The following is a 114,169-nucleotide window of genomic DNA, read 5'->3' on the forward strand; positions in this document are numbered from 1 at the left end:
GCGAGCTGGGCCGGATCGCTGATCGGCAAACCGCACACCGACTCCTCGAACGGAATGTCGTGCTCGAGCAGGACGAACTTCACCTTGTTGTAATAGTTGGACAACGGAATACCGCACAGCTGTAGCATCGGAGTCTCCTTCCTTGCGGGAGCGCGGCCGCAACAATGCCGGCCGCGTCGGGATTCATCGCGCTGAAAAGCACGTTCGTGCTAGTCTAAAACAGTTTCACGTCCGTCACGACAACATTACATCCGCTGCGGCGGCAGCGCCGCCAGTCCGCGCAACGCGCGCAGCGCCGCAGCCTCGCCATCCGATGGAGACACACTCGTATGAGTGCTGAACTGCTGGCCTCGCGTCCGCCCGAGAGCGATTCGACGCTCGTCCTCACGCTATCCAATCCCGGTGCGCGCAACGCGCTGCATCCCGACATGTACGCGGCCGGCGTCGAAGCGCTCGCCACTGCCGAACGCGATCCCGGGATTCGCGCGGTCGTGCTGACGGGTGCCGACCGCTTCTTCTGCGCAGGCGGCAACCTGAACCGGCTGCTCGACAACCGCTCGAAGGATCCGTCCTGCCAGGCTGACAGCATCGATCAGCTCGGCGCATGGGTGACGGCGATTCGAGCGTCGACGAAGCCGGTGATCGCGGCGGTCGAAGGCGCGGCGGCCGGCGCGGGCTTCTCGCTCGCGCTAGCGTGCGACCTGATTGTCGCCGCGCACGATGCGAAGTTCGTGATGTCGTACGCGCGCGTGGGCCTGACGCCCGACGGCGGCGGCTCGTGGTTCCTCGCGCGCGCGCTGCCGCGTGCGATCGCGGCCGAGATCCTGTTCGAAGGCAAGCCGGTCGCGGCCGAACGCCTGCATGCGCTCGGCGTGGTCAACCGGCTCGCCGTTCCCGGCGCAGCGCTGAACGACGCGCTTGCATGGGCCGACGCACTCGCCGGCATCTCGCCGAACGCACTCACGCGCATCAAGTCGCTCCTCGACGTTGCGACGACTCAGCCGCTAGAACCGCATCTCGGTACCGAGCGCGATCATTTCGTCGCCTCGCTGCATCACGCGGACGGGCTCGAAGGCATCACCGCCTTTCTCGAGAAACGCCAGCCCCGCTACAAGCGCTGATCCGCGTCGGCCGACGACGATCGTGCACGGCGACTACCGGCTCGACAACCGGATCTTCCATCCGCACGAACCGTGCGCGCCCGCCGTGCTCGACCGGGAACTGTCGGCACGTCGGCGATCATCTCCCGTTCGCCTGCGCGTACGCATCGGCGGGCATGTTTCCGTCGCCAGCAGTCCGTGCCGAACCATGCTCTAATGACCGCCTGTCGCGGCGCGCTGCCGGCGCCGTTTTCGCGCATGCAACCAAGGAGTTGACGATGATCGACGTCTACAGCTGGGCGACCCCGAACGGCCACAAGGTACACATCATGCTCGAGGAAACGGGCCTCGCCTACCGTGCACTTCCGGTCGATATCGGCGCAGGCGACCAGTTCAAGCCCGAGTTCCTGAAGATCAGCCCGAACAACAAGATTCCGGCGATCGTCGATCCTGACGGCCCCGGCGGCAAGCCGATCTCTCTGTTCGAATCGGGTGCGATCCTGATCTACCTCGCGGAGAAGACCGGCAAGTTCCTGCCGACCGATCCGGCCACCCGCTATGCGACGCTCGAGTGGCTGATGTTCCAGATGGGCGGTATCGGCCCGATGCTGGGGCAGGCGCACCATTTCCGGCTGTACGCGCCGGAAAAGATCGAATACGCGGTCAACCGCTATACGAACGAAGCGAAGCGCCTGTACAACGTAATGGAAAAGCGCCTCGGCGAATCCGAATATCTCGCGGGCGACGCGTACACGATCGCGGACATTGCGACGTTCCCGTGGACGCGCTCGTGGCAGAACCAGGGCATCGTGCTCGACGAGTTGCCGAACGTGAAGCGCTGGCACGAGGCAATCGCCGCGCGACCGGCCGTGCAGCGCGGCGTCGAAGTACTCGCGTCGATGCACAAGGCGCTGCAGGACGACAAGGCACGCGAGGTGCTGTTCGGCGCGACGCAATACGCGAAGCATTGACCCGTGCATGACGGGCGGAGCGGCATCCGTGCATGCCGCCCCGCCCGTCAGAAGTAATGCAGCGTGATGAATTCCGCCGCGCAAACAAGCAACGGGGCGTCGGGACGCTCGGCCTGGATCGACACCGACCATGTCGCCTGCACGCCGCCCCGCGCGACCTCGGCGGTTTCCTTCACCGCGAACAGCGCGCGCACGCGCACACCGACCGGCACCGGCTTCAGGAACCGCACGCGGTTCAGTCCGTAGTTCACGCCCATCTTCTGCTCGAAGCGCATCGCATCGGTCATCAACGCGGGAATCAGCGACAGCGTCAGGAACCCGTGCGCGATCGGCCCGCCGAACGGCGACTCGCGCCGCGCGCGTTCGGGATCGACGTGAATCCATTGATGATCGCCGGTCGCGTCGGCGAAGCCGTCGACGCGATGCTGGTCGATCGCGACCCAGCCGCTCGCGAGCGGCTCTGCGCCGACACGTGCCTGCAACGCCTGCGCCGACGCGATCAACGGCAATGTCACGTCGGTCATGCGTTCGTGCCTCGCGGATCGCGCAATCCGAAAATCACCTTGCTATGCACGGTGATCACCGTCTCGCCGCTACCGTTGATGCCGATCCACTCCGTCGACACGATGCCGCGATCGGGCTTGCTCTCCGAGACGCGCTTGTCGTGGATCTTCTGGTGCATCGTGATCGTGTCGCCGGCGCGCACCGGCTTCAGCCAGCGGATCGAGTCGATGCCGGGCGAGCCCATGCTGGTCGAGTCCGGCCCGAGCTTCTTGATGAGCAGGCTCATGAACACCGAGCACGTGTGCCAGCCGCTCGCGACCAGTCCGCCGAACGGCGACGCCTTCGCGGCCTCCTCGTCGAGGTGGAACGGCTGCGGGTCGTAGCGCTGCGCGAACGCCTTGATGTCGTCGGGCTCGAACGTGTAGCTGCCCACTTCGATGGTGCTGCCGACCACCAGATCTTCGTAACTGATACCCACTGTGTGTCCCCTTGTCTGACGCGCTCGCGCGTCGCCGTCATGCCGCGTCGGCCTGCACGAAATCGGGCAGCGCCGCGATGCGGGCAAGATGATGATCGGTGTCGCCGAGCGTCGTCTCGATGATCGACAGCCGCTTGAACAGATGTGCGGCGGCAACCTCGTTGGTCACGCCCATCCCGCCGTGCAACTGGACGGCCTGCTGGCCGACGAAGCGCGCGGCCGCGCCGACGCGCGCCTTCGCGGCCGACACGGCCTTGCGTCGCGCATCGGCATCGCCGCCCGCATAGCGCACCGCGGCCAGGTAGGTCAGCGAACGCGCCTGCTCGGCATGGATCAGCATCTCGACCATCCGGTGCTGCAGTGCCTGGAAACGCGCAATCGGCACGCCGAACTGCTCGCGCGTTTTCGTGTATTCGACCGTCGCGCGATTCAGTTCGTCAAGCGCGCCGACCGCCTCCGCGCACAGCAGGAACGTCGCGTAATCGGCAATCTGCTCGAGCGCCGCCGCGTCGCGTGCGCCGCCCGTCAGCAGTCGGGCCGGCGTTTCGTTGAACTCGATCGTTGCCGCACGCTGGCCGTCGATGGTCCGGTAGTCGACCACCGTCGCGTTCGCCGCATCGCGTTCGACGACGAAGAGGCCGATGCCGCCGTCGTCGACGCGCGCAGGCACGATCCACGCGTGCGCCTGCGCACCATGCTGAACGACCGACTTGGTGCCGGTCAGCCGATGCGTGCCGCCCTGCTCGCGTGCGTGCGTGTCGAGCTCGAACAGGTCATAGCGCGCATGCGGTTCGTGGAATGCGACCGCCAGCCTCTTCTGCCCCTGCGCAACCGCCTCCAGCAGTGCGGCATCGTCGCCTGCGCCGGAGCCGGCGATGCGCAATGCCTCGACGCCGACCGCCGTTGCCCAGTACGGCTCGATCACGAGCGCGCGGCCGAGCTCCTGCATCGCAACCAGCATGTCGACCGGGCTGCCGCCGAATCCGCCCTGCGCGTCCGGCACGGGCAGCGCGGTCAGCCCCAGTTCGGCGAACGCGCTCCATTGCGTGTCCGACACGCCCGTGTCGCTGCGCACGATCGCCTGGCGCGCATCGAAGCCGTATTGCTCGCCGAGATAACGGTGCAGCGCGTCGGCGAACTGCTGCTGCTCATCGGTAAAGCTGAAATCCATGGTTGTCTCCGCTCCCGTCCCTGTTCACAGACCCAGAATCATCTGCGCGATGATGTTTTTCTGGATCTCGTTCGAACCGCCGTAGATCGACGTCTTCCGGTAATTGAAGTAGTACGCGGCGAGCGGCGCCGCATCGTCGTCGCCCGCGATGCTGTGCTCGCGTTCGCCATTGAGGAACGGCACGTCGAACGGTGCGGCGAGCGGGCCGATCGCGTCGAACATCAGCTCGGTGAGCGCCTGCTGCACTTCGGTACCCTTGATCTTCAGCATCGACGCCTCGGGGCCCGGCCCCTTGCCGCTCGTCTCGCGGCTGACGACGCGCAGCACCGTCACCTCGAGCGCCATCAGCTCGACTTCGAGCGCCGCGACCTTCGCGGCGAACACGGGGTCGGCGAGCAACGGCTTGCCGTTCTTGCGCTGGTTCGACGCCACGCGCTTCAGGAACGCGAGTTCGCGCTTCGACGCGCCGACACGCGCGATGCCGGTGCGCTCATGGCCAAGCAGGTATTTCGCGTAGGTCCAGCCGCGGTTCTCGTCGCCGACGAGATTCTCGACCGGCACCTTCACGTCCTCGAAGAACACCTCGTTGACCTCGTGGTCTTCGTCGAGCGTGATGATCGGCCGCACCGTGATGCCGGGCGTCTTCATGTCGATCAACAGGAACGAGATGCCCTCCTGCTTCTTCGCGGCCGGATCGGTGCGCACGAGGCAGAACATCATGTCCGCGTACTGGCCGAGCGTCGTCCAGGTCTTCTGGCCGTTGACGACGTAGTGGTCGCCCTGGCGCTCGGCGCGCGTGCGCAACGACGCGAGGTCGGACCCGGAACCCGGCTCCGAGTAGCCCTGGCACCACCAGTCGGAGCCGTCGAGAATGCGCGGCAGATAATGGCGTTTCTGCGCTTCGCTGCCGTATTTCATCAGCACCGGCGCAACCATTGACACGCCGAACGGCAGCACGGTCGGCGCGCCGATCCGCGCGCACTCCTCATCCCAGATGTGCCGCTGCGTCGCGTTCCAGCCCGGGCCGCCGTATTCGGCCGGCCACGCAGGCGCGGACCAGCCGCGCTGACCGAGAATCCGGTGCCAGCTCGCGAAATCCTCGCGATCGAGTCGTTTGTGATCGAGTACTTTGACGCGCAGTGCGTGAGGCAGATTGGCCTCGAGCCAGGCGCGGACGTCGACGCGGAACGCGTCGTCGGCGGGGGAATAATCCAGATCCATGCGCAGTGTCTCCTGTCGACCAGAGTTAGTGCTTTAGCACTTACTCTGGTCCCATGCTTCGCGGTCGACCAGAGTTAGTGCTTTAGCACTTACTCTGGTCCCATGCTTCGCGGTCGACCAGAGTTGGCGCTTCAGCGCCTGCTCAGGCTCCATGCAAGGCTTGCCGCGACCTTCCGGCCCGGCAAGGACCCACTGCGTACGTCATTGCAGCGGTTCTTTCAGCGCGGCAGGAATCGGTAGCGGCATCACGTCGATGCCTTCTTCGGCCAGGGATTGCGCATCTTCCGGCGTCGTGACGCCACGGATGCTGCGTGCCGGCGCCTCGTTGTAATGGATGCGCCGCGCTTCCTCGGCGAAGCGTTCGCCCACGTTCTCGGTCTTCTCCAGCACCTCGCGCAGCGCGCGCATCACCTGCGCCTGCAGCGCACGCGGATCGGCCGGCTGGGCCTGCGTCGCGCCTGACAGATTCAGGCGCGGCGCCGACGGCAAACGGTTGACCTCGGTCGTCCCGCACACCGGACATTCGACCAGCTTGCGGGACAACTGCGCTTCGAATTCATCGGCGGAAGCGAACCAGCCTTCGAACCGATGACCGTGCGGGCACTGTAAATCGAGGACCTTCATGCTGAATCAGGGCGTGTGACGAGTGTAGCGCAAAAAGCGGTTTTGTGAACGATCGTGCTAAATCCCGATCGCGCGACGCGAAAATGCCGCGTAATCGGATTGTAACGCGGCGCCCCACCCGCCGCTGACGCCGCGCTCAGGGCGTCAGGACCGGCCCGAGCGGCCAGGTGCCGGACAGCACCTTGTCGAGCCACATCGTGCCGATGATCGTCTTCACGTCGGTGATCTGCCCGGTGCGCACCCATTCCTGCAGGTCGGCTTGAGTGGCGGTGAAGGTTTCGAGGAATTCGCCTTCGTCGAGCTCGCGCTCGCCGGCCGTCAGCCCGCGCGCGAGATACAGGTCGATGAATTCGGTCGAATAGGAAATGATCGGGTGAATGCGGCTCAGGAACACGTATTCGCGCGCCGTGTAACCCGTTTCCTCGCGCAGTTCGCGCACCGCGCACGCAAGCGCGCCTTCGTCCGGATCGAGCTTGCCGGCCGGGAATTCGGCCATCACCTTGCCGATCGGGTAGCGATACTGGCTTTCCATCAGCACGCGGCCGTCGTCGAACAGCGGGATCACCATCACCGCGCCCGGGTGCTGGACGTATTCGCGCGTGGCCTTCTTGCCGTCCGGCAAACGGACGGTATCGCGCTTGAGCTTGAGGAACGAGCCGTCGAAGATCGCCTCGCTTTCGAGGCAGGTTTCGGTCAGTGCGGCGTCGTGATTGGGTAGTTCGGCCATCGGCGGCTCCAAGATTGAGCACGACGGACGGCCGAAGCCGTCAGCGTCGTTTGACGAGATACTGGAACGTGAAGCCGGGAAACGCGAACACGATGAAGAGACTGAACGTGATCGCGTAAAACTGCCAGCCCTGTTCGAAGCGGTTGCCGGCGCGCGACTCGAGCCAGAAGCCGAGCGCGCCGACCACGAAATACAGCACGATCAGCTCGCCGATCCGCACCCACGCACTCTTCTTCGCCGCGCCGAACGGCACAACGGCGAAGAGGCGTTGGTTCAGGAACGGCAGGTTGGCGCACACGAGCGCCAACAGCACGATAAACCAGCCGGCTGCCGACATTACAGCGGCAGCGTGTGACGAATCGCCTGCAGGCAAGCCGTCAGCAGCGGGCTCGGGATCAGGCCGAGCACGACGACCGCGAGGCCGTTCAGCACGAGGATCGTGCGCTTGCAGATATCGCCCGAGATCGGCGTCGAATCCTGCGGTGCATCGAAGTACATCAGCTTCACGATGCGCAGGTAGTAGAACGCGCCGAACAGCGACGTGATCACGGCCAGCACGGCCAGCCACGTAAGGCCCGCGTTGACGGTTGCCTCGAGCACGGCGAGCTTCGCGTAGAAACCGACGGTCGGGGGGATGCCTGCCAGCGAGAACATCATGACCATCATCACGAACGCGAACACCGGGCTGCGCTTGTTGAGGCCCTTGAAGTCGTCGATCGTTTCCGCTTCGAAATCGCGGCGCGCGAGCAGCATCACCACGCCGAACGAGCCGAGCGTCGTGATCAGGTAGACGATCGCGTAGAACATCGCCGAGCTATATGCGTTCGCCGGTGCCGCCGCGTCGCCCTTCACGATGCCCGCGAGCAGGCCGAGCAGCACGAAGCCCATGTTCGAGATCGCCGAGTAGGCCAGCATCCGCTTGATGTTGCGCTGGACGATACCCGTGATGTTGCCGACGATCAGCGACAGCGCGGCGAGGATCACGAGCGCGGTCTGCCAGTTCTGCGCGAGCGGCAGCAGGCCCATCACCAGGAACCGCAGGCCCCACGCGAACGCGGCAACCTTCGGGCCGCCGCCGACGAACAGCGTCATCGCGGTCGGTGCGCCCTGGTAGACGTCCGGCACCCACATGTGGAACGGCACGGCGCCGAGCTTGAACGCGATACCGGCGACGATGAAGACCACGCCGAACATCAGCACGGCTGCGTCGGTGTTGCCGCCGACCGCCTTGTACACCTCGCCCAGCTCGAGCGAGCCGGTCGCACCGTAGAGCATCGAGATGCCGTACAGCACGAAGCCCGACGCAAGCGCGCCCAGCACGTAGTACTTCATCGCGGCTTCGCTCGACTGCGGGGCGTCGCGGCGCAGCGCGATGACCGCGTACAGCGACAGCGACATCAGTTCGAGACCGAGGTACAGCGTCAGGAAGTTGTTGCCCGACACCATGACCAGCTGGCCGAGCAGCGAGAACATGCCGAGCAGGAACACGTCGCCGCGGAACATGTCGCGATCTTCGAGGTACTTGCGCGAATAGACAAGCGAGACCGCGAAACCGAACGACACGACGGCCTTCATCATGCTCGCGAACGAGTCGACGACGACCATCTTCGAGAAGAAGTAGTACTGCTGCGGGTCGAGCGCCTGCACCGCAAACCACACGCCGGCAACGACCGACGATACGACCGCGATCAGATAGGTCAGCCGGCGGCCGGAAGCACCGGTAAAGGTGTCGTTCAGCCATGCGACGACGATGGCGGCCATCACCAGCGCGTCAGGCAACAGGACATTCATAGGAGCGTTTTGCATGATCTTGATTTCCTCCGCTCGCGATTACTGGGCCAGCGGCAGCTTGGACTGCGCGACGTGGGAGAGGAGGTTTTCGACGGAAACGTGCATCACGTCGGTAAAGGGCTTCGGATACAGGCCCATCAGCATCGTGAACGCGGCCAGCACGGCCAGCATCAGGAATTCGCGACGGCCGATGTCCTTCAGCTTGGCGACGTGATCGTTCGCCACCGCGCCGAAGTACACGCGCTTGTACATCCACAGCGTGTATGCGGCACCGAGGATCAGCGTGAATGCCGCGCCGAACGCGATCCAGAAGTTGTACTGGACGGCCGCGAGAATCACCATGAACTCGCCGACGAAACCCGACGTACCCGGCAGGCCGCAGTTGGCCATCGAGAACAGCATCGCGAATGCCGCGAACTTCGGCATCACGTTGACGACGCCGCCGTAGTCGGCGATCTGGCGCGAGTGCACGCGGTCGTACAGCACGCCGATGCAGAGGAACATCGCACCCGACACGAAGCCGTGCGAGATCATCTGGACGATCGCGCCTTCGACGCCGAGCTGGTTGAAGATGAAGAAGCCGAGCGTGACGAAGCCCATGTGCGCGATCGACGAATACGCGACCAGCTTCTTCATGTCGGCCTGCACCATCGCGACGAGGCCGATGTAGATCACCGCGATCAGCGACAGCGTGATCACGACGGGTGCCAGGAAGTGGCTCGCGTCAGGCGTGATCGGCAACGAGAAGCGCAGGAAACCGTACGCGCCGAGCTTCAGCATGATCGCGGCCAGCACGACCGAACCGCCCGTCGGCGCTTCCACGTGCGCGTCCGGCAGCCAGGTGTGCACCGGCCACATCGGCACCTTCACCGCGAACGCAAGGAAGAATGCGATGAACAGCAGTATCTGTGGCGTCATCGCGATCTTCGCGTTCTGCCACGTCGCGAGGTCGAACGAGTGCGTTTCCGTGTACAGGTAGATCAGCGCGACCAGCATCAGCAGCGAGCCGGCCAGCGTGTACAGGAAGAACTTGAACGCCGCATACACGCGGTTCGGGCCGCCCCACACGCCGATGATGATGTACATCGGGATCAGGGTCGCCTCGAAGAACACGTAGAACAGCAGGCCATCGGCCGCCGAGAACACGCCGATCATGATCCCGGACAGGATCAGGAAGGCCGCGAGGTACTGCGCGACGTTCTCGGTGATCACTTCCCACGCGGCGATCACGACGATCACCGTGATCAGCGCGGTCAGCACGACGAACCACATCGAGATGCCGTCGACGCCGAGGTGATACGAGATGTTGAAGCGCTCGATCCACGTCGACTGCTCGACGAACTGCAGCGCGGCCGTGCTCGAGTCGAAGCCCGTGATCAGCGGAATCGTGACCGCAAGGCCGAGCAGCGAGCCGATCAGCGCGAGCCAGCGGGCCGTCCCCGGATTTTTGTCGTTACCCACCGCGAGCACGAGGAGGCCGAAAACGATCGGCAGCCAGATCGCGGTACTGAGAATCGGAAAAGCGTGCATTGTTCTTGTCCCCTCGCCTTATTTGCCGCCGAGCGTTACAAACAGGGTCAAGAGCCCCAGCATGCCGATGATCATGGCGAACGCGTAGTGATAGATGTAACCGGATTGGAGGAAGCGGATCACGCCGGCGAACCAGCCGATGAACCGGGCGCTGCCGTTGACGAGGCCGTCGATCACCACGACATCGCCCTCTTTCCACAGGCCGCGGCCGATCGCGACCGAGCCCTTGGCAAACACCACCTCGTTGATCTTGTCCATGTAGTACTTGTTGTCGAGCAGCGTGTAGATCGGGCCGAACGCGCGGCGGATCACGGCAGGCAGCTCAGGACGCTTCAGGTACAGGAACCACGCAACCACGACGCCGGCGATCGCGAGCCACAACGGCAGCGTCGTCAGCGAGTGCAGGCCCATCGCGGCCCAGCCGTGGAATTCCTTGCCCAGCTCTTCGAGGCCCGGGTGGTTTTCGCCGATGAAGATCACCTTGTCGAATGCCACGCCATGTTCGAAGAAGCTGCCGTACAGCATCGGGCCGATCGCGATCGCACCGACGATCACCGACGGAATCGCGAGCAGCACGAGCGGCAGCCACACGACCCACGGGGTCTCGTGCGGTTCGTGCGCGTGGTCGTCGTGACCATGGCCGTGGCCGTGATCGTCGTGACCGTGCGCGGCCGCCATGCCCATCGGCGATTCAGGATGCTTCGGGTTGCGGAAGCGCTCTTCGCCGTGGAACACGAGGAAGTACATGCGGAACGAGTACAGCGCCGTCACGAACACGCTCGCGACCACTGCGAAGTACGCGAAGCCTGAACCCGCGAGATGCGATTCCTTCACGGCCTCGATGATCGAATCCTTCGAGTAGAAGCCCGAGAAGAACGGCGTGCCGATCAGTGCGAGCGAGCCGATCAGCGACGTGATCCACGTGATCGGCATGTACTTGCGCAGGCCGCCCATGTTGCGGATGTCCTGGTCGTGATGCATGCCGATGATCACCGAGCCCGCGCCGAGGAACAGCAGCGCCTTGAAGAACGCGTGCGTCATCAGGTGGAACAACGCGACCGGGTACGCGGACACGCCGAGCGCGACCGTCATGTAGCCGAGCTGCGACAGCGTCGAATACGCGACCACGCGCTTGATGTCGTTCTGGATGATGCCGAGGAAGCCCATGAACAGCGCGGTGATCGCGCCGATCACCGTGACGAACGACAGCGCGGTGTCCGACAGCTCGAACAGCGGCGACATGCGCGACACCATGAAGATGCCGGCCGTCACCATCGTCGCCGCGTGAATCAGCGCCGAGATCGGGGTCGGGCCTTCCATCGAGTCCGGCAGCCACACGTGCAGCGGGAACTGTGCCGATTTACCCATCGCGCCGATGAACAGGCAGATACAGGCGACGGTCAGCAGGCCCCAGTCGGTGCCCGGGAAGTGCAGGCTCGCGAGCTCCGCGCGCTTCGCGAACACTTCGCCGTAGTTCATCGAGCCGGCGAACGCGAGCAGCAGGCCGATGCCGAGCAGGAAGCCGAAGTCGCCCACGCGGTTCACGAGGAACGCCTTCATGTTCGCGTAGATCGCGCTCTCACGCGTGAAGTAGAAGCCGATCAGCAGGTACGACACCAGACCCACCGCTTCCCAGCCGAAGAACAGCTGCAGGAAGTTGTTGCTCATCACGAGCATCAGCATCGAGAACGTGAACAGCGAGATGTACGAGAAGAAGCGCTGGTAGCCGTCTTCTTCCGACATGTAGCCGATCGTGTAGATGTGCACCATCAGCGACACGAAGGTCACGACGACCATCATCATCGCGGTCATCGAATCGACCAGGAAGCCGACTTCGAGCTTCAGCGAGCCGACCCGCATCCATTCGTAGATGGTCGCGTTGAAGCTCGCGCCGCCCATCACGTCGACGAAGACTTTCGCCGACAAGAGGAACGCGATCATCACGCCGAGGATCGTGATCCGGTGTGCGCCCTTGCGCCCGACTGCGTTCCCGAACAGCCCCGCAATCAGCGAGCCGGCCAGCGGAGCGAGCGGAATCGCCAGCAGCAGGTTTTCATTGAGTGTCGTTGACATAACAGCGTTGCCTGAAATTAACCTTTGAGCTGATCGAGATCCTCGACATTGATCGTGTCGAGCTTACGGAACAGGGTCACCAGAATCGCGAGGCCGATCGCGGCTTCCGCTGCGGCGACCGTCAGCACGAAGAACACGAAGATCTGGCCGTGCACATCGCCGAGGTAGTGCGAGAACGCGACGAAGTTGGTATTCACCGCCAGCAGCATCAGTTCGATCGCCATCAGGATGATGATGATGTTGCGGCGGTTCAGGAAGATCCCGACGATCGCGATCGCAAACAGGATCGCGCCGAGCACGAGGTAGTGAGCAAGAGTCAACATGGTTTTCTTTCCTCCGCTTAGCCGTTGGTGCTCGTACCGGCTTCGCTTTGCGCCGTTTCCGGCTCCGGCTTGTCCGCTTCCATCTTCACGAGGCGCACGCGGTCGCTGCGGCGCACCTTGACCTGATCCGACACGCGCTGGCGCTTGCTGTCCTTGCCCTTGCGCTCGGTCAGCCCGATCGCGGCAATGATCGCGACCAGCAGCACGAGGCCGGCGATTTCAAACGCGAAGATGTAGTCGGTGTAGATCACCTTGCCGATCAGTCGCGTGTTCGACCAGTTGGCCATCTCGCCCGTCGCCATCGCGTGCACCGTATGCGTGTCGCCGTAGCCGCGCCACAGGATCAGCGCGGTCTCGATCACGATGATCGCGCCGACCACGGTCGCCATCGGTACGAAGCGCTTGAAGTCGCGGCGCAGGTAGTCGATGTTGATGTCCAGCATCATCACGACGAACAGGAACAGCACCATCACGGCGCCCACGTAGACCAGCACCAGCAGGATCGCGAGGAACTCCGCTTCCAGCAGCATCCAGATCGCGGCGGCGTTGAAGAACGCCAGCACAAGGAAAAGCGCAGACGCCACCGGGTTGCGCGAAGTGATCACCTTCAGCCCTGATACCACCAGGAGCAGCGCGAAGATGTAGAACAGTACGGTCGTGAATTCCATGATTACCGGTTCATCGTTAGGCCATAGTCAGGCGCGGCTTGCGGGACGCCCGCACCCGTCGCGGCGGCTCGACCCGTGCTGCGGGCCGGCACTGCAAACACAATCAACGATACGGCGCGTCGGCGGCCTTCGCCGCAGCGATGTCCTTCTCGTAGCGATCGCCCACCGCGAGCAGCATTTCCTTCGTGAAATACAGGTCGCCGCGCTTCTCGCCGTGGTACTCGAGAATCTGCGTCTCGACGATCGAATCGACCGGGCAGCTCTCTTCGCAGAAACCGCAGAAGATGCACTTCGTCAGGTCGATGTCGTAGCGCGTCGTGCGGCGCGTGTTGTCCGCGCGCGTTTCCGACTCGATCGTGATCGCCAAGGCGGGGCACACGGCCTCGCACAGCTTGCACGCGATGCAGCGCTCTTCGCCGTTCTCGTAGCGGCGCAGTGCATGCAGCCCGCGAAAACGCGGCGAGATCGGGGTCTTCTCTTCCGGGAACTGCACGGTGAACTTGCGCTTGAACGTGTAACGACCGGTCAGCGCGAGCCCCTTCAGCAGCTCGGTCAGGAAGAAGGTCTTAAAGAAGTGTTGGATTGCCGTCATGATTTCGTCCGATTACTTCACCCAGATGTTGAGCGGCGACATCATCCAGAAGCCGACCACGACCACCCAGATCACCGTGACGGGCAGGAACACCTTCCAGCCCAGACGCATGATCTGGTCGTAACGGTAGCGCGGGAACGTTGCGCGAACCCAGATGAACACCGACAGCAGTGCGAAGACCTTCAGCACCAGCCAGAAGATGCCCGGAATGAACGACAGGAACTCGAACGGTGCATCCCAGCCGCCGAGGAACAGCGTCGCAGCCAGCGCCGAGATCACGATCATGTTGATGTACTCGGCGAGGAAGAACAGCGCGAACGCCATGCCCGAGTAATCGATCATGTGACCGGCAACGATTTCCGACTCCCCTTCCACCACGTCGAACGGGTGACGGTTCGTTTCGGCGATGCCCGAGATGAAGTAGACGACGAACGCCGGCAGGAGCGGCAGCCAGTTCCACGACAGGAAGTTCACGCCGTGGCCCGCGAAGAAGCCGTGCTGTTGCGAACCGACGATTTCCGACATGTTCAGGCTGCCGGCCGTCATCAGCACGAGCACCAGCGCGAAGCCCATCGAGATTTCGTACGAGACCATCTGCGCCGCGGCGCGCATCGCGCCGAGGAACGCGTACTTGGAGTTCGACGCCCAGCCCGCGAGAATCACCGCGTACACGCCGATCGACGAGATCGCCATCGCGTACAGCAGGCCCGCGTTGATGTTCGCGAGCACGGCCTGAGCCTGGAACGGGATCACGGCCCACACGGCGAATGCCGGCACGACGGTCATGACCGGCGCGATCAGGTACAGCCAGCGGCTGGCGGCGCTCGGCTGAATGACTTCCTTCAGCAGCAGCTTCAGCACGTCGGCGATCGGCTGCAGCAGGCCGCCGGGGCCGACGCGGTTCGGGCCGAGACGCACGTGCATCCAGCCGATCAGCTTGCGTTCCCACAGAATCAGGTACGCGACGCACAGCAGGATGACGACGGAGACGACGAGGATGCGCACGATTGCCCACACCGTCGGCCACGCGAAGCCGAGAAGCTGGGCTCCGCCCGCGTTGATCGTATCGAACAAGCTCATTTACGCCTTCTCCACCACCAGTTCACCGGACAGGCTGCCGAGCGCTGCGCCGGCAGGCGTCGCCGCCGACACGCGAACGACCGTCTCCGCAAGATTCGCGTCGCGCACGGCCGGCAACTGCACCGCACGCTCGCCCTGGCGCACGCGCACGGCGTCGCCTTCCTTCAAGCCCAGCTTGTCGAACAGCGCGGCCGGCAGGGCTGCGGCATTCGCCGCCTTCGCGGCGGCCGTCAGGTGCAGTGCACCTGCGCGGCGCACGAGCGCGTCGGCGTGATAGATCGGCACATCGGCCAGGCGCTCGAAGCCGCCGTTCGCGGCATTCGCCGCGACGCGTGCCGGCGCGACCGACGTCTGGTTCGACAGACGGCCCGCGACGCCTTCATCGCCGAGCGCCGCGAGACGCACTTCTTCCGCCGTCTCGTATTCGAAGTTCGGCAGGCCGAGCAGGCTGCCGAGCACGCGCAGCACCTTCCAGGCCGGACGCGTGTCGCCGAGCGGGCGCACGACGCCGTTGAAGCTCTGCACGGTGCCTTCCGCGTTGACGAACGTGCCGGCCGTTTCCGTGAACGGCGCAACCGGCAGCAGCACGTCGGCGTAGTCGAGGCCGTGCTTGAACGGCGACATCACGACGACCATCTCCGCCTGGTTCAGCGCGGCAAGCGCCTGCGCCGGGTCGGCGGCGTCGAATTCCGGTTCGACGTTCAGCAGCACGTAGCCCTTGCGCGGCTGCGCGAACGCTTCGCGAGCATTCAAGCCGCCTTCGCCCGGCAGCGCACCGACGACGTGCGCGCCGACCGTGTTCGCCGCTTCCGTCAGGAAGCCGAACGTGGCGCCAGTGTTGTCGGCGATCCACTGGGCGACCGCGTGCAGCTTCGCGAATTCCGGATGGCGGACCGCGACGTTGCCGAGCAGCACCGCGCGGCGCTCGCCGTTCGCGAGCGACTGTGCGACCGCCTGGGCGGCCGGCGATGCGGTGACGCCGGCGAGCGTGTCGGGCAGCGCGACGCCGCGCAGTTGCGCGACGGCCGCGGCGATGCCGGCCAGCTCGTCGAGCCATGCCGACGGCGCGGCGACGATGCGCTGCGCGGTCGGGATCAGTGCGTCGTCACCGGTCGCGTGCAGGAAGTGCAGCTTCGCGCCGTTCTTCGCTGCCTGGCGCAGGCGGGCGGCGAACAGCGGGTGGTCGCGGCGCAGGAACGAACCGACGACGAACGCGGCGTCCACGTTCGACAGGTCGGCGATCGGCATGCCGAGCCACGGCGCGCCCTGGACCGGCGCCGAGAAATCCTGCTGACGCAGACGGAAATCGACGTTCGGCGTCTTCAGTTCGTGTGCGAGCTGCTTCACGAGGAACAGTTCTTCAGCGGTGCTGTGCGCGCTCGCGAGCATCGCCAGCGCGTTCGCGCCGCGATCCGCGGCGATGCCCTTCAGGCCCTTCGCGACATATTCGAGCGCGGTCTGCCAGTCGGTTTCGATCCACTGGCCGCCCTGCTTCAGCATCGGCTTCGTCAGGCGCTCTTCGCTGTTGAGGCCTTCGTACGAGAAGCGGTCCTTGTCCGAGATCCAGCATTCGTTGATCGCTTCGTTCTCGAACGGCAGCACGCGCATCACGCGGTTGTTCTTCACCTGCACGACGAGGTTCGCGCCGACGGAATCGTGCGGGCTCACCGACTTGCGACGCGACAGTTCCCACGTCCGGGCGCTGTAGCGGAACGGCTTGCTGGTCAGCGCGCCGACCGGGCACAGGTCGATCATGTTGCCCGACATCTCGGAGTCGACCGTCTTGCCGACGAACGTCGTGATTTCCGAATGCTCGCCGCGGCCCAGCATGCCGAACTCCATCACGCCGGCGATTTCCTGGCCGAAGCGGACGCAGCGCGTGCAGTGAATGCAGCGCGACATTTCTTCCATCGAGATCAGCGGGCCCACGTTCTTGTGGAACACCACGCGCTTTTCTTCCGAGTAGCGCGACGACGACTTGCCGTAGCCGACCGCCAGATCCTGCAGCTGGCATTCGCCGCCCTGATCGCAGATCGGGCAATCGAGCGGGTGATTGATGAGGAGGAATTCCATCACCGACTGCTGCGCCTTCACGGCCTTGTCGGACTGCGTGTGGACGATCATGCCGGCCGATACGGGAGTCGCGCAGGCAGGCACGGCCTTCGGCATCTTCTCGACTTCGACGAGACACATCCGGCAGTTGGCCGCTACCGACAGTTTCTTGTGATAGCAGAAGTGAGGAATGTACGTATCCGCCTTGTGCGCAGCCTGGATCACCATGCTGCCTTCGGGCACCTCGACCTTCTTGCCGTCTATTTCAAGTTCAACCATGATGGTGAATGGTCCTTAACCTATTTCCGCCCGTTCGCGCCTTCGCCCGACCGTGCGCTCAAATTCCGCAACCGGTTCGCTTCAGGCCGCAGCCGCGTGCGCGTGGCCGCCGACCATGCAGTGCTTGTGCTCGACGTGGTACGCGAATTCGTCCCAGTAGTGCTTGAGCATCCCGCGTACCGGCATCGCCGCCGCATCGCCGAGCGCACAGATCGTGCGGCCCATGATGTTCTCGGCAACCGAGTTCAGCAGGTCCAGATCTTCCTGGCGGCCTTCGCCGTGCTCGATACGGTTCACGACGCGATACAGCCAGCCGGTGCCTTCGCGGCACGGCGTGCACTGGCCGCACGATTCCTCGTAGTAGAAGTACGACAGGCGCAGCAGCGAGCGCACCATGCAGCGCGTCTCGTCCATCACGATCACCGCGCCGGAACCGAGCATCGAGCCCGCCTTCGCGATCGAATCGTAGTCGAGATCGGTCTGCATCATGATGTCGCCCGGGATCACCGGCGCCGACGAACCGCCCGGAATCACGGCCTTGATCTTCTTGCCGCCGCGCATTCCGCCGGCGAGCTCCATCAGCGTCGCGAACGGCGTGCCGAGCGGCACTTCGTAGTTGCCCGGACGCTCGACGTCGCCCGACACCGAGAAAATCTTCGTGCCGCCGTTGTTCGGCTTGCCGATCTCGAGATAATTCTGCGGCCCGATGGACAGCAGGAACGGCACCGCGGCGAACGTCTCGGTGTTGTTGATCGTGGTCGGCTTGCCGTACACGCCGAAGCTCGCCGGGAACGGCGGCTTGAAGCGCGGCTGGCCCTTCTTGCCTTCGAGCGACTCGAGCAGCGCCGTTTCCTCGCCGCAGATGTACGCGCCGTAACCGTGGTGCGCGTGCAGCTGGAACGAGAATTCGGAGCCCATGATGTGGTCGCCGAGGAAGCCTGCGGCGCGCGCCTCATCGAGCGCGGCCTCGAAGCGTCGATACACTTCGAAGATTTCGCCGTGGATGTAGTTGTAGCCGACGGTGATGCCCATCGCGTATGCGCCGATGGCCATGCCTTCGATCAACGCGTGCGGGTTCCAGCGCAGGATGTCGCGATCCTTGAACGTGCCCGGCTCGCCTTCGTCCGAGTTGCAGACGAGATACTTCTGCCCCGGGAACTGGCGCGGCATGAAGCTCCACTTCAGGCCGGTCGGGAAGCCCGCACCGCCACGGCCGCGCAGGCCCGACGCCTTGACGTCGGCGATCACCTGCTCGGGAGGAATCTTTTCTTCGAGAATGCGGCGCAGTTGCTTGTAGCCGCCGCGCGCGACGTAGTCTTCGAGATGCCAGTTCTCGCCGTTCAGACCGGCGAGGATCAGCGGTTTGATGTGACGGTCGTGGAGGGACGTCATTTCGAGAGCTCCTCAAGCAGCTGGTCGATCTTCTCGCGGCTCATGAAGCTGCACATTCTGTGATTGTTCACCAGCAGCACCGGCGCATCGCCGCACGAGCCCATGCATTCGCCTTCCTTCAGCGTGAACTTGCCGTCGGGCGTGGTTTCGCCGAAGCCGATGCCCAGCTTCTGTTTCAGGTAGTCGGCAGCCGCTTCCGCGCCGCCGTGCGGGCCAAGCTGGCACGGCAGGTTCGTGCAGAGCGTGATCTTGTGCTTGCCGACCGGGTTGAGCTCGTACATCGTGTAGAACGTCGCGACTTCCTGCACGGCGACGGCCGGCATGCCGAGATAGTCCGCAACGAACTGCATCAGTTCGGGCGACAGCCAGCCGTGCTCTTCCTGAGCAACGGCCAACGCCGACATCACGGCGGACTGTTTCTGATCGGCGGGATACTTCGTCAACGCTCGATCGATTTCCTTCAGGCCTTCAGCTGAGATCATTTTCAGACACGACTCTTTCAATTCCTACCGAACGAAGAACCTGCCGCACACTTGGGGTGCATGGACGGCAGACCTGGCGCTCACTCTGTTGACAGCTTGCGAAGTCGCGCCGGTTCAGCGCGCATCGCGTGTGACTTACCGCTCGCCGCCCGGAGCAAACGGGCGGCGCAACCATTAGCGATCGATCTCGCCGAACACGATGTCCTGCGTACCGATGATCGTGACGGCGTCGGCGATCATGTGACCGCGCGCCATTTCGTCGAGCGACGCCAGGTGCGCGAAACCCGGTGCGCGAATCTTGAGGCGATACGGCTTGTTGGCACCGTCCGACACGAGGTAGATGCCGAACTCGCCCTTCGGATGCTCGACCGCCGCGTACGCTTCGCCTTCCGGCACATGGAAACCTTCGGTGAAGAGCTTGAAGTGGTGAATCAAGTCTTCCATGTTGGTCTTCATGCCGACGCGCGACGGCGGTGCAACCTTGTGATTGTCCGTCATCACCGGGCCCGGATTCTTGCGGAGCCACTCAATACACTGTTTCGCGATGCGGATCGACTGGCGCATTTCTTCGACGCGCACCAGATAGCGGTCGTAGCAATCGCCGTTCACGCCGACCGGCACGTCGAAATCCATGCGATCGTACACTTCGTACGGCTGCTTCTTGCGCAGGTCCCACGCGATGCCCGAGCCGCGCAGCATCGGGCCCGTCATGCCCATCTGCAGCGCACGTTCGGGGCTGACCACGCCGATCCCGACCAGACGCTGCTTCCAGATCCGGTTGTCGGTGAGCAGCGTTTCGTATTCGTCGACGCACTTCGGGAAGCGCGTGAAGAAGTCATCGATGAAGTCGAGCACCGAGCCGCTGCGCGCTTCGTTCATCTTCGCGAGCGCCTTCTCGTTGCGAATCTTCGACGCCTTGTATTGCGGCATTGCGTCAGGCAGGTCGCGGTAGACGCCGCCCGGACGATAGTACGCCGCGTGCATCCGCGCGCCGGACACCGCTTCGTACACGTCCATCAGGTCTTCGCGTTCGCGGAATGCGTACAGGAACACGGCCATCGCGCCGACGTCGAGTGCGTGCGCGCCGATCCACATCAGGTGGTTCAGCACGCGCGTGATCTCGTCGAACAGCACGCGGATGTACTGCGCGCGCTCCGGCACTTCGATGCCGAGCAGCTTTTCGATCGCGAGCACGTAGCCGTGCTCGTTGACCATCATCGACACGTAGTCGAGACGGTCCATGTACGGCACGGACTGGATGAAGGTCTTGGATTCCGCGAGCTTTTCGGTCGCGCGGTGCAGCAGGCCGATGTGCGGATCGGCACGCTGGATGACTTCGCCGTCGAGCTCGAGCACGAGGCGCAGCACGCCGTGCGCTGCCGGGTGCTGCGGGCCGAAGTTGAGCGTGTAGTTCTTGATTTCTGCCATGACGCCCCCTTAATGTTTCAGACCGCCATAGCGATCCTCGCGGATCACGCGCGGCGTGATTTCGCGCGGCTCGATCGTCACCGGCTGGTACACGACCCGCTTCTCTTCCGGGTCGTAACGCATTTCGACATAGCCCGACACCGGGAAGTCCTTGCGGAACGGGTGGCCGATGAAGCCGTAGTCGGTGAGGATGCGGCGCAGGTCGGGGTGGCCTTCGAACACGATGCCGTACAGGTCGAACGCTTCGCGCTCGTACCAGTTCGCGGAGGTCCAGATGTCGACCAGCGATGCCACGATCGGCAGGTCGTCGTCCGGCGCGAACGCGCGCAGGCGCAGGCGCCAGTTGTTCGTGACCGACAGCAGGTGCGACACGGCCGCGAAGCGCGGGCCGTCGTAGGCGCCGTCGCCGAAGGTCTGGTAGTCGACGCCGCAGAGGTCGATCAGTTGCTCGAAACGGAGCTTCGGATCGTCGCGCAGCGTTTTTGCGACTTCGAGGTAATCGCTCGCCTTCACGACGAGCGTCAGTTCACCGATCGCTTCGGTGAGGCTCACCACGCGCGCGCCGAGCGCGGCTTCGAGGTTTGCCTTGAGGGTCTCGATTTTGCTTGCCATATTGAGGGGACGCTCGGGGCTTTATTGACGGGCGATGGTATTGGTGCGGCGGATCTTCGCCTGAAGCTGGATCACGCCGTAGACCAGCGCCTCGGCCGTGGGCGGGCAGCCCGGCACATAGACGTCGACCGGCACGATCCGGTCGCAGCCGCGGACCACCGAGTACGAGTAGTGGTAGTAACCACCGCCGTTCGCGCACGACCCCATCGAGATCACCCAGCGCGGCTCGGCCATCTGGTCGTACACGCGGCGTAGCGCGGGCGCCATCTTGTTGCAGAGCGTGCCGGCGACGATCATCACGTCCGACTGGCGCGGGCTCGGACGAAACACGACGCCGAACCGGTCCAGATCGTAACGGGCCGCGCCCGCATGCATCATCTCGACGGCGCAACACGCGAGCCCGAACGTCATCGGCCACAGCGAGCCGGTACGCGTCCAGTTGATCAGCTTGTCAGCCGTCGTGGTGACAAACCCTTCCTTCAAGACCCCTTCGATACTCATTTGCTTTCCACTCCAGACGAGCGACCGAGCGTGGCCGCCCATGCAAACCGGCGATTAACCCATCACTCCCAGTCGAGCCCGCCTTTCTTCCAGATATAGGCAAAGCCCAGCAGGAATTCGAGCAGAAAAATCATCATTGCGATGAAACCCGGCCAGCCGATGTCCCGGAGCGCGACGCCCCACGGAAACAGGAATGCGGTTTCGAGATCGAAGATGATGAACAGGATGGCGACGAGGTAATACCGGACGTCGAATTTCATCCGGGCGTCTTCAAAGGCTTCGAAGCCGCACTCATACGGTGCGTTCTTCTCGACGTCCGGCTTGTTGGGACCAAGGAGCTTGCCGATGCTGACCAGCGCTATACCTAAACCAGTGCCCACGAGGAGGAACAACAAGACGGGGTAATAGGCTGCGAGGTTCAAGGCAATCCTCTATCGGTTGGTTCTGAGCGTCCGGAGAATACCACTTCCGGCGGAAGGAATCATTTCGGAGTGCAGGCGATCGCAAGACAACCGCAAGCACACTCCAGAAATGAAAAATGCCAGCCACTGGAAGCGGCTGGCATTGAGTAACTTTGGTGCCGACGGCGAGACTCGAACTCGCACAGCTTTCGCCACTACCCCCTCAAGATAGCGTGTCTACCAATTTCACCACGTCGGCACTGCATGCAACTCGGGTTGTGCTGCTTGTTTCCCGCGAATCGCTTCAAGACTTAAATTCTAACCTGACTTCTAGAATTGTTCAACGCACAAACGCAAAAAATTTAACTCTTTATTTCGGGACGTCCTGTCCCGGCGCGCTTGCAGCCGAACCCGCGGCAGCGGATGCCGCAACGGCCGGCGCCGACGCCGCAGGCGCCGATGCCGGCGCGGTCGCAGCCGCGCCGAGCACGCCTGCCGACGGCGTCGACTTGTACGAGCCGAGGTACGTCAGCGCGAGCGTCGCGATAAAAAAGATCGTCGCGAGAATGCCCGTCGTGCGCGACAGGAAGTTCGCCGAGCCCGTCGCACCGAACAGGCTGCCCGACGCGCCGCTGCCGAATGCAGCGCCCATGTCGGCACCCTTGCCGTGCTGCAGCAGCACGAGACCAATCACACCGAGTGCAGACAGCACCTGCACCACAATAATCAGCGTCTTGAATAACAGCATCACACCCACCCGATTGGATCGGGCGACCGGATCGACCGGCCGCCGTCATGGTTCAATTCGATCGCGGACCGCTCAACGCGCGGCCCGGCAGATCGCCAGGAAATCTTCCGCCTTCAGCGACGCGCCGCCGATCAGGCCGCCGTCGATGTCCGGCTGCGCGAACAGCTCTTCCGCGTTGTCCGGCTTCACGCTGCCGCCGTACAGCACGGACACGTCCACCGCACCCTTTGCCGCGAGACGCGCACGCAGGAACGCGTGCACGTCCTGTGCCTGCGCCGACGTCGCGCTCTTGCCCGTGCCGATCGCCCAGACCGGCTCGTACGCGACGACGATGCGCGCAGCCTCGTCGGCGGTCAGCACGGCCAGCACCGCGTCGAGCTGCGCACCGACGACCTGCTCGGTCGCGCCCGACTCGCGCTCGTCGAGCGTCTCGCCGACGCACACGACCGGCGTGAGACCGGCCGCGAGCGCGCGCAGCGTCTTCGCCGCGACCGTCTCGTTGCGCTCGCCGTGATACGCGCGACGCTCCGAGTGGCCGACGATCGCATAGCGTGCGCCGAATTCCGCAACCATCGCGGCCGCCACTTCGCCGGTGAACGCGCCCTGCTCGTGCGCGGACACGTCCTGTGCACCCCAGGCGACACGGCCGCCGTCGAGCTGCGCCTGAACCTGCGCGAGATAGGGGAACGGCACGCACACGCCGACCGACGTTTCGGCCGCCACCGCGCCCGCACCCTGCACCACTTCGTTCAGCAACGCCTGGTTGCCGGCCAGCCGGCCGTGCATCTTCCAGTTGCCGATCACCCGCTTAGTTCTCTGTTTCGACATCGTGTCTGTCTCGTCACCACTGTGTCATTGACGCGCCGGAAACCGGCCGTCAGGTTTGATCTGGCGAAGCAAACCCGCGATTTTACTGCGCACGGCTTGAACCGGTCAAACCGCGCATGTCAAGCCCGGCCGCACGGGCCGTCAGGCGTTCGTACCCCAATCGAGCACGATCTTGCCGGTGTGCTCGCTGCTTTCCATCAGCGCATGCGCCTGCGCGGCTTCCGCGGCCGGCAGCACGCGATAGATCACCGGCTTGATGCGGCCGTCGGCAATCAGCGGCCATACGCGCGCCTTCAGCTGCGCGGCGATGCGCGCCTTGAACTCGACCGGGCGCGGCCGCAGCGTGGAACCCGTGACCGTCAGCCGGCGCCGCAGGATCTCGCTCAGGTTGACGTCGGCCTTCGCACCGCCGAGCAGCGCGATCAGCACGAGACGGCCGCCGTCCGCAAGCGCGGACAGCTCGCGCGGCACGTACGAGCCCGCCACCATGTCGAGGATCACGTCGACGCCGCGATCGTGCGTCAGCGACTTCACGACCTCGACGAAGTCTTCGGTCTTGTAGTTGATTGCGCGCTCGGCGCCGAGCGCCTCGCACGCACGGCACTTGTCGGCGGTGCCGGCCGTCGCGAACACGCGAAAACCGAGCGCATGCGCGATCTGGATCGCCGTCACGCCGATGCCGCTCGAGCCGCCCTGCACGAGCAGCGTTTCCTGCTCGCCTCCCTCGCCCGCGCCGAGCTGCGCACGGTCGAACACGTTGCTCCATACGGTGAAGAACGTTTCAGGCAGCGACGCGGCCTCGATATCGGTGAGCCCGTCGGGCACCGGCAGGCATTGCGGCAGCGGTGCGACCGCATACTCGGCATAACCGCCGCCCGCGAGCAGCGCACACACGCGATCGCCGAGCTTCAGGCCGAACGGGTTCAGCGTGGCATCGGACAGGTCGCCGCCGACGATCTCGCCCGCGACCTCGAGGCCCGGCAGATCCGACGCGCCCGGCGGCGGCGCATAGGCGCCCTTGCGCTGGAATACGTCGGGCCGGTTCACGCCGGAAGCCGCCACCTTGATCAGCACTTCGCCGCGCTTCGGTTCGGGGCGCGGACGCTCCGCGAGCTTCAGCACGTCGGGGGCGCCGAATTCGGTGATTTCGATGGCTTTCATGGTGACGGTGGCTCCAGGATCGGAATCGGATGGCTCGCCGTGCGCGCGGCACGGGCGCCTCGCCGGCGCTGTTGCGCCGCACAACGATGCTACAGAAAAAACGGCCGGCGCGCTTTCGCACTGCCGGCCGTTGGTCCGCCTGCCCGCTTACTGCTGCGGCGGCGCGTCCGACTGCGACGCTGCCGCTGCTTCATTCAGCAGCGCCTTTGCCGACAGACGCACGCGACCCTTCTCGTCCGTCTGGATCACCTTGACCTTGACCGGCTGGCCTTCCTTCAGGTAGTCGTTGATGTCCTTCACACGCTCGTTGACGATTTCCGAGATGTGCAGCAGGCCGTCCTTGCCCGGCAGCAGGTTCACGATCGCGCCGAAATCGAGCAGCTTCAGCACCGTGCCTTCGTACACCTGGCCGACTTCGATCTCTGCCGTGATGTTCTCGATGCGCTTCTTCGCTTCGGCCATGCCGTCGCTGTTCGTGCTCGCGATCGTCACGACGCCGTCGTCCGAGATGTCGATGGTCGTGCCCGTTTCTTCCGTCAGCGCGCGGATCACCGAACCGCCCTTGCCGATCACGTCGCGGATCTTTTCCGGGTTGATCTTGATCGTGATCATGCGCGGCGCGAATTCCGACAGTTGCGTGTTCGCGCCCGAGACCGCCGACGTCATCTTGCCGAGGATGTGCATGCGGCCTTCCTTCGCCTGCGCGAGCGCGACCTGCATGATTTCCTTCGTGATGCCCTGGATCTTGATGTCCATCTGCAGCGCCGTCACGCCTTGCTCCGTGCCGGCCACCTTGAAGTCCATGTCGCCGAGGTGATCTTCGTCGCCGAGGATGTCGGTCAGCACCGCGAACTTGTTGCCTTCGAGGATCAGGCCCATCGCGATGCCCGCGACGTGCGCCTTCATCGGCACGCCGGCGTCCATCAGCGCGAGGCAGCCGCCGCACACCGATGCCATCGACGACGAACCGTTCGACTCGGTGATTTCCGACACGACGCGGATCGAGTAGCCGAATTCGTCGGCGCTCGGCAGGCACTTGACCAGCGCACGCTTCGCGAGGCGGCCGTGACCGATTTCACGGCGCTTCGGCGAGCCGACGCGCCCCGTTTCGCCGGTCGCGAACGGAGGCATGTTGTAGTGGAGCATGAAGCGCTCGCGGTACTCGCCTTCGAGCGCGTCGATGATCTGCTCGTCACCCTTCGTGCCGAGCGTCGCGACGACCAGCGCCTGCGTCTCGCCGCGCGTGAACAGCGCCGAGCCGTGGGTGCGCGGCAGCACGCCGGTGCGGATCTCGATCGGGCGCACGGTGCGCGTGTCGCGGCCGTCGATGCGCGGCTCGCCGTTCAGGATCTGCGAACGGACGATCCTTGCCTCGATGTCGAACAGGACGTTGCCGACGGTGGCCTTGTCGGCAGCAACCGTGCCGGCCGCCAGCGCGTCTTCCTCGAGCTTCGCCGAAGTCGCCGAATAGACTTCCTTCAGCTTCGCCGAGCGAGCCTGCTTGTCGCGGAGCTGGTAAGCGGCGAGCAGGTCGTTCTGCGCCAGCTCGGTCACGCGCGCAATCAGCGCCTCGTTCTTCGGCGCCGGCTGCCAGTCCCACTCGGGCTTGCCGCCTTCGCGCACCAGTTCGTGGATCGCGTCGATCGCCACTTGCATCTGCTCGTGGCCGAACACGACGGCGCCCAGCATCACGTCTTCCGACAGCTGGTCGGCTTCCGATTCGACCATCAGCACCGCGCGTTCCGTACCCGCAACGACGAGGTCGAGGCTCGACGCCTTGATCTGGTCGCGTGTCGGGTTCAGCACGTAGGCGTTGTCGATGTACGCGACGCGCGCGGCACCGACCGGGCCGTTGAACGGCAGGCCCGACACGGCGAGCGCAGCCGATGCGCCGATCAGCGCGGGGATGTCCGCCGGGATTTCCGGGTTCACGGACAGCACGTGGATCACGACCTGGACTTCGTTGTAGAAGCCTTCCGGGAACAGCGGGCGCAGCGGACGATCGATCAGGCGCGACGTCAGCGTCTCGTGCTCCGAGGGACGGCCTTCGCGGCGGAAGAAGCCGCCCGGGATCTTGCCGGCCGAGTAGGTCTTTTCGAGGTAGTCGACGGTCAGCGGGAAGAAATCCTGACCCGGCTTCGCCGACTTCGCGCCGACGACGGTTGCCAGCACGACGGTGTCTTCGACGTCGACGATCACGGCGCCGCTTGCCTGGCGAGCGACTTCACCGGTTTCGAGGCGCACCTTGTGCTGGCCCCACTGGAATTCCTTCACGACCTTGTTGAACATGGACATGGTTGCTCCTTTGAATTCATGCATTTCATTCGCCGCACGGGCCATCCCGCACGGCGGCGTCCCGACCGAATCACCCGGAGCAAGGTGTGTTTTTTATGCCATTCCAGCGCGGCGCTCAGGCAGCGACGCGCTGGAATGACACAAATCCCGACCCCGGTATCAGCCGTTCCGGCAGCCCGGCACCAACGTGCCTGACAGCCTGCGGTGCGTGTGACGCTACGCACCGCGCAAAAACAAAATGCCTGTATCAGCGGACTGACACAGGCATCTTGCTGGCGGCAATCGCCTCGATTACTTACGCAGACCCAGCTTCTCGATCAGTGCGCGGTAACGGTCGGCATCCTTGCCCTTGAGGTAGTCGAGCAGCTTGCGGCGGCGGCTAACCATGCGCAGCAGGCCGCGGCGGCTGTGGTGATCCTTCGCGTGGGTCTTGAAGTGACCCGTCAGTTCGACGATACGTGCGGTCAGCAGTGCGACCTGGACTTCGGGCGACCCCGTGTCGTTGGTACCGCGGGCGAACTGAGCAACGACTTCCGACTTCTTGATATCTGCAACAGACATGTGATTTCCTTTCTAACTGAACAGGCGGACACGGAAGAATGGCCGTGCCGTGACTTACAACCGGCGGGCATTGTAACACAACTCCAGTAACACAACTCCACACCGTTCCCACCGCCCCTGTCACGGGCGCGTCATCGAACAGGCCGACGGCATTTCCGTGCGCTGCGCCGGTACCGCCAGCACCGTCCGGAAACCGTAGCCGGAACCCTCGTTGTCGAAGCGCACGCCCGGCGTGCCGGCCTTGTCCATCTCCATCACGTAAAGGGGCTGGATCAACTGGTGATCCTGCGCGCGCATCCGCGACGCGTGGAAGCCGTCGTCGAACGACAAGCCCTCGAACGCACGCGCGACCGCGACAGGATCGGCCGACCCCGCGCGGTTCATCGCGGCGGCCAGCATTTCGACCATCACGCTCATTCGCCGTACCGGATAGTCGTCCTGCGCGGCCGGGAAACGGGTCCGGAACGCGCGGTAGAACGCGTCGGATTTCGCGCCGCCCGCGTTCGGGTGCCAGTCCGCCACGGCGACGACCCGCCCGACGCCCGCATCGCCGAGCGCGGCCGGCGCGCCGAGGCTGTTGCCGTAGAACGTGTAGAACTTCGCATTCAGCCCCTGCTCGCGCGCCGCCTTCACGAGCAGCGTGAGGTCGTTGCCCCAGTTGCCGGTCACGACGGCGTCCGCGCCGCTCGCGCGGATCTTCGCGATATACGGCGAGAAATCCTTGATCCGGCCGATCGGGTGGAATTCGTCGCCGGCGATCGTCACGTCCGGGCGCCGCGCGGCCAGCGTCTGCCGCGCGAGCGTGCTGACGTCGCGGCCGAAACTGTAGTCCTGGTTCAGCAGATAGACCTTGCGCAGCGCGCGGTCGCGCGCCATCACATCCGCGAGCGCGGCCATCCGCATCCCCGCGTGCGCGTCGAAGCGGAAATGCCAGAAACTGCAGCGCGCGCCGGTCAGCGCCGGATCGTCGGCCGAATAGTTGAGGAACAGCATCCGGTTGTCCGGGTCGCGTGCGTTCAGCTTGTCGAGCGCCGCGACGAGTGCGGCCGCGACGGCCGAACTGTTGCCCTGCGCGACGAAACCGATATGCCGGTCCGCGGCCGCGCGCAACTGCACGAGCGCCTCCTCCGGGCTGCCCTTGCTGTCGAGCACGACGAGTTCGAGCGGATGCGCGCCGTCGCGCAGCTTCACGCCGCCCGACGCGTTGACCTGCTCGACGCCGAAGCGCAGGTTGCGCTCGACCGCCGCGCCGGCGTTCGCGAACGGGCCCGACATCCCTTCGATCAGCGCGATCCGCACCGGCTCGCCGCCGGCAAACGCGGACGACACCAGCATCCACCCCACACTCAACGCGAGCGCGCACCGCTTCCACCCCTGCATCGGCTACCTGCCCTTCGATCTGCCCGAGAAGCGCGGATCATAGGCCGGCGCCCCTGCCGGCCGCAAGCGCGACAGCGTCGGCGATCCGTACCGATTTTTTGCGACGCGATGTGCCGTCGTGCGCCGTCCGTGATAAAACGGAACCTGTTTCCGTATTCTGGAGAATCCCCATGCGCATACGCATTCCCGCGCGCCTGCCGGTGCTGCTCGCCTGTGCCGCCGCACTGCTGGCCGGTTGTGCGCAACCGTGGCAGCAATACCAGGCGGGCCAGGACGAGTCGGCGATCGTCGCGCGCATGGGTCCGCCGCGCGAGATCTACGACCTGCCCGGCGGCGGCAAGCGCCTGATGTGGCCGACCCAGCCGATGGGCGAGGTCACGATCGCGGCCGATGTCGACGCGTCCCACAAGATCGTCAACGTGCGCCAGGTGCTGCAGCCGAGCGAGTTCTATCGTGCGGAGATCGGCAAGTGGACGAAGACCGATGTCCTCGTCAATTTCGGGCGCCCCGTCGAGACGTCCTACTTCCCGCTGATGAAGCGCGAGGTGTGGACGTACCGGTATCTCGAGGACAACGTCTGGTACATGATGTACAGCTTCTACTTCGATCCGCAGGGCATCCTGCGCATCACGCAGAAAACGCCGGACCCGCTGCACGATCCCGATCGCCGCAACCTGTTCTGACCGATTACGCATTTACGCGCAATTTTCACAATGGCCATTCACGAATTATTGCATGAATGGCCATTCCTTTTTTCCGCCATCCGATTAATTCAGGAAATACGACGGAAATCTTTTCCGATCGATGACATTCCGATGCCAATAAGCTGAAATCCCCGTCATGAGGGCCTCTGCGCGAAAACAGGCATGCGCAATGCATGTCATGCGTTGGGTTGGTGCACGCAATGCACTACACCAATCCAATTTGAAACAATTTGTTTCAACACACCCGAAGTGCTAGGGCATACCCCTAATATCAGTCGAAATTCAACCTTTCAATTCAGAAAGAATCCTATTGCGCCATTTCGGCCGATATTTATTTGCCTTTGTCATAAAGGAGTCCTCATGAACCGCCCCAAGAGCATGCTGGTTGCCAACATTGCCTGGGCCCGCGAGACGCGCGAACACACGCCCGGCTTTTTCGACGCGCTCGCGCGCGGCCAGAATCCGCGCGTGCTGTGGATCGGATGCTCGGACAGCCGCGTGCCCGCCGAAACCATCACGCACTGCGCACCCGGCGAACTGTTCGTCCATCGCAACATCGCGAACCTGTTCCATCCCGACGACGACAATTCCGCCAGCGTGCTCGAGTATGCGGTGCGCGTACTGCAGGTCGACCACGTGATCGTGTGCGGGCACTACGGGTGCGGCGGCGTGCGTGCGTCTCTGCTGCCGCCGCCGTCCGAGCTGCCGCACGTCGCACGCCGCATCGCACCGCTCTGCGCGCTCGCGCGGCGCCATCGCGACACGCTCGACGGGCTCGACGACACGGCCGCCGCCGACCGCCTCGCCGAGCTGAACGTGCTCGAACAAGTACGGCTGCTGCGCGCGTCGCCGATCGTGCGCGGCCGGGAACGGCCGCCGCTCGTGCACGGCTGGATCTTTTCGCTCGCCGACGGCCGCCTGCAGGAACTCGATTCCGGCTACGCGACGCCGCCTGCCAATGTCGAGCCCGCGCAGGCCGCTACGGCCGCCGCGCTCGGCTGATTCCCCCGTCCCCTACGCCAATGAAATCGCCCCAACCATGAAACTGAACGAGCGCCTGTCCACCCTGCCGCGCGACATCGTCGCCGGCATCGTCGTTTTCCTCGTCGCGCTGCCGCTCTGTCTCGGCATCGCCAATGCATCCGGCGTCGAGCCGTTCGCCGGGCTCGTATCCGGCATCGTCGGCGGCATCGTCGTCGCGCTGCTGAGCGGCTCGTCGTTGTCCGTCAGCGGGCCGGCCGCCGGCCTCGTCGTGATCGTCGTCGAAGGGATCGCGCAACTCGGCAGCTTCTCCGCATTCCTGCTCGCGGTGCTGCTGTCCGGCGTGCTGCAGTTCGGATTCGGCATGCTGCGCGCCGGCCGCTTCGCCGCCTACGTGCCGTCGCCCGTCATCAAGGGCATGCTCGCCGCAATCGGCCTGCTGCTGATCGTGAAGCAGATTCCGTTCGCGTTCGGCATCGGCGGCTCGGGCGCGCAATCGTTTGCGAACTGGCCGGGCCTGCCGGTCGCGTGGGCCGCCACGGCCATCGCGCTCGCATCGCTCGCACTGCTGGTCGCGTGGGACACGCCCGCGCTGCGCCGCTTCGCGCTGGTGCGTTCGGTGCCCGCACCGCTCGCGGTCGTCGTGCTGGGCATCGGCGCGACGCTCGTGCTGGGCCTCGTCGCGCCGTCGGTCGCGCCGGGCGCCGCCCATCGCGTGACGCTGCCCGAGCTCGGATCGTTCGCGGCTTTCGCGGCATCGCTCAAGCACGCGGAGCTTGGCCCGAACTTCGCGCAGCTCGTCAATCCTGACGTGTGGCGCGTCGCGATCACGCTCGCGGTCGTCGCGAGCCTCGAGACGCTGCTGAGCCTCGAAGCGGTCGAGCAGATCGACCCGAAGCGCCGGCCGACCCAGCCCGACCGCGAACTGAAGGCCCAGGGCGTCGGCAATCTCGTCGCGGGCGCGTTCGGCGGCCTGCCGATCACCTCGGTGATCGTGCGCAGCTCGGTCAACGTCAATGCAGGCGCGCAAAGCCGGATGTCGGCAATCGTCCACGGGATGCTGCTGCTCGCGAGCGTGTTCGCACTCACCGGCCTGATCAATCTGATCCCGCTCGCGAGCCTCGCCGCGATCCTGATCCACACGGGCTTCAAGCTCGCGAAACCGGCGCTGTTCCGCTCGGTGATGAAGCAGGGGCCGGCCGCGTTCGTGCCGTTCGCCGCGACGATCGCCGGCGTGCTCGCGGTCGACCTGCTGTTCGGCATCGCGCTCGGCCTCGCATGCAGCGTGCTGGCGGTCGCCGCCGCGAACCTGAAGAGCCCCGTCACGCTCGCGCAACACGACGATCACTTCCTGCTGTCGTTCCGCAAGGACGTGTCGTTTCTCGGCAAGGTGCAGGTCAAACACCACCTGCGGCACATTCCGGACCGGGCGGCGGTCATCATCGACGCGACGCGCGCCGACTACATCGATCACGACGTGCTCGAACTGCTCGACGCGTTCGTCGCCGATGCGCCGCGGCGCGGGATCGCGGTCGAGTTCCGCCGACGCAGCCCGGCGCCCCGCCCGGCCGCGCGCCGCTGGCTGTTCCGCGCACCGGCCGCCGAATGAGCGGCAGATGAAAAAACGCCCCGGCGGCGCAGGGCCGCACGGGGCGTTTCGGTGATGCGCAGCGCGCGGCGCTTACGAGCGCTGCGGGTTGAGCTTGTCGTCCTTCGAATGCAGCTTGTTCAGCGCGGAGATGTACGCCTTGGCGGACGCGGCAACGATGTCCGGATCGGTGCCGACGCCGTTGACGATCCGCCCGCTCTTCGACAGCCGGACGGTCACTTCGCCCTGCGCCTGCGTGCCGGTCGTGATTGCATTCACCGAGTACAGCAGCAGTTCGGAACCGCTGCCGACTTCGCCCTCGATCGCGTTGAACGTCGCATCGACCGGACCGTTGCCGCGCGCCTCGCCGGTCACTTCCTTGCCTTCGACCGCGAACACGATCTTCGCCTGCGGCTGCTCGCCCGTTTCCGAACGCTGCGACAGCGACACGAACTTGAAGTGTTCCTGCTCGTGCGCGAATGCAGATTCCTCGGACACGATCGCAATGATGTCCTCGTCGAAGATCTCGGCCTTGCGGTCGGCCAGATCCTTGAAGCGCATGAACGCGGCGTTCAGTTCCGCTTCGCTGTCGAGCGACACGCCGAGCTCCTGCAGGCGCTGCTTGAACGCGTTGCGGCCCGACAGCTTGCCGAGCACGATCTTGTTCGCGGACCAGCCCACGTCTTCCGCGCGCATGATCTCGTAGGTGTCGCGTGCCTTCAGCACGCCGTCCTGGTGGATGCCCGACGCGTGCGCGAATGCGTTCGCGCCGACCACCGCCTTGTTCGGCTGCACGACGAAACCGGTGATCTGCGACACGAGCTTCGACGTCGGCACGATCTGCGTTGTGTCGATGCCGACGTCGAGGCCGAAGTAATCCTTGCGCGTCTTCACGGCCATCACGATCTCTTCGAGCGACGTGTTGCCCGCGCGCTCGCCGAGACCGTTGATCGTGCACTCGACCTGACGCGCACCGCCGATCTTCACGCCCGCGAGCGAGTTCGCGACGGCCATCCCGAGGTCGTTATGGCAGTGCACCGAGAAGATCGCCTTGTCCGAGTTCGGAATGCGCTCGCGCAGCGTCTTCACGAGGTTGCCGTAGAGCTCCGGCACGCCGTAGCCGACCGTATCGGCGATGTTGATCGTCGTCGCGCCTTCGGCGATCACGGCTTCCAGCACTCGGCACAGGAAATCCAGGTCGGAGCGGCTGCCGTCTTCCGGCGAGAATTCGATGTTGTCGGTGAACTTGCGTGCGAAACGCACCGCGAGGCGTGCCTGCTCGAACACCTGGTCGGGCGTCATCCGCAGCTTCTTTTCCATGTGCAGCGGCGACGTCGCGATGAACGTGTGGATCCGGAAGCTGTTGGCCGGCTTCAGTGCGTCGGCCGCGCGCTGGATGTCCTTGTCGTTGGCCCGCGCCAGCGAACAGATCGTGCTGTCCTTCACGAGACCGGCGATCGTGTGGATCGCGTCGAAATCGCCGTTCGAGCTGGCCGCGAAGCCGGCCTCGATCACGTCGACCTTCATCCGCTCGAGGTTCTTCGCGATGCGGATTTTCTCTTCCTTCGTCATCGACGCGCCGGGCGATTGCTCGCCGTCACGCAACGTCGTATCGAAAATGATCAGCTTGTCTGTCATGGGGGGCTCCAGGGCTTTTTATACGGAAGTCAAACGTAATGAGATCGCGCCACCGCTGGCGACGCTCAACAACAGACGAGGCTTGACGGAGGGCGGGAACGGTCAGCGCGGCAGGCGCGCCAAAGCTAGCGCGCGTAGCGGCGCACCGGCTAGAAGGAGGGAGAGGCGGGAAAATGCAGTCATGCCGAAGACTATAGCGACATTCCGCTGGGCGCGCAATCGGACGGCACCCCGGGGTCCGGCGGCCCGGCTTGAAAAAGGGGCAAATGAAAACGGCGGCCTCGCGGTCGCCGTTTTAGGGCAAATCGTGCGTCAGTGATCGCGCTGCGACGAGCGCGCCGGATTCGCGCGCCCGCGGATCGCCATGTAGGCCCAGAACACGTAGCCGGACAACCCGTACAGCACGAACAGGCAGAACAGCATCAGCGGCGGGTCGGACGACACGAGCACGAACGCGACGACGACGAGCAGGATCGCCGCGAACGGAACGCGGTGCCGCACGTCGAGCGCCTTGCCGCTGTAGAACGGCGCGTTCGACACCATCGTCACGCCCGCATAGATCGTCAGCACGAACGCGACCCACGGCAGCCAGCCGAGCTTCATCGGCACGCGGTTGTCGGTCGCGAGCCATACGAAGCCCGCGATCAGCGCGGCGGCGGCCGGGCTCGGCAGCCCCTGGAAGAAGCGCTTGTCGACGACGCCGATGTTCGTATTGAAGCGGGCGAGGCGCAGCGCGGCGCCCGAGCAGTAGACGAACGCGGCGAGCCAGCCCCAGCGGCCGAGATCCTTCAGCACCCACTCGTACATCACGAGCGCGGGCGCGACGCCGAACGACACCATGTCCGACAGGCTGTCGAACTGCTCGCCGAACGCGCTCTGCGTATGCGTCATGCGCGCGACGCGCCCGTCCATCCCGTCGAGCACCATCGCGACGAAAATCGCGATCGCGGCGATCTCGAAACGCACGTTCATCGCCTGCACGACCGCGAAGAAGCCGCAGAACAGCGCGGCGGTCGTGAACGCGTTCGGCAGCAGGTAGATGCCGCGCGTCTTCAGGAACCGCTGGCGCGAAGCGCGGCGGCTCTCGATGGGCACCGGATCGGGCGCCATCCCCTTGTTGCGGCGGAACGGGCGTGGCGTCTGGCTGGTGCCGTTGCGCGACCGGCGCGGTTTGAATGCGGCCATCGTGCGCCCCGCCGCTTACTGTTCGAGCTCGGCGAGGATCGTCGACGACGCGTAGACCTTCTCGCCGATCGACACCTTCGCGCGGCTGCCGATCGGCAGGTATACGTCGACGCGCGAACCGAAGCGGATGAAACCGTAGCGCTGGCCGCGCGACAGCGGTTCGCCGGCGCGCACGTAGCAGAGAATCCGGCGGGCGACGAGACCCGCGATCTGCACGGCGGTGACGGTCTTGCCGCTCGCCGTCTGGATCACGACCGCGTTGCGCTCGTTCTCGGTCGACGCCTTGTCGATCGCCGCGTTCAGGAACGCACCCGGGAAGTACTCGACCTTCGTGATCGCGCCATCGACCGGCGAACGCTGCGAATGGACGTTGAAGACATTCATGAACACACTGATCTTCAGCGCTTCGCGGTTCGCGTACGGATCCTGCGAGGTCTCGACCGCGACGATGCGGCCGTCCGCCGGGCACAGCACCGCGTTCGGCTGCGCCGGGATCGGGCGCTGCGGATCGCGGAAGAACTGGACGACGAAGGCGAGCAGCAGCCAGAACGGCCACGCGAAGCCGAAGCCCCCGACGGCGTGGATCAACAGCGCGATGACGGCAGCAATCGCGATGAACGGCCAGCCTTCGCGCGCGATGATCGGATGAGGATAGTTCATGGATTCGTTCTGTGTTCGGTGAATTGCAAAGCCCGTAGCATAACAAAAGCCGCCCGGGGCACTGCTGCCTTCGGACGGCTTTTTGATGCCGACCCTCCACTCGAAGGGCCGGAACAGCACGCGGTGCTTAGTTCTTCGTCTGGTCGACGAGCTTGTTCTTCGCGATCCACGGCATCATCGCGCGCAGCTTCGCGCCGACCTGCTCGATCTGGTGCTCGGCCGTCAGGCGGCGGCGCGATTGCAGCGTCGGAGCGCCTGCCTTGTTCTCGAGAATGAAGCTCTTCGCGTACTCGCCCGTCTGGATGTCGGTCAGGCACTGCTTCATCGCCTTCTTCGTCTCTTCCGTGACGACGCGCGGGCCCGTCACGTACTCGCCGTACTCGGCGTTGTTCGAGATCGAGTAGTTCATGTTCGCGATGCCGCCTTCGTAGATCAGGTCGACGATCAGCTTCAGTTCGTGCAGGCACTCGAAGTACGCCATTTCCGGCGCGTAGCCTGCTTCGACCAGCGTCTCGAAACCTGCCTTGATCAGCTCGACGGTACCGCCGCACAGCACGGCCTGCTCGCCGAACAGGTCGGTTTCGGTTTCTTCACGGAAGTTCGTCTCGATGATGCCTGCACGGCCGCCGCCGTTCGCCGCCGCGTACGACAGCGCGATGTCGCGTGCCGCGCCCGACTTGTTCTGCGCAACCGCGATCAGGTGCGGCACGCCGCCACCTTGCGAGTACGTGCCGCGCACGGTGTGGCCCGGTGCCTTCGGCGCGATCATGATCACGTCGAGGTCGGCGCGCGGGATCACCTGGCCGTAGTGGACGTTGAAACCGTGCGCGAACGCGAGCGCCGCGCCCTGCTTGATGTTCGCGTGCACTTCCTTCGCGTACACGTCGGCGATCTGCTCGTCCGGCAGCAGCATCATGACGACGTCCGCGCCCTTCACCGCTTCCGCGACTTCCTTGACCGACAGGCCGGCGTTTTCGGCCTTGCTCCACGACGCGCCGCCCTTGCGCAGGCCGACCGTCACGTTCACGCCGCTTTCCTTCAGGTTCAGCGCGTGTGCATGGCCTTGCGAGCCGTAGCCGATGATCGTGACTTGCTTGCCCTTGATGAGGGAGAGGTCGGCGTCTTTGTCGTAGAAAACGTTCATGATGGTTCCTTCGCTAATTCAAAAATTCAACAATTCGTTCGGATGGAGTACTGCGAGCCGGGACATGACGGCGCACCCGGCGTGCCTCTTCGGCATTTTCGGCATCAAACCTTCAGGATGCGCTCGCCGCGTCCGATGCCGGAGCTGCCGGTACGCACGGTCTCGAGGATCGCGCTCGCGTCCAGCCCCTGGATGAATGCGTCGAGCTTGTCGCTCGCGCCCGTCAATTCGATCGTGTAGGTCTTTTCGGTCACGTCGATGATGCGGCCGCGGAAAATGTCCGACATCCGCTTCATTTCTTCGCGCTCCTTGCCCACTGCACGTACCTTGATCAGCATCAGCTCGCGTTCGATGTGTGCACCGTCGGTCAGGTCCACCACTTTCACCACCTCGATCAGGCGGTTCAGATGCTTCGTGATCTGTTCGATCACGTCGTCGGAGCCAATGGAAACGATGGTGAGCCGCGACAGCGATTGGTCTTCGGTCGGCGCCACCGTCAAGGTTTCGATGTTGTAGCCGCGTGCGGAAAACAGACCGACCACGCGCGACAGCGCGCCCGGTTCGTTCTCCAGCAGGACGGAAATGATGTGTCTCATGTTCGCTTCTTCCAGAATGTGTCCGTGTCGATTCACTCGCGCCGCGCGCCGCCGCGTGCCGCACCGCCCTTCGTGAAGGCGGCCGCATCGGGCTCAAGCGCGCGTCGCGCCGTTACAGATCTTCCGATCCGAGCAGCATCTCGGTGATGCCCTTGCCGGCCTGTACCATCGGCCAGACGTTTTCGGTCGGATCGGTCTGGAAGTCGAGAAACACGGTGCGATCCTTCAGGCGAAGCGCTTCCTTCAGCGCCGGCTCCACATCCGAGGTCTTTTCGATCCGCATGCCGACATGGCCGTACGCTTCGGCGAGCTTCACGAAATCGGGCAGCGCATCCATGTACGAATGCGAATAGCGCTTGCTGTATTCGATCTGCTGCCACTGGCGAACCATGCCGAGGTAGCGGTTGTTCAGCGAAATGATCTTCACGGGCGTGTCGTACTGCAGGCAGGTCGACAGTTCCTGGATGCACATCTGGATCGAGCCTTCGCCCGTGATGCACAGCACGTCGTCGTCCGGGTGCGCCATCTTGACGCCCATCGCTGCCGGCAGGCCGAAGCCCATCGTGCCGAGGCCGCCGGAGTTGATCCAGCGACGCGGCTTGTTGAAGCGGTAGAACTGTGCGGCCCACATCTGGTGCTGGCCGACGTCCGAGCACACGAACGCATTGCCGTCCGTCAGCTCCCACGCCTTCTCGACCACGTACTGCGGCTTGATGATCTCGCTTTCGCGGTCGAACTTCAGGCAGTCCTTCGCGCGCCAGCCCTCGATGTCCTTCCACCATTGCGCGAGCGCCTCGGTGTCGGGGCCATGCTCGGCCGTCTGCAGTTGCTCGATCAGCTCCTTCAGCACTTCCTTCACGTCGCCGACGATCGGGATGTCGACCTTCACGCGCTTCGAGATCGACGACGGGTCGATGTCGATGTGGATGATCTTGCGCGGACGCGACGCGAAGTGCGCCGGGTCGCCGATCACGCGGTCGTCGAAGCGGGCACCGATCGCGATCAGCACGTCGCAGTGCTGCATCGCCATGTTCGCTTCGTAGGTGCCGTGCATGCCGAGCATGCCGAGGAATTTCTTGTCCGACGCGCGATAGCCGCCGAGGCCCATCAGCGTGTTCGTGACCGGGTAGCCGAGCAGGTCCGCGAACTGGTTCAGTTCGCGCGACGCGTCGGCGAGGATGATGCCGCCGCCCGTGTAGATATAGGGACGCTTCGCCGTCAGCAGCAGCGACACGGCCTTGCGGATCTGGCCCGAATGGCCTTTCGTAACGGGGTTGTACGAACGCAGCGACACGCTCTTGACCGGCTCGTACTGGCACGGCGTCTTCGAGATGTCCTTCGGAATGTCGATCAGCACCGGGCCCGGACGGCCGGTGCGGGCGATATAGAACGCCTTCTTGACGGTTTCCGCGAGGTCGCGCACGTCCTTCACGAGGAAGTTGTGCTTCACGCATGGGCGCGTGATGCCGACCGTGTCGCACTCCTGGAATGCGTCCTGGCCGATCGCGGCAGTCGGCACCTGGCCGCTGATCACGACCATCGGGATCGAATCCATGTAAGCCGTCGCGATGCCGGTCACCGCGTTGGTGACGCCCGGGCCCGACGTCACGAGGCAGACGCCGACATTGCCGGTGGAACGCGCATACGCATCGGCTGCGTGCACGGCCGCCTGTTCATGGCGCACCAGCACGTGCTGAATCTTGTCCTGCTTGTAAAGCTCGTCGTAGATATAGAGAACCGAGCCGCCGGGGTAGCCCCAGATGAATTCGACGTTCTCGTCGGCCAGTGCCTTCATGAGCACGGTGGCGCCGATGGAGTCGCTATCGGGAGGGGAAAGGGGTTCCGACGTGGAGAATTCCGCGCTGGGCATGTTCATTTTGACCTTTCGAATTTTCGGCAAAAAATTGATCGGGTGCTCTCTGCCGGGCTTGTGGCTCGGGTTCAAGCGGCGCGTCCAGTTTGAAGGGCGGGCTTCTTGGGCCAGCCTCAAATGAGACCATCACTTCATGTTGCGAATCGCTGACGATAGCGGGTCGTGATTAGGTCGTCAAGCAAAATATCCCGCACCGCATCATGCGCGCCGCCCGGCACCCCACCGCCGCGGCTCGCGCGCAACGCGCGGCGCCCAACCCGGTGCCAACCAGAGCGAAAATTTGTTAGCATCCGCGGGTTTTACGAAATTTTTCGACCTTTTACACCACGCAGCGGCCCGCAGCGCATACCTTCACGGAATGGCATCAGACAAGGAACTCGCCGACTTTCTGGCGGGCGTCGAAAGGCGCGCGTTCAAGCAGGCTGCGTACGCGGTGCGTGACGACGATGCGTCGCTCGACATCGTGCAGGACGCGATGATCAAGCTGGCCGAAAAATACGGCGACCGGCCGGCGGCCGAACTGCCGCTGCTTTTTCAGCGGATCCTGCAGAACGCGATCCACGACTGGTTCCGCCGGCAGAAGGTTCGCAACACCTGGGTCACGCTCTTCTCGTCGCTGAACAACACCGACGACGAAGACTTCGACCCCCTCGAAACGCTCGAATCCGCGAACGACAACGCGGGCGTCGAGAGCAGCGAGCACCGCCTCGAAAGAGAGCAGGTTCTGGCCCTGATCGACGAAGAAATCCAGAAACTTCCGGCGCGTCAACGGGAAGCGTTCCTGATGCGTTATTGGGAAGATATGGATGTCGCCGAGACTGCCGCCGCAATGGGGTGCTCCGAAGGCAGCGTCAAGACGCACTGCTCACGAGCCACCCACACCCTGGCGCAAGCGCTCAAGGCCAAAGGAATCACGCTATGAGCTCCGCTCCCGCAAACCGAGAACACGAATTCGCGCTGAAGGTGCGCCGCGCGCTGGACGAGCGCGCGGCCGCACTGCCTGCCGCGACCACCGATCGGCTGGCCGTCGCCCGCCGGGCTGCGCTCGCGCGCAAGAAGCCCGAGCCCGCGACCGCGCCGGTGTTCGTGCCGGCCTTCGCCGGCGCGGCCGGTGCCTACGGCCCGGCGCCCACGAGCCGCCCGCAGGCCGGCCGCCCGTACGCGTCGTTCGCGCGCCGCCTGCTGCGCGCGTGGCCGCTCGCACTGCTGCTCGCGGGGCTCATCGGCATCGCCTACTGGGAAGACATGCAGCGCACCGCCGAACTCGCCGACATCGACGCGGCGATGCTCAGCGACGACCTGCCGCTCAACGCGTATCTCGATCACGGGTTCAACGCGTATCTTTCGCACGCTCGCTAACAGACAATAACGAGGGGATCGCACGGGTGAGTCAGAAGCGCGGCCTGGCCGTATTTTTCGGATGCGTGATCGCGATCGCCGTTTCCTACGTCGCCACGTATTCGCGATTCCACCCGCCCCCCGCGACGACTACCGTCGCGGCTACCAGTCCTGCCGCGCCCGCATCGGCCGCGACCGGGCTGACCGCCGACCTCCCGCCACTGCCACTGCCGCTGCCGGCCGCCACCGGTCCGCTGTCGTGGGCGCGCCTCACGCCGGCGCAGCACGCGGCACTCGCGCCGTTCGCCGACCAGTGGGACGGCTTCAGCGACGCCCGCAAGCGAAAATGGCTGAAGATCGCGTCGCGTTTCGCGAAATTGACGCCGGATGACCAAAAACGCCTGCAGGACCGGATGTCCGAATGGGCGCGGATGACGCCCGAGCAGCGCCGCGTCGCGCGCGAGAACTACCAGAGCGCGAAGGAGCTTTCCGCGCAGGCGCGCGAGCGCGCGTGGAAGGCCTACCAGCAACTCCCCGAGGAACAGAAGGAACGTCTCGCGGCTGCCGAGCGCCGCCGCCGGCCGAGCGTCGTCAGCGCGCCGCCGACCGTCGCCGACCGTGACGTTCGCCGCCTCGTCAATTCGCACGAGCACCCGGCAAGCGGTGCAGCCCCCGCACCGGCGCCCGCCTCGGCCAGCGCCTCCGTGCCGCCGGTGCCCGCGTCGTCGACGGCCGGCGCCGCGTCGGTGCCCGCTGCGGTGGCACCGGTGTCGCCCGCCGACGCGCCTTCGCTGTTCAGGGGCTCCTGAGCGGCCGTGGCGAACGCCCGCGCACCCGAGACTCCGGCCGCCGCGCCGTCGGTGCGGCGGCGCCTCGCCGCGCTGCTCTACGAAGGCGTGCTGCTGTTCGGCGTCGTGTTCTTCGCGGGGCTCGCGTTCAGTCTCGCGACGCAGCAGCGCAACGGCCTAGTCCATCACAACCTGCTCGCCGCGTGGATCGCGCTCGTCGTCGGCGCGTATTTCGTCTGGTTCTGGACCCACGGCGGCCAGACGCTGCCGATGAAGACCTGGCGGCTGCGGCTCGAATCGTCGAGCGGCCGGCCGCTGAGCGCCGGCCATGCGCTCGTGCGCTATGCGCTCGGCTGGCTGTGGTTCCTGCCGCCGCTCGCGCTGCATCCGCTCCTCGGCCTGTCGGTGCCGGTCACGCTGGCGCTCACCGCCGCGTGGATCGTCGCGTGGGCCGGCGCCGCCCGGCTGCACGCCGGCCGCCAGTTTCCGCACGACCGGATCGCGCGCACGCGCGTCGTCGCCATGCCGCGCTGACGCGCCACATTCGCCAGACGAAATCAGTTCGCCCAAGCCTTTCCCGCGTCGCCCGACGCGCCTGCCGGACAACCGCCGACCGTTCGGTGCGGCAGATTACGCAACGCCTTTCATTCACTGCTAAACACCCTGCATAGGTCGTAATAAGAACGTCTCGTGACTGTCATGGCACAGTCACGCCCGCATGGCGGAATGCCGGTAATGTCAACCGGCGCGAGTCATGCATGGGCCAGAAACCGTCCGCGACCTCCCTGTTCCGTCACCCGCTCGGCGCTCGCGCCGCCACCGCTTTCCTGTCCGGCTCGGGCGCAACCGATGGCCTGGCGTCGCAAGAACCACCTGCCGTACACGCCACGCGGCACGACGACCCCGACCCGTCCGCGCATCGCTACCGCACCATCTGGCTGTCCGACATCCACCTCGGCTCGAGCGGGTGCCAGGCGCCGTACCTGCTCGACTTCCTGCGTCACAACGATTCGGAATACCTGTACCTCGTCGGCGACATCATCGACGGCTGGCAGTTGAAGAAAGGCTGGTACTGGCCGCAGGCGCACAACGACGTCGTGCAGAAGATCCTGCGCAAGGCGCGCAAGGGCACGCAGGTCGTCTACATCCCCGGCAACCACGACGAAGGCGCGCGGCAGTTCTGCGACCTCGCGTTCGGCGATATCCAGGTGCGCGGCGAGGCGTTCCACACGACGCTCGCGGGCAAACGTTTGTGGATCGTGCACGGCGACCTGTTCGACGGCGTGATCCAGCACGCGAAATGGCTCGCGTATCTCGGCGATACGCTCTACACGCTGATCCTCGTGCTGAACCGCTGGTTCAACCGGATCCGCAGCCGGCTCGGATTCCAGTACTGGTCGCTGTCGCAGTACCTGAAGCACCAGGTCAAGAACGCGGTCAACTTCATCTCGCAATTCGAGACCGTGATGACCGACGAGGCGCGCCGCCGCGGCTGCGACGGCGTCGTGTGCGGTCACATCCACAAGGCGGAGATCCGCGACATCGACGGCGTGCTGTACTGCAACGACGGCGACTGGGTCGAAAGCCTGTCCGCGCTCGTCGAAACGATGGAAGGCGAACTGAAGATCGTCTACTGGACGGTGATGCGCACCGCACCGTCGGAGACCACGTCGCGCAAGGCCAAGGCCACTGCCTGACACAACCCTACTTACAGGACAATGCCGCGATGAAGATCATGATCGTCACCGACGCGTGGGAACCGCAGGTCAACGGCGTCGTGCGCACGCTGAAGAGCACCTCGCGCGAACTCACTGCGCTCGGCCACCGCGTCGAACTGCTGACGCCGCTGGAATTCCGCACGGTACCCTGCCCGACCTACCCCGAGATCCGCCTGTCGATCCTGCCGTACCGCAAGCTGCGCGCACGGATCGACGCGTTCGCGCCCGACGCGCTGCACATCGCGACCGAAGGCCCGCTCGGCCTCGCCGCGCGACGCTATGCGCGCTCGCGCAAACTGCCGTACACGACCGCGTATCACACGCGCTTTCCGGAATACGTGCAGGCGCGCTTCGGCATTCCGCTGGCCGCGACCTACCGCTTCCTGCACTGGTTCCACGGCCCGTCGCTCGCGGTGATGGCGCCGACGCCGGTCGTCAAGGAAGACCTCGAGAAGTTCGGCTTCACGAACGTCGTGCTGTGGACCCGCGGCGTCGATCTCGACATCTTCCGCCCGATGGAGTCGAAGGTGCTCAACACCGCGCGGCCGATCTTCCTGTACGTGGGCCGTGTCGCGATCGAAAAGAACGTCGAGGCGTTCCTGCGTCTCGACCTGCCCGGCTCGAAGTGGGTCGCGGGCGAAGGCCCCGCGCTCGCGGAACTGAAGTCGCGCTATCCGGAGGCGAACTATCTCGGCGTGCTGTCACAGGCCGAACTCGCGAAGGTGTATGCTGCGGCCGACGTGTTCGTGTTCCCGAGTCGCACCGACACGTTCGGCCTCGTGCTGCTCGAGGCGCTCGCGTGCGGCACGCCGGTTGCCGCGTATCCCGTCACGGGCCCGATCGACGTGCTCAGCGGCGGCGACGCCGGTGCGATGCACGAGGACCTGCAGGAAGCCTGCCTCGAAGCGCTGAAGATCGAACGCACGACCGCGCGCGCGTGGGCGGAACGCTTCTCGTGGCGCGCGGCGTCCGAGCAGTTCGCATCGCATCTGAAGCCGCTGCCGAAAACCGCGTACTCGCCAGCCGAAGGTGCCGCCGTTTGAAACGAGACCTGAACGACAAGACCCCGCCCCCCGCCGCAACGCAGCAACGGCACCGCCCGTTCGACGAGGAGGAGCCGCATGGCGACACGGACGCGCACGCGTCCGAGCCGCTCGGCCCCGACGATCAACTGACGCCGCTGCCGCCGAATCCGTACAAGCGCCACCGCGGCATCACGCGCGCATGGTACGCACTCAAGCATTCGCTGAACGGCTTTCGTGTCGCGATCCGCGAGGAGAGCGCGTTTCGCCAGGAGCTCACGCTCGCCGCGCTGATGCTCCCGATCGGCGCGTTCGCGCCGGTGCCGGCCGCATCGCGCGCGCTGCTGATCGCCTCGGTGCTGCTGGTGCTGATCGTCGAACTGCTGAACTCGAGCGTCGAGGCCGCGATCGACCGCATCTCGCTCGAACGCCACGAACTCTCCAAGCGCGCGAAGGACCTCGGCAGCGCGGCCGTGACGGTCGCGCTGTTCGCGTGCGTGACGACCTGGGGCTTCGTGCTCGGCCCGGCCGTCGCGCGCTGGCTCGGCTTCTAGCCGGCTGCCCGCCGCGCGCGTTGCGCATCGCCTGCGTGCGGCGCTGCACCATCCGTCGCACGGGGCCGCGATCACGAAATGCGCCCGATGTGGCGAAACCCCGGTTTATAATCGTCCGCCAGACATAGAACAGCAACCCGCGCCGGACGAATCCCGCAGCATCGATTGCAGCGCCCGCCAGTCCGGCACACACAGGGCCGGACGACATGGAAGCGAAACCTCCCCGCCGCACCCGCGAACGGATTCTCGAGTTGTCGTTGAAACTCTTCAACGAGATCGGCGAGCCGAACGTCACGACCACGACGATCGCCGAGGAAATGGAAATCAGTCCAGGCAACCTGTACTACCATTTCCGCAACAAGGACGACATCATCAACAGCATCTTCGCGCAGTTCGAGCAGCAGATCGAACGGCGGCTGCGCTTTCCCGAAGATCATCGTCCGACGATCGACGAAACCTGGTCGTACCTGCAGTACATGGCCGATTTCATGTGGACCTACCGGTTCCTGTATCGCGACCTCAACGACCTGCTCGCCCGCAACCGCACGCTCGAGACGCACTTCAAGCAGATCATCAGCCACAAGGTGCGCTTCGCGCGCGAGATGTGCGAGCTGCTCGTGTCCGACGCCGAGATGGTCGCGACGCCCGCCGAGATCGAAGTCATCGCCACCAACATGGCCGTCATTTCGACGTACTGGCTGTCGTATCAGTACGTGATGCATCCGCGCAAGTACAACGACCAGGACGCGATTCGCGAGGAACTGCACCAGGTCAGCATGCACGTGATCTCCGTGATGGCGCCGTACCTGCGCGGCCGTTCGCGCCAGCTGTTCGACGACCTGGTCTCCGGCAAGCTGCCGAAGCGCCAGTTCACCGACTACCTGCCGCCGCGCGACGGGTCGCCGCGCCCCGCCGGCGGGCCGGTCGCCGTTGGGCAGGCCCCCGCCAAGGATTCCAAGCAATGAAGGCAGTCTGCGTTTACTGCGGCTCGTCGTCCGGCGTGCGGCCCGTCTATGCCGACGCCGCGCGCGCATTCGGCCGCGCGCTCGTCGGTGCGGGCCTGACGCTCGTGTACGGCGGCGGCCGTGTCGGCCTGATGGGCGTGATCGCCGACGAAGTGATGGCGGCCGGCGGCCGTGCGGTCGGCGTGATCCCCGAACTGCTCGTCGACAAGGAAGTCGGCCATACGGGGCTGTCGGAACTGCACGTCGTGCCCGACATGCACCACCGCAAGAAAATGATGGCCGACCTCTCGGACGCGTTCGTCGCGATGCCCGGCGGCGCCGGCACGCTCGAGGAGCTCTTCGAGGTCTACACGTGGGCGCAGCTCGGCTATCACCGCAAGCCCGTCGCGCTCTACAACATCGATTCGTTCTACGATCCGCTGATCGCCCTGCTGCGTCATACGGTCGACGAGGGTTTCATGCGCCCGGCCTATTTCGACGCGCTGTGCGTCGATTCGGAACCGGTCGAACTGATCGAGCGGCTGCGCCGCTATCAACCGCCCGCCCGCGACAAGTGGGCGCCCGACGCAGCGAAGTAACCGTCCCCGGGAGCCGCACGCGATGACCGCACCGTCCGGCCGCAAGGCCGTCCTCGTCACCGGCGCGAGCCGCGGCATCGGCCGCGCGACCGCCGTGCTCGCGGCCGAACGCGGCTGGGACGTCGGCATCAACTACGCGCGCGACGCGGCGGCAGCCGAACGCACCGCGCAGGCCGTCCGCGATGCGGGCGGCCGTGCGTGCGTCGTCGCGGGCGACGTCGCGAACGAAGCCGACGTCGTCGCGATGTTCAACACCGTCGCGGCCGCGTTCGGACGCCTCGACGCGCTCGTCAACAACGCGGGCATCGTTGCGCCGTCGATGCCGCTCGCCGACATGCCGGCCGACCGGCTGCGGCGGATGTTCGACACCAACGTGCTCGGCGCGTACCTGTGCGCGCGCGAAGCCGCGCGCCGGCTGTCCACCGACCGCGGCGGCCAGGGCGGCGCGATCGTCAACGTCTCGTCGATCGCCTCGCGGCTCGGCTCGCCGAACGAATACGTCGACTACGCGGGCTCGAAAGGCGCGGTCGATTCGCTGACGATCGGTCTTGCAAAGGAACTCGGCCCGCACGGCGTGCGCGTCAACGCGGTGCGCCCCGGCCTGATCGAGACCGAAATCCACGCGAGCGGCGGCCAGCCGGGTCGTGCTGCCCGCCTCGGCGCGCAGACGCCGCTCGGCCGCGCGGGCGAAGCGCACGAAATCGCCGAAGCGATCGTCTGGCTGCTCGGCGACGCGGCGTCCTACACGACGGGCGCCCTGCTCGACGTCGGCGGCGGCCGGTAACCGCACGCGCGGCACATCAAAACCGTCACCCGAAGCGACCTGTCGTCACGGCGCCACAAATCTCCACAATTTCGTGACGGTTTCAGTAAACATTCGTAACAGTTCCGTGATTTACTAGCGGCCAGCCAGACAGGCGCCGTAAACGCCTGTTTTCTTGCCACCATGATGTGGCCCTTATCGGTCCGGCCCATGTCGCCGAACCGGCTCGACTCGACCCGAGATCTTTTCCATGCCTGGAACCGCAGCGCCCGGCCGGCGACGCACGTCGGTGCCCGCTCCGGCCCCGCACACCCGCTCAACCGCCGACGCCGACCTTACCGCGACGCTTGAAGCCGCCGGCACGCCCGTCATGGCCGCGACCGCCGCGACCAGCACCGCGCGCGACCGCTCGCTCCTGCTCGGCTGGCGCGCGTGGCTGCTCGCCGCTGCGCTGGTCTGCGCGTATGTGCTGCCCGGCGTGCTCGGCCACGATCCGTGGAAACAGGACGAAACCTACACGTTCGGCATCATCCAGCACATGCTCGAGACCGGCGATTTCGTCGTGCCGACCAATGCCGGCCTGCCGTTCATGGAAAAACCGCCGCTTTACGCGTGGGTCGCGACCAGCCTCGCGTGGCTGCTGCAGCGCGTGATGCCGCTGCACGACGCGGCACGGCTCGCGAGCGCGCTGTTCGCCGTACTCGCGTTCGGCTTCATCGCGCGCGCGGCGCGCATCGCCAACCGCGCGGACAACTGGTTCGACCTGCGTGTGATCGGTCCCGTCGTGCTGAGCGCGGGCACGCTCGTCGTCATCAAGCACATGCACGACATGATGACGGACGTCGCGCTGTTCGCCGGCACGGCAATGGGCTTCTGCGGGCTGCTCGAACTCGTGATGCGGCACGTCGCGCACGCGCAGCAGATGCGGCACGGGCTGCCGGTCCGGCCGTCGGGCCGCTGGGCCGCGCCGATCTTCGGCGCGGGCGTCGGCATCGCGCTGATGGCGAAGGGGCTGTTCGTGCCGCTCGTGTTCGCGGCCACGCTCGTCGGCGCGCTGGTGCTGTACCCGGCCTGCCGCACCCGCTCGTTCGCGCGCGCACTCGGCGTCGCCGCGCTCGTGTTCGCGCCGTTCGCGCTGATCTGGCCGACCGCGCTGTTCCTGCGTTCCGAGACGCTGTTCATGACGTGGTTCTGGGACAATAACGTCGGCCGCTTCTTCGGCTTCTCCGTCCCCGAACTCGGCGCGGAAAACGACAAGCCCTTCTTCATCCTGCGTGCATTCCTGCTCGTCGGCTTCCCGGTCGCGCCGCTCACGATCGTCGCGCTCGCGCGCGGTGCGTGGCGCGACTGGCGCATGCCGCGCATCGCGCTGCCCGTGCTGTTCGCCGGCGTCGGGCTCGTGGTGCTGCAGGTGTCCGCAACGTCGCGCCAGCTCTACATCCTGCCGTTCTTCGCGCCGCTCGCGCTGGTCGCCGCGCAGGCGATCGAACGCATTCCGCGCACGCTGCATCTCGCGTGGGATTACTTCAGCCGCGTGCTGTTCGGTACGGCCGCCGCACTCGCCTGGGGCATCTGGGCAGTAATGGCCGATCCGGCCGCGTCGCGCGCAGATCTCGCGCTGCTCGGCCGCTGGCTGCCGCTCGACTGGACGATGCCGATCGAGCCCGCGCTTGTGGTCGGTGCGCTCGCGCTGACGGTCGGCTGGCTGACGCTGCTGCCGAAGCTGCGCACGACGGGCCTCTGGCGCGGCGCGCTGTCGTGGGGCGCCGGCGCAGTCGTCGCGTGGGGGCTCGTCTATACGCTGCTGCTGCCGTGGCTCGACGTCGCGAAGAGCTACCGCTCGGTGTTCGACGACCTGAACGCGCATCTCGCGCTCGAATGGAACGACGGCGACTGCATGGCGAGCCTGCACGGGCTCGGCGAATCGGAAGCGCCGATGCTGTACTACTTCTCCGGCATCCAGCACACGCCGATCGACGACGCGAAGACGACGCGCTGCACGTGGATGATCGTCCAGGGCGTGCGGGCCGTCGATCCGGCGCCAGGCAGCGAATGGAAACTGTTCTGGACGGGCGCGCGCCCGGGCGACAACGAAGAACTGCTGCGCGTCTACGTGCGCACGCCCGAACAGCACCTGCAGTGACGCAAGACGGCGCGACGCGCCGTCTTGCCCGACTTCATCTCCGGCAAAAAGGTTGAGACCGGCCGCCCGAGCAGCGCCGCCGGCCAGTTTCGCCGATCGCCAACGCAACCGCGCGAATCTGCGGGCTTGCCCCCTCCTCGTCACTCACGCGACCGCCCGGATCATCAGAACGACGAACCGGGTTCGCGAAGAAACGCCGTCTCCTCATCGGTCGACTCACGGCCGAGAATCGCGTTCCTGTGCGGAAAGCGGCCGAAGCGCTCGACCACGGCCGCATGCCGCAACGCGAAGCGGTGATAACTCTCGCACCCTGCCTCGCCGCGAATGCCCGCGCACAGGCGCACGGCCTCGCGCTGGCTCTCGATCGACTCGTCGTGCTCGAACGGCAGATACGCGAACGCGCGGTGATGGCCGCTCGGCAGTTGCGCATCCCAGCCGGCCGCGACGACGCGGCGTGCGAGCGCGAGCGCCTTCGGATCGGCGGCAAACGCGCGCGGCGTGCCGCGATGGATGTTGCGCGAGAACTGGTCGAGCACGACGATCAACGCAAGCGCACCCTCCGGCGAACCGGCCCAGTGATCGCATGCGCCATCGCACGCGGCGTCGAGCAGCGCGCCGTAGCGCGTGCGCAGCACGTCGTCGAACGCCGCGCCGCCGTTGAACCAGATCTTGCGTTCCTGCCCGAATTCGGCCGAGCCCGGTTCGCCGAACCAGAAATCCAGAATCTCGCGCGCTTGCGGATCCAGCGCCGCCGCGGCCGCCGCCCCGGTGTCGATCGTCATGCAAACTCCAGTACGAGGCGCCGCGTGCGCGCGCTCTTCTTTTCAAGTTTCGCGACGCGCAGGTCGCCGATTTCCGACGTGTTGCGCACGTGCGTGCCGCCGCACGGCTGCAGGTCGACCTGCTCGATGCGCAGCAGCCGCACGCGGCCGAGGCCCATCGGCGGCTTCACGCTCATCGTGCGCACGAGTTCGGGCCGCTCGGCCATCTCGTCGTCGGTAATCCATTCGGTCGTGACCGGATGCGCGCCGGCGACCAGGCCGGCGAGGCGCCGCTCGACGTCGTCGCGGTCGATCGCTTCGGACGTCGCGAAATCGAGCCGCACATAGTCGGCCGTCACGCTGCAGCCGTCGACCGCGTACGGCAGCACCGCGCACATCAGGTGCGCGGCCGTATGCAGGCGCATGTGCCGGTAGCGGCGCAGCCAGTCGATCTCCGCGACCACGCGTGTGCCGGGCACGAGCGTCGCGACGCGCGCCTCCTGCCCCGGTGCCGGCACGTGCAAGGCGTCGTCGGGCGTCGCGCCGTCGAACCTTGCCTTGCGGGTATCAGCGATCCCGATCGTGCTGCCGTCGGGCAGGGTCAGCGTGCCGGTGTCGCCGGCCTGGCCGCCGCCGAGCGGATAGAACACGGTGCGGTCGAGCCGGATGCCGTCGTCGCCGACGGCCTGAACGATCGCGTCGCACCGCGTGAGATACGCGTCTTCGCGAAACAGCGCTTGTGTCGTCATCGGGCGAGCCTCGTATCGATTGCGGGAAACGGCCAGTGTCGCGCCGCGCGGCGCGCGCGCCCAGACGCAGATCGTCCCGCGCGCGGGCAGCGGCGTACCGGTCGATCAACCGGGCCGGTTGCGCATCCAGTCGGCCGTGTCGTAGAACGAATGCATGAGCCGCTCGCGCAGCGGCTCGGGCAGCCCGACATCCTCCATCGCCCACGCCATGCAGCGCAGCCACTGGTCGCGCTCGACCGACGCGATCGGGAACGGCAGGTGCCGCGCGCGCAGCCGCGGATGGCCGAACCGGTCGATGTAGTGGTCGGGCCCGCCGAGCCAGCCGCACAGGAACCAGAACAGCTTGTCGCGCGAACCGTCGAGCGATGCCGGGTGCAGCGCGCGAATCTGCGCGAACTCGGGCTCGAGGTCCATCAGGTCGTAGAAGCGGTCCACCATTTCGCGCACGCGGGCTTCGCCGCCCACGAGCTCGAACGCCGTCGGCTGCGACGGCGCATCGTCATTCACATCGGTCATACGGATAGTCGGAAAACGGGATCTTCGGGGCCGCCGGCGACACTCATGCGTCGCGCAGCGACTGCAGCGCGGGGCGCCGCAACACATTATGCAGGCTCAGCCAGCCGGCCGCACCGGCGCACGCGACGCCGGCCGCGATGCCGGCCGGCACGAGCCACGGATCGACGGCGAGCCGGAAATCGAACACGCGCGACGCGAGCACCCAGCCGACCGCGATCGCGCCCGCCGACGCCAGCGCGCCGGACAGCGCGCCGACCACGACGAATTCCGCGCGCTGCACCGCATTGACCTGCGCGCGCGACGCGCCGAGCGCGCGCAGCAGCGCGGCCTCGCGCACCCGCTCGTCGCGCGAGCCGGCGAGCGCCGTGTACAGCACGAGCACGCCGGCCGCCAGCGTGAACGCGAACAGGAACTGCACCGCGCCGACCACCTGCAGCATCATCCGCTGCAGTTGCGCGAGGATCGGCGCGACGTCGATCGCGGTCAGGTTCGGGTAGCGCGCGATCAGCGGATCGAGCAACGCGGCGTCGGATGCAGGCAGATGGAAGCTCGTGAGGTAGACGGCCGGGAAATCCTTCAGCACCCGCGGCGGCATCAGCACGAAGAAGTTGACGCGAAACGTGCCCCAGTCGAGCTTGCGCACGCTCGTGATCGGCGCGTCGACCGTCAGCCCCGTCACGTCGAAGCGCAGCGTGTCGCCCGGCTTCACGTTCAGCATCTTCGCGAGGCCGGCCTCGATCGAGATCTGCGGCGCGGCCGCGGTGCCGAACCAGTCGCCTGCGACGATCCGGTTGTCGGACGGCAGCTCGGTCGTATACGACAGGTTGAACTCGCGATCGACGAGCCGGCGCGCCTCGTCGGACGGGTAGGCGTCCGGATTCACCGGCTTGCCGTTGATCGCGACGAGGCGGCCGCGCACCATCGGCGCGGGCACCGCGTCGCGCACGCCGTGCGCGGCCAGATAGGCCGCGACGTCGTCGCGCTGGTCGGGCTGAATGTCGATCAGGAACTGGTTCGGCGCATCGGGCGGCGTCGATTGCCGCCAGCCCGCGACGAGGTCGTTGCGCGTGATCGCGATCAGCAGCAGGCACATCAGGCCGAGCGCGAGCGCGGTGATCTGCAGCGCGCTGGCCGTGCCGCGCCGGTGCAGCGACGCGAGCGCATAGCGCCAGCCGACGCCCGCGGCCACGCGCGCGTTGCGCACCGCGCGCGCGGCGGCGAACAGCACGAGCCGCGCGATCAGCGCGAAACCGACCAGCGCGCCGGCGAAGCCGCCCGCGACGATCAGGCCGAGCTTCAGGTCGCCGGCGGCCGCGATCAGCAGCCCCGCGAACAGCACGACGCCGACCGCATACGCGGCCCACGCGGTGCGCGACGCATCGCCCCATTCGCGGCGCAGCACGCGCACCGGCGGCACGCGCGTGAGCGGCACGAGCGGCGGCAGCGCGAAGCCGAGCAGCAGCACGAGCGCGGCCCCCACGCCGATGAGCGCCGGCCACAGCGTGGGCGGCGGCAGCACGACTTCGATCAGGCCGCCGAGCGCGGCCAGCAACGCCCAGTGGCCGCCGTAGCCGAGCACCGCGCCCGCGGCGCCCGACACGATCCCGATGCCGACGAATTCGAGCGCGAACAGTGCGCCGAGCGTGCGGCGGCTCACGCCGAGGCAGCGCATCGTCGCACAGCCGTCGAGATGGCGCCGCATGTAGCGCTGCGCGGCCATCGCGATCGCGACCGCCGCGAGCAGCGCGGTCAGCAGCGCGACGAGCGTCAGGAAATGGCGCGCGCGATCCAGCGTCTGCCGCACCTGCGGCTGGCCTTCCTGCAACGACTCGAGACCGACGCCGCGCAGCTTCCCGCCATCGACGCGCTCGTGCGCATAGGTTTCGAAGCGCGCGACGGCCTGCGCATCGCCGGCGACCAGCAGCCGGTACGTGACGCGGCTGCCGTAACCCGTGAGCCCCGTCGCGGCGAGTTCGTCCGCGCGCATCATCAGCCGCGGCGAAAAATTGACGAACGAAAAGCCGCGATCGAGTTCGCGGGAGATCGACGCTGCGACCGTGAACGTGCGCAGCCCGACACGCACCGTATCGCCCGCCTTCAGGTGCAGCGCGTCGAGCAGCGCGGGGTCGGCCCACACGGTGCCGGGTGCGGGAATCGCTGTCGCCTTGTGCGCGGCGGCGGCGCCGGCCGGCAGGATCTCGACCGCACCGCGCAGCGGATATCCGGGCGACACGGCCTTCACGGCCGCGAGGCGCGCGGGCGCTGCGTCGGCCGTCTGCCCGCCCGCGGCGGACGCGATCATGCTCGGGAAAATCGCGGTCGTCGCGGTACGCAGGCCGAGCGCGCGGGCCTGACGGTCGAACGACGGATCGACGGGACGGTCGGCGCGCACGACGAAATCCGCGCCGAGCATCTGGCGCGCGTCGCGCTCGAGCCCCTGGCGCAGCCGGTCGGCGAGAAAGCCGACGCTCGTCAGTGCCGCGACCGCGAGCACCAGTGCGAGTACGAGCAGCGTCAACTCGCCCGCGCGCCAGTCGCGCGCGGTCATCCGTACGGCCTGGCGGATCAGGTCGCGCAGGCCGAAGCGGCCGGCATGCGCGGGCATGTCATGGCCGGGTTGCCCGGCCGGCGGCTGCGCCGCGTGTTGCAGCCCCTTCAATCGCGCTTACCCCCGATCGAGTTGAGCCGCGACACCATGTGGTTCGCCATCCCGCGAAAACCGCCCGACACGCCGCGCCACAGGCGCGGCAGCGCCCAGGCCGAAGCGGCGACGAAGGCCGCGAGCAGCACGAGGAACGCGAGCGGGACGAAGAATGCGAGCGCGAGCCCGCCGACCACGAGGCCGTCCTCGGTCGACGACGCAACCCAGTTCGAAATCGGTTCGGGAGACAGGTTGATCAGCGCGCGTGTACCGGCCTTCGCCACGTGCGCGGCGCCGGCGAGCGAACCGCCTGCAAGGCCCGCGACGGCGAGCACGGTCGGATCGGCATGGCCGAGCGCGCCGGCTGCGAGCACGGCGCCGGCCGGGATGCGGATGAAGGTATGCACGGCATCCCACAGCGAGTCGAACGCGGGGATCTTGTCGGCAAGGAATTCGGTGACGGTGAGCACGGCGGCGGCGCCGATGACCCACGGCGACATCAGGACGGCCAGCGTGTCGGGCAGGTGGAGCCAGCCGACCCGCGCCAGCACGCCGGCGATCAGCACCGTCAGGTACAGGCGCAGCCCGCTCGCCCACGCGAGCCCCGCGCCGAGCGAAATGGCTTCGATCATGGCCCTCTCCTTGCACTTTCCGTGCGCTTTGCCGATCGATCGGATCGGGTCGGTCAGACCGGCCGCGCGGCGCGTGGCGACCGGCGCCGCAGGCCGCGAACGGCACAACGACATTCAGGCCCGAATGCGTTCCATTATAGACAGGCTAACCGGGCAGCCGGCGCAATTCCGCAGTGCAGTGCCCGGGCGCAGCGCGTCCGGGACTCCGTCGTCAGGCGGCCGACGACAGCTTGAGGCCGATCAGCCCGGCGACGATCAGCGCAGCGCTCGCGACGCGCGCGACGGTCAGCGCCTCGCCCATCATCACGATGCCGAACACGAACGCGCCGACCGCGCCGATGCCCGTCCACACCGCGTACGCGGTGCCGAGCGGCAACTGGCGCATCGCGACCGCGAGCAGCCCGAAGCTGGCCAGCGCCGTCACGATCGTAAACACTGACGGGCCGAGCTTCGTGAAGCCGTCCGACGATTTCATGCCGGCCGCCCAGGCCACTTCCAGCAAACCGGCAATCAACAACAATACCCACGCCATCGCGACGTACTCCGGATCGGATGGGGCCGTCCCCGTTGAAGCGAATGCCCCGGGGTCGTCCCCGGGCGGCGCCGAGTATAACAAGAGGCTTACGGACACGCCGGACGCGGCGCACGGCCGGCGGCCGATCCGGGGCAGGATCGGCCGGGCCCGGTCAGTTCGGCATCAATTCGACACACGCTTCGGCGCGACGCCGCCGACGCAGCGGTCGTCGCGGTACAGCGCCCACTCCTCGCACACGCGGCCATCCTTGAACATGCACATCCCGACCTGTCCGCTCGGCAGGCTGCGGATCACGTGGCGACCGCCGAGCTTCTCGCAGTTGACCGACGCGGGATTGGCGAGCGCTGCCTGCGCGGGCGGCTGTTGCCCCGGCGGCAGCGGTTGGGCGAACGCGCCGGGCGCAGTCAGCGCCAGCGCACAGATGACGGCCAGACGGACGGACATTGCACGCTCCTCGTTTTTGTTCGCGGAACGGTCAGCATAACGGGGAATCCGCGGCCGGTGTGCAAGGCCGGCGCCGGCCGCACGACTGTCGCGCCGGCGCAACCCCGCCCGCGCGGCGTCACGCCAGCCCGGGCTGCCGCCGCCGCGCGATGCCCGTCACGCGGCGCCGACCAGCCGGTAGCCGACGCCCGTCTCGGTGACGATGTATTCGGGCTGTGCCGGGTCGCGCTCGAGCTTCTGGCGCAGGTGCGCCATGTAGATGCGCAGGTAGTGATGGCTCTCGACGTGCGACGGCCCCCACACGTCGCGCAGCAACTGGCGGTGCGTGAGCACGCGCCCCGCGTGCCGCACGAGCGTCGCAAGCAGCCGGTATTCGAGCGGCGTCAGATGCACGATCTCGCCGTCGCGCCACACCTGGCGCAGCGCGAGATCGACGGTCACGGTGCCGAAGCTCACCTTCGGCGTCTCGTTCGCGCCGCCCTGGTTGCGCCGGCGCAGTTGCGCGCGAATCCGCGCGCGCAGTTCGGACACGCCGAACGGCTTGGTCAGGTAGTCGTCGGCGCCCGCGTCGAGCGCCGCGACCTTCTCCTCTTCCTGCGTGCGCGCGGACAGCACGATCACCGGCACCTCGGACCAGCCGCGCAGCTCGCGGATCACGTCGAGGCCATCGGTATCGGGCAGGCCGAGGTCGACGATCACGAGATCGGGCTTGCGCGTCGCCGCGTCGATCAGCCCCTGCTTGCCCGTCTCGGCCTCGAACACGGCGATCTCCTCCTCCTCGAGCGCGGCACGCACGAAGCGGCGGATCTGCTTTTCGTCCTCGATCAGGACAACGGTCAGGCTGGGTTCACTCATGATCTGGCAATGGCTCGGATGGGGACGATGCGCCCGGCACGTCGGATTCGTCGTCGGGCACGGCGGGCGCGGCCGGCGGCGTCTCGACCGGCAGCGTGAACCAGAAGCGCGCGCCCGTCACGCGGCCGTCGGGCGCGGTGCGGTTGAGCGCGCCGATTCTACCGCCGTGCGCCTCGACGATCGCACGGCAGATCGCGAGGCCGAGCCCGATGCCCGGCGTCGCCGATTCCTTCTCGCCGCGCGTGAACTTGTCGAAGATCCGCGTTTCCATGCCGGCCGGCAGGCCCGGGCCGTAATCGTCGACGTGCACGCGCACGAACGGGTTCCCGTAGGGCAGCCCGTCGTCGGTCACGCGCTCCGCGCCGATGTCGAGCGGCGTGTCGGGCGGCGTGTACTTCGCCGCGTTCTCGAACAGGTTGGTGAACAGGCGTTCCATCAGCACCGCGTCCATCTGCAGCAGCGGCAGGTCGGCCGGCAGCGACACGCGCGCGGGATGGCGCGCGAGCACGCGCTTGCACGCGGCGAGCGCGGCGCCGACGGTTTCCTCGAGCAGCGACCACTGGCGCTTGAGCTGCAGGCTGCCGGCCTGCAGCCGCGCCATGTCGAGCAGGTTCGTGACGATGCCCGTCATCCGCAGCGCCTCGTCGTGGATCGCGTCGACGAGCTCTCCCTCGCGCTGCGCGAAGCGTTCGGCCGCCGCGGCGTCGCCGCCCTGCGCGGCCGCGCGCCCGTTCGCGAGCATCGACGAGAAGCCGACGATCGTCGTGAGCGGAGTGCGCAGGTCGTGCGAGATCGCCGACAGCAGCGAGTTGCGCAGCCGCTCGGATTCCATATTGACGAGCGCGTCGCGCGCGATCTCGACGTAGTGCACGCGTTCCAGCGCGAGCGCGATCTGCGCGGCGAATGCGTCGAGCATCCGCAGCTGTTCGGGCACCTCGAGTTCGCGCGGCTCGCGCGACACGACCGCGAGCACGCCGCGCGTGCGCATCGGCGCCTTCAGCGGCAGGTACAGCGCGGCCGTCGCGGGCAGCGTGTCGGTGCCGCGGCCGGCCGGCTTCTGCTGGTCGTACACCCACTGGCCGACGTCGCTGTCGAGATCGGCGCCCGTCAGCGTGACGGCCGCGTCGGGCTCCTCGATCTTCTGGCGCACCTTGTCCGCGCTGTCGGGCAGCAGGAACGCGACACGCGCGCGGAACACCTCGCCCACGTGGCGGCTGCCGATCTCGACGATCTGCTCGGTCGTCAGCGCCGCGCCCAGCTCGCGCGCCATCGCGTAGATCGCGCCGGTGCGGCGCTCGCGGCGCTGCGCGATGCTCGCCTCGCGCGTCAGCGTCGACGTCAGGTGGCTGATCACGAGCGACGTCAGCAGCATCCCGAAGAAGGTCAGCAGGTATTGCGTGTCGCTGACCGAGAACGACATGCGCGGCGGCACGAAGAAGAAATCGAATGCGGCCACCGACAGGAACGACTGCAGCACGCCCGGGCCGCGCCCGAGCCGCACGGCCGAGAACACGACGCCGAGCAGGTACAGCATCACGAGGTTCGTGAGGTCGAGCCGCTCGGACACGACGTTTGCGACGACGGTGATCGCCGCGCAGATCGCGGCCGCGTACACGTAGTGCCGCGGCGGCGAACGGTGCGTGCCGAACTTCGCGAACGCATCGCGCCAGTCGCGCGCACGCGGGTCGAGCGGCGCCGCGCGCGCCTCGTCGCTCGCGGACGCGCGGATCAGCATCAGGTCGACGTCGCCCGCGCGTTCGGCGAGCTGCTCGCCGAACGGCCGCGCGAAGCGGCGCATGAGCCCGACCTTCGGCGAGCCGCCCGCGACGATCTTCGACACGTTGCGCACCTTCGCATAGCCGATCAGCGCGGCTACCGCGTCGCCGCCGGCGAGCGTGGCTGTTTCCGCGCCGAGTTCGGCCGCCAGCTTCAGCGCGTCGAGCGTGCGCTGCCGCTGCGCGTCGGGCAGCCGCTGCAGGCGCGGCGTCTCGACATACACGGCGATCCAGTCGGCCTTCAGGCTCGCGGCGAGCCGCGCGGCCGCGCGCACGAGCGTCGGCGCTTCGGCGCCCGGACCGACGCACACGAGCAGCCGCTCGCGCGCCTGCCAGATGCGCTGGATCGAACGGTCGGCGCGGTATTCGCGCATCTGCGCATCGACGCGATCGGCCGTGCGCCGCAGCGCCAGTTCGCGCAGCGCGATCAGGTTGCCCTTGCGGAAGAAGTTGCGCACCGCGCGCTCGGCCTGCTGCGCGAGATAGACCTTGCCGTCGCGCATCCGCTCGAGCAGTTCCTCGGCCGGCAGGTCGACAAGCGTGACTTCGTCGGCCGCGTCGAACACGCGGTCGGGCACCGTCTCCCACACGCGGATGCCGGTGATCGCGCCGACCACGTCGTTCAGGCTTTCGAGGTGCTGGACATTGACGGTCGTATAGACGTCGATGCCCGCGTCGAGCAGTTCGTAGACGTCCTGCCAGCGCTTCAGGTGCCGTGCGCCCTGCACGTTCGAATGCGCGAGTTCGTCGACGAGGATCAGTTGCGGCTGGCGCGCGAGCGCGCCGTCGAGATCGAATTCGGCGAGCGTGCGGCCGCGATAGTCGATGCGCGCGAGCGGCAGCACGTCGAGGCCGTCGAGCAGCGCGGCGGTTTCGCCTCGGCCGTGGGTTTCGACGATGCCGACGACGACGTCGACGCCGTCCTGCAGGCGCTGGCGCGCGGCCTGCAGCATCGCGTAGGTCTTGCCGACGCCGGCCGATGCGCCGAAGAAGATCTTGAGCTGGCCGCGCCGCTGCTTTTCTTCGTCTCGCTGCAGCTTGTCGAGGAGTTGGTCTGGATCGGGACGGTTCATGCGTCAGGAAAGCGGAGCGCCCGGATGCGCGCGAGTACGAGCATTGTTGTTCCAAATCGCCGCAAAAGGCAAAGACGGCGCATGCGCCGTCGGGAAAATGCGCGTCCGGCGCGGCTCGAGCCGTGCCGGGCACCGGTTGCCGGGTCTAAAGCCCGGATGCACGATCAGTGCGCGGCCTGCGCCGCGTCGAGCGCGAGGTTCAGCTTCAGCACGTTCACGCGCGGCTCGCCGAGCACGCCGAACTGGCGGCCGGCCGTGTTCGCGGCAACGAGCTGCGCGACCGCGTCGGGCGCCAGGTTGCGCGCCTTCGCGACCCGCTCGACCTGGTATGCGGCGGCGGCCGGCGTGATCTCCGGATCGAGGCCGCTCGCCGACGCCGTCACGAGGTCGACCGGCACGGGCTTCGACATGTCGGTGCCGGCCTCGCGCAGCGCGGCGATGCGCCCCTTCACCTGGTCGGCGAGCGACGGGTTCAGCGGGCCGAGGTTCGAGCCGCCGGAACCGGTCGCGTTGTACGGCATCGGCGCGGTGGCCGACAGCCGGCCCCAGAAATACTTCGGCGCATCGAACGGCTGGCCGATCAGCGCGGAGCCGACCGCCTTGCCGTCCTTCTCGATCAGGCTGCCGTTCGCCTGCGACGGGAACACGGCCTGGCCGAACACGGTCATCACGGCCGGATACGCGAGCCCCGTCACCGCGGCAAGCACGACAAAGAGCACGACGAGCGGACGAATCAACGTTTTCATGATGTTTCCTTCAGGACCTCAGGCCCAGCCGAGTGCGGCGAGCGTCATGTCGATCAGCTTGATGAACGGGAACGGCAGCAGCACGCCGCCGAGGCCGTAGACCAGCAGGTTGCGGCGCAGCAGCGATGCGGCGCCGAGCGGCCGGTACGTGACGCCCTTCAGCGCGAGCGGGATCAGCGCGACGATGATCAGCGCGTTGAAGATCACCGCCGACAGGATCGCGGACGCCGGCGACGTCAAGTGCATGATGTCGAGCACGCGCAACTGCGGGTACGTGGTCACGAACGCGGCCGGGATGATCGCGAAGTACTTCGCGATGTCGTTCGCGATCGAGAACGTCGTCAGCGAGCCGCGCGTCATCAGCATCTGCTTGCCGATCTCGACGATCTCGATCAGCTTCGTCGGGTTCGAATCGAGGTCGACCATGTTGCCCGCTTCCTTCGCGGCCTGCGTGCCCGTGTTCATCGCGACCGCCACGTCGGCCTGCGCGAGCGCCGGCGCGTCGTTCGTGCCGTCGCCCGTCATCGCGACGAGGCGCCCCGCCGCCTGGTGCTCGCGGATCGTCGCGAGCTTGGTTTCCGGCGTCGCTTCCGCGAGGAAATCGTCGACGCCCGCTTCCGCCGCGATCGCCGCGGCCGTCAGCCGGTTGTCGCCCGTCACCATCACGGTCTTGATGCCCATCTTGCGCAGTTCCGCGAAGCGCTCCTTGATGCCGCCCTTCACGATGTCCTTCAGCTCGATCACGCCGAGCACGCGCGCCGCCCCTTCATGCAGGTCGGCCACGACGAGCGGCGTGCTGCCGCGGCGCGCGACGTCGTCGACCGCGCGGCGCACTTCTTCCGGGAAGCGGCTGCCGTGCGTCTCGACATAGCGGCGGATCGCGTCGGCCGCGCCCTTGCGGATCTCGCGGCCGGGCAGGTCGACGCCGCTCATCCGCGTCTGCGCGGAGAAGCCGAGGAACGTCGCGTGCAGTTGCCCCATGTCGCGCTGGCGAATGTTGAAACGCTCCTTCGCGAGCACGACGATGCTGCGGCCTTCCGGCGTTTCGTCGGCGAGCGACGACAGTTGCGCGGCATCGGCCAGCGCTTCCTCGGTCACGCCCGGCGCGGGCACGAACATCGACGCCTGGCGGTTGCCGAGCGTGATCGTGCCGGTCTTGTCGAGCAGCAGCACGTCGACGTCGCCGGCCGCTTCCACCGCGCGGCCCGACGTCGCGATCACGTTCGCCTGCATCATCCGGCTCATCCCTGCCACGCCGATCGCGGACAGCAGCCCGCCGATCGTCGTCGGGATCAGGCACACGAGCAGCGCGACGAGCGCGGTGATCGTCACCACGTGGCCGGCCTTCATCGCGTCGACCGCGAACGTCGAGAACGGCAGCAGCGTCGCGGTCGCGAGCAGCATCACGATCGTCAGCGCGACGAGCAGGATCGTCAGCGCGATCTCGTTCGGCGTCTTCTTGCGCTTCGCGCCTTCGACCATCGCGATCATCCGGTCGAGGAACGCCTCGCCGGGGTTCGCCGTGACCTTCACGACGATCCAGTCGGACAGCACGCGCGTGCCGCCCGTCACCGACGAGAAGTCGCCGCCCGATTCGCGGATCACCGGCGCGGATTCGCCGGTGATCGCCGATTCGTCGACCGACGCAACGCCGTCGACGACCTCGCCGTCGGCCGGGATCACGTCGCCGGTCTCGACGAGCACGATGTCGCCGCGGCGCAGGTCGGATGCGGTCGTGATGCGGATCGGCGACTTCGGATGCGGCTCGTTGAGCTTCTTCGCCATCACGTCCTTCTTCGCGCTGCGCAGCGATGCGGCCTGCGCCTTCGAGCGCCCTTCGGCGAGCGCTTCGGCGAAGTTCGCGAACAGCACCGTGAACCACAGCCACAGCGCGATCGCGAGGATGAAGCCCGCGGGCGCCTCGGCCTGGCCGGCAAGCGCCGCGATCCACAGAATCGTGGTCAGGATGCTGCCGACGTATACGCAGAACATCACCGGGTTGCGGAACTGCGTGCGCGGCGTGAGTTTCTTGAACGAATCCACGATCGCCGGGCGCAGCAGCGCCGGATCGAACATGGACCGTGTTGCGGAATGTTGAGTCATTGCGATCTCTTCAATCTCTTCAGTCTTTTCAATGTGTGACCATGCGGGCGCGCGTCACGCGCCCAGCCACATCATCAGGTGCTCGACGCCAGGGCCGAGCGCAAGCGCCGGCACGTAGGTCAGCGCGCCCACCAGCAGCACGGTGCCGAGCAGCAGCACGACGAACAGCGGACCGTGCGTCGGCAGCGTGCCGCTCGTCACCGCGATGCGCTTCTTCGCGGCGAGCGAGCCGGCGATCGCCAGCACCGGCACGATCGTGCCGAAGCGGCCGAACCACATCGCGATCGCGGTCAGCCAGTTGTAGAACGGCGTACCGACCGTCAGGCCCGCGAACGCGCTGCCGTTGTTGTTCGCGGCCGAGCTGAACGCGTACAGGATTTCCGAGAAGCCGTGCGGGCCCGGGTTCGCGATGCCGGCCTTGCCTGCATCGGCGAGCACCGCGATCGACGTGCCGACCAGCACCAGCAGCGGCGTGAGCAGCACGACGATCGACACCATCTTCATCTCGTACGACTCGATCTTCTTGCCGACGTATTCCGGCGTGCGGCCGATCATCAGGCCGGCGACGAACACCGCGAGCAGCGCGAACACGAGCATCCCGTAGAGGCCCGAGCCGACCCCGCCGTAGACCACCTCGCCGAGCTGCATCAGCAGCATCGGCACGAGGCCGCCGAGCGGCGTCAGCGAATCGTGCATCGTGTCGACCGCGCCGCACGACGCGGCCGTCGTCGCGACCGTGAAGATGCCGGTCTGCGCGATCCCGAAGCGGGTTTCCTTGCCTTCCATGTTGCCGCCCGACTGCAGCGCGCTCGCCGACTGGTCGACGTGCAGCGCGGCGAGCGTCGGGTTGCCGCCCTGCTCGGCGCTCACCTCGACGCCGACCGCGACCGCGAACGCGACCGTCATCGCCGCGAGCACCGCAATGCCCTGCCGGCGGTCGCCGATCACGCGGCCGAACACGAGGCACAGCGCGGCCGGGATGATCAGGATCGCGAAGATCTGGATGAAGTTCGCGAACGGCGTCGGATTCTCGTACGGGTGCGCGGAGTTCGCATTGAAGAAACCGCCGCCGTTGGTGCCGAGCATCTTGATCGCTTCCTGCGACGCGACCGGGCCCATCGCGAGCGTCTGCTTCGTGAGCGGGGTCGGCACCGTCACCGGAGCGCCCTTGTCGTCCTTCACCGGGTTGCCCTGCGCGTCGAGCTTCGGCGCCGCATAGGTGCTCGCCTGCAGCACCGGCACGTCCTGGTACGCCTTCATGTTCTGGATCACGCCCTGGCTCATCAGCAGCGCGGCGACGATCATCGACATCGGCACGAGCACGTACATCGTCACGCGCGTGAGGTCGACCCAGAAGTTGCCGATGGTCTGCGCGGTGTGGCGCGCGAAGCCGCGGACCAGCGCGATCACGACGACGATGCCGGTCGCCGCCGACAGGAAGTTCTGCACGGTCAGGCCGAGCATCTGCGTCAGGTAGCTGACGGTCTGCTCCGGCGTGTAGTCCTGCCAGTTCGTGTTGGTGACGAAGCTGACGGCCGTGTTGAACGCGCCGTCGACCGTCATCGCGCCGAACTGCTGCGGGTTGCCGGGCAGGAAGCCCTGCAGGCGCAGCAGGCCGTAGAGGAACAATGCGCCGAGCGCGTTGAATGCGATCGTCGCGATCGCGTACTGCTTCCAGCTCATCTCGCTGCCGGCGTCGACGCCGGCGATGCGGTACAGCGCGCGTTCGAGCGGCCCGAACACGCGCACGACGCGCGAGCTGCCGTCCATCACGGCCGTCAGGTAGCGCGCGACCGGTACGGCCGCCGCCAGCAGCACGACGATGAACAGCAGCATCTGCAACAGGTTGTTCGCGTTCATTCGATGTCCTCCGCGCGCAGCAGCGCAAAGACGAGATACGCGAACAGCAGGGCTGTCGATGCGCCCGCCAGCCAAAGCATCCAGGTCATGCTCGCCCCCCGCGACCGTATTGCACGAGTTTCTCGCAACCGGCAACCAAACCGAGGATCAGCACGGTGAAAAGCACCAGGGCGCCGATGAATACCCCATCCATTTTTGTGTTCTCCGTCGTCGAAATCAGACGACTAGAACCTTATGGGAACGCACGTAAAGGACGGGTCAAAGGTATCGGGGCAGATATAAAAAACGTGTAAACGCGAGGCGGGAGAAAAACGGACGCGGGACGGGCGGCGCCGCAGCGCCGCCCGCGAAGGCGCGTGCCGGCGCGGCGCCGGCACGAAAGGAACGGTCAGGGAACGAGGATCGTCGAGCCGGTGGTCTTGCGCGCTTCGAGATCTTCATGCGCGCGGCCGACTTCCGCGAGCGGATAGCGCTGGTTGATGCTCGTCTTCACCTTGCCCGACAGGATCACGTCGAACAGCTCGGCGGCCGCGGCTTCGAGATCGGCGCGCTTCGCGATGTACGAGAACAGCGTCGGCCGCGTGAAGAACAGCGAGCCGCGCGACGAGAACTCCTTCGAGTCGATCGGCGGCAGCGGGCCCGACGCGTTGCCGAAGCTGACGAACAGCCCGAGCGGCGCGAGGCTGTCGAGCGAGCCGATGTAGGTGTCCTTGCCGATCGAATCGTAGACGACCGGCACGCCCGCGCCGTTCGTGATCTCCTTCACGCGCTGCGTGAAGTTCTCGCGCGTGTAGACGACCGGGTGGTCGCAGCCGTGCGCCTTCGCCAGCGCGGCTTTCTCGTCGGAGCCGACCGTGCCGATCACGGTCGCGCCGAGCGCCTTCGCCCACTGGCACACGAGCAGGCCGACGCCGCCGGCCGCCGCGTGGATCAGGATCGTGTCGCCGGCCTTCACCGGATACGTGCGGCGCAGCAGGTAGTGCGCGGTCAGGCCTTGCAGCATCACCGACGCCGCGTCGTCATAGCTGATGCCGTCCGGCAGCTTCACGAGCCGCTCGGCCGGCATCACGCGCTCCTGCGCATACGCGCCCGGCGGCTGCCCGACATAGGCGACGCGGTCGCCGACCTCGAGCGCGGTCACGCCGTCGCCGACGGCCGTCACCTCGCCAGCGGCCTCCATCCCGAGGCCGCCGGGCAGCGGCTGCGGATAGAGGCCCGTGCGGAAATACACGTCGATGTAGTTGAGCCCGACCGCGTGCTGCCGGATGCGGACTTCGCCCGCCTTCGGCGCGCCGACCTCGACATCGACCCACTTCATCACGTCCGGGCCGCCCGGTTGGTCGTATCGGATTGCTTTCGGCATCGTTTCGCTCCTCGTCTGTCAATCGGTCAGGAAAAATCCGGGTCGCCGATGCGCGGGCCGGACGATTCATGCGGGAACCGGGCGGCAGGTGCGCGTCGCGACGCACGATTCTCGCGCGTCGCCGCCGTCCATGCATGGCCCTGCCGCCGGCAGGGGCAATCGGGCGCAGCAAGCGCCTAGCAAACGTCCTGCATGTTCCGCGCCAGATCGTCGAGCAGCATCCGCGCGGTCGCGACGTTGGTCGCGACCGGCACGTCGTGCACGTCGCATGCGCGCACGAGCGCGGTGATGTCGGGATCGTGCGGCTGAGCGGTCATCGGGTCGCGCAGGAACACGACGATGTCGATGCGGCCGTCGGCCAGTTCCGCGCCGATCTGCAGGTCGCCGCCGAGCGGTCCCGACAGCTTGCGCTCGACCTCCAGCCCGTGCGCGGCCGCGATGCGGCCGCCCGTCGTGCCCGTCGCGACCAGCCGGCATTGCGCGAGCGTCTCGCGAAATTGACCCGCGAGCGCGACGATCTCGTCCTTCTTCGCGTCGTGCGCAATCAGTGCGATGCGGGGTTTGCTCATCTCCGGTTCCTTTGTCGTTTGGTTTTTGTCGTGATCGTGATTCGGCGAGCTCGCGTCAGAACGTGCCCGGATACGCGCCGCCGTCGAGCAGCCAGTTCTGCCCGGTGATATAGCCGGCATGTACGCTGCACAGGAACGCGCACGCCGCGCCGAATTCCTCGCGCGTGCCGAGGCGGCCGGCCGGGATGTCCTTCGTGCGCCGCGCGCGCATTTCGTCGACCGTCACGCCCTGCGCCTGCGCCGACGCCGCGAGCGTGGTCGCGATCCGGTCGGTGTCGAACAGCCCCGGCAGCAGGCTGTTGATCGTCACGCCCTGGCCGGCAACCTTGCGCGACAGCCCCGCGACGAAACCGGTCAGCCCCGAGCGCGCGCCATTCGACAGCGCGAGCACGTCGATCGGCGCCTTGACGGCCGAACTCGTGATGTTGACGATCCGGCCGAAGCCACGCGCGATCATCCCGTCGATGGTCGCGCGGATCAGTTCGATCGGCGTCAGCATGTTCGACTCGAGCGCGCGGATCCAGTCGTCGTGCGAGAAGTCGCGGAAGTCGCCCGGCGGCGGGCCGCCCGCATTGTTCACGAGAATGTCCGGCTGCGGGCACGCGGCGAGCGCGGCCGCGCGGCCGTCCGGCGTCGTGATGTCGCACGCGACCGCCGTGACCGACACGCCCGACGCCGCGCGGATCGCGTCGGCGGTGGCGTCGAGCGTGTCGCGCGTGCGCGCGACGATCACGAGGTTCACGCCCTCGGCGGCCAGCGCTTCCGCGCAGCCGCGCCCGAGGCCCTTGCTTGCCGCGCACACGAGCGCGGTCTTTCCTGCGATGCCGAGATCCATCGTCGATTCCCTGGTGGCGACGCGCGCCGATGCGGCCCCGAGTCGCGCCGGCGGGCGGGCGAACGGGCGTGCCCGGCACGCGGATTGTCGTGAGACGTCGATAATATCCGGATCATGCGACGCGCCTTGGTAAAATTGCGGCCATAAGCGGCGGCCGGCTTGCGCCCGCCACCGCACCGATCCCCTTTTGCCGCCAGGGCGCCCCCGTCATGAAACAGGACAGCCGTTTCCCGAATCTCTTCATCCTCGATCACCCGCTGATCCAGCACAAGCTCACCCACATGCGCGACAAGGACACGTCGACGCGCACGTTCCGCGAACTGCTGCGCGAGATCACGCTGCTGATGGGCTATGAGATCACCCGCAACCTGCCGATCACGACCAGACGGGTCGAAACCCCGCTCGTCGAGGTCGACGCGCCCGTGATCGCGGGCAAGAAGCTCGCGATCGTGCCCGTGCTGCGCGCGGGCATCGGGATGTCGGACGGCCTGCTCGACCTCGTCCCGTCCGCGCGCGTCGGCCACATCGGCGTATACCGCGCCGAAGACCACCGCCCGGTCGAATACCTCGTGCGCCTGCCCGACCTCGAGGACCGCATCTTCATCCTGTGCGACCCGATGGTCGCGACCGGCTATTCGGCCGTGCATGCGGTCGACGTGCTCAAGCGCCGCAACGTGCCGGCCGCGAACATCATGTTCGTCGCGCTGGTCGCCGCGCCCGAGGGCGTGCAGGTGTTCCAGGACGCGCACCCGGACGTGAAGCTGTATGTGGCTTCGCTCGACTCGCACCTGAACGAGCACGCGTACATCGTGCCGGGCCTCGGCGACGCGGGCGACCGCCTGTTCGGCACCAAGAACTGACGTGCCTGCGCGGCCGCGCGGCGCGCCGTCGGGTGTCCCGCGGCAGCCTGCCCGGCCGTTCGGCCATGCGCGGCGGCCCCGATCCGACGGTCGCCGCGTGATAAAATCTCGATCCACTCGACACGCGCGGCCCCGCGGCTTCATGCCCGCCGAAACGGCCGCCGATTCAACGACACATTGGCACAATCGCCCGCGCAGCGCGCCCGGGCACGGAGAAAGGTATGGCTGGTCATTCGAAATGGGCCAACATCAAGCATAAGAAGGCAGCGGCCGACGCGAAGCGCGGCAAGATCTGGACCCGCCTGATCAAGGAAATCCAGGTCGCGGCCCGCCTCGGCGGCGGCGACGTCAACTCGAACCCGCGCCTGCGTCTCGCGGTCGACAAGGCGGCCGACGCGAACATGCCGAAGGACAACGTCAAGCGCGCGATCGATCGCGGCGTCGGCGGCGCGGACGGCGCGAACTACGAGGAAATCCGCTACGAAGGCTACGGCATCAGCGGTGCGGCGATCATCGTCGATACGCTGACCGACAACCGCACCCGCACGGTCGCGGAAGTCCGCCACGCGTTCTCGAAGTTCGGCGGCAACATGGGCACCGACGGCTCGGTCGCGTTCATGTTCGATCACGTCGGCCAGTTCCTGTTCGCGCCCGGCACGTCGGAAGACGCGCTGATGGAAGCCGCGCTCGAAGCCGGCGCGAACGACGTGAACACGAACGACGACGGCTCGATCGAAGTGCTGTGCGACTGGCAGGAATTCTCGAAGGTGAAGGACGCGCTCGAAGCCGCCGGCTTCAAGGCCGAACTCGCCGAAGTGACGATGAAGCCGCAAAACGAAGTCGAATTCACCGGCGACGACGCGGCGAAGATGCAGAAGCTCCTGGACGCGCTCGAGAACCTCGACGACGTGCAGGACGTGTATACGAACGCCGTCATCGTCGAGGAATGAGATGCCGGCCGCCGTGCTCCTGTCGCGGCGGCGGCCCGACCGAATCCGCGGCCGGCGCGCCTGAGCGTGCCGGCCGCCCTGTTTTCTAGTCTGCGGGGAATCCCATGAAACTACTCGTCGTCGGTTCCGGCGGCCGCGAACATGCACTGGCGTGGAAGCTCGCGCAGTCGCCGCGCGTCCAGATGGTCTACGTCGCACCCGGCAATGGCGGCACGGCGCAGGACGAGCGCCTGAAGAACGTCGACATCACGTCGCTCGACGCACTCGCCGATTTCGCGGAACGCGAAGGCGTCGCGTTCACGCTCGTCGGGCCGGAAGCGCCGCTCGCGGCCGGCATCGTCAACCTGTTCCGCGCGCGCGGCCTGAAGGTGTTCGGCCCGACCCGCGAAGCCGCGCAGCTCGAAAGCTCGAAGGATTTCGCGAAGGCGTTCATGAAGCGTCACGGCATCCCGACGGCCGACTACGAAACCTTCTCCGATGCCGCAGCAGCCCATGCGTACATCGACGCGAAGGGTGCGCCGATCGTCGTGAAGGCCGACGGCCTCGCGGCCGGCAAGGGCGTCGTCGTCGCGATGACGCTCGAAGAGGCACACGCCGCCGTCGACATGATGCTGTCGGGCAACAAGCTTGGAGACGCCGGCGCGCGCGTCGTGATCGAGGAATTCCTCGACGGCGAGGAAGCGAGCTTCATCGTGATGGTCGACGGCAAGCATGCGCTGGCGCTGGCTTCCAGCCAGGACCACAAGCGCCTGCTCGACGAGGACCGCGGCCCGAACACCGGCGGCATGGGCGCGTATTCGCCCGCGCCGATCGTCACGCCGCAGATGCACGCACGCGTGATGCGCGAAATCATCATGCCGACCGTGCGCGGGATGGAGAAGGACGGCATCCGCTTCACGGGCTTCCTGTATGCGGGCCTGATGATCGACAAGGAAGGCAATCCGCGCACGCTCGAGTTCAACTGCCGGATGGGCGACCCGGAAACGCAGCCGATCATGGCGCGCCTGAAGAGCGATTTCTCGAAGGTCGTCGAGCAGGCGATCGCGGGCACGCTCGACACGGTCGAGCTCGACTGGGACCGCCGCACCGCGCTCGGCGTCGTGCTGGCCGCGCACGGCTACCCGGACGCGCCGCGCAAGGGCGACCGCATCAACGGGATCCCGGCCGAGACCGAACAGGCCGTCACGTTCCATGCGGGCACGACGCTCGGCGACGGCGACAAGCTCGTGACGTCCGGCGGCCGCGTGCTGTGCGTGGTCGGCCTCGCCGATTCGGTGCGCGAAGCGCAGCAGCATGCGTACGACACGATCAACCAGATCAATTTCGAAGGCATGCAGTACCGCCGCGACATCGGTTTCCGCGCACTCAACCGCAAGAGCGTGTGACGATCGCAACCGCCGCCCCGCCCTCGCGCGGCGGCCTCTCTGCCGGGGTTCGATAGAATGCCCGGCAGATGCCTTTTTTACGGCCCCCGCTTCGGGCGGGGGCACCCAGTCCAGACATGACCGATTCGACCTACGACGTGGCGCGCGTGCGCACGTACCTCCAGGGCCTGCAGGCACGCATCGCCGACGCGCTCGGCGCGCTCGACGGCACGCCGCTCGCGACCGACGCCTGGCAGCGCGGGCCGGCCGAGCGCCTGCGCGGCGGCGGCTGCACGCGGATTCTGGAAGGCGGCCGCGTGTTCGAGCGCGCGGGAATCGGCTTTTCCGACGTCGCCGGCGACGCACTGCCGCCGTCGGCGAGCGCGGCGCGCCCACAGCTCGCGGGCCGCGGCTTCGAGGCGCTCGGCGTGTCGCTCGTGCTGCACCCGCGCAATCCGTACTGCCCGACCGTGCACATGAACGTGCGGATGCTGATCGCGACGAAACCGGGCGAGGATCCCGTGTTCTGGTTCGGCGGCGGCATGGATCTGACACCGGTTTACGGTTTCGAGGACGACGCGCGCCATTTCCACCAGACCTGCAAGGATGCGCTCGACCCGTTCGGGGCCGAGCTCTACCCGCGCTTCAAGAAATGGTGCGACGAGTATTTCTTCCTGAAGCACCGCAACGAGATGCGCGGCATCGGCGGGATCTTCTTCGACGATTTCTCCGAGCCCGGTTTCGAACGCTCGTTTGACATGATGCAAAGCGTCGGCGATGCGTTCCTGCAGGCCTACCTGCCGATCGTCGAGCGCCGCGCCGACCTGCCGTACGGCGAGCGCGAGCGCGACTTCCAGGCCTACCGTCGCGGCCGTTACGTCGAATTCAACCTCGTGTTCGACCGCGGCACGCTGTTCGGCCTGCAAAGCGGCGGCCGGACCGAGTCGATCCTGATGTCGATGCCGCCGGTCGCGAACTGGCGCTACAACTGGCAGCCCGAACCGGGAACGCCTGAAGCACGCCTGTACAGCGACTTCATCGTGCCGCGCGACTGGGTCTGAGCCCGCGCGCCCCGCTGCCCCAAGAAAAGGACGCGTTTCTGGACACCACCGCCCGCCCCGCCCCGCTGCCGCGTCGTATCGGCTTGCTGGGCGGCACTTTCGACCCGATCCACGACGGCCATCTCGCGCTCGCGCGCCGGTTCGCCGAGCTGCTCGGCCTGACCGAGCTCGTGCTGCTGCCCGCCGGGCAGCCGTACCAGAAGCGCGACGTGTCGGCCGCCGAGCATCGGCTCGCGATGACGCGCGCGGCCGCGGATTCGCTCGTGCTGCCGGGCGTGACCGTGACCGTCGCGACCGACGAGATCGAGCACGCCGGCCCGACCTACACGGTCGACACGCTCGCGCGCTGGCGCGAGCGGATCGGCCCCGACGCGTCGCTGTCGCTGCTGATCGGCGCCGACCAGCTCGTGCGCCTCGATACGTGGCGCGACTGGCGCAAGCTGTTCGACTACGCACACATCTGCGCGTCGACGCGCCCGGGCTTCGAGCTCGGCGCGGCGCCGCCGGAGGTTGCGCAGGAAATCACCGCGCGGCAGGCCGGCGCCGACGTGCTGAAGGCCACGCCGGCCGGCCGCCTGCTGATCGACACGACCCTCGCGTTCGACATCGCCGCGACCGACATCCGCGCGCACCTGCGCGAATGCATCGCGCGCCATGCGCAAATGCCCGACGCATCGGCCGAACATGTACCGGCCGCCGTATGGGCCTATATTCTTCAACATCGCCTCTACCACACCTGATTCCATGGATATTCGCAAACTGCAGCGCGTGATCGTCGACGCCCTCGAAGACGTCAAGGCGCAAGACATCAAGGTGTTCAACACCAGCCACCTGACCGAACTGTTCGACCGCGTGGTCGTCGCATCGGGCACCTCCAACCGCCAGACCAAGGCCCTCGCATCGAGCGTGCGCGACAAGGTCAAGGAAGCCGGCGGCGACATCGTCAGCTCCGAGGGCGAGGAAACCGGCGAATGGGTGCTCGTCGACTGCGGCGACGCCGTCGTGCACATCCTGCAGCCGGCCCTGCGCCAGTACTACAACCTCGAGGAAATCTGGGGCGACAAGCCCGTGCGGATGAAGCTCGGCGGCGGCAAGGGCCAGAATGGCTTCGCGACGGCCAGCGAAGGCGACGAAGACGAGGAAGAAGCCGCGCCGGCCCGCCCGGCACGCAAGACGGCCGCCCGCCGCCGTTAAGTCGTCACGAATCGTCCCGATGAAGCTTTTCATCCTCGCGGTCGGCCACAAGATGCCGGGCTGGATCGCATCCGGCTTCGACGAATACACGAAGCGGATGCCGCCCGAGCTGCGCATCGAGCTGCGTGAGATCAAGCCCGAACTGCGTTCGGGCGGCCGCAGCGCCGAAAGCGTGATGGCGGCCGAACGGCAGAAGATCGAGGCCGCGCTGCCGAAGGGCGCGCGGCTCGTCGCGCTCGACGAGCGCGGCCGCGACTGGACCACGATGCAGCTCGCGCAGGCGCTGCCCGGCTGGCAGCAGGACGGCCGCGACGTCGCGTTCGTGATCGGGGGCGCAGACGGGCTCGATCCGGAACTGAAAGCACGCGCCGACGTGCTGCTGCGCATCTCGAGCATGACGCTGCCGCACGGGATGGTGCGCGTGCTGCTCGCCGAACAGCTTTACCGGGCGTGGAGCATCACGCAGAATCACCCCTACCACCGCGCATGACGTGTCGTCCTCGAGACGCGCGCCGCGCGCGCCCACCGAGATAACGACACCATGCCGTCCAGCACGTCCCCCGCGCTTTTCCCGATCCTTTACCTCGCTTCGCAAAGCCCGCGCCGCCAGGAGCTGCTGCAGCAGATCGGCGTACGCTTCGAGCTGCTGCTGCCGCGCCCCGACGAGGACGCCGAGGCGCTCGAAGCCGAACTGCCCGGCGAAGCCGCCGATGCGTACGTGCGGCGCGTGACCGTCGCGAAGGCCGAAGCCGCGCGTGCGCGCCTCGTCGCGAGCGGCAAGCCGGCCGCGCCGGTGCTGGTTGCCGATACGACCGTCACGATCGACGGCGCGATCCTCGGCAAGCCGGCCGACGCCGATGACGCGCTCGCGATGCTGACGCGCCTCGCGGGCCGCGAACACGAAGTCCTGACCGCCGTCGCCGTGATCGACGCGCGCGGCGAACTGCTGCCGCCCGCGCTGTCGCGCTCGTCGGTGCGCTTCGCGGCGGCATCGCGCGACGCATACGCGCGCTACGTCGAAACGGGCGAGCCGTTCGGCAAGGCCGGCGCGTACGCGATCCAGGGGCGCGCGGCCGAATTCATCGAGCGGATCGACGGTTCCCATTCGGGTATCATGGGTCTGCCCCTTTTTGAGACTGCGGCGCTGTTGCGTGCCGCGCGTGTCGCCTTCTGAATCCCACCATGAACGAAGAAATCCTGATCAACCTCACGCCGCAGGAAACGCGGGTCGCACTCGTCCAGCAAGGCGCGGTGCAGGAGCTTCACGTCGAGCGAACGCTGTCGCGAGGGCGGGTCGGCAACATCTATCTCGGCAAGGTCGTGCGCGTGCTGCCCGGCATGCAGTCGGCGTTCATCGACATCGGCCTCGAGCGCGCGGCGTTCCTGCACGTGGCCGACATCTGGCATCCGCGCCTCGCGGGCGAGCCGCAGTCGAACACGCCGCACCAGCCGATCGAGAAGACCGTGTTCGAAGGCCAGACGCTGATGGTCCAGGTGATCAAGGATCCGATCGGCACGAAGGGCGCGCGGCTGTCGACGCAAGTCAGCATCGCGGGCCGCACGCTCGTCTACCTGCCGCAGGAACCGCATATCGGCATCTCGCAGAAGATCGAGAGCGAGGCCGAGCGCGAGGCCGTGCGCGCGCGCCTGACGGCCGTGATCCCGCCGGACGAGAAAGGCGGCTACATCGTGCGCACGATCGCCGAGGATGCGACCTCCGACGAGCTCGCCGGCGACGTCGCCTACCTGCGCAAGACGTGGGCGACGATCGTCGCGCAGGCGCAGCGGCTGCCGGCGACGAGCCTGCTGTACCAGGATCTCGATCTCGCACAACGCGTGCTGCGCGATTTCGCGAACGACGACACGACGCGCATCCAGGTCGATTCGCGCGAGACGTACCAGCGCCTCGCGGAATTCGCGGCCGAGTTCACGCCGGCCGTGAGCCCGAAGCTGCACCACTACACGGGCGAGCGGCCGCTGTTCGACCTGTACAACATCGAGACGGAGATCCAGCGCGCGCTGTCGCGCCGCGTCGACCTGAAGTCGGGCGGCTACCTGATGATCGACCAGACCGAGGCGATGACGACGATCGACGTGAACACCGGCGGTTATGTCGGCGCGCGCAACTTCGACGACACGATCTTCAAGACCAACCTCGAGGCCGCGCACACGATCGCGCGGCAGCTGCGGCTGCGCAACCTCGGCGGGATCATCATCATCGACTTCATCGACATGGAGAACGCCGAGCATCGCGACGCGGTGCTGTCCGAGCTGAAGAAGGCGCTGTCGCGCGACCGCACGCGCGTGACGGTCAATACTTTCTCGCAGCTCGGGCTCGTCGAGATGACGCGCAAGCGCACGCGCGAATCGCTCGCGCACGTGCTGTGCGAGCCGTGCCCGACCTGCCAGGGCAAGGGGCAGGTAAAGACCTCGCGCACCGTGTGCTACGACATCCTGCGCGAGATCCTGCGCGAATCGCGGCAGTTCAATCCGCGCGAATTCCGCGTGATCGCCGCGCAGCAGGTGATCGATTTGTTCCTCGACGAGGAGTCGCAGCATCTCGCGATGCTGATCGACTTCATCGGCAAACCGGTGTCGCTGCAGGTCGAATCGAACCTGAGCCAGGAGCAGTACGATATCGTGCTGATGTAACGTTCCGCCCATCCGCCGCCGGCATCGCCGCGCGGCGCTTCGATGCGGCGCCCGGGCCGCTCGCGCATCCCGCGCCAGCGCCCGCCGCCGCCCTTTCACTTACCCTTTTCGCATTCATCACGCACCATGAGCCAAGGCCACAACCGCCGTCAGCGCAAGAAACTCCACATCGGCGAATTCCAGGAACTCGCGTTCAACGCGACCGCGCATTACCGCAACGAGATGACCGACCTCGAGCGCGGCGAACTGATCGACGCGTTCATCGACTTCGTCGAAGCGAACGGGCTGCTGACCGTCGCGTCCGCGGACGAAGGCATCGGCGCCTATGTGATCTCCGGCGCACCGCGCGGCACGACGACCGACGCCGATCGCGAGATCGTGCGCGGCTGGCTGGCCGCACGGCCGGAACTGACCGACGTCAAGGTCAGCGAATTCACCGACGCGTGGTATCCGGACGCCTGACTTTCCGGTTTCGCCCTGCATCGGGCAGCGCCCGCGCCGGCCCGCCATGACGGCGGGCCAGGCCGGCGCCTGTATGCCCCGCCTTCTCTTCGGCCTCCCTTACCCGTCTCCCGACACCCGCGCAACCGGCACCGGCTCGCACGATTCACGCCGTGTCGACCGTGACTACCCCCGATCAGGCGCCGCGGCCGCATCCTCGACCGTCATTCGGCATCCCCCGCCCCGCCGCCGATCCCTTCCTTTTCCCGACAGTCCGCCTCCAATCGGCCATCGAAATCGGTCCTGAAAGCAAGACACGTTAAACTCTCACCTCGCGTGGTGCGCCGCCCGCACCCGCCATCCATCGCCAGCCGCGTGCCCTCGGGCCGCCCCCGACCCATGGAGTGAGTGTCAATGAGCGGCGGACTTCCGTTTCCCGCATCCCGCAAGTCGTTTCCGTCGTCGACGGTCTTCCTGATTCTCGCCGCCGCCGTGCTGCTGTCCGGCTGTGGGCTGCTGCCGGTCCAGAATCCGCCCGCGCCGATCAGCGAGGCGCTCGTCGAGCCCGTCGAGGAAACCGCCGGCGAGCCGCTGACGATGCCGCCCGTGCCGGCGCCGACGCAGCCGGAGGAACCGGAAGCGCCGAAGAAGCCGCACCGCGAGGTGACGCGGCCGAAGCCGGTACAGCGCCCCGAATCGCCGACGCCGCCGCCTCCGCCGCCCGCGCCGCTCGTCGCGACGCGCGTGCTCGACCGCACCCAGATCCATGCGCTGCTCGACAGCGAAGTCGCTCGCCGCAACGGCAAGGTGATCGGCCGCGCGGTCGACATGGTCACCGACGCGAGCGGCAAACCGCGCGAGATGATCGTCAACCTGCAGGGATTCATGGGCGTCGGCGACCGCAAGGTCATCTTCCCGTGGAACATGTTCCGCTTTACGCCGGGCGGCAAACAGGAGCCGATCGTGCTCGACGTGCCGTCGGGCGACCTGCCGCCGGCCGCGCGGCCGAAGGCCGTGCCGCTGACGGGCTCCGCCGCGGCATCGCCCGCGACGCGGCTGCCGATGCTCGACAGCGACGTCGAGCGTCCGAACGGCACGAAGATCGGCCGCATCGTCGACGTGCTGATCGACCGCGCCGCGCAACCGCAGGCCGTCGTGCTCGACCTCGGCGGGCTCGTCAATACCGACCGCCGCTCGATCGCCGCGAACTGGGCCGCGCTGCGCTTCGTCACGCGCGACAAGGCGCTGCATCCGCAGCTCGACCTGAACGACGCGCAGATCAAGGCGTCGCCGCCCTACGCGGCCGACAAGCCGATCGTCGCGGTCTCGCCGCCGCCCCCTGCCGCCCCCGCGCCGGCTTCGTCTGCGAGTGCCACCCGATGACGATCAAGCATTCCGTCAGCGTTCGCAGTCTGCGGTCTCTCGACTGGCTCAACTTTTTCGTTGCAAACGTTCAAACCGGGTTCGGTCCGTTCATTGCGTCCTACCTCGCGTCGCACAAGTGGACACAGGGCGAGATCGGCATGGTGCTGTCGATCGGCACGATCAGCGCGATGGTCAGCCAGGTGCCGGGCGGCGCGGCCGTCGATGCGCTGAAGAACAAGAAAGGCGCGGCCGCGTGGGCGATCGCGGCCATCATCCTGTCCGCGGTGCTGCTCGCGTCGAGCCCGACGATCGTGCCGGTGATTGCCGCCGAGGTGTTCCACGGGTTCGCGAGCTGCATGCTCGTGCCGGCAATGGCCGCGATCTCGTTCTCGCTCGTCGGCCGCGCCGACCTCGGCGACCGGCTCGGCCGCAACGCGCGCTGGGCGTCGATCGGCAGCGCGGTCGCGGCGGGCCTGATGGGGCTCACCGGCGAATACTTCTCCGCGCGCGCGGTGTTCTGGCTGACCGCGGTGCTGGCGCTGCCTGCGCTGTTCGCGCTCGCGATGATCCAGCCGACGCACGAGGTGATTCCGCAGTCGTCGAAGCCCGACGACCACGGCGATCACGACGAAGCCGGCGAGCGCGAAACGCTGCTCGAACTGCTGCGCGACCGCCGGATGCTGATCTTCGCGGCGTGCGTCGTGCTGTTCCACCTGTCGAACGCGGCGATGCTGAACCTCGCGGCCGGCGAAGTCACGGCCGGGATGGGCGAGAACGTGCAGCTCGTGATCGCCGCGTGCATCATCGTGCCGCAGGCGATCGTCGCGATGCTGTCGCCGTGGGTCGGCCGCTCCGCGCAACGCTGGGGGCGCCGGCCGATCCTGCTGCTCGGCTTCTCCGCGCTGCCGGTGCGCGCGCTGCTGTTCGCCGGCGTGAGCAGCCCGTACCTGCTCGTGCCCGTGCAGATGCTCGACGGCATCAGCGCGGCCGTGTTCGGCGTGATGCTGCCGCTGATCGCGGCCGACGTCGCGGGCGGCAAGGGCCGCTATAACCTGTGTATCGGGCTCTTCGGCCTCGCGGCCGGGATCGGCGCGACGCTCAGCACGGCCGCGGCCGGCTACGTCGCCGATCACTTCGGCAACGCGGTCAGCTTCTTCGGGCTCGCGGCTGCAGGTGCGCTCGCGGTGCTGCTGGTCTGGCTCGTGATGCCCGAAACGCGCGTCGAGAACGGCGATGCAGCGGCCGACGAGCCGTCCGCCGCATCGCCCGAACAGGCGCATTGAGGCCGGCGCGCCGCCGTTACCCGCTTCTAGGCCAACTCATGATGGATACGATCAGGACACTCAACGAAGCCCGTCAGCAGATCCAGCAGTCGGTCTTCGATCTGTTCAAGGGGCTGACCTTCGGCGAGCGTTTCGTGCAAGGCGTGCTGATGGCCATCCAGGCCGTGTGCGGCGCGTGCCTCGCGTACACGATCGGACGTGCGCTGCACACCGAGCAGGCCGTGTGGGCGGCGGTCACCGCGATCGCCGTCACGCAGCACAACTACTCGGACACGATGTCGCTGTCGCGCGACCAGTTCGTCGGCGCGATGATCGGCGGCGTGCTCGGCTTCGCGGGCGCCGCGCTCGGCGGCGATCGCCTCGTCGCCTATGCGCTCGCGGTCGCGCTCACGATCGTCTGCTGCTGGTGCCTGAACGTCGGCAGCGCGGCACGGCTCGGCGGCGTGACCGCGACGATCGTGCTGCTGTTTCCGGGCAACGGCCCGCTGTGGGACATTCCGCTGATGCGGCTCGGCGAGGTGACGCTCGGCACCGTGTGTGCGCTGGGCGTGTGCTGGGGGATGTCGAGAATCGAGCGGCGCTGGTTCCGCCGCGCGACGGCAAAATGACGCGGTTGCCGGGCGCACGCCCGGCAACCGGATGAACGGCGGGAAACGTTACTCGCCGATCTGCAGCACGATGCCCGAGCCGATCTGCACGAGCAGGTGATCGCCGCCCACGCCGACCCAGTGATAGCCGCGCGGCGGCGGGCTCAGGTGGTAGCCGCGCCAGTCGTCGATCACGTACTGGCGGTCGCGGAATTCGCTGGGCAGCCGGTCGCCCTTGTGCCAGTCGCGGCGCGGCTGGTCGGCCCAGCGCGGCGGCACGTCGTCCTCGCGATGCATCGCCTGGCCGGGCGGCATGTGTTTCGGGCCATGGCCGCGATGCATGCCGTGGTTGTCGTGGTTGTCGTAATCCTGCGCCATCGCGGCCGGCGCGGCAAAACCCGCCGCGATCAGCGCGGCCAGCATCATGCAGTGCATCTTCTTCATCGTGCCTTCCCTCCGTGTTGTCACGTCGTAGCAAACGACCGGGCCTGCCCAATCAAGACTAGCACACCGGTTTGACGCGAACGGAACGCGCGTCACGCCGCCTGCTGCTGGTACTGGATCCGGTGCAGGTGCGCGTAGAGGCCGCCGTGGCGCAGCAGTTCGTCGTGGCTGCCCTCTTCGACGATCTTGCCGGCCTCGAGCACGAGGATGCGATCCGCGCGCTCGATCGTCGACAGCCGGTGCGCGATCACGAGCGTCGTGCGGCCTTCCATCAGCCGTTCGAGCGCGGCCTGCACGTGGCGCTCCGATTCCGAATCGAGCGCCGACGTCGCTTCGTCCAGGATCAGGATCGGCGCGTCCTTGTAGATCGCGCGCGCGATCGCGAGCCGCTGGCGCTGGCCGCCGGACAGCCGCATCCCGTTGCCGCCGACGAGCGTGTCGAGCCCGTCGGGCATCGCGGCGACCGCGTCGGCGAGGTTCGCGGCCTCGAGCGCGGCCTGCACGCGCGCGCGGTCGGGCGTCTGCCCGTATGCGACGTTCGCGGCGATCGTGTCGTTGAACAGCACGACGTCCTGGCTGACCATGGCCATCTGGCTGCGCAGCGCATGGATGTCATAGTCGGCGATCGGCACGCCGTCGAGCAGGATCGCGCCGTCCGTCGGGTCGAAGAAGCGCGGCAGCAGGTTCACGAGCGTGGTCTTGCCGCTGCCGGACGGGCCCGCGAGCGCGATCATCTCGCCCGGAGCGACCTTGAACGAAATGCGGTCGAGCGTCGGCCGCTCGGCCGCGCCGTAGTCGAACGACACGCCGCGAAACTCGATCTCGCCGCGCGCGTGCGGCAGCGGCCGCCCGCCGCCCTGGGGCTCGGCCGGCTCGTCGATCAGCCCGAAGATCAGCTCGGCGGCCGTCATCCCGCGCTGCAGCGGCTGGTTGACGTCGATCAGGTGCTTGAGCGGAGAAATCACCAGCAGCATCGACGTGACGAACGCGACGAAGCCGCCGACCGTCGTCTGGTCGTTGGTCGACTGCACGACCGCGATCGTGATCACGACCGCGAGCGCGATCGACGCGAGGAACTGCGTGAGCGGCTGCGCGAGACCGCCCGAGATCGTCATGCGCATCGCGTAGCCGCGCAGACGCTTGCTCATCGACGCGAAGCGGTCCATCTCGTACGCTTCGCCGTTGTGCACCTTGACGACCTTGTAGCCGCCGACCGTCTCCTCGACGATGTACGACAGCTCGTTGGTCAGCGTCTGGTGCTCGCGGTTCAGGCGGCGCAGGCGGCGGTTGATCTTGCTGACGAGCCAGCCGATGCCGGGCAGGATCACCGCGACGATCAGCGTGAGCCGCCAGTTCAGGTAGAACAGGTAGCCGAGCAGGAAGATCACCGTCAGCGAATCGCGCACGAGCGTGACCATCACGCCCGTCAGCACCGACAGGATCTGGTTGACCTCGAACACGATCGCGTTGATCACCGTGCTCGCGGTTTCGCGCTGGAAGAACGACGCGCCGGTATGGATCATCCGCTGGAACATCTCGAGCCGCAGTTGCAGCAGGATGCGGTTCGACACGTAGTTGAGCAGGTAATTCGATGCGTACTGCGATACGCCGCGCACGAGCGCGAGACCGATCACCGCGATCGGCACGTACCATTTCGCGCGGTCGCTGCCGTGCACGCCGAAACCGTGGTCGAGCAGCGGCTTGAGCAGCGCCGGAATGCCGGCTTCGGTGGCCGCGACGACGCCCATCGTCATCACGGCGAGCACCACGATGCCGATGAGCGGCCGGATATACGGCCACAGGCGCTTCAGGACCGTGACCGGCGAGGTGCCGGTGCCGTCCATCGGTTTGCGAAGAGTGTTCTGGGTTTCCAAGGCAATCCTTCTTGAGCCGCGATGCGGCGCCCGGCGCGTGGCCGCCCGGGATTTCGCCCCTGTCGGGCGGGTGCCGAAAAAGGCTCAACATTATAGCCGCACCGCCCTCGCCGGCACGGTCATGGCCGATGCGGCCGGCGGCCGGGCCGCGGGTATACTGCCGCTCACCGTTTTCTCCGCCCTTCCGACGATTTCATGGCTGAACCCTCCCTCGGCGTCGCCCTCATCGCCCTCAACGCGTCCGCGCGGCTCGCCCAGTGCCTCGATGCGCTGTCGTTCGCCGACGATGTCGTCGTCATCGACGGCGGCAGCACCGACGACACCGTCGCGATCGCGCGGGCGCACGGCGCGCGCGTGATCGTCGAGCGCGACTGGCCGGGCTTCGGCCCGCAGAAGAACCGCGCGCTCGACGCGCTCGGCACCGACTGGATCCTGTCGCTCGATACCGACGAAATCGTCAGCCCGGAGCTCGCGCAGTCGATCCGCGACGCGATCCGCGCGCCGGCCGCGCAGGTCTATGCGCTCGACCGGCTGTCGAGCTTCTGCGGCCAGTGGATCCATCACAGCGGCTGGTATCCCGACTGGGTGCCGCGCCTGTTCCGGCGCGGCACCGCGCGTTTCTCGGACGATCTCGTGCACGAGCGCCTCGTGTTCGATACCGCCGCGCAGCGCCTGCCCGGCAAGCTGATGCACTACTCGTACGAGGATTTCGAAACCGTCGTGCGCAAGCTCGACGCGTATTCGACGGCCGGCGCGCGCCAGCGCCGCGCGGCCGGCCAGCGCGGCGGCTTCGGCAAGGCGCTCGCGCGCGGCGCCTGGGCGTTCGTGCGCACCTACGTGCTGCGGCGCGGGTTCCTCGACGGTCGCGCGGGCTTCATGATCGCCGTGTTCAACGCGGAGACCGTGTATTACCGCTTCCTGAAACTCGGCCACGAACCGGTGCGCTGAGCGCCCGCCCCTGCGCGCCGCCGGCAAGCGGCCGGCCCGGCGTTACAATGCCGGGCTGCCCGCGCCGCGCGTGCCCGCCCAGACGGCTGCACCGCGTGCCGCCCGCCACGACGACCACCGAATCCGACCGCCATGTTCTCCATCATCATCCCGACCTGGAACAACCTGCCGTACCTCAAGCTCGTCGTCGACAGCCTGCGCCGCCACTCCGCGTACGATCACCAGATCATCGTGCACGTGAACGACGGCTCGGACGGCACGCTCGACTGGGTGCGCAGCGAAGGGATCGAGCACACCGCGTCGCCGACCAACATCGGCATCTGCCATGCGGTGAACCTGGCCGCCGCGCGCGCGACGCGCGACTACGTCGTCTACATGAACGACGACATGTTCTGCTGCCCCGGCTGGGACGCGGCGCTCGCGCGCCGCATCGAACAGATGCCGACCGACCTTTTCATGCTGTCGGGCACGATGATCGAGCCGGTCGACACGCGCAACCCGTGCGTCGTCGTCAGCAATTTCGGCCGCGACGCCGAACATTTCGACGCGGCGGGCCTCGTCGATGCGACCCCGCGGCTCGCGCGCGCGGACTGGCTCGGCTCGACCTGGCCGCCGACGCTCGTGCACCGCGACTGGTGGAACCGCATCGGCGGCTACAGCAGCGAGCTGTCGCCCGGCATGAGCAGCGACAACGACTTCTCGATGAAATTCTGGGACGCCGGCTGCCGGATCTTCCTCGGTGTCGGCGACAGCCTCGTCTACCACTTCCAGCAGAAGAGCACGGGCAAGATCGTCAAGAACGACGGCCGCCGCCAGTTCCTGAACAAATGGGGCATGACCCAGGCGACGTTCGACCGCTACTACCTGCATCGCGGCGAGCCGGCCGGCACGCGCATCGCGCTCGATACGCCGGCCGTTGCTGGGCGCCTGAAGCGCGCGCTGCTGCGCTCGCGGATCAAGCGCGCGTTCAGCTGATCGGGCCCCGAAAACGGCACAGAAACGCTGCCTGCTTCGCGTATACTGCGCCGTTCGTCCCGGAGCTCCCGCCGGGACGCGCGGCACGAGCACGATGTCCGCAAGCCGCATTCGTCCATTCGACAGGTTCCGATGCTTTCGTTTTCCGCTCCCGCCACGCGGCGCCTGACCGCCGCCCGTGCATTCGCCGTCGCCGCGCTCTGCATGGTGCCCGTCTCGACCGCGCTGACCAACGTCTTCTGCGGGCTGTTCGCCGCCGCGCTCGTGATCTCCCCCGAATTCTGGCGCGACCTGCGCTCGTTCGTGACCGACCCGGCTTCGCTCGCGGCGCTGCTGATCCTCGCCGCGCTGACTGCCAGCGTCGCGTATACGGTCGCACCGCACAACAAGGCGTGGAACTGGGTCGCCAAGTACGACAAGCTGCTGCTGCTGCCCTTCGCCGTGCTCGCGTTCCGTCATTCGAACTGGGCACCGATCGTGCGGCGCTGCTGGTTCGGCACGTTGTGCGTGATCCTGCTGCTGTCGACGACCAACTATCTCGGGCTGACCGCGATCGGGCCCGCGTATGCGACCCAACTGCCTCTGTCGCGCGCCTGGGTGTTCAAGAACCACATCGCCGCCGGCATGTTCGGCGCGCTGCTGTTCTACCAGGCGGCCGATCTCGCGCTTGCCGCCCGCACGGCGCTGTCCCGCACCGCGTATGCGGGCGTCGCCGCGTGGTCGCTCGTTAACGTGTTCGTGATGCTGCAGGGACGCACGGGGCAGGTCATCGCGCTGCTGCTGATCCTCGTCGTCGCCGTGCGTTTCGTGCTGTTGCTGCGCCGGCAATCGGCGCTGCGCGCGGGGCTCGCCGCCGGCGTGCTCGTCCTGTTCGGCGTCGCGCTCGTAGTCGCCGCGTGCACGGTTCACAACGGCCGGCTCGTGAAGGTCGTGACGGAAGTGCAGCAATACCGGCAGAGTGATGCGGCCACGTCGACCGGGTTGCGCCTCGAGTGGTACAAGAAGGGGCTCGAGCTGTTTCGTCAGCGCCCGGTGATCGGTTACGGTGCAGGCGGCCTCGAATCCGAATTCGAGAAGCTCACGGCCGGCAAGACGGCCGCCGAAGGCCAGCTCACGTCGAACCCGCACAACGAATACCTGCTGATGGCCGTGCAGCTCGGCTTGCTCGGCCTGCTGCTGTTCATCAACCTGATCGTGCAGATCGCGCGCGGCAGCCGCACGCTCGATCCGCGCTCGCAGCATTTGCTGCTCGCGTGGCTCGCCATCTTCGCGATCGGCAGCCTTGCGAATTCGCTGCTGCTCGATTTCGCCGAAGGTCACCTGATCGTGCTGCTGGCCGGCATCCTGCTCGGTTGCGGCGAGCGCGGCGAGGCGCTGCCGCGCGAGACGTCGGCGATCCGGCGCAGCGCGTAACGCGTAACGGCATCCGCGCTGCCGCCAGCCGGCTTCGGCGGCAGCGGAGGCCCGCCGTCAAAGCGAGCGGGCTGCGCGGCTCGTCGCGAAACAAGCCGCCTGCAACGAAGCAAAAACGCGCGTCTCCCGCGCGTCAGTCGTCAGTCGGATCCGGCGCGATGCAGTCGCGACGTATCGACGGCCGCCTCGGCCAGGCCCGGCGGATTCAGCCCGAGCATCTCGGCCGCCGCGGCTTTCACGCGCTGCGCACCGAGATTGGCGAGGCAATCGCTGCGGCTGTCGACCTTGCGCTCGCAGCCCTCGTGCCGGCACGGCACGCAATCGCCCTCCCCCTGCAGCAGCCATACGTTCCCGTGCCGCCCCGAGCCGCGCAGCGGCCACGGATTCTCGGTCGCGGGCCAGTGCTGCGGCCACGGCCCCCAGCGCACGGGGTCGGATGGGCCGAACAGCGCGATCGTGTCGGTGCCCGTCGCAGCCGCGACGTGCGTCGCGCCGGTGTCGGGCCCGATGAAGAGCCGCGCGCGCCGCACGAGCTCCGCGCTCTCGCCGAACGTGAGGCGGCCGACCAGATTCAGCACGTCGCCGCCCGCTTCGGCCGCGACCTGCTCCGCATACTCGCGCTCGCGATCGGCCGGACCGCCCGACAACGCGACCGCAAAGCCGCGCTCGCGCAGCCAGCCGATCATCTCGACCCAGCCTTCGAGCCGCCATTGCTTGTAGCGGAACATCGGATACGGATGCAGGACGACCAGCGGCTTGCCGTCGCGGATCGCCGGCGACTCCGCGAGCCATGCGTCGAAGCGCGCGCGCCGCGCGGGATCGTCGCCGATGCCGGGTGCGACGACCTCGGACACCGGCTCGATACCGATCACGGGTGCGAGCGCAAGTGTGCTGACGACCGTATGCGCGGATTCATGGTGATTGATCGCGATGCCGTTCAGCATCATCCGCGTGAGCCACGTGACGCGGTCGGGATCGACGAGGCCGACCCGTTTGCGACCCGCGAACCAGCTATAGAAGCGCGGCCGGTCGGAACTCAGCGCCGCGCACGCGAGATCGTAGCGGCGCCACATCGACAGCGCGTCGCGCAGCCGCTCGCGGAATCCCGCGCGCTGCGCGACGACGATCACGCGCCGCACGTCCGGATTGTGCTCGAGCACGCCCTCGGTGCCGCGAAAAACCAGCATGTCGATCTGCGCATCGGGCCAGCGGGCCTTCAGCGAACGCACGAGCGGCGTCGTCAGCAGCACGTCGCCGATACGGCGCGGCGCGGCAACGAGGATGGTTCTGGGCGGGCGGGCGGAGGAAAACAGGGCCACGGCGATCGGTCTGTCTAGCTGGCTGAACAAGGCTGGCAATGTACAGGATTTTGCAGCAGCCGGCGCGGCATCGCGAACCGGCCGTGCAGGACGCGCTGATGCGACCCCTGATACGACCCTGCCTGCGGGCGCGGTGCGGCAGGCGCCGGCGCTTGCACCGTGTGCGGTGCTTCCGGCGCTATGAAGTGATGGTCAGGACCGCGGATGTCGCGGCGGCCGTCGGCCGTGCGCGTGCCGCATCCGCCACCGGCTCGCCGCAATGGCCGGCCTGCGGCAGCAGATGACGCACGGCGCGCTCGACCGCGTCGACACCGATCGCATCGACGGTCGCGCCGGCGCGCAGGATCACATGCGGCACGCCGAGCGGATGCCAGCGCAGGTATTTCTCGGGACGGTCCTCGAACAGTGCCGCAACCGGCACGCCGAGCGCCGACGCGAGATGCACGGGTGCGCTGTCGGCCGACACGATCGTATCGAGCAGGCTCGCGGCAGCCACCAGATCGGCGACCGACGACGGCGCGACGTGGCGCGCGCTCACGTCGCGCCAAGCGTCGTCCTCGGCGGTATTGCAGATGGCCGGATCGCGAAACACGATCACGTCGGCGAACGGCGCGAGCCGCTCGCCGAGGTCGCGCCAGCGATCCGCGGGCCAGCGGCGCTCGGCCGCCTTGTTCGACACGAACAAACCGACGCGCGGCTTCGTACGCTCCCCGAGCAGGCGATACCACGCGTCCTGCAACGTGCGATCGGGATGAACCGACAGCTCGAGGCGGTCGAGATCGGCACGACCGAGTTCGGGCACGAGCCGGAACCCCGACAGCGCCTCGTGGCACATCGGCCGCTGCGCGATGTGTTCGGGCTTGCGATCGTCGAATTCGGTCTCGGCATCGTGCCAGCGGCAGTCCTTCGCGCCGAGCTGGCGCGCGAACTGCATGCTGCTGCGATGCATGCCGCCGTTCGGCACGACCACGAGGTCGAACCGCAGGCGACGCAGGCGGCGCACGAGCCGCAGCCGGTCGAAGAACGCGCGCATCCGCCCGGGACGGTCGTTGCGTTCGCATTGGCGGCTGTACACGTACGTGTGAACCGCGTGCACGTCCGGGTTGCCGGCCAGCGCGGCCGCGTTGTAGCGGTTCGCGACCACATGCAGTTCCGCGCCCGGCCAGCGCTCCTTCAGCGCACCGAGGAACGCGGTCGTGCACAGCATGTCGCCCAGAAAATCAATCCGGATCACGAGGATCCGCCCCGTCTGGTTCGCGTTGGCCATGGTCATGTGGTGCTGTCAGTTTTTATCGTCGCGACGGGCTGATGCCCCGGTATCCTGTTCAGGGACGGCCCTGTCGCGCGTTGCCGCTCGCCGCATGGATCCGCCCCCGTTTGTGTGCGCGCGTGCGAGCGCGACTGCGCCGGATTGTATAGCGTCCGCATGGCCGGCCCAAGACCCGGGTACCCGAAGATGTAAAAACGGCCCGCCGCACCGCACGATGGCGATGCGACGGGCCGCGTATCGCGACAGCCGTCCGGTGGTCGGGATGCGGTCAGTACGTGATTTCGACGACACTGCCGTCGAACGCCGCACGCAGTTCCGCGAGCAGCATGTCGCTCGGCTTCACGCGCCACGCGTCGCCGAGACGCATTTCGCCTTGTGCCCGCGCGTTGCTGTAGTGGATCTGGACCGCGAGGCCGTTCGGCAACGGCGCCTGCGGGCGACGGCCGCCGTCACGCCCGCCGCCGCGCGGCGCGGGCGCTTCGACCGCGTGCGCGGCGGCCGAATCGTCCTTCGACACGTGCGGCTCGAGCACGCGGCGCAGCGCGGCTGCGTCGGCGTTGCCGTTCATCGTCAGCCGCACGGCCTGCGCATAGCGGCTGCGCGCGCGCTCGAGATCCATCACGGTATCGGTCGTGAAACGGATGCCGCCCGTGAATGCGTCGTTGCGCGCCTGCCCCTGCACGATCAGCAGTTCGTCTTCCTTGAACAGCGCCTTGTTCGCCTCGAACTGCTCGTTGAAGATCGTGATCTCGCACTGGCCCGAACCGTCGTCGAGCAGCGCGATCAGCATCTTGCCGCGCTGGGTCATCTGCGTGCGCAGCGATGCGATGATGCCCGCGACGAGCTTGTCGCGCCCTTCCTTCAGGTCGCCGACCTTTTGCCGAACGAAGCGGCGCACCTCGTCGCGATACGCGTCGAACAGGTGGCCGGACAGGTAGAAGCCGAGCGCGCCCTTTTCTTCCTGCAGGCGGCGCTTGTCGTCCCACGCCGGTTCATCGACGAGCGCATGCGCGTGCGGCGACTCGGCGCCCATGTCGAACAGGCCGGCCTGCATCGCGTTCGCCTCGGCCTGGTCGGCCGCTTCCATCGCGAGCGGCACCGACGCGAGCATCTGCGCGCGGTTCGCGTTCAGCGAATCGAACGCGCCGGCGCGGATCAGCGCCTCGACCGTGCGGCGGTTGACGACGCGCCGGTCGATCCGTTCGCAGAAGTCGAACAGGTCGGTGAACGCCTTTTCCTCGCGGGCGCGCAGGATTTCCTCGATCGCGTTCTGGCCGCTGCCCTTCACCGCGCCGAGGCCGTAGCGGATCGTGCGCGAGCGCTTGCCGTCGGCTTCGGCAACGGGCTCGAACCGGTAATGCGACTGGTTGATGTCGGGCGGCAACACGGCGAGGTTGTTCACGACGCAGTCGTCGAACAGGATCTTCACCTTGTCGGTGTCGTCCATCGCGAGCGTCATGTTGGCCGCCATGAATTCGGCCGGATGGTGCGCCTTCAGCCATGCGGTGTAATACGCGAGCAGCGCGTACGCGGCCGCGTGCGACTTGTTGAAGCCGTAGCCCGCGAACTTCTCCATCAGGTCGAAGATCTCGTCGGACTTCTCGCGCGTGAGGCCGTTCTTCGCCGCACCCTCGGCGAAGATCTCGCGGTGCTGGGCCATCTCCTCGGGCTTCTTCTTGCCCATCGCGCGACGCAGCAAGTCGGCGCCGCCGAGCGAGTAGCCGCCGATGATCTGCGCCATCTGCATCACCTGCTCCTGATAGACCATGATGCCGTAGGTCTCTTTCAGGACGGGTTCGACGCGCGGATCCGGATAGTCGACCTTCTCGCGTCCGTGTTTCCGTGCGCAGAAACTCGGGATCAGGTCCATCGGGCCCGGGCGGTACAACGACACCAGCGCGATGATGTCCTCGAAGCGGTCGGGCTGCGCATCCTTCAGCATGCCCTGCATCCCGCGGCTTTCCAGCTGGAACACCGCGACCGTGTTGGCCTTCTTCAGGATCTGGAACGAAGCCGGATCGTCGAGCGGCACCTGCGCGAGCGACCAGTCGGCCTTCGACGGATCGAGGCGGCGAATGTAGCGCTCGGCCCAGTCGAGGATCGTCAGCGTCGTGAGGCCCAGAAAGTCGAACTTCACGAGGCCGACGGCTTCGACGTCGTCCTTGTCGTACTGGCTGACGACGCCGCCGTCGTCGCCCTGCGTGTACAGCGGGCAGAAATCGGTCAGCTTGCCGGGCGCGATCAGCACGCCGCCCGCGTGCATCCCGACGTTACGCGTGAGGCCCTCGACGCGCTGCGCGAGATCGAGCAGCTGGTGGACTTCGTCCTCGTGGTCGTAGCGCTCCTGCAGCTGCGGCTCTTCCTTCATCGCGTCGGCGATCGTCACGTGCTTGCCCGGCTTGAACGGGATCAGCTTCGCCACGCCGTCGGTGAACATGTAGCCGAGGTCGAGCACGCGGCCGATGTCGCGCACGGCCGCCTTTGCAGCCATCGTGCCGAAGGTGGCGATCTGCGACACGGCGTCCGCGCCGTACTTCTCCTTCACGTACTGGATCACGCGGTCGCGGCCGTGCTGGCAGAAGTCGATGTCGAAGTCGGGCATCGACACGCGTTCCGGGTTCAGGAAGCGCTCGAACAGCAGGTTGTAGCGCAGCGGGTCGAGGTCGGTAATGCCGAGCGCGTACGCGACCAGCGAACCGGCGCCGGAGCCGCGACCCGGGCCGACCGGCACGCCGTTGTTCTTCGCCCAGTTGATGAAGTCCGCGACGATCAGGAAGTAGCCGGGGAAGCCCATCTTCGTGATGGTCCCGCACTCGAATTCGAGGCGCTTGTAGTACGTGTCGCGCTGCGCGTCGCGTTCTGCTTCGGCCGGATAGAGCTGCACGAGCCGTGTCTCGAGCCCTTCCTTCGACAGCTGGACCAGGTAGTCGTCGAGCGACATGCCGTCCGGCGTCGGGAACAGCGGCAGCTTCGGCTTGCCGAGCTCGAGCTTCAGGTTGCAGCGTTTCGCGATCTCGACCGTATTCGCGACCGCCGACGGCAGGTCGGCAAACAGCGCGACCATGTCGTCCTGCGTGCGGAAATACTGGTCGGTCGTGAAGCGCTTCTGGCGCCGCGGGTTCGCGAGGATGTCGCCTTCCGAGATGCACACGCGCGCCTCGTGCGCGGTGAAATCGTCGTCGGTCATGAACTGCGTCGGGTGCGTCGCGACGACCGGCAGCTTCAGCGACGCGGCGAGCGTCGCGGCCTGCTGGATATACGCCTCGGCGCCCGGCTGGCCGTACCGCTGCAGCTCGATGTAGAAGCCGCCCGGAAACACCTTCGCCCAGCGCTCGGCGTGACGGCGCGCTGCTTCTTCGTTGCCGGCCGCGAGCGCGAGCCCGATATCGCCCTGCTGCGCGCCCGACAGCGCGAGCAGCCCCTGCGCGAGTTCGCCGTCGAGCCAGCTCGCGTCGAGTTCCGCGCGGCCGCGATACTGGTTCGTGAGCCATGCCTTCGACAGCAGCTCGCAGAGATTCAGGTAGCCGACCTTGTCCTTCACCAGCAGCAGCAGCCGCGACGGCTTGTCGCGATCGTCCGGATTCATGATCCAGACGTCGCAGCCGGCGATCGGCTTGATGCCCTTGCCGCGGGCTTCCTGGTAGAAACGGACGAGGCCGAATGCGTTGCCGAGATCGGTGAGCGCGAGCGCGCCCTGGCCGTCCGCGGCCGCCGCCTTGACGATGTCGTCGAGACGCACGATGCCGTCGGCAATCGAGAATTCGGAGTGAACGCGAAGATGAACGAAGCGGGGATCTGACATGGGCGTTATTGTAGCCGCGTCGCCGCGCAGGCTGCCCAAAAAATCCCCGCACTGGCCGTTCGGCCGATGCGCGCGACGCCGCGTCGCGCTGCCTGCCCAACGGCCAGATGCCGAAGCGCGCGCGGTTTGCGGGATAATACGGTTTTTCGAATCATCGCCACGGCTTCGCACCCTTTTTTGCGAGCCGCCGTGCGGCCGTTTTCCCGTCGGATCATCATGACCATCGTCAACCTCGCCGCCTACCACTTCGTGTCGCTCGACGCGAACGAGCAATGGCGCCCGCTCGTCACCGCCCGCTGCAACGAACTCGACCTGCGCGGCACGATCCTGCTCGCGCCGGAAGGCATCAACCTGTTCATCGCCGGCACGCGCGAAGCGGCCGACGCGTTCGTCTACTATCTTCGCCACGATCCGCTGTTCGAGGGCAAGTTCGCGACGCTGCAGTTCAAGGAAAGCCTGTCCGACTCGCAGCCGTTCCGCCGCATGCTCGTGCGCCTGAAGCGCGAGATCATCACGATGAAGAAGCCGGCGATCAAGCCCGAGCTCGGCCGCGCGCCGTCCGTCGACGCGCGCACGCTGAAGGCATGGCTCGACCGCGGCCATGACGACACGGGCCGCCCGGTCGTGATGCTCGACACGCGCAATGCGTTCGAGGTCGACGTCGGCACGTTCGACGATGCGCTCGACTACCGGATCGACAAGTTCAGCGAATTCCCGGAAGTGATCGATGCAAACCGTGCCGATCTCGACGGCAAGACGGTCGTGTCGTTCTGCACGGGCGGCATCCGCTGCGAGAAGGCCGCGATCCACATGAAGGAAATCGGCATCGAGAACGTGTACCAGCTCGAAGGCGGGATCCTGAAGTATTTCGAGGAAGTCGGCGGCGCGCATTATCACGGCGACTGCTTCGTGTTCGACTACCGCACCGCGCTGAACCCGCAACTCCAGCCTACCGAGAACGTCACGTGCTTCGCGTGCCGCGCGGTCGTCACGCCGCAAGCTCAACAGTCGCCGGGCTACGTGCCCGGCACGTCGTGCCCGGCCTGCGCGCAGGCAGCCAGCGCCGCGTAAGCGCGCGCCCCGCGCTCAAATGAACGGCTATCGCGGCCGCTTCGCGCCGTCGCCCACCGGGCCGCTGCACTTCGGCTCGCTGGTCGGCGCGCTCGCGAGCTGGCTCGACGCGCGCGCGCACGGCGGCGCATGGCTCGTGCGAATCGAGGATCTCGACGGCCCGCGCACGGTACCCGGCGCGGCCGACGACATCCTCGCGACGCTCGCGCATTTCGGCATGACGCCCGACGAGCCGCCCGTATGGCAAAGCACGCGCGATGCCGCGTATACGTCCGCGCTCGAGCAGCTCGTCGCAGCGGGGCTCGTCTATCCGTGCGGCTGCACGCGCAAGGAAATCGCCGATTCGCTGCGCGCCGCGCACGAGCGCCACACGACGCTCGCGTATCCGGGCACCTGCCGCACCGGTCTGCACGGCAAGCCTGCGCGCGCATGGCGGCTGCGCGTACCGGACGGCGACGCGGCGATCGTCACGTTCGACGACCGCTGGCAGCACGCGCAATCGCAAAACCTCGCGACCGAAGTCGGCGATTTCGTGCTGAAGCGCGCCGACGGGCAATGGGCCTATCAGCTCGCGGTCGTCGTCGACGATGCCGATGCGCGCATCACGCACGTCGTGCGCGGCGCCGACCTGCTCGATTCGACCGCGCGCCAGATCCATCTGCAACACTGCCTCGGCGTACCGACGCCGCGGTATCTGCACGTACCCGTCGTCGTCGATGCAAACGGCGAGAAGCTCAGCAAGCAGACAGGCGCGACCGCGCTCGAGCGCAACGATCCGCTGCCGGCACTGCAGGCCGCGGCCGCGCATCTGGGCCTCGCGCCGGATGGCGCGCTCGCGGGCTCGACGCTGGATGCGTTCTACGCGGCCGCGACGGCCGCATGGGCGCGGCGCTTCGGGCCGCTGGCCGGCTAAAGCACGCGCCCGGCAGCCGGTCTCGTGCCGATCGAGTGCCGGTTGCATCGCTCGCCCTTGCGCCCTCTCCCGCCCCCATCCAATCACGGCCCCAATAAAAAACGGGCACATGCTCATCGCATGCACCCGCTTTTCCGGCAGCGCTCGCGCGCCGCACCGCCACGTCCGTCGAGCTTACGCCGACGGCTTGCGCGGCATCCCGAACCCGCCGAGCAGCGCGGCGACCTGGCGCTTCGGCCCTTTCTTCTCGGGCTGCTGCGCGGGCTGTGCGTCGTCCGACTGCTTCGCCGCCGCCGACGGCTCATACGGCTTCAGGAAGAAATCGTCGACCGGCGCTTCGTGGCGACGGTGATGACCACTACGCTCGGAACCGGCCGAGCGGCGCGCCGATGCACCGCGATGCTCGTCGCGTTCGCGCCGGCCACCGCGTTCGCTGCTGCGGTCGCCGCTACGCTCGCCGCCACGGTCGTCCTGACGATGGCGCGCCGGCTTGTCGATCGCCAGCGTCTGCACTTCGAGCGGACGCTTGATCAGCTTCTCGATATCGGCGAGTTGCTTGCGCTCGTTCGGGCTGCACAGCGACAGCGCGTCGCCGGTCGCGCCCGCGCGGCCCGTACGGCCGATCCGGTGCACGTAGTCTTCCGCGCTGAACGGCAGGTCGAAGTTGATCACGGCCGGCAGTTCGGCGATGTCGAGGCCGCGTGCGGCCACGTCGGTCGCGACCAGCGCCTCGATTTCGCCGCGCTTGAACGCGTCGAGCGCCTGCATCCGCTCGATCTGCGTCTTGTCGCCGTGGATCGCCGACGCGACGACACCGTCGCGCTCGAGGTTGCGCGCGAGCCGGCTCGCGCCGATCTTGCTGTTGCAGAACACGAGCACCTGCTTGAGCCCGCGACTGCGCAGCAACTGCACGACGGCCGCCTGCTTGTCGCCTTCGGCGACGTCGTAGACGATCTGCGTGACGTTCGCGTTCGTCGAGTTGCTGCGTGCGACCTCGATCGTCTGCGGGTTGCGCAGGTAGGTCGACGCGAGCTTCTTGATTTCCGGCGAGAAGGTGGCCGAGAACAACAGCGTCTGGCGCTCCTTCGGCAGCAGGTTCAGGATCCGCTGCAGGTCCGGCAGGAAGCCCATGTCGAGCATCCGGTCGGCCTCGTCGAGCACGAGCATCTGCACCTGCCCGAGGTTCGCGGTCTTCTGCTGCACGTGGTCGAGCAGGCGGCCCGGCGTCGCGATCAGGATCTCGACGCCGCGGCGCAACTCGGCCATCTGCGGGTTCATGTCGACGCCACCGAACACGACCGCGCTGCGCAGCGGCGTGTGCTTCCCGTACGCATGCACGTTCGCGGCGACCTGGTCGGCCAGTTCGCGGGTCGGCGTCAGGATCAGCGCGCGCACCGGGTGGCGCGCGGGCGATGCGCTCGTGTTGGCCTGCGGCAGCAGGCGCTGGATGATCGGCAGCGAGAAGCTCGCGGTCTTGCCGGTGCCTGTTTGCGCGGCGCCCATGACGTCGCGGCCGGCGAGCACGACCGGAATGGCCTGCGCCTGGATCGGCGTCGGCGTCGTATAGCCCTGCTCCACAATGGCTTTCAGGATATCGGCGGCAAGGCCGAATTGGTCGAAGGTTGCGTCGACGGGCTTGGCGACAGAATCGGACATGGTGGCGTTTCGCTCAAAAGGCGCGGCGGGGACATCGTGCGTCAGGCCAGCCGGGCCTGCGCTCATCACAATTCGGAAATAGACGGAGCCGCGGCGCGCCGCGCGGCGCCGCTCTGGCGCTTGGGACCGGTTCAATGCGAACGCTGGACACCAGGCCGTGCGGACTCCGTTCGGCGCGAATGCCGGCGGAAAGGGCCGTATTGTAGCACTGCGCGGCCATCTGTCCGTGACAACGCCGCGAACGGCCGCAGCGGCAGTTCGCGCGGCGAGCCCGGACAGCGCCGCACGGCCGACGAACGGCCCGGTCGGGCTATCCCGATCGGTCGTCGAGCGACATCAGGGGCCCGATCAAGAATGGCGTTGCCCAGGCGTCCGCGGCAGGTCTGAGCGCCGAACCTTCAGGTCCGGCAGCCGGCTGGCGCTGGCGCCTGGCGGACACGATCCACGATCGCGCCCGGCGCTCAGCCCTTCTTCCTTTTCTTCTCGACCTGCACGCAGTCGCCAAGCAGCGGCGGCGACTTCGGGTCGGCGATCTCGTCGCGCAGCGTCGCTTCCTTGCCCTTCGTCCACCACGTATAGCGGCCGGCCTGATAGCGCGCGCCCGAGGCCGACACGGTATCGACGAACAGCAGTTGCCGCCCGTTGACCGGCACGAGCGCGAAGCTCTGGCCGTTGCCCGCGAGCCAGTACGACACGCGCACGGGCTGCTTCTGGTTCGCGCACTGGTAGAAGGCCTGCTGGCGCGAATCGGCGTCGATCTCTTCGACGGTCAGTTGCGCGGCATGCGCGACGGAAACGGCGGTGCCGGCGAGCGCGAGTGCGGCGACGGTTTGGCGAATCATGCAGATCCTCTCGCGAGACGGGTGGAAACGCACCCTCGCGGGGCGCGGTTATTGTTGGTTATCGCACCGGTTATCGTCGTCAGGGATCGATGACGTCGGCGCACGCGTCGGTCGGCGCGGCCGCGACATGGCCGACGAGCGGCACGATCTTGAGCCCGGCCGATGCCACCCGGCACGGCGCGGCCGCGAGGCCGCAACCCGCGAGACTCGCGGCAAGCGCCAGCGCGGCGCCCAGCTTTCCGATACGCAGCCAGATCGGCGCCATCGCCCTCTCCTCGTTCCGTCAGCGGGCCGACACGGGCCGGACGGCCGCGGCGGCGCGCTTCGCGCGTTCGCGGGCTTCGTCGACGGTCGCGCCGGTCGCCAGCGCGACGCCCATGCGCCGCTTCGCAAAACTTTCCGGCTTGCCGAACAGGCGCAGGTCGGCGCCCGGCACCGCGAGCGCGTCGCGCACGCCTTCGAACGCGATCCCGCGCTCGTCGAGCCCGCCGTAGATCACGGCCGACGCGGCCGGCGTTCCGAGCGCCGGATCGACCGGCAGCCCGAGAATCGCGCGCGCGTGCAGCTCGAATTCCGACTGACGCTGCGACGCGAGCGTGACGAGGCCCGTATCGTGCGGCCGCGGGCTCACCTCGGAGAACCACACGTCGTCGCCGCGCACGAACAGCTCGACGCCGAACAGCCCGCGCCCGCCGAGCGCCTCGGTGACCTTGTGCGCGATCTCGCGCGACTTCTCGAGCGCCACCGCGCTCATCGGCTGCGGCTGCCACGATTCGACGTAGTCGCCCGCGACCTGCACGTGGCCGACCGGTTCGCAGAAGTAGGTGCGCGTGCCGAGCGTCGCCGGGTCGATCGCGCGCACGGTCAGTTGCGTGATCTCGTATTCGAAATCGATGAAGCCTTCGACGATCACGCGGCCGTGGTTCACGCGCCCGCCCGCCATCGCGTAGTCCCACGCGGGCTTCACGTCGGCTTCGGTCTTCACGACCGACTGCCCCTTGCCCGACGACGACATCACCGGCTTCACGACGCACGGCATGCCGATCTTCGCGACCGCCGCGCTGAAGGCCTCGAACGATTCCGCGAACGCATATGGCGACGTCGGCAGCCCGAGCTCTTCGGCCGCGAGCCGGCGGATCCCTTCGCGGTTCATCGTGAGTTGCGTCGCCCGTGCGGTCGGGATCACCTCGGCGAGGCCGGCCGCCTCGATCGCCGCGAGCGCGTCGGTCGCGATCGCCTCGATCTCCGGCACGATCAGGTGCGGGCGCTCGGCCTCGACGATCGCCCGCAGCGCGGCTGCGTCCGTCATGTCGATCACGTGCGCGCGATGCGCGACCTGGTGGCCCGGTGCGTCCGGATAGCGGTCGACCGCGATGACTTCTACACCGAGCCGCTGCAACGCGATGATGACTTCCTTGCCGAGTTCGCCGGCGCCGAGCAGCATGACGCGCGTGGCCGAGGGTGAAAGCGGCGTACCGAGCCGCTGACCGATCTGCATGTGATTTCCCGCTTCTGGTGGAGGACGAAAACGGCTCCGATGTTAACACGCGCCACGACGCCGGTTTGGCGGTTTCGCCGTGCCGCTGCCCGGCCGTGCGCCGCGCGCGGGCAGGCTGCGAACGTTTTCGCGCGTGAAGTGTCGGCTCGCCTGCCGCGGGGCGGGTGCGTTACTCTTACGCCTTGATCAGAATCCGATGAGGAACGAGGCTCATGTCCCACCTGTTCGCAGCCGCACGCGCCCGCACCGGCCTGCTTCGTCCGTTGCGCGCGCCGCTCTGCGCGTTGACGCTTGCCACGCTTCTCGCCGCCTGCGCGATGCCGACCCACCCCGATTCCGCCGCCCCCGCCCCCGACCCGTACAACCCGGCCGCCGTCCAGTTGCTCGACGACACGAGTTGGGAGCTCACCAGCTGGCTGAACGCCGACGGCACGCAGCGCACGATCCCGCACGGCGACAACGGCGAGCCGATCAAGCTCGCGCTGTCGACCGATTCGGGCATCCGGCGCGCCAGCGGGTTCTCGGGCTGCAACCGCTACATGGGCACCTACGCGATCAAGAACGGCCTGCTGAGCTTCGGGCCGCTCGCCGGCACGCGGATGGCCTGCCCGAATACGCTCGGCGGCCAGCTCGAACACGCGTACCTCGACGCGCTCGCCCATATCGAGAAGACCGGCGTGCAGATGCGCGAACCCAAGCAACTGCAGATCGTGACCAATGCCGGCGCAACGCTGACCTTCACGCACCGGAGCCCCTGATGCACCGCGCACGCGAAGGCCGGCCGACCGCCTTCGCGTTGCGCGCGCGTGCCGGACGCACGCGCAGCACGGCGTGAAACGAATTCACGCCGCCTTAGAATCTTGTTCGCCGGCCGGTTAAACTCGGCGGGTCGCGCCCCGCGCGCCCCTCCCCACTCCTGTTTCAAAGCATGCACACGGTTGTCTTCGGCTGGTTCGGCATCTCCGCCGTCTGGTTCCTCCTTCTCTTCTGGCGTCTCGTGCAGGCGATGCTGCCCGGCGGCGGCGGCCTCGCCGGCCGCGGCTCGATCCGCCTGTGGCTCGGCTTCGCCGCGGTGTTCGTCGCAAGCTGCACGCTAACGAGCGCGCTGTCGGGCCCCGACACGAACGCGCTCGGCCACGCGTTCTCCGCGGGCTTCGCCCATGTGCTCGGTCCGATCGGCACGCCGGTCGCGATGGTCGTGCTGTTTTTCGCCGGGTTGCCCTGGCTGACCGGCATCGGCTGGCGCCAGTTCGCCGCATGGGTCGACACGTCGTTCGGCGTCAAGCTGTCGCGCGAGCGCGACGACGACGACGCCCGCGGTATCGCCGACCTGCCGCGCAGCGCGCTGCATCGCGACGACGATGTCGTGCAGCCGACCACCGCGCATACCGTCAACTCGATGGCGCCGCGCCAGAACGGCCGGTATTCGCGCCCGACGCTGTGGAAACCCGACCCGCAGGCGCGGCCGAAGCCGCGCAGCAAGACGCCTCCGCGTCCGCACACGGAACCCGTTGCGCCGTCGGGCTGGCTGAAACCGACCGCGACCGGTCGCAGCATGCCGGCACCGCCCGCGCCGATGCCGGCCAGCGCGATGCCGCCCCCGACGACCGGCAGCACTGCCAGCCTCGCGCGTGCGGCGGCGAACTCGCAAGTGCCGCGCCCCGATCCCGCCCCGCTTCCGGTCGGATTCGAACCCGTCCGGCCGCGGCCGACGGCTGCGCGACCGGCCACCGCTGCGCTGAAGCAGGCCGCTCCGCACACCACGGTCACGCCGCGGCCGGCCAGCGCGCCGCCGCCGCGCCCTGCCGTGCGGCCGGCGGCGGGAATCGGCGCGGCCGGCCTGCCGCCCGACACCGCGCGCCGCCGCCCGGCATCGCAAACGCCGGTGCGCGCGCCACTCTATGCATGGACGGAAAAACCCGCGGCGCCGATCACACCGGCGCCGAGCGTTCACGACACGCTGCGCTCGATCGAGGCCAGCACCGCGCAATGGGCCACGCTCGGCGGTTCGCAGTCGACCGATGCCGCGCACGCGGCGGCAGCCGCCGCAACCGTGGCCGGTATGGCAGCGACAGCCGGCAGCGTTGCCGCGCCGGTGTCGGCTGCCGTGTCGAACGGGTTCGCCTCCGCGACGCACGGCGTCGCGGCCCATGACGCCGGCGCCACGGTCGAACACGATGCAGCGCCCGCTTACGACGACAACGCGCCGATCAGTCTGGATGCGTTCATGCCGGCAGCGTCCGGCGCGGCGCATGCTCCGGTTGCCGATACGGGCACCACGACGTTCGACGATGTCGTCCCGCAGACGCTGCCGGATACCGGCATCGACAATGCGGCGTTTTCGCATCGCGGCGCCCCCGAGATCCGGCACGCCAACGATGCGCCCGTCGCGCCGGCATTCGGAATCGCACCCGCGCCGTCGTTCGACGCGCCAATCGACCTCGCTCCGTGGGAAGACCTCGCCAGCCGGCCGGTTTTCGCGTTCGACGGGTCGGCCGGTAGCCCGATCGCTGCGTCGCCGGCGGACGCGACGGGATCGGAGCCGGCCGATGCGGCCTCCGCGCAACCGCAAGACGAGGCGGTTCACGACATCGCTGCAAGCAATCCGGTAGCGTCCGTCGATACCGATGACAAGTACGACGCGCAACCGGCTCCTGCGATCGATCGCCTTGCACCGGCCCATGCGCCGCAGGGCATCGCCGATGCTCACGCCGACGTCCAACCCGCCGCGGAGATCGTTCCGTTTGCAGCCCTCTCCTCTTCTTCGATCGCAGAATCGTCGGCACGCGCCGTTTCCGACGCCGTGCCGCTTGCGGCAGGGTCGGCACTGACTGCATCGCGTGCCGCATCTGAAACCGTCGAGCCGAAAGCCGCAGAGCGCGCCGCACCGCTGTCGACAATCGCGCAGGGCGCCACGCCTGCGACTGATTGGGCACGGACGCCGTCGATTCCACCGACGGTGCAACCTGCAACGACAAATACGGCCGTCTTCGCAGGATTGCCGAAATCGCAGGCAGCTCAACCGTTTGCCGCAGCACCGACGGCTTCGGCCGCCGCTACTTCGCCGCTCGGCGGCGCAGCTCATGGTGCGACCGCGCAGGTACCTGCATCTGCATCGAGCATGGCGCCCGACACCGCTGCGGCTGCACCGGCCGGTGTTACCGGTACTGAATCCGCTTCGCTTTCGCAGCCGGCCGCACCGGCATCGACCGTTCCATCGGCCGCGTCGACTTCACCGGTCGGCGTAACCGGCACTGCGCCCGCTTCGCTTTCGCAGCTGGCAGCCTCGGCATCGACCTTTGCACCGGTCGCTTCGACTTCACCGGTCGGTGCAACCGGTTCGGCATCCGCTCCGCTTTCACAGCCAGCCGCATCGGCACCGGCCGTCGCATCGGTAGTATCGGCGGCGCCGGTCGGCGTTTCGGGCGAGACTTACGGTTCACTCTCCCGCGAATCAACGCCCGCATCGACCGCTGTACCCGCCACGGCACCATCGACGGCCGGCGCGTCGGATTCGACATTCAGCTCGACCGCGCAAGCGCCTGCACCGGCGGCAACGCCTACGCCCGCTCCCGCGGCGCCCGTGAGTTTCGCGTCCGGCTCGATCGCCGCACAGCCTTTCGCGCCCGCATCGACTCTGTCGGCCAACCCGGCAGCCTCGTCGACCGGCACGACATTCGGCAGATCCGGCTCAACCACACCGCAGCCGGCGGCCAGCCTGCCGGTTCCGCCAGCCGCTTCCGTCGTAACGACATCGTCCTCGGGCGCAATCACCCCGATGACCACGACCGCGGCGGCCCCGGTTCAACCGGTCGCAGGCGCGCCTGTCATCGCGGCCGGATCGCTGGCGTCCATCGCGGCAACGACCGCGACGCAGCCTCTGCCGATCGCATCGGCGCCTGCGGCAACCGCAACTACGGCGTTCGCTACACCACCCGCCCCTGCCGCATCGTCGGCAAGCTGGTCGGTGCCGAATGTGTCCGCGACACCGACTGCCGCATCGATCGCGGCACCGCAACCGGCAACAACCGTTCCCGGCGCGGGCCTGCCCACGCCGGCGACTGCCGCTGCCGCGCCGACGCTTCCCGCTGCCGCACCCGTCGGCGCAATCGCCGCCGTGGCAACCGAACCGGCCGCGCCTGCCGCGGCCGACACAAACGCCGCCCCCGACACCCCCGCGCGCCAACCGCGCCCGAACGCGTTCGAATTCCACGCGCCTGCGTCGTTCAACGTCGAACTGCCGACGCTCGACCTGCTCGAGCCCGCGTCCGACGACGTCGAAATGATCACCGAGGAACACCTCGCGCAGACGGCCCAGGTGATCGAACAGCGGCTGCAGGAATTCAAGGTGCCGGTGGCGGTCGTCGGCGCGTCGGCCGGCCCCGTGATCACGCGCTTCGAGATCGAGCCCGCGCTCGGCGTGCGCGGCAGTCAGATCGTCGGCCTGATGAAGGACCTGTCGCGCGGCCTCGGCCTCACGTCGATCCGCGTCGTCGAGACGATCCCCGGCAAGACCTGCATGGGCCTCGAACTGCCGAACGCGAAGCGCCAGATGATCCGCCTGTCGGAAATCCTTGCCGCGCGCGAGTACCAGCATTCGCCGTCGCAACTGACGATCGCGATGGGCAAGGACATCACCGGCCACCCGGTCGTGACCGATCTCGCGAAGGCGCCGCACATGCTCGTCGCCGGCACGACGGGCTCGGGCAAGTCGGTCGCGATCAACGCGATGATCCTGTCGCTGCTGTACAAGGCGACGCCCGAGGACGTGCGGCTCATCATGATCGACCCGAAGATGCTGGAACTGTCGGTCTACGAAGGCATCCCGCACCTGCTCGCGCCGGTCGTCACCGACATGAAGCTCGCGGCGAACGCGCTGAACTGGTGCGTCGGCGAAATGGAAAAGCGCTACCGGCTGATGTCGGCCGTCGGCGTGCGCAACCTCGCGGGCTTCAACCAGAAGATCCGCGACGCGGAAGCGAAGGAAAAGAAGATCGGCAACCCGTTCTCGCTGACGCCCGAGGATCCCGAGCCGCTGTCGAAACTGCCGCTGATCGTCGTCGTGATCGACGAACTGGCCGACCTGATGATGGTCGCCGGCAAGAAGATCGAAGAGCTGATCGCGCGCCTCGCGCAGAAGGCGCGCGCGGCCGGCATCCACCTGATCCTCGCGACGCAGCGTCCGTCCGTCGACGTGATCACGGGTCTGATCAAGGCGAACATCCCGACGCGCGTTGCGTTCCAGGTGTCGTCGAAGATCGACTCGCGCACGATCCTCGACCAGATGGGCGCCGAATCGCTGCTCGGGATGGGCGACATGCTGTTCCTGCCGCCGGGCACCGGTTATCCGCAGCGCGTGCACGGCGCGTTCGTCGCCGACGAGGAAGTGCACCGGATCGTCGAGTACCTGAAGCAGTTCGGCGAGCCGCAGTACGAGGAAGGGATTCTCGACGGCCCGGCCGCCGACGGCGCGACGCAGGACCTGTTCGGCGAAGCGCCGGACGCGGAAGCCGATCCGCTGTACGACGAAGCCGTCGCGTTCGTCGTGCGCACGCGGCGCGCGTCGATCTCGTCGGTGCAGCGGCAGTTGCGCATCGGCTACAACCGCGCCGCGCGCCTCGTCGAGCAGATGGAAGCGGCCGGGCTCGTATCGGCGATGGGCATCAACGGCAGCCGCGAGGTGCTCGTGCCGGCCGCGGCCGACTGAGCAAGGCGGCCGCCCGGCCGCGATCGGCCGGCGCGGGCGCGCCGCGAAACCGGCCGCCCCGGAACACGAAGGGCGCTGCATCGGCAGCGCCCTTCGTCATTTACAGCGCCGGCACCAGCTTGAAATCGACCGGCTTGCCGACCGCGACCTTCTGCGGATTGGCGCCGAGCTGCCCCGTTTCGGCATCGCGGCTGAACACGTAGAACGTATCGCTGTCCTGGTTGCCGACGATCAGCCACTTGCCGGTCGGATCGATCAGGAACTCGCGCGGTGTCTTGCCGAGGCTCGACTGGCGGCCGACGTGCTTCAGCCGGCCGTCGGCCCGGTTCACCGCGTAGATCACGATGTCGTTCGCGTCGCCGCGGTTGCTCGCATACAGGAAGCGGCCGTCCGGCGACAGATGAATCGCGCCGCCGCCGACCTTGCCCTTGAAGCCCGGCGCCGTCATCGGCACCGTCTCGACCGGCGTCAGCTTGCCGTCGTGGTAGCCGAACACCTCGACCGACGCATTCAGCTCGCTCGTCACGTACGCGAACCGGCCGTCGTCGCCGAACACCATGTGACGCGGGCCCGAACCGGCCTTCACCGTCGTGTAGCGCGTGTCGGTCGGGCCGATCAGCCCGCGGCTGCCGTCCACCGTATAGCGGTAGCCGTAGAGCTTGTCCGCGCCGAGATCCTGCACGAACAGGTAACGGCCGTCCGGCGAAAACACCGTCGAGTGCACGTGCGCGCCGTCCTGGCGGCCCTTCACGGGCCCCGTGCCTTCATGGTGCACGGTCAGCACGGCCTGGCCGACCGCGCCGTCGTCGCGCAGCGGGAACACCGCGAAGCTGCCGCCCGGATCCGCCGCAACCGAATAGTTGGCCGTCACGAGGTACTTGCCGTCCGGCGACAGCGCGAGATAGCAAGGATCGTTCCCCTCCGACGACACGCGGTCGATGAAGGTCAGCGCGCCCGTCTTCGCGTCGAAGCGGAACGCGCTGACGCCGCCGCGCTGCGTCGCCGGCCCGTCGTCGCCGGGCAGTTCGTTGACCGCGTAGACGGTGCGACCGTCGCGGCTCGGCAACAGATATGACGGATTCACGGTCTTCGCCGACGACACCGGCGCGACGCTGCCGGTTTTCGTATCGAAGCGGTAGACGTAGATCCCGTCGCTGCCGCCCCCCGTATAGGTGCCGACGAGCAGGTTGTAGACGCCGTCGGCCGGGGCGGGCGATTGCTGCGCAAATGCGTGGGTCGCGGACAAGGAAAGCACGATCGCGAAACCTTTCATCCAGTGAGCGAGCCTAAGCGGGAACCCTCGTGTCGAAGCGCGTGCGTCATGCTCGCGTAAACGGTTGGGCATTGAATCCTCCTTGCATCGAGTCGCTTCAAGTGTTGAGATAGGACGAAACGCCGGCCGTTCACGCGCTCCGCCGCCCGGCCGAGTATACGGGGCGCAGCGCCGGCGCGTGAAGCCCGGGCGCCGCCGTCCGCATTGTGAACTCGAAACCAAGGATCGCCTGCCCATGCCCGCCCTGATCGAAGACTACGCCCTCGTCGGCGACGGCCACACCGCCGCGCTGATCGCAAAAGACGGCTCCGTCGACTGGCTGTGCTGGCCCCGCTTCGATTCGGGCGCCTGCTTCGCGGCGCTCGTCGGCACGCCCGAGCACGGCCGCTGGCTGCTCGCGCCGGCCGCCGACGCCGCGATCACGCACACGACCCGCCGCTATCGCGGCGACACGCTGGTTCTCGAAACCGACTACGAAAGCGCCGACGGCGCCGTCACCGTGATCGACTTCATGCCGCCCGGCAACGGCTGGTCCGAACTCGTGCGGATCGTCGTCGGCCGCCACGGCACGATGAAGATGCGCATGGAGCTCGTGTTGCGCTTCGACTACGGCTTCTCGGTCCCGTGGGTCACGCAACTGACCCGCGAGGACGGCATGAAGGCGATCGCCGGCCCCGATACCGTCGTGCTGCGCACGCCGGTGCCGCTCACCGGCAAGAACCTTCATACGATTGCGGAATTCACGGTGAGCGCCGACGAACGCGTGCCGTTCTCGCTCAGCTACGCGGCATCGCACATGCGGCTGCCGCCCGCGCGCGATCCGCTGTCGATGCTCGCGCGCACCGAGAACTACTGGCTCGAATGGTCGGGCCGCTGCCAGGTGCAGGGCCGCTACGCGGCGGCCGTGCGCCGTTCGCTGATCACGCTGAAGGCGCTCGCGTACGAGCCGACCGGCGGCATCGTCGCGGCGCCGACCACGTCGCTGCCCGAGAAGATCGGCGGCAACCGCAACTGGGACTACCGCTACTGCTGGCTGCGCGACGCGACGATCACGCTGCTCGCGCTGATGCGCGGCGGCTACTACGACGAGGCGCGCGCATGGCGCACGTGGCTCGGCCGCGTGATGGCCGGCTCGCCCGAGCAGATCCAGATCATGTACGGGATCGCCGGCGAACGCCGGCTGCCGGAAATGGAACTCGACTGGCTGCCCGGCTATCAGGACTCGAAGCCCGTACGCATCGGCAACGGCGCCGCGAACCAGCTCCAGCTCGACGTGTTCGGCGAGGTGATGGCCGCGCTGCACCTCGCGCGCGTGGGCGGGCTGCAAGCCGACGACACGGTCTGGTCCGTGCAGTGCGCGCTGCTCGACCATCTCGAGAAGATCTGGCAGGAACCCGACGAGGGGGTCTGGGAAACGCGCGGCGGCCGCCGTCATTTCACGTTCTCGAAGGTGATGGCGTGGGTTGCGTTCGACCGCGCGATCAAGTCTGCGGAAATGTTCCGGCTGCCCGGCTCGCTCGACCGCTGGCGCGCGCTGCGCGAGCGGATCCATGCCGACGTATGCGACAACGCGTGGCACAAAGACAAGCAGGCGTTCGCGCAGAGCTACGGCAGCGACGAACTCGACGCGAGCGTGCTGCTGATGCCGCTGCTCGGCTTCCTGCCGCCGGAAGACCCGCGCATCGTCGGCACCGTCGAAGCGATCGAGCGGGAATTGCTGCACGACGGGCTCGTGATGCGCTACCGCACGACCGAATACGACGACGGCCTGCCGCCCGGCGAAGGCACGTTTCTCGCGTGCAGCTTCTGGCTGGTCGACAACTACGCGCTGCTCGGCCGGATCGACGACGCGCACCGCCTGTTCAGCCGGCTGCTCTCGCTGTCGAACGATCTCGGGCTGCTCGCGGAAGAGTACGACCCGGTTGCCGGGCGGCTCGTCGGCAACTTCCCGCAGGCGTTCTCGCACGTGGCGCTCGTGCATACCGCGATGAACCTGATGCACCATGAAGACGCAATGGCGCGCGCGGCCGGCCAGCCCGCACCGGCGATGGCCACGGGGCGCTGAACGAGGCGCGGGCAGCTTTTTCAGAGAACGTCAAATCGCAAAATTTTGATGAAAAATCGCGGAAATGTTGCATTGCAACATTCATCGTTGTCCGATATGATCGACACGATTGACCGGCCGCAGTGCAACATGGCCGGCCGCTGACCCCCACGGCACGCCGCGACGCCTCACGCCGCCCTTGCGCACCGTCCCCCACGCGGGAGTAGTCTGCATGCTTTACCAACTGCACGAATTCCAGCGGGCGATGCTGAGCCCGCTCACGGCCTGGGCCCAGGCCGCCTCCAAGTCGTTCGCCAATCCGTCCAGCCCGTTCTCGCTGATGCCGGGCGCGACGCGGATGGCCGCCGCGTACGAACTGATGTACCGGCTCGGCAAGGATTACGAGAAGCCCGAATTCAACCTTCACCAGATCGTCAAGGACGGCCACAACATCCCGATCGTCGAGCAGACGATCGTCGAGAAGCCGTTCTGCCGGCTGCTGCGTTTCAAGCGCTATTCGGACGACGCCGACGCCGTCACGCAGTTGAAGGACGAGCCGGTCGTGCTGGTCTGCGCGCCGCTGTCGGGCCACCACTCGACGCTGCTGCGCGACACGGTGCGCACGCTGCTGCAGGATCACAAGGTCTACATCACCGACTGGATCGACGCGCGGATGGTGCCGGTCGAGACCGGCCCGTTCCACCTGCACGACTACGTCGCGTACATCCAGGAGTTCATCCGTCACATCGGCGCGCGCAACCTGCACGTGATCTCGGTGTGCCAGCCGACGGTGCCGGTGCTCGCGGCGATCTCGCTGATGGCGAGCCGCGGCGAGGACACGCCGCTCACGATGACGATGATGGGCGGCCCGATCGACGCGCGACGCAGCCCGACGTCGGTGAACTCGCTCGCGACGCAGCATTCGACCTCGTGGTTCGAGAACAACGTGATCCACACGGTGCCCGCGAACTATCCGGGAGAAGGCCGCCACGTGTATCCGGGCTTCCTGCAGCACACGGGTTTCGTCGCGATGAACCCGGAACGGCACGCGCAATCGCACTGGGATTTCTACCAGAGCCTGCTGCGCGGCGACGAGGACGACGCCGAAGCGCACCGCCGCTTCTACGACGAATACAACGCGGTGCTCGACATGGCCGCCGAGTATTACCTCGAGACGATCCGTGTCGTGTTCCAGGAATTCCGGCTGGCCGAAGGCACGTGGGATGTCGAAGGCGAGCGTGTGCGTCCGCAGGACATCAGGCACACCGCGCTGATGACGATCGAGGGCGAACTCGACGACATCTCGGGCAGCGGCCAGACGCACGTCGCGCACGAACTGTGCACGGGCATCCCGCAGGACCAGCGCCGCAGCCTGACCGCCGAGAAGTGCGGTCACTACGGGATCTTCTCGGGCCGCCGCTGGCGCACGATCATCTACCCGCAGCTGCGCGACTTCATCCGCGAGCATGCGCCGGAACCGAAGCCCGGGGCGACGAAGGTGCAGCCCGTCGCACCGGCGGCCGCGACGCTCGCGGCCGTGCCGGCCGGCAACGCGCAAGCCGAAACGACACGTGCCACCACGGCGAAGCGCGCGCGCGAGAAGGCAACGGTCACGGCCGCCGCGCCCGCCAAGGCCGCACCGGCGGCGAAACGTGCCGGCAGCAGCCCGCGCGCAAAAGCCGTACGCACGCGCAAGGCCGCCTGACGCACCGCGTTCCGACGAAAAAACGCCGCCGTTGCCTGCGCACGGCGGCGTTTTTGCATCCGGCGGGCGCTGGTCGGCGCGTCAGCGCCGCAGCAGATACGCGAGCAGCACCTCGGTGTTCATCCGGACCATTTCCGCGCGCTCGTCGGTGTCGGTGAAGTCGCGGCCGAGCGTCGCGGCGAGCGTGAAGCGGTTCGACACGATGTAGTAGCCGAGCCCCGACAGCGTCACGTAGAAGCGCAGCGGATCGACGTCGCTGCGGAACAGCCCGGCCTTCTGGCCGCGCATCAGCACGTTGCCGAGCTTTGCGACGATCGGCGACATCATCTCGCGGATCCGCGTCGACTTGTGCAGGTAGCGCGCTTCGTGCAGGTTCTCGTTGTTGATGAGCCTGAGCAGCTCCGGGTGGTCGCGGTAGTAGTCCCAAACGAAATGCGCGAGCCGCGTGACGGCTTCGACCGGCGCGACGCCGTCGAGATCGAGCACGCGCTCGGCCTCGGTCAGCGCGGAGAACGCGTGTTCGAGCACGGCCGTAAACAGCTGCTCCTTGCTGCCGAAGTAGTAATAGAGCATGCGCTCGTTGGTTTCGGCCCGGCGCGCGATCTGGTCGACGCGTGCGCCGAACAGCCCTCCACTTGCGAACTCTTCGGCTGCCGCCATCAGGATGCGACGGCGCGTACCTTCAGGATCTCTTTTGATTTTTGGCTGATTCATGGTGGCGTTTTGCTATGTGAGCCGCGTGATCCGGACCGGCACCCCCACCGCCTCGGCGCCGGCCGCCGTGGAACGGGCGCGCCGCGTGCGGCCGCCCTCCTGCTGAGCCCCTGCAAAAAAGCGGTTCGATTATGCGCACAGACGGCGTCCAGCGCAATGCGGGAAATCGGCGATAATCGAGCTTTGGCAAACCTTTCCGGCCGCGCCCCGTGCGGCCGAGAGCCATTCGGCGCCGCTGCGCCCGTTGTCACCGTGACCGACTCCAAAACACTCGCAGATCGTATCGAAGATCTGCTTCCCCAGACGCAATGCACGAAGTGCGGCTATAACGGCTGCCGCCCGTATGCCGAGGCAATCGCCGCCGGCGATGCGAACTACAACCAGTGTCCGCCCGGCGGCGCCGAAGGCATCGCGCGCCTCGCCGGCCTGCTCGGCAAGCCGGTGATTCCGCTGAACCCCGTCAACGGCAGCGAGCATCCGCGTGCCGTCGCATTCATCGACGAAAGCCTGTGCATCGGCTGCACGCTGTGCATGCAGGCGTGCCCGGTCGACGCGATCGTCGGCGCACCGAAGCAGATGCATACGATCGTCGAGTCGCTCTGCACGGGCTGCGACCTGTGCGTGCCGCCATGCCCCGTCGACTGCATCGCGATGCTGCCCGTGACCGGCGATCGCACGGGCTGGGACGCGTGGTCGCAGGAGCAGGCCGATGCCGCGCGCGAACGCCATGACCTCCGGCTCGCCCGCCAGCGCCGCGAACGCGAGGCCGCCGAAGCGCGCGCCGCCGCACGCCGCGCGGCCAGTGCCGGCGCTGCGAAGCCGGCCGCAGAACAACCCGCAGCGCAGCCGGGCACGCCGGCCACCGCACCGGCCGCCGACGATGCCGACGCGAAGAAACGCGCGATCATCGCCGCCGCGCTCGAACGCGCGCGCAAGAAGAAGGAAGAACTCTCCGGGCAAGGCGCCGGGCCGAAGAACACCGAAGGCGTGAGCGCGGCCGTCCAGGCGCAGATCGACGCGGCCGAGGCCCGCCGCAAACGGCTCGCCGAACAGCAGGCGCAGCGCGACGCCGAAGCCGCCGCGGCGGACGGCGACGACCACGACGCAGGCAACGACGACCAAGGCGGCCCGTCCGCACCGCCCGACCAGAACGCTCCATGAACGCCAGCAAAAGACACGCGATCTACGAAACGCTGCAGAGCCTCAATCCGCATCCGACCACCGAGCTCGAATACACGACGCCGTTCGAGTTGCTGATCGCCGTGATGCTGTCCGCGCAGGCGACCGACGTGTCGGTCAACAAGGCGATGCGGAAGATGTTTCCGGTCGCGAACACCCCGCGACAAATCGTCGCGCTTGGCGAGGAAGGCGTCACCGAGTACATCAAGACGATCGGTCTTTACCGAACCAAGGCGAAGAACGTGGTCGCGACGTGCCGAATCCTGCTCGAGCGCTACGACGGCGAGGTGCCGGCCGATCGCGAAGCGCTCGAAAGCCTGCCGGGCGTCGGCCGCAAGACGGCAAACGTCGTGCTGAACACCGCGTTCGGCCAACCGACGATCGCGGTCGACACGCACATCTTCCGTGTCGCGAATCGCACGGGGCTCGCGCCGGGCAAGGACGTGCGCGCCGTCGAGGCCGCGCTGGAGAAGTTCACGCCGAAGGAATTCCTGCAAGACGCGCATCACTGGCTGATCCTGCACGGGCGCTATGTGTGCAAGGCCCGCAAGCCCGAATGCTGGCACTGCGCGATCGAGCCGCTGTGCGAATTCAGGCCGAAGACGCCGCCGCCCAACGAATAAGCGTCAGGCTCGACAGAGGCGCATCGCGCCGGCCCGCCACGCAGGCTCCGTCACGACGTACACGCCCTTCCCCTCCCCGACTACGCGTTGGACGTCGCGGTCGCATCGTCGGCCGCCGCGCCGCCCGCGCGCACGAGCGCCAGCACGGCCGCAAGGATCGCGACGCCGCCCGCCCACTGCAGCGGCGACAGCGCTTCACCGAACAGCAGCGCCGCGAGCGCGACCGTCACGACCGGTTCGAGCGTCGACAGCATCGACGTGCGCGCGGCCCCGAGCCGCTCGAGCCCGGCGAAGAACGCGAGCATTGCCGCGACCGTCGAGACGAGCGCGATCGCGAGCATCGACGCCCAGCCGGCGGCCGTCGCGGGCCAGCGCGGCGGCGCGCCGAACGCCGCGGTCCGCACGACGGCGATCGCCACGAGCGTCGCGGTCGCCGACAGGCAGATGATCGCGGTGGTCGCGAGCGGATCGACGCCGCGCGTCGCCTTCGTGCCGCCGACGATGTACAGCGAATAGATCACCGCGGCAGCCAGCGCGAGCGCGATCCCGAGCGGCTCGCCGTGCCCGCCGCCGACCATCAGCGCCGAACCCGCGACGCACAGCACGAGCGCGACGGCCTTCGCGCGCGTGAGGCGCTCGCCGAGCCACCACGCGGCCAGCAGCGTGACGAACGCCGGATACAGGTACAGCAGCAGCGCGACGAGGCTCGCCTGCGCGTGCTGCAGCGCGCTGAAATAGCAGAACGACTGGCCGACGTAGCCGAGCGCACCCATCGCCACGAGCGGCGCGAGCGCGCGTGTGCGCGGCCACGCGACACGGCGGTGCCGCGCGATCGCGGCGAGCACCGCGCCGCCGATCGCGAAGCGCACGATCAGCAGCCCGAGCACGTCGACGCCGGCCGCGTATGCGTACCGGCCGAAGATCGCCATCGCACCGAACGCGGCGGCGGACAGCGCGACGTAGAGCGTGCCCTGCAGGGCGGCGGACGATGAGCGGGCGGTGGCGGTCATGACGGAACGGATGAGAACGGCGCGATGAAGGGAATCGTCGGAGTTTAGCGGCGCGGCGGCGGCAAGCCTAGGGCCTGTTCACGCTTACCCGTTTCGCCGACCGGTACGGAGCGGCCGCAACCGGCTGCGGATTCAACCGGCCATCGCCGCGCACCCGCACCGCCAGGCAGTCCGCCCCGCTGCCGCTTGCCGCGCCAACCGCTCCAGCCCGCCGCCGGGCCGTCTCCAGCGCCGTCCGCCGACCCGGCGTACAATGCGCGACGCGGCACGACGCCGCCCGAATCACGACGTTCCCCCACCATGTTCAATCCAAGCCGCGACGAAGTGCGTCGCTTTTTCACCGAGACCTGGCGCAAGCAGCGCGCGGGCGAGATCCTGACGCCGCTGGAAGCGATGGCGGCCGACTGGATCGTCGAGCATCCCGAGTACCACGCCGAACTCGACGATGCCGACGGCGCGGCCGCGCGCAACTACACGCCCGAGGAAGGCCGCACGAACCCGTTCCTGCATCTGTCGATGCATCTCGCGATCAGCGAGCAGTTGTCGATCGACCAGCCGCCCGGCATCCGCGCCGCGCACGACAAGCTGGCGGCGAAACTCGACTCGACCCACGACGCGCAGCACGCGATCATGGAATGCCTCGGCGAGACGATCTGGGAAGCGCAGCGCACCAACACGCCGCCCGACACCGACGCATACCTGCAGCGCATCCTGCGCCGCGCGTCGCGCGACTGAGCGCCGCGGCGCCGGCACGCAGCCCCCGGGCCGCGGACAAAAAAATACCCCGCCTCGGCGGGGTATTTTTGCTGCGCGGGCCCGACAGGCCCGTCGCGCTTACTTCTTGAACACGAGATCGGTCTCTTTCAGCGATTCGATGTAGGCCGCGATGTCCTTCATGTCGCTGACCGACAGGCTCTGCACCTGCGCCTGCATGATCGCGTTGTTGCGGCCGATCAGCGGGTTCGTCAGGCCCATCTGGTACTGGCGCATCGCCCACACGAGGTAGTCGGCATGCTGGCCGGCGAGGCGCGGATATTCGGCGTTGATCGGCTTGTTCATCTGCGCGCCGTGGCAGGCCGCGCAGTTGTGCGATTCGACCAGTTCCTTGCCCTTCGTGGTGTCCGCAGCGTGCGCGGTACCGATCGCGAGGCCGGCCGCCAGTGCAACCGCCGCCGTCTTGAATGCGTTGTTCATGAATGCTCCTGTCCCGCCGGAGAGATCGGCGGCGCGCGCTTTACTTGTAGGGATTGTCCTTCGTGTCGGCCTTCTGGGCGGCGTAGTAGGCCGCCAGATCCGCGATGTCCTGGTCCGTCAGCGAACCGGCGATCGCGTTCATCGACGGGAAATGACGATCCTTCTTGCGGTAGGCCTTCAGCGCGTTCTCGAGGTATTGCTGGTTCTGGCCGCCGAGGACAGGCACCCGGTAGACCTCCGGGTACGCCGCGCGGTAGTCCTGGATGCCGTGGCAACCGATGCACATGGCGGCCTTGCTCGCCCCGTCCTTCGGGTTGCCGACCACACCGGCCGCCTGCGCGCTGCCCGCGAGCGCCACGAGCGCTGCGACAACGACGTGTTTGCCGACGAATTTGTTCATAGCTCTTGTAACCTAGCTTGAGGGGAAACTGGCGCCTAAGCGGCAACGGCCCGCGCCGTTTTGCTTATCGGATCGCCACGCAGGCCAAAAAAAACGGCCAGATTGTACCGCGTCGGCGGGGAACGCGTCCACCAGGCGCCCCGGTCCGCCCCGCCACAGCCCCGCTACGATACGCGGGCGCGGCCCAACCGCACAGCCCTTCTGACTTATACTGGGTTTTTTTCCCGAGAAAGAAGAGCGCCGCCATGCGTTTCGAAGGGTCCTCGCACTACGTCGCCACCGACGATCTGAAGCTCGCGGTCAATGCCGCGCTGACGCTGCAACGCCCGCTGCTGATCAAGGGCGAGCCCGGCACCGGCAAGACCATGCTCGCCGAGGAAGTGGCCGCCGCGCTCGACATGCCGCTGTTGCAGTGGCACATCAAGTCGACGACGAAGGCGCAGCAGGGCCTGTACGAATACGACGCTGTGTCGCGGCTGCGCGACTCGCAGCTCGGCGACGAGCGCGTGAAGGACATCTCGAACTACATCGTCAAGGGCGTGCTGTGGCAGGCGTTCGACGCCGAGCACCCGAGCGTGCTGCTGATCGACGAGATCGACAAGGCCGACATCGAATTCCCGAACGACCTGCTGCGCGAGCTCGACCGGATGGAATTCCACGTGTACGAGACGCGCGAGACGGTACGCGCGAAGCACCGCCCGCTCGTCATCATCACGTCGAACAACGAGAAGGAGCTTCCCGACGCGTTCCTGCGCCGCTGCTTCTTCCACTACATCCAGTTTCCCGACCCGTCGACGATGCAGAAGATCGTCGCGGTCCACTTCCCCGACATCCGCGAGGAACTGCTGCGCGCGGCGCTCGAGAGTTTCTTCGAATTGCGCGGCGTGTCGGGCCTGAAGAAGAAACCGTCGACGTCCGAGCTGCTCGACTGGCTGAAGCTGCTGCTCGCCGAGAACCTCCCGGCCGACGCGCTGCGCGGCACGGATGCGAAGCAGATCGTGCCGCCGCTCGCGGGCGCGCTGCTGAAGAACGAGCAGGACCTGAGCCTGCTCGAACGGCTCGTCTACATGAACCGGCACAACCGGTAATCGTCCCCACCCGCGAAGGCCCGGCCATGCTGCTCAATTTCTTCTACGCGCTGCGCGCAGCCAAGCTGCCCGTCTCGGTGAAGGAATACCTGACGCTGCTAGAAGCGCTGAAGGCCGGGCTGATCTCGCCGTCGATCGACGCGTTCTACTTCCTCGCGCGGATGACGCTCGTCAAGGACGAGCAGTACTTCGACAAGTTCGACCAGGCATTCGGCGCGTATTTCCACGGCGTGTCCGCGCTGCCGTCCGAAGCGTTCGACATTCCGCTCGACTGGCTCGAGAAGCGCCTCGAGCGCGAGCTGTCGCCGGAGGAAAAGGCGCAGATCGAAGCGATGGGCGGGCTCGACAAGCTGATGGAGCGTCTGAAGGCACTGCTCGAAGAGCAGAAGGAACGCCACGAAGGCGGCAACAAGTGGATCGGCACGGGCGGCACGTCGCCGTTCGGGCATGGCGGCTACAACCCGGAAGGCGTGCGCATCGGCGGCCCGTCGAACGGCAACCGCACCGCGGTGAAGGTGTGGGAAGCGCGCGCATACCGCGACTACGACGATTCCGTCGAGATCGGCACGCGCAACATCAAGGTCGCGCTGCGGCGGCTGCGCCGCTTCGCGCGCGAAGGCGCGGCCGAGGAGCTCGACCTGCCCGGCACGATCCGCAGCACGGCCGCAAACGCGGGCTGGCTCGACCTGCGGATGGTGCCCGAGCGCCACAACAACGTGAAGGTGCTGATGCTGCTCGACGTCGGCGGCTCGATGGACGACCACATCAAGCGCACCGAAGAG

The 114,169-nt window shown here is 67.3% G+C and carries 107 protein-coding genes and 1 tRNA gene (2 of these 108 running past the window's edge); 43 read left to right on the top strand and 65 right to left on the bottom strand.

All coding sequences use genetic code 11. From position 1 onward, the window contains the following. Nucleotides 1–128: the start of a glutathione S-transferase gene (locus FPJ27_RS30580; protein ID WP_204423914.1), read on the bottom strand. 529 nt of this gene lie to the left of the window's left edge; 128 of the gene's 657 nt are visible here — the first part of the coding sequence; the start codon lies at nt 126–128; its stop codon lies off the left edge, out of view. A gap of 201 nt (nt 129–329) precedes the next feature. Between FPJ27_RS30580 and FPJ27_RS30585 the strand changes: the two genes are divergently transcribed. Then, nucleotides 330–1,121: an enoyl-CoA hydratase gene (locus tag FPJ27_RS30585; protein WP_204423917.1), complete on the top strand. Its 792-nt coding sequence runs from the start codon at nt 330–332 to the stop codon at nt 1,119–1,121. A 257-nt stretch (nt 1,122–1,378) separates the two neighbouring features. Next, nucleotides 1,379–2,071: a glutathione binding-like protein gene (locus FPJ27_RS30590; RefSeq protein WP_204423919.1), complete on the top strand. Its 693-nt coding sequence runs from the start codon at nt 1,379–1,381 to the stop codon at nt 2,069–2,071. 47 nt (nt 2,072–2,118) lie between these two features. Here the strand turns inward: FPJ27_RS30590 and FPJ27_RS30595 are convergent, their stop codons facing one another. From FPJ27_RS30595 to FPJ27_RS30730, 28 genes are all read right to left on the bottom strand, one after another. Beyond that, nucleotides 2,119–2,595 carry a MaoC family dehydratase gene (locus tag FPJ27_RS30595; RefSeq protein WP_072440683.1) on the bottom strand — a complete coding sequence of 159 codons (477 nt, stop codon included), beginning with the start codon at nt 2,593–2,595 and terminating at the stop codon, nt 2,119–2,121. Continuing rightward, complete coding sequence (locus FPJ27_RS30600) at nt 2,592–3,053, bottom strand: MaoC family dehydratase (RefSeq protein ID WP_034184920.1); 462 nt, start codon at nt 3,051–3,053, stop codon at nt 2,592–2,594. Before FPJ27_RS30600 ends, FPJ27_RS30595 begins: the two co-directional genes overlap by 4 nt. 37 nt (nt 3,054–3,090) lie before the next feature. Further along, nucleotides 3,091–4,224: an acyl-CoA dehydrogenase family protein gene (locus FPJ27_RS30605; RefSeq protein ID WP_204423922.1), complete on the bottom strand. Its 1,134-nt coding sequence runs from the start codon at nt 4,222–4,224 to the stop codon at nt 3,091–3,093. 24 nt (nt 4,225–4,248) lie between these two features. Beyond that, the gene (locus tag FPJ27_RS30610) at nt 4,249–5,445 is read right to left on the bottom strand and encodes an acyl-CoA dehydrogenase family protein (RefSeq protein ID WP_204423924.1); all 1,197 of its coding nucleotides are present in this window, start codon (nt 5,443–5,445) and stop codon (nt 4,249–4,251) included. Between the two features lie 201 nt (nt 5,446–5,646). Then, complete coding sequence (locus tag FPJ27_RS30615; protein ID WP_043188814.1) at nt 5,647–6,069, bottom strand: DUF1178 family protein; 423 nt, start codon at nt 6,067–6,069, stop codon at nt 5,647–5,649. Nucleotides 6,070–6,205: 136 nt separating this feature from the next. Further along, entirely contained in the window at nt 6,206–6,796 is a 591-nt protein-coding gene (locus tag FPJ27_RS30620) for an NUDIX hydrolase (protein ID WP_204423926.1), read from the bottom strand. A gap of 40 nt (nt 6,797–6,836) precedes the next feature. Beyond that, nucleotides 6,837–7,133: a DUF2818 family protein gene (locus tag FPJ27_RS30625; RefSeq protein ID WP_034184896.1), complete on the bottom strand. Its 297-nt coding sequence runs from the start codon at nt 7,131–7,133 to the stop codon at nt 6,837–6,839. Continuing rightward, nucleotides 7,133–8,587: an NADH-quinone oxidoreductase subunit NuoN gene (gene nuoN, locus FPJ27_RS30630; protein ID WP_072440687.1), complete on the bottom strand. Its 1,455-nt coding sequence runs from the start codon at nt 8,585–8,587 to the stop codon at nt 7,133–7,135. The genes FPJ27_RS30625 and nuoN overlap by 1 nt, the downstream gene beginning before the upstream one ends. A 39-nt stretch (nt 8,588–8,626) precedes the next feature. Further along, nucleotides 8,627–10,117, bottom strand: a complete 1,491-nt coding sequence (locus tag FPJ27_RS30635; protein WP_204423930.1) for an NADH-quinone oxidoreductase subunit M — start codon at nt 10,115–10,117, stop codon at nt 8,627–8,629. Between the two features lie 18 nt (nt 10,118–10,135). Next, a complete protein-coding gene (gene nuoL / locus FPJ27_RS30640; RefSeq protein WP_072440691.1) occupies nt 10,136–12,190 on the bottom strand; it encodes an NADH-quinone oxidoreductase subunit L in 2,055 nt (684 codons plus the stop codon). Nucleotides 12,191–12,207: 17 nt separating this feature from the next. Further along, nucleotides 12,208–12,513 carry an NADH-quinone oxidoreductase subunit NuoK gene (gene nuoK / locus FPJ27_RS30645; RefSeq protein WP_004185739.1) on the bottom strand — a complete coding sequence of 102 codons (306 nt, stop codon included), beginning with the start codon at nt 12,511–12,513 and terminating at the stop codon, nt 12,208–12,210. A 17-nt stretch (nt 12,514–12,530) separates the two neighbouring features. Further along, entirely contained in the window at nt 12,531–13,181 is a 651-nt protein-coding gene (locus tag FPJ27_RS30650; protein WP_072440693.1) for an NADH-quinone oxidoreductase subunit J, read from the bottom strand. A 103-nt stretch (nt 13,182–13,284) separates the two neighbouring features. Next, a complete protein-coding gene (gene nuoI / locus FPJ27_RS30655) occupies nt 13,285–13,773 on the bottom strand; it encodes an NADH-quinone oxidoreductase subunit NuoI (protein ID WP_006478270.1) in 489 nt (162 codons plus the stop codon). 12 nt (nt 13,774–13,785) lie between these two features. After that, a complete protein-coding gene (gene nuoH, locus FPJ27_RS30660; protein ID WP_072440695.1) occupies nt 13,786–14,853 on the bottom strand; it encodes an NADH-quinone oxidoreductase subunit NuoH in 1,068 nt (355 codons plus the stop codon). Continuing rightward, nucleotides 14,854–17,184, bottom strand: a complete 2,331-nt coding sequence (gene nuoG, locus FPJ27_RS30665; protein WP_204423934.1) for an NADH-quinone oxidoreductase subunit NuoG — start codon at nt 17,182–17,184, stop codon at nt 14,854–14,856. An 81-nt stretch (nt 17,185–17,265) separates the two neighbouring features. Then, nucleotides 17,266–18,576: an NADH-quinone oxidoreductase subunit NuoF gene (gene nuoF / locus FPJ27_RS30670; RefSeq protein ID WP_034184889.1), complete on the bottom strand. Its 1,311-nt coding sequence runs from the start codon at nt 18,574–18,576 to the stop codon at nt 17,266–17,268. Beyond that, nucleotides 18,573–19,058, bottom strand: coding sequence for an NADH-quinone oxidoreductase subunit NuoE (nuoE, locus tag FPJ27_RS30675; protein WP_174381177.1), 486 nt, complete (start codon nt 19,056–19,058; stop codon nt 18,573–18,575). The genes nuoF and nuoE overlap by 4 nt, the downstream gene beginning before the upstream one ends. A gap of 174 nt (nt 19,059–19,232) precedes the next feature. Next, on the bottom strand, nt 19,233–20,486 hold the full coding sequence (locus tag FPJ27_RS30680; RefSeq protein ID WP_072440696.1) for an NADH-quinone oxidoreductase subunit D: 1,254 nt from the start codon (nt 20,484–20,486) through the stop codon (nt 19,233–19,235). Nucleotides 20,487–20,495: 9 nt separating this feature from the next. Then, nucleotides 20,496–21,098 carry an NADH-quinone oxidoreductase subunit C gene (locus FPJ27_RS30685; protein WP_006478264.1) on the bottom strand — a complete coding sequence of 201 codons (603 nt, stop codon included), beginning with the start codon at nt 21,096–21,098 and terminating at the stop codon, nt 20,496–20,498. A gap of 21 nt (nt 21,099–21,119) precedes the next feature. Beyond that, complete coding sequence (locus FPJ27_RS30690) at nt 21,120–21,599, bottom strand: NADH-quinone oxidoreductase subunit B (protein ID WP_006398799.1); 480 nt, start codon at nt 21,597–21,599, stop codon at nt 21,120–21,122. Nucleotides 21,600–21,661: 62 nt separating this feature from the next. Then, entirely contained in the window at nt 21,662–22,021 is a 360-nt protein-coding gene (locus FPJ27_RS30695; protein WP_006398798.1) for an NADH-quinone oxidoreductase subunit A, read from the bottom strand. 153 nt (nt 22,022–22,174) lie between these two features. Next, nucleotides 22,175–22,259 (bottom strand) — tRNA-Leu (locus FPJ27_RS30700). 111 nt (nt 22,260–22,370) lie between these two features. Further along, nucleotides 22,371–22,748 (bottom strand): preprotein translocase subunit SecG, encoded by a 378-nt coding sequence (gene secG, locus FPJ27_RS30705; protein WP_034184886.1) that lies wholly within the window; start codon nt 22,746–22,748, stop codon nt 22,371–22,373. A gap of 72 nt (nt 22,749–22,820) precedes the next feature. After that, a complete protein-coding gene (gene tpiA, locus FPJ27_RS30710) occupies nt 22,821–23,576 on the bottom strand; it encodes a triose-phosphate isomerase (protein WP_072440698.1) in 756 nt (251 codons plus the stop codon). 141 nt (nt 23,577–23,717) lie between these two features. Further along, nucleotides 23,718–24,737, bottom strand: coding sequence for an NAD(P)H-quinone oxidoreductase (locus FPJ27_RS30715; RefSeq protein WP_204423936.1), 1,020 nt, complete (start codon nt 24,735–24,737; stop codon nt 23,718–23,720). Between the two features lie 147 nt (nt 24,738–24,884). Continuing rightward, complete coding sequence (gene pnp, locus FPJ27_RS30720; RefSeq protein WP_204423939.1) at nt 24,885–27,032, bottom strand: polyribonucleotide nucleotidyltransferase; 2,148 nt, start codon at nt 27,030–27,032, stop codon at nt 24,885–24,887. Between the two features lie 291 nt (nt 27,033–27,323). Next, nucleotides 27,324–27,593 carry a 30S ribosomal protein S15 gene (gene rpsO, locus FPJ27_RS30725; RefSeq protein ID WP_006398792.1) on the bottom strand — a complete coding sequence of 90 codons (270 nt, stop codon included), beginning with the start codon at nt 27,591–27,593 and terminating at the stop codon, nt 27,324–27,326. Nucleotides 27,594–27,713: 120 nt separating this feature from the next. Further along, nucleotides 27,714–28,973 carry a branched-chain amino acid ABC transporter substrate-binding protein gene (locus FPJ27_RS30730; RefSeq protein ID WP_204423941.1) on the bottom strand — a complete coding sequence of 420 codons (1,260 nt, stop codon included), beginning with the start codon at nt 28,971–28,973 and terminating at the stop codon, nt 27,714–27,716. Between the two features lie 170 nt (nt 28,974–29,143). Between FPJ27_RS30730 and FPJ27_RS30735 the strand changes: the two genes are divergently transcribed. The 3 genes from FPJ27_RS30735 to FPJ27_RS30745 all read left to right on the top strand — a co-directional run bounded on the left by FPJ27_RS30735 (nt 29,144) and on the right by FPJ27_RS30745 (nt 32,267). Further along, nucleotides 29,144–29,656: a hypothetical protein gene (locus FPJ27_RS30735; protein WP_175962887.1), complete on the top strand. Its 513-nt coding sequence runs from the start codon at nt 29,144–29,146 to the stop codon at nt 29,654–29,656. A gap of 381 nt (nt 29,657–30,037) precedes the next feature. After that, on the top strand, nt 30,038–30,679 hold the full coding sequence (locus FPJ27_RS30740) for a carbonic anhydrase (protein WP_072440706.1): 642 nt from the start codon (nt 30,038–30,040) through the stop codon (nt 30,677–30,679). Nucleotides 30,680–30,716: 37 nt separating this feature from the next. Further along, entirely contained in the window at nt 30,717–32,267 is a 1,551-nt protein-coding gene (locus tag FPJ27_RS30745; RefSeq protein ID WP_204423943.1) for a SulP family inorganic anion transporter, read from the top strand. A gap of 72 nt (nt 32,268–32,339) precedes the next feature. Here the strand turns inward: FPJ27_RS30745 and FPJ27_RS30750 are convergent, their stop codons facing one another. The 6 genes from FPJ27_RS30750 to FPJ27_RS30775 all read right to left on the bottom strand — a co-directional run bounded on the left by FPJ27_RS30750 (nt 32,340) and on the right by FPJ27_RS30775 (nt 39,345). Continuing rightward, a complete protein-coding gene (locus FPJ27_RS30750) occupies nt 32,340–33,884 on the bottom strand; it encodes a 2-isopropylmalate synthase (RefSeq protein WP_034184878.1) in 1,545 nt (514 codons plus the stop codon). Between the two features lie 312 nt (nt 33,885–34,196). Beyond that, nucleotides 34,197–35,069 carry a CDP-diacylglycerol--serine O-phosphatidyltransferase gene (pssA, locus tag FPJ27_RS30755; RefSeq protein WP_034184877.1) on the bottom strand — a complete coding sequence of 291 codons (873 nt, stop codon included), beginning with the start codon at nt 35,067–35,069 and terminating at the stop codon, nt 34,197–34,199. Between the two features lie 15 nt (nt 35,070–35,084). Then, entirely contained in the window at nt 35,085–35,729 is a 645-nt protein-coding gene (locus tag FPJ27_RS30760) for a phosphatidylserine decarboxylase (RefSeq protein WP_034184876.1), read from the bottom strand. Nucleotides 35,730–35,856: 127 nt separating this feature from the next. Continuing rightward, nucleotides 35,857–36,873, bottom strand: coding sequence for a ketol-acid reductoisomerase (gene ilvC / locus FPJ27_RS30765; protein ID WP_047898620.1), 1,017 nt, complete (start codon nt 36,871–36,873; stop codon nt 35,857–35,859). A gap of 104 nt (nt 36,874–36,977) precedes the next feature. Next, nucleotides 36,978–37,469, bottom strand: a complete 492-nt coding sequence (ilvN, locus tag FPJ27_RS30770) for an acetolactate synthase small subunit (protein WP_006750445.1) — start codon at nt 37,467–37,469, stop codon at nt 36,978–36,980. A gap of 112 nt (nt 37,470–37,581) precedes the next feature. After that, complete coding sequence (locus tag FPJ27_RS30775) at nt 37,582–39,345, bottom strand: acetolactate synthase 3 catalytic subunit (RefSeq protein WP_072440714.1); 1,764 nt, start codon at nt 39,343–39,345, stop codon at nt 37,582–37,584. A 355-nt stretch (nt 39,346–39,700) separates the two neighbouring features. Between FPJ27_RS30775 and FPJ27_RS30780 the strand changes: the two genes are divergently transcribed. From FPJ27_RS30780 to FPJ27_RS30830, 11 genes are all read left to right on the top strand, one after another. Continuing rightward, the gene (locus FPJ27_RS30780) at nt 39,701–40,264 is read left to right on the top strand and encodes an RNA polymerase sigma factor (protein ID WP_175962883.1); all 564 of its coding nucleotides are present in this window, start codon (nt 39,701–39,703) and stop codon (nt 40,262–40,264) included. After that, a complete protein-coding gene (locus tag FPJ27_RS30785; protein ID WP_072440718.1) occupies nt 40,261–40,701 on the top strand; it encodes a DUF3619 family protein in 441 nt (146 codons plus the stop codon). Before FPJ27_RS30780 ends, FPJ27_RS30785 begins: the two co-directional genes overlap by 4 nt. Before the next feature lie 26 nt (nt 40,702–40,727). Further along, complete coding sequence (locus FPJ27_RS30790) at nt 40,728–41,489, top strand: DUF3106 domain-containing protein (protein WP_175962881.1); 762 nt, start codon at nt 40,728–40,730, stop codon at nt 41,487–41,489. A 6-nt stretch (nt 41,490–41,495) separates the two neighbouring features. After that, nucleotides 41,496–42,002, top strand: a complete 507-nt coding sequence (locus tag FPJ27_RS30795) for an RDD family protein (protein ID WP_204423945.1) — start codon at nt 41,496–41,498, stop codon at nt 42,000–42,002. Between the two features lie 224 nt (nt 42,003–42,226). Continuing rightward, nucleotides 42,227–43,165, top strand: a complete 939-nt coding sequence (locus FPJ27_RS30800; RefSeq protein WP_072440724.1) for a UDP-2,3-diacylglucosamine diphosphatase — start codon at nt 42,227–42,229, stop codon at nt 43,163–43,165. Nucleotides 43,166–43,194: 29 nt separating this feature from the next. Then, nucleotides 43,195–44,229, top strand: a complete 1,035-nt coding sequence (locus FPJ27_RS30805; protein ID WP_072440726.1) for a glycosyltransferase family 1 protein — start codon at nt 43,195–43,197, stop codon at nt 44,227–44,229. Then, nucleotides 44,226–44,762 (top strand): diacylglycerol kinase, encoded by a 537-nt coding sequence (locus tag FPJ27_RS30810; RefSeq protein ID WP_204423948.1) that lies wholly within the window; start codon nt 44,226–44,228, stop codon nt 44,760–44,762. The genes FPJ27_RS30805 and FPJ27_RS30810 overlap by 4 nt, the downstream gene beginning before the upstream one ends. 206 nt (nt 44,763–44,968) lie before the next feature. Continuing rightward, nucleotides 44,969–45,727, top strand: coding sequence for a TetR/AcrR family transcriptional regulator (locus FPJ27_RS30815; protein WP_072440730.1), 759 nt, complete (start codon nt 44,969–44,971; stop codon nt 45,725–45,727). Then, a complete protein-coding gene (locus FPJ27_RS30820) occupies nt 45,724–46,305 on the top strand; it encodes a TIGR00730 family Rossman fold protein (RefSeq protein WP_034184865.1) in 582 nt (193 codons plus the stop codon). Before FPJ27_RS30815 ends, FPJ27_RS30820 begins: the two co-directional genes overlap by 4 nt. A gap of 22 nt (nt 46,306–46,327) precedes the next feature. Next, on the top strand, nt 46,328–47,089 hold the full coding sequence (locus FPJ27_RS30825; protein WP_204423950.1) for an SDR family oxidoreductase: 762 nt from the start codon (nt 46,328–46,330) through the stop codon (nt 47,087–47,089). 229 nt (nt 47,090–47,318) lie between these two features. Continuing rightward, nucleotides 47,319–49,211, top strand: a complete 1,893-nt coding sequence (locus FPJ27_RS30830) for a glycosyl transferase (RefSeq protein ID WP_204423953.1) — start codon at nt 47,319–47,321, stop codon at nt 49,209–49,211. A 164-nt stretch (nt 49,212–49,375) separates the two neighbouring features. Here the strand turns inward: FPJ27_RS30830 and FPJ27_RS30835 are convergent, their stop codons facing one another. From FPJ27_RS30835 to FPJ27_RS30910, 16 genes are all read right to left on the bottom strand, one after another. Further along, nucleotides 49,376–49,993 carry a DUF924 family protein gene (locus FPJ27_RS30835; protein WP_204423956.1) on the bottom strand — a complete coding sequence of 206 codons (618 nt, stop codon included), beginning with the start codon at nt 49,991–49,993 and terminating at the stop codon, nt 49,376–49,378. Continuing rightward, on the bottom strand, nt 49,990–50,721 hold the full coding sequence (locus FPJ27_RS30840; protein ID WP_072440738.1) for an alanyl-tRNA editing protein: 732 nt from the start codon (nt 50,719–50,721) through the stop codon (nt 49,990–49,992). Before FPJ27_RS30840 ends, FPJ27_RS30835 begins: the two co-directional genes overlap by 4 nt. Before the next feature lie 105 nt (nt 50,722–50,826). Beyond that, nucleotides 50,827–51,237 (bottom strand): group II truncated hemoglobin, encoded by a 411-nt coding sequence (locus tag FPJ27_RS30845; RefSeq protein WP_017331548.1) that lies wholly within the window; start codon nt 51,235–51,237, stop codon nt 50,827–50,829. A 43-nt stretch (nt 51,238–51,280) separates the two neighbouring features. After that, nucleotides 51,281–53,842: an FtsX-like permease family protein gene (locus FPJ27_RS30850; protein WP_204423958.1), complete on the bottom strand. Its 2,562-nt coding sequence runs from the start codon at nt 53,840–53,842 to the stop codon at nt 51,281–51,283. Nucleotides 53,843–53,892: 50 nt separating this feature from the next. Beyond that, on the bottom strand, nt 53,893–54,510 hold the full coding sequence (locus FPJ27_RS30855; RefSeq protein ID WP_072440937.1) for a DUF4126 domain-containing protein: 618 nt from the start codon (nt 54,508–54,510) through the stop codon (nt 53,893–53,895). A gap of 211 nt (nt 54,511–54,721) precedes the next feature. Beyond that, entirely contained in the window at nt 54,722–55,042 is a 321-nt protein-coding gene (gene sugE, locus FPJ27_RS30860) for a quaternary ammonium compound efflux SMR transporter SugE (RefSeq protein ID WP_034184858.1), read from the bottom strand. A 165-nt stretch (nt 55,043–55,207) separates the two neighbouring features. After that, nucleotides 55,208–55,489 (bottom strand): DUF333 domain-containing protein, encoded by a 282-nt coding sequence (locus tag FPJ27_RS30865; RefSeq protein WP_072440740.1) that lies wholly within the window; start codon nt 55,487–55,489, stop codon nt 55,208–55,210. Between the two features lie 156 nt (nt 55,490–55,645). Further along, the gene (kdpE, locus tag FPJ27_RS30870) at nt 55,646–56,344 is read right to left on the bottom strand and encodes a two-component system response regulator KdpE (RefSeq protein WP_204423960.1); all 699 of its coding nucleotides are present in this window, start codon (nt 56,342–56,344) and stop codon (nt 55,646–55,648) included. After that, nucleotides 56,337–59,192: a DUF4118 domain-containing protein gene (locus tag FPJ27_RS30875; RefSeq protein WP_072440743.1), complete on the bottom strand. Its 2,856-nt coding sequence runs from the start codon at nt 59,190–59,192 to the stop codon at nt 56,337–56,339. The genes kdpE and FPJ27_RS30875 overlap by 8 nt, the downstream gene beginning before the upstream one ends. A gap of 164 nt (nt 59,193–59,356) precedes the next feature. Continuing rightward, nucleotides 59,357–59,938, bottom strand: coding sequence for a potassium-transporting ATPase subunit KdpC (kdpC, locus tag FPJ27_RS30880; RefSeq protein ID WP_204423962.1), 582 nt, complete (start codon nt 59,936–59,938; stop codon nt 59,357–59,359). Nucleotides 59,939–59,956: 18 nt separating this feature from the next. Continuing rightward, nucleotides 59,957–62,041 (bottom strand): potassium-transporting ATPase subunit KdpB, encoded by a 2,085-nt coding sequence (gene kdpB / locus FPJ27_RS30885; protein WP_175962868.1) that lies wholly within the window; start codon nt 62,039–62,041, stop codon nt 59,957–59,959. A gap of 54 nt (nt 62,042–62,095) precedes the next feature. Continuing rightward, entirely contained in the window at nt 62,096–63,901 is a 1,806-nt protein-coding gene (gene kdpA / locus FPJ27_RS30890) for a potassium-transporting ATPase subunit KdpA (RefSeq protein WP_204423964.1), read from the bottom strand. Further along, the gene (gene kdpF, locus FPJ27_RS30895) at nt 63,898–63,990 is read right to left on the bottom strand and encodes a K(+)-transporting ATPase subunit F (protein ID WP_006752209.1); all 93 of its coding nucleotides are present in this window, start codon (nt 63,988–63,990) and stop codon (nt 63,898–63,900) included. The genes kdpA and kdpF overlap by 4 nt, the downstream gene beginning before the upstream one ends. Before the next feature lie 299 nt (nt 63,991–64,289). Beyond that, nucleotides 64,290–65,264 (bottom strand): quinone oxidoreductase, encoded by a 975-nt coding sequence (locus FPJ27_RS30900; RefSeq protein ID WP_204423966.1) that lies wholly within the window; start codon nt 65,262–65,264, stop codon nt 64,290–64,292. A 176-nt stretch (nt 65,265–65,440) separates the two neighbouring features. Beyond that, complete coding sequence (locus tag FPJ27_RS30905; RefSeq protein ID WP_152856404.1) at nt 65,441–65,833, bottom strand: methylglyoxal synthase; 393 nt, start codon at nt 65,831–65,833, stop codon at nt 65,441–65,443. 55 nt (nt 65,834–65,888) lie between these two features. After that, nucleotides 65,889–66,668, bottom strand: a complete 780-nt coding sequence (locus tag FPJ27_RS30910; RefSeq protein WP_072440755.1) for an SDR family oxidoreductase — start codon at nt 66,666–66,668, stop codon at nt 65,889–65,891. 209 nt (nt 66,669–66,877) lie between these two features. Here FPJ27_RS30910 and upp point away from each other — a divergent pair, with 209 nt between their 5' ends. The 13 genes from upp to FPJ27_RS30975 all read left to right on the top strand — a co-directional run bounded on the left by upp (nt 66,878) and on the right by FPJ27_RS30975 (nt 78,446). Beyond that, entirely contained in the window at nt 66,878–67,528 is a 651-nt protein-coding gene (gene upp / locus FPJ27_RS30915; protein WP_034184848.1) for a uracil phosphoribosyltransferase, read from the top strand. A gap of 221 nt (nt 67,529–67,749) precedes the next feature. Beyond that, nucleotides 67,750–68,478, top strand: coding sequence for a YebC/PmpR family DNA-binding transcriptional regulator (locus FPJ27_RS30920; protein ID WP_034184847.1), 729 nt, complete (start codon nt 67,750–67,752; stop codon nt 68,476–68,478). A gap of 104 nt (nt 68,479–68,582) precedes the next feature. Further along, entirely contained in the window at nt 68,583–69,863 is a 1,281-nt protein-coding gene (gene purD / locus FPJ27_RS30925; protein WP_204423968.1) for a phosphoribosylamine--glycine ligase, read from the top strand. Nucleotides 69,864–69,979: 116 nt separating this feature from the next. After that, nucleotides 69,980–70,903, top strand: a complete 924-nt coding sequence (gene hemF, locus FPJ27_RS30930; RefSeq protein ID WP_034184845.1) for an oxygen-dependent coproporphyrinogen oxidase — start codon at nt 69,980–69,982, stop codon at nt 70,901–70,903. Between the two features lie 14 nt (nt 70,904–70,917). Beyond that, the gene (locus FPJ27_RS30935; RefSeq protein ID WP_204426377.1) at nt 70,918–71,643 is read left to right on the top strand and encodes a nicotinate-nucleotide adenylyltransferase; all 726 of its coding nucleotides are present in this window, start codon (nt 70,918–70,920) and stop codon (nt 71,641–71,643) included. Between the two features lie 4 nt (nt 71,644–71,647). Beyond that, nucleotides 71,648–72,097 (top strand): ribosome silencing factor, encoded by a 450-nt coding sequence (gene rsfS / locus FPJ27_RS30940; RefSeq protein WP_204423971.1) that lies wholly within the window; start codon nt 71,648–71,650, stop codon nt 72,095–72,097. A 19-nt stretch (nt 72,098–72,116) separates the two neighbouring features. Further along, entirely contained in the window at nt 72,117–72,587 is a 471-nt protein-coding gene (rlmH, locus tag FPJ27_RS30945) for a 23S rRNA (pseudouridine(1915)-N(3))-methyltransferase RlmH (RefSeq protein WP_006484265.1), read from the top strand. A 51-nt stretch (nt 72,588–72,638) separates the two neighbouring features. Continuing rightward, complete coding sequence (locus FPJ27_RS30950; protein ID WP_204423973.1) at nt 72,639–73,271, top strand: Maf family protein; 633 nt, start codon at nt 72,639–72,641, stop codon at nt 73,269–73,271. A gap of 8 nt (nt 73,272–73,279) precedes the next feature. Next, nucleotides 73,280–74,749 (top strand): ribonuclease G, encoded by a 1,470-nt coding sequence (rng, locus tag FPJ27_RS30955; RefSeq protein WP_072440765.1) that lies wholly within the window; start codon nt 73,280–73,282, stop codon nt 74,747–74,749. A 126-nt stretch (nt 74,750–74,875) separates the two neighbouring features. Further along, entirely contained in the window at nt 74,876–75,211 is a 336-nt protein-coding gene (locus FPJ27_RS30960) for a 50S ribosome-binding protein YggL (RefSeq protein ID WP_034184839.1), read from the top strand. A gap of 393 nt (nt 75,212–75,604) precedes the next feature. Then, nucleotides 75,605–76,573: a PRC-barrel domain-containing protein gene (locus FPJ27_RS30965; protein WP_204423976.1), complete on the top strand. Its 969-nt coding sequence runs from the start codon at nt 75,605–75,607 to the stop codon at nt 76,571–76,573. Further along, nucleotides 76,570–77,838 (top strand): MFS transporter, encoded by a 1,269-nt coding sequence (locus FPJ27_RS30970; protein ID WP_204423979.1) that lies wholly within the window; start codon nt 76,570–76,572, stop codon nt 77,836–77,838. Before FPJ27_RS30965 ends, FPJ27_RS30970 begins: the two co-directional genes overlap by 4 nt. Nucleotides 77,839–77,879: 41 nt before the next feature. Next, complete coding sequence (locus FPJ27_RS30975) at nt 77,880–78,446, top strand: FUSC family protein (protein ID WP_072440770.1); 567 nt, start codon at nt 77,880–77,882, stop codon at nt 78,444–78,446. A 48-nt stretch (nt 78,447–78,494) separates the two neighbouring features. Here FPJ27_RS30975 and FPJ27_RS30980 read toward each other — a convergent pair whose 3' ends face one another. Continuing rightward, entirely contained in the window at nt 78,495–78,869 is a 375-nt protein-coding gene (locus FPJ27_RS30980) for an RcnB family protein (protein ID WP_204423981.1), read from the bottom strand. Between the two features lie 92 nt (nt 78,870–78,961). After that, on the bottom strand, nt 78,962–80,713 hold the full coding sequence (msbA, locus tag FPJ27_RS30985; RefSeq protein WP_239483397.1) for a lipid A export permease/ATP-binding protein MsbA: 1,752 nt from the start codon (nt 80,711–80,713) through the stop codon (nt 78,962–78,964). A gap of 225 nt (nt 80,714–80,938) precedes the next feature. On the opposite strand from msbA, the gene FPJ27_RS30990 reads away from it, so the two are divergent. The 3 genes from FPJ27_RS30990 (at nt 80,939) to FPJ27_RS31000 (ending at nt 84,079) form a co-directional block, all read left to right on the top strand. Further along, the gene (locus FPJ27_RS30990; protein WP_204423987.1) at nt 80,939–81,691 is read left to right on the top strand and encodes a glycosyltransferase family 2 protein; all 753 of its coding nucleotides are present in this window, start codon (nt 80,939–80,941) and stop codon (nt 81,689–81,691) included. A 132-nt stretch (nt 81,692–81,823) separates the two neighbouring features. Then, entirely contained in the window at nt 81,824–82,666 is an 843-nt protein-coding gene (locus FPJ27_RS30995) for a glycosyltransferase (protein ID WP_204423989.1), read from the top strand. 132 nt (nt 82,667–82,798) lie between these two features. Continuing rightward, a complete protein-coding gene (locus FPJ27_RS31000; RefSeq protein WP_204423991.1) occupies nt 82,799–84,079 on the top strand; it encodes an O-antigen ligase family protein in 1,281 nt (426 codons plus the stop codon). Nucleotides 84,080–84,219: 140 nt separating this feature from the next. Here the strand turns inward: FPJ27_RS31000 and FPJ27_RS31005 are convergent, their stop codons facing one another. The 3 genes from FPJ27_RS31005 to dnaE all read right to left on the bottom strand — a co-directional run bounded on the left by FPJ27_RS31005 (nt 84,220) and on the right by dnaE (nt 90,470). Continuing rightward, nucleotides 84,220–85,398 (bottom strand): glycosyltransferase family 9 protein, encoded by a 1,179-nt coding sequence (locus FPJ27_RS31005; protein WP_072440781.1) that lies wholly within the window; start codon nt 85,396–85,398, stop codon nt 84,220–84,222. A gap of 178 nt (nt 85,399–85,576) precedes the next feature. Further along, a complete protein-coding gene (locus FPJ27_RS31010; protein WP_072440941.1) occupies nt 85,577–86,665 on the bottom strand; it encodes a glycosyltransferase family 9 protein in 1,089 nt (362 codons plus the stop codon). A 271-nt stretch (nt 86,666–86,936) separates the two neighbouring features. Beyond that, nucleotides 86,937–90,470: a DNA polymerase III subunit alpha gene (dnaE, locus tag FPJ27_RS31015; RefSeq protein ID WP_072440783.1), complete on the bottom strand. Its 3,534-nt coding sequence runs from the start codon at nt 90,468–90,470 to the stop codon at nt 86,937–86,939. 216 nt (nt 90,471–90,686) lie between these two features. Between dnaE and FPJ27_RS31020 the strand changes: the two genes are divergently transcribed. Together FPJ27_RS31020 and gluQRS are read left to right on the top strand one after the other, a co-directional pair. Next, entirely contained in the window at nt 90,687–91,541 is an 855-nt protein-coding gene (locus FPJ27_RS31020; RefSeq protein ID WP_204423993.1) for a sulfurtransferase, read from the top strand. A gap of 19 nt (nt 91,542–91,560) precedes the next feature. Beyond that, complete coding sequence (gene gluQRS, locus FPJ27_RS31025) at nt 91,561–92,454, top strand: tRNA glutamyl-Q(34) synthetase GluQRS (protein ID WP_204423995.1); 894 nt, start codon at nt 91,561–91,563, stop codon at nt 92,452–92,454. Nucleotides 92,455–92,628: 174 nt separating this feature from the next. Here gluQRS and FPJ27_RS31030 read toward each other — a convergent pair whose 3' ends face one another. The 4 genes from FPJ27_RS31030 to purT form a co-directional block, all read right to left on the bottom strand. Further along, nucleotides 92,629–94,176, bottom strand: coding sequence for a DEAD/DEAH box helicase (locus tag FPJ27_RS31030; protein ID WP_072440789.1), 1,548 nt, complete (start codon nt 94,174–94,176; stop codon nt 92,629–92,631). Nucleotides 94,177–94,571: 395 nt separating this feature from the next. After that, complete coding sequence (locus FPJ27_RS31035; protein WP_204423996.1) at nt 94,572–94,952, bottom strand: MliC family protein; 381 nt, start codon at nt 94,950–94,952, stop codon at nt 94,572–94,574. A 79-nt stretch (nt 94,953–95,031) separates the two neighbouring features. After that, nucleotides 95,032–95,217: a DUF6726 family protein gene (locus tag FPJ27_RS31040; RefSeq protein ID WP_072440792.1), complete on the bottom strand. Its 186-nt coding sequence runs from the start codon at nt 95,215–95,217 to the stop codon at nt 95,032–95,034. 18 nt (nt 95,218–95,235) lie between these two features. Beyond that, complete coding sequence (purT, locus tag FPJ27_RS31045; protein WP_072440794.1) at nt 95,236–96,450, bottom strand: formate-dependent phosphoribosylglycinamide formyltransferase; 1,215 nt, start codon at nt 96,448–96,450, stop codon at nt 95,236–95,238. A 212-nt stretch (nt 96,451–96,662) separates the two neighbouring features. Between purT and FPJ27_RS31050 the strand changes: the two genes are divergently transcribed. Both FPJ27_RS31050 and FPJ27_RS36680 read left to right on the top strand, forming a co-directional pair. After that, nucleotides 96,663–97,208: an META domain-containing protein gene (locus tag FPJ27_RS31050; RefSeq protein WP_072440796.1), complete on the top strand. Its 546-nt coding sequence runs from the start codon at nt 96,663–96,665 to the stop codon at nt 97,206–97,208. A gap of 170 nt (nt 97,209–97,378) precedes the next feature. Then, nucleotides 97,379–102,157 (top strand): DNA translocase FtsK, encoded by a 4,779-nt coding sequence (locus FPJ27_RS36680; RefSeq protein WP_239483336.1) that lies wholly within the window; start codon nt 97,379–97,381, stop codon nt 102,155–102,157. 100 nt (nt 102,158–102,257) lie between these two features. On the opposite strand, the gene FPJ27_RS31060 is transcribed toward FPJ27_RS36680, so the two are convergent. Next, nucleotides 102,258–103,502, bottom strand: coding sequence for a lactonase family protein (locus FPJ27_RS31060; RefSeq protein ID WP_204423997.1), 1,245 nt, complete (start codon nt 103,500–103,502; stop codon nt 102,258–102,260). A 163-nt stretch (nt 103,503–103,665) separates the two neighbouring features. Here FPJ27_RS31060 and FPJ27_RS31065 point away from each other — a divergent pair, with 163 nt between their 5' ends. Both FPJ27_RS31065 and phaZ read left to right on the top strand, forming a co-directional pair. Further along, nucleotides 103,666–105,495 carry a glycoside hydrolase family 15 protein gene (locus FPJ27_RS31065; RefSeq protein WP_072440801.1) on the top strand — a complete coding sequence of 610 codons (1,830 nt, stop codon included), beginning with the start codon at nt 103,666–103,668 and terminating at the stop codon, nt 105,493–105,495. Nucleotides 105,496–105,706: 211 nt separating this feature from the next. Further along, nucleotides 105,707–107,179 (top strand): polyhydroxyalkanoate depolymerase, encoded by a 1,473-nt coding sequence (gene phaZ / locus FPJ27_RS31070; protein WP_204423998.1) that lies wholly within the window; start codon nt 105,707–105,709, stop codon nt 107,177–107,179. Nucleotides 107,180–107,260: 81 nt separating this feature from the next. Here phaZ and FPJ27_RS31075 read toward each other — a convergent pair whose 3' ends face one another. Further along, entirely contained in the window at nt 107,261–107,893 is a 633-nt protein-coding gene (locus FPJ27_RS31075; protein WP_047898676.1) for a TetR family transcriptional regulator, read from the bottom strand. A 156-nt stretch (nt 107,894–108,049) separates the two neighbouring features. Here FPJ27_RS31075 and rsxB point away from each other — a divergent pair, with 156 nt between their 5' ends. Continuing rightward, a complete protein-coding gene (gene rsxB / locus FPJ27_RS31080) occupies nt 108,050–109,054 on the top strand; it encodes an electron transport complex subunit RsxB (protein ID WP_204423999.1) in 1,005 nt (334 codons plus the stop codon). Further along, complete coding sequence (nth, locus tag FPJ27_RS31085; RefSeq protein WP_072440806.1) at nt 109,051–109,695, top strand: endonuclease III; 645 nt, start codon at nt 109,051–109,053, stop codon at nt 109,693–109,695. The genes rsxB and nth overlap by 4 nt, the downstream gene beginning before the upstream one ends. 80 nt (nt 109,696–109,775) lie before the next feature. On the opposite strand, the gene FPJ27_RS31090 is transcribed toward nth, so the two are convergent. Continuing rightward, nucleotides 109,776–110,705 carry a DMT family transporter gene (locus tag FPJ27_RS31090; protein ID WP_204424000.1) on the bottom strand — a complete coding sequence of 310 codons (930 nt, stop codon included), beginning with the start codon at nt 110,703–110,705 and terminating at the stop codon, nt 109,776–109,778. Nucleotides 110,706–111,005: 300 nt separating this feature from the next. Between FPJ27_RS31090 and FPJ27_RS31095 the strand changes: the two genes are divergently transcribed. Beyond that, nucleotides 111,006–111,440: a DUF1841 family protein gene (locus tag FPJ27_RS31095; protein ID WP_034184813.1), complete on the top strand. Its 435-nt coding sequence runs from the start codon at nt 111,006–111,008 to the stop codon at nt 111,438–111,440. A gap of 99 nt (nt 111,441–111,539) precedes the next feature. Here FPJ27_RS31095 and FPJ27_RS31100 read toward each other — a convergent pair whose 3' ends face one another. Beyond that, nucleotides 111,540–111,899 (bottom strand): cytochrome c, encoded by a 360-nt coding sequence (locus tag FPJ27_RS31100; protein ID WP_034184812.1) that lies wholly within the window; start codon nt 111,897–111,899, stop codon nt 111,540–111,542. A gap of 40 nt (nt 111,900–111,939) precedes the next feature. After that, nucleotides 111,940–112,299 carry a cytochrome c gene (locus tag FPJ27_RS31105; protein ID WP_011885616.1) on the bottom strand — a complete coding sequence of 120 codons (360 nt, stop codon included), beginning with the start codon at nt 112,297–112,299 and terminating at the stop codon, nt 111,940–111,942. A 245-nt stretch (nt 112,300–112,544) separates the two neighbouring features. Here FPJ27_RS31105 and FPJ27_RS31110 point away from each other — a divergent pair, with 245 nt between their 5' ends. Both FPJ27_RS31110 and FPJ27_RS31115 read left to right on the top strand, forming a co-directional pair. After that, nucleotides 112,545–113,387 carry a MoxR family ATPase gene (locus tag FPJ27_RS31110; protein WP_034184811.1) on the top strand — a complete coding sequence of 281 codons (843 nt, stop codon included), beginning with the start codon at nt 112,545–112,547 and terminating at the stop codon, nt 113,385–113,387. Between the two features lie 26 nt (nt 113,388–113,413). Further along, on the top strand, nt 113,414–114,169 hold the 5' portion of the coding sequence (locus tag FPJ27_RS31115; protein WP_204424002.1) for a VWA domain-containing protein. Its footprint extends 420 nt past the window's final position; 756 of the gene's 1,176 nt are visible here — the first part of the coding sequence; its start codon is at nt 113,414–113,416; its stop codon lies beyond the right edge, outside the window.

This window comes from Burkholderia sp. MS455 (assembly GCF_016899445.1).
Taxonomy (GTDB): domain Bacteria; phylum Pseudomonadota; class Gammaproteobacteria; order Burkholderiales; family Burkholderiaceae; genus Burkholderia; species Burkholderia pyrrocinia_C.

Bases quoted from the DNA above. Each gene is read 5' to 3' on its own strand.
- FPJ27_RS30585 (WP_204423917.1), top strand. From the start codon at position 330: ATGAGTGCTGAACTGCTGGCCTCGCGTCCGCCCGAGAGCGATTCGACG.
- FPJ27_RS30590 (WP_204423919.1), top strand. From the start codon at position 1,379: ATGATCGACGTCTACAGCTGGGCGACCCCGAACGGCCACAAGGTACAC.
- FPJ27_RS30595 (WP_072440683.1), bottom strand. From the start codon at position 2,595: ATGACCGACGTGACATTGCCGTTGATCGCGTCGGCGCAGGCGTTGCAG.
- FPJ27_RS30605 (WP_204423922.1), bottom strand. From the start codon at position 4,224: ATGGATTTCAGCTTTACCGATGAGCAGCAGCAGTTCGCCGACGCGCTG.
- FPJ27_RS30610 (WP_204423924.1), bottom strand. From the start codon at position 5,445: ATGGATCTGGATTATTCCCCCGCCGACGACGCGTTCCGCGTCGACGTC.
- FPJ27_RS30615 (WP_043188814.1), bottom strand. From the start codon at position 6,069: ATGAAGGTCCTCGATTTACAGTGCCCGCACGGTCATCGGTTCGAAGGC.
- FPJ27_RS30620 (WP_204423926.1), bottom strand. From the start codon at position 6,796: ATGGCCGAACTACCCAATCACGACGCCGCACTGACCGAAACCTGCCTC.
- FPJ27_RS30625 (WP_034184896.1), bottom strand. From the start codon at position 7,133: ATGTCGGCAGCCGGCTGGTTTATCGTGCTGTTGGCGCTCGTGTGCGCC.
- nuoN (WP_072440687.1), bottom strand. From the start codon at position 8,587: ATGAATGTCCTGTTGCCTGACGCGCTGGTGATGGCCGCCATCGTCGTC.
- FPJ27_RS30635 (WP_204423930.1), bottom strand. From the start codon at position 10,117: ATGCACGCTTTTCCGATTCTCAGTACCGCGATCTGGCTGCCGATCGTT.
- nuoL (WP_072440691.1), bottom strand. From the start codon at position 12,190: ATGTCAACGACACTCAATGAAAACCTGCTGCTGGCGATTCCGCTCGCT.
- nuoK (WP_004185739.1), bottom strand. From the start codon at position 12,513: ATGTTGACTCTTGCTCACTACCTCGTGCTCGGCGCGATCCTGTTTGCG.
- FPJ27_RS30650 (WP_072440693.1), bottom strand. From the start codon at position 13,181: ATGGAATTCACGACCGTACTGTTCTACATCTTCGCGCTGCTCCTGGTG.
- nuoI (WP_006478270.1), bottom strand. From the start codon at position 13,773: ATGACGGCAATCCAACACTTCTTTAAGACCTTCTTCCTGACCGAGCTG.
- nuoH (WP_072440695.1), bottom strand. From the start codon at position 14,853: ATGAGCTTGTTCGATACGATCAACGCGGGCGGAGCCCAGCTTCTCGGC.
- nuoG (WP_204423934.1), bottom strand. From the start codon at position 17,184: ATGGTTGAACTTGAAATAGACGGCAAGAAGGTCGAGGTGCCCGAAGGC.
- nuoF (WP_034184889.1), bottom strand. From the start codon at position 18,576: ATGACGTCCCTCCACGACCGTCACATCAAACCGCTGATCCTCGCCGGT.
- nuoE (WP_174381177.1), bottom strand. From the start codon at position 19,058: ATGATCTCAGCTGAAGGCCTGAAGGAAATCGATCGAGCGTTGACGAAG.
- FPJ27_RS30680 (WP_072440696.1), bottom strand. From the start codon at position 20,486: ATGGCAGAAATCAAGAACTACACGCTCAACTTCGGCCCGCAGCACCCG.
- FPJ27_RS30685 (WP_006478264.1), bottom strand. From the start codon at position 21,098: ATGGCAAGCAAAATCGAGACCCTCAAGGCAAACCTCGAAGCCGCGCTC.
- FPJ27_RS30690 (WP_006398799.1), bottom strand. From the start codon at position 21,599: ATGAGTATCGAAGGGGTCTTGAAGGAAGGGTTTGTCACCACGACGGCT.
- secG (WP_034184886.1), bottom strand. From the start codon at position 22,748: ATGCTGTTATTCAAGACGCTGATTATTGTGGTGCAGGTGCTGTCTGCA.
- tpiA (WP_072440698.1), bottom strand. From the start codon at position 23,576: ATGTCGAAACAGAGAACTAAGCGGGTGATCGGCAACTGGAAGATGCAC.
- FPJ27_RS30715 (WP_204423936.1), bottom strand. From the start codon at position 24,737: ATGAAAGCCATCGAAATCACCGAATTCGGCGCCCCCGACGTGCTGAAG.
- pnp (WP_204423939.1), bottom strand. From the start codon at position 27,032: ATGTCCATGTTCAACAAGGTCGTGAAGGAATTCCAGTGGGGCCAGCAC.
- rpsO (WP_006398792.1), bottom strand. From the start codon at position 27,593: ATGTCTGTTGCAGATATCAAGAAGTCGGAAGTCGTTGCTCAGTTCGCC.
- FPJ27_RS30730 (WP_204423941.1), bottom strand. From the start codon at position 28,973: ATGCAGGGGTGGAAGCGGTGCGCGCTCGCGTTGAGTGTGGGGTGGATG.
- FPJ27_RS30735 (WP_175962887.1), top strand. From the start codon at position 29,144: ATGCGCATACGCATTCCCGCGCGCCTGCCGGTGCTGCTCGCCTGTGCC.
- FPJ27_RS30740 (WP_072440706.1), top strand. From the start codon at position 30,038: ATGAACCGCCCCAAGAGCATGCTGGTTGCCAACATTGCCTGGGCCCGC.
- FPJ27_RS30745 (WP_204423943.1), top strand. From the start codon at position 30,717: ATGAAACTGAACGAGCGCCTGTCCACCCTGCCGCGCGACATCGTCGCC.
- FPJ27_RS30750 (WP_034184878.1), bottom strand. From the start codon at position 33,884: ATGACAGACAAGCTGATCATTTTCGATACGACGTTGCGTGACGGCGAG.
- pssA (WP_034184877.1), bottom strand. From the start codon at position 35,069: ATGGCCGCATTCAAACCGCGCCGGTCGCGCAACGGCACCAGCCAGACG.
- FPJ27_RS30760 (WP_034184876.1), bottom strand. From the start codon at position 35,729: ATGAACTATCCTCATCCGATCATCGCGCGCGAAGGCTGGCCGTTCATC.
- ilvC (WP_047898620.1), bottom strand. From the start codon at position 36,873: ATGAACGTTTTCTACGACAAAGACGCCGACCTCTCCCTCATCAAGGGC.
- ilvN (WP_006750445.1), bottom strand. From the start codon at position 37,469: ATGAGACACATCATTTCCGTCCTGCTGGAGAACGAACCGGGCGCGCTG.
- FPJ27_RS30775 (WP_072440714.1), bottom strand. From the start codon at position 39,345: ATGAACATGCCCAGCGCGGAATTCTCCACGTCGGAACCCCTTTCCCCT.
- FPJ27_RS30780 (WP_175962883.1), top strand. From the start codon at position 39,701: ATGGCATCAGACAAGGAACTCGCCGACTTTCTGGCGGGCGTCGAAAGG.
- FPJ27_RS30785 (WP_072440718.1), top strand. From the start codon at position 40,261: ATGAGCTCCGCTCCCGCAAACCGAGAACACGAATTCGCGCTGAAGGTG.
- FPJ27_RS30800 (WP_072440724.1), top strand. From the start codon at position 42,227: ATGGGCCAGAAACCGTCCGCGACCTCCCTGTTCCGTCACCCGCTCGGC.
- FPJ27_RS30805 (WP_072440726.1), top strand. From the start codon at position 43,195: ATGAAGATCATGATCGTCACCGACGCGTGGGAACCGCAGGTCAACGGC.
- FPJ27_RS30815 (WP_072440730.1), top strand. From the start codon at position 44,969: ATGGAAGCGAAACCTCCCCGCCGCACCCGCGAACGGATTCTCGAGTTG.
- FPJ27_RS30820 (WP_034184865.1), top strand. From the start codon at position 45,724: ATGAAGGCAGTCTGCGTTTACTGCGGCTCGTCGTCCGGCGTGCGGCCC.
- FPJ27_RS30825 (WP_204423950.1), top strand. From the start codon at position 46,328: ATGACCGCACCGTCCGGCCGCAAGGCCGTCCTCGTCACCGGCGCGAGC.
- FPJ27_RS30830 (WP_204423953.1), top strand. From the start codon at position 47,319: ATGCCTGGAACCGCAGCGCCCGGCCGGCGACGCACGTCGGTGCCCGCT.
- FPJ27_RS30835 (WP_204423956.1), bottom strand. From the start codon at position 49,993: ATGACGATCGACACCGGGGCGGCGGCCGCGGCGGCGCTGGATCCGCAA.
- FPJ27_RS30840 (WP_072440738.1), bottom strand. From the start codon at position 50,721: ATGACGACACAAGCGCTGTTTCGCGAAGACGCGTATCTCACGCGGTGC.
- FPJ27_RS30845 (WP_017331548.1), bottom strand. From the start codon at position 51,237: ATGACCGATGTGAATGACGATGCGCCGTCGCAGCCGACGGCGTTCGAG.
- FPJ27_RS30850 (WP_204423958.1), bottom strand. From the start codon at position 53,842: ATGCCCGCGCATGCCGGCCGCTTCGGCCTGCGCGACCTGATCCGCCAG.
- FPJ27_RS30855 (WP_072440937.1), bottom strand. From the start codon at position 54,510: ATGATCGAAGCCATTTCGCTCGGCGCGGGGCTCGCGTGGGCGAGCGGG.
- sugE (WP_034184858.1), bottom strand. From the start codon at position 55,042: ATGGCGTGGGTATTGTTGTTGATTGCCGGTTTGCTGGAAGTGGCCTGG.
- FPJ27_RS30865 (WP_072440740.1), bottom strand. From the start codon at position 55,489: ATGTCCGTCCGTCTGGCCGTCATCTGTGCGCTGGCGCTGACTGCGCCC.
- kdpE (WP_204423960.1), bottom strand. From the start codon at position 56,344: ATGAGTGAACCCAGCCTGACCGTTGTCCTGATCGAGGACGAAAAGCAG.
- FPJ27_RS30875 (WP_072440743.1), bottom strand. From the start codon at position 59,192: ATGAACCGTCCCGATCCAGACCAACTCCTCGACAAGCTGCAGCGAGAC.
- kdpC (WP_204423962.1), bottom strand. From the start codon at position 59,938: ATGAAAACGTTGATTCGTCCGCTCGTCGTGCTCTTTGTCGTGCTTGCC.
- kdpB (WP_175962868.1), bottom strand. From the start codon at position 62,041: ATGACTCAACATTCCGCAACACGGTCCATGTTCGATCCGGCGCTGCTG.
- kdpA (WP_204423964.1), bottom strand. From the start codon at position 63,901: ATGAACGCGAACAACCTGTTGCAGATGCTGCTGTTCATCGTCGTGCTG.
- kdpF (WP_006752209.1), bottom strand. From the start codon at position 63,990: ATGACCTGGATGCTTTGGCTGGCGGGCGCATCGACAGCCCTGCTGTTC.
- FPJ27_RS30900 (WP_204423966.1), bottom strand. From the start codon at position 65,264: ATGCCGAAAGCAATCCGATACGACCAACCGGGCGGCCCGGACGTGATG.
- FPJ27_RS30905 (WP_152856404.1), bottom strand. From the start codon at position 65,833: ATGAGCAAACCCCGCATCGCACTGATTGCGCACGACGCGAAGAAGGAC.
- FPJ27_RS30910 (WP_072440755.1), bottom strand. From the start codon at position 66,668: ATGGATCTCGGCATCGCAGGAAAGACCGCGCTCGTGTGCGCGGCAAGC.
- upp (WP_034184848.1), top strand. From the start codon at position 66,878: ATGAAACAGGACAGCCGTTTCCCGAATCTCTTCATCCTCGATCACCCG.
- FPJ27_RS30920 (WP_034184847.1), top strand. From the start codon at position 67,750: ATGGCTGGTCATTCGAAATGGGCCAACATCAAGCATAAGAAGGCAGCG.
- purD (WP_204423968.1), top strand. From the start codon at position 68,583: ATGAAACTACTCGTCGTCGGTTCCGGCGGCCGCGAACATGCACTGGCG.
- hemF (WP_034184845.1), top strand. From the start codon at position 69,980: ATGACCGATTCGACCTACGACGTGGCGCGCGTGCGCACGTACCTCCAG.
- rsfS (WP_204423971.1), top strand. From the start codon at position 71,648: ATGGATATTCGCAAACTGCAGCGCGTGATCGTCGACGCCCTCGAAGAC.
- rlmH (WP_006484265.1), top strand. From the start codon at position 72,117: ATGAAGCTTTTCATCCTCGCGGTCGGCCACAAGATGCCGGGCTGGATC.
- FPJ27_RS30950 (WP_204423973.1), top strand. From the start codon at position 72,639: ATGCCGTCCAGCACGTCCCCCGCGCTTTTCCCGATCCTTTACCTCGCT.
- rng (WP_072440765.1), top strand. From the start codon at position 73,280: ATGAACGAAGAAATCCTGATCAACCTCACGCCGCAGGAAACGCGGGTC.
- FPJ27_RS30960 (WP_034184839.1), top strand. From the start codon at position 74,876: ATGAGCCAAGGCCACAACCGCCGTCAGCGCAAGAAACTCCACATCGGC.
- FPJ27_RS30965 (WP_204423976.1), top strand. From the start codon at position 75,605: ATGAGCGGCGGACTTCCGTTTCCCGCATCCCGCAAGTCGTTTCCGTCG.
- FPJ27_RS30970 (WP_204423979.1), top strand. From the start codon at position 76,570: ATGACGATCAAGCATTCCGTCAGCGTTCGCAGTCTGCGGTCTCTCGAC.
- FPJ27_RS30975 (WP_072440770.1), top strand. From the start codon at position 77,880: ATGGATACGATCAGGACACTCAACGAAGCCCGTCAGCAGATCCAGCAG.
- FPJ27_RS30980 (WP_204423981.1), bottom strand. From the start codon at position 78,869: ATGAAGAAGATGCACTGCATGATGCTGGCCGCGCTGATCGCGGCGGGT.
- msbA (WP_239483397.1), bottom strand. From the start codon at position 80,713: ATGGACGGCACCGGCACCTCGCCGGTCACGGTCCTGAAGCGCCTGTGG.
- FPJ27_RS30990 (WP_204423987.1), top strand. From the start codon at position 80,939: ATGGCTGAACCCTCCCTCGGCGTCGCCCTCATCGCCCTCAACGCGTCC.
- FPJ27_RS30995 (WP_204423989.1), top strand. From the start codon at position 81,824: ATGTTCTCCATCATCATCCCGACCTGGAACAACCTGCCGTACCTCAAG.
- FPJ27_RS31000 (WP_204423991.1), top strand. From the start codon at position 82,799: ATGCTTTCGTTTTCCGCTCCCGCCACGCGGCGCCTGACCGCCGCCCGT.
- FPJ27_RS31010 (WP_072440941.1), bottom strand. From the start codon at position 86,665: ATGGCCAACGCGAACCAGACGGGGCGGATCCTCGTGATCCGGATTGAT.
- dnaE (WP_072440783.1), bottom strand. From the start codon at position 90,470: ATGTCAGATCCCCGCTTCGTTCATCTTCGCGTTCACTCCGAATTCTCG.
- FPJ27_RS31020 (WP_204423993.1), top strand. From the start codon at position 90,687: ATGACCATCGTCAACCTCGCCGCCTACCACTTCGTGTCGCTCGACGCG.
- gluQRS (WP_204423995.1), top strand. From the start codon at position 91,561: ATGAACGGCTATCGCGGCCGCTTCGCGCCGTCGCCCACCGGGCCGCTG.
- FPJ27_RS31030 (WP_072440789.1), bottom strand. From the start codon at position 94,176: ATGAGCGCAGGCCCGGCTGGCCTGACGCACGATGTCCCCGCCGCGCCT.
- FPJ27_RS31035 (WP_204423996.1), bottom strand. From the start codon at position 94,952: ATGATTCGCCAAACCGTCGCCGCACTCGCGCTCGCCGGCACCGCCGTT.
- FPJ27_RS31040 (WP_072440792.1), bottom strand. From the start codon at position 95,217: ATGGCGCCGATCTGGCTGCGTATCGGAAAGCTGGGCGCCGCGCTGGCG.
- purT (WP_072440794.1), bottom strand. From the start codon at position 96,450: ATGCAGATCGGTCAGCGGCTCGGTACGCCGCTTTCACCCTCGGCCACG.
- FPJ27_RS31050 (WP_072440796.1), top strand. From the start codon at position 96,663: ATGTCCCACCTGTTCGCAGCCGCACGCGCCCGCACCGGCCTGCTTCGT.
- FPJ27_RS36680 (WP_239483336.1), top strand. From the start codon at position 97,379: ATGCACACGGTTGTCTTCGGCTGGTTCGGCATCTCCGCCGTCTGGTTC.
- FPJ27_RS31060 (WP_204423997.1), bottom strand. From the start codon at position 103,502: ATGCCCAACCGTTTACGCGAGCATGACGCACGCGCTTCGACACGAGGG.
- FPJ27_RS31065 (WP_072440801.1), top strand. From the start codon at position 103,666: ATGCCCGCCCTGATCGAAGACTACGCCCTCGTCGGCGACGGCCACACC.
- phaZ (WP_204423998.1), top strand. From the start codon at position 105,707: ATGCTTTACCAACTGCACGAATTCCAGCGGGCGATGCTGAGCCCGCTC.
- FPJ27_RS31075 (WP_047898676.1), bottom strand. From the start codon at position 107,893: ATGAATCAGCCAAAAATCAAAAGAGATCCTGAAGGTACGCGCCGTCGC.
- rsxB (WP_204423999.1), top strand. From the start codon at position 108,050: ATGCGGGAAATCGGCGATAATCGAGCTTTGGCAAACCTTTCCGGCCGC.
- nth (WP_072440806.1), top strand. From the start codon at position 109,051: ATGAACGCCAGCAAAAGACACGCGATCTACGAAACGCTGCAGAGCCTC.
- FPJ27_RS31090 (WP_204424000.1), bottom strand. From the start codon at position 110,705: ATGACCGCCACCGCCCGCTCATCGTCCGCCGCCCTGCAGGGCACGCTC.
- FPJ27_RS31095 (WP_034184813.1), top strand. From the start codon at position 111,006: ATGTTCAATCCAAGCCGCGACGAAGTGCGTCGCTTTTTCACCGAGACC.
- FPJ27_RS31100 (WP_034184812.1), bottom strand. From the start codon at position 111,899: ATGAACAACGCATTCAAGACGGCGGCGGTTGCACTGGCGGCCGGCCTC.
- FPJ27_RS31105 (WP_011885616.1), bottom strand. From the start codon at position 112,299: ATGAACAAATTCGTCGGCAAACACGTCGTTGTCGCAGCGCTCGTGGCG.
- FPJ27_RS31110 (WP_034184811.1), top strand. From the start codon at position 112,545: ATGCGTTTCGAAGGGTCCTCGCACTACGTCGCCACCGACGATCTGAAG.